This is a genomic window from Microbacterium sp. SA39, assembly GCF_000967865.1.
Lineage (GTDB): Bacteria > Actinomycetota > Actinomycetes > Actinomycetales > Microbacteriaceae > Microbacterium.
Genome location: NZ_JXRU01000035.1, coordinates 57672 through 168440 on the forward strand (window position 1 = coordinate 57672; position 110769 = coordinate 168440).

General features: G+C 68.3%; 122 protein-coding genes and 1 pseudogene (1 of these 123 cut by a window edge). 61 read left to right on the plus strand and 62 right to left on the minus strand.

Annotated elements, in window-relative coordinates; translation table 11 throughout:
- Both RS85_RS11420 and RS85_RS11425 read right to left on the minus strand, forming a co-directional pair.
- On the minus strand, positions 1–571 hold the 5' portion of the coding sequence (locus RS85_RS11420; protein ID WP_046013580.1) for a DUF3800 domain-containing protein. 143 nt of this gene lie to the left of the window's left edge; 571 of the gene's 714 nt are visible here — the first part of the coding sequence; the start codon lies at positions 569–571; its stop codon lies off the left edge, out of view.
- 112 nt (positions 572–683) lie between these two features.
- On the minus strand, positions 684–1616 hold the full coding sequence (locus RS85_RS11425; protein ID WP_046013736.1) for a 1,4-dihydroxy-2-naphthoyl-CoA synthase: 933 nt from the start codon (positions 1614–1616) through the stop codon (positions 684–686).
- 156 nt (positions 1617–1772) lie between these two features.
- On the opposite strand from RS85_RS11425, the gene RS85_RS11430 reads away from it, so the two are divergent.
- The 3 genes from RS85_RS11430 (at position 1773) to RS85_RS11440 (ending at position 5089) form a co-directional block, all read left to right on the plus strand.
- A complete protein-coding gene (locus RS85_RS11430) occupies positions 1773–2792 on the plus strand; it encodes a GNAT family N-acetyltransferase (RefSeq protein ID WP_046013581.1) in 1020 nt (339 codons plus the stop codon).
- A 181-nt stretch (positions 2793–2973) separates the two neighbouring features.
- A complete protein-coding gene (locus RS85_RS11435) occupies positions 2974–4110 on the plus strand; it encodes a Fic family protein (RefSeq protein ID WP_046013582.1) in 1137 nt (378 codons plus the stop codon).
- Between the two features lies 1 nt (position 4111).
- Positions 4112–5089: an o-succinylbenzoate synthase gene (locus RS85_RS11440; RefSeq protein WP_046013583.1), complete on the plus strand. Its 978-nt coding sequence runs from the start codon at positions 4112–4114 to the stop codon at positions 5087–5089.
- 6 nt (positions 5090–5095) lie between these two features.
- Here the strand turns inward: RS85_RS11440 and RS85_RS11445 are convergent, their stop codons facing one another.
- Positions 5096–5734 (minus strand): TetR/AcrR family transcriptional regulator, encoded by a 639-nt coding sequence (locus RS85_RS11445; protein WP_046013584.1) that lies wholly within the window; start codon positions 5732–5734, stop codon positions 5096–5098.
- 131 nt (positions 5735–5865) lie between these two features.
- On the opposite strand from RS85_RS11445, the gene RS85_RS11450 reads away from it, so the two are divergent.
- From RS85_RS11450 to RS85_RS11465, 4 genes are all read left to right on the plus strand, one after another.
- Positions 5866–8637 (plus strand): MMPL family transporter, encoded by a 2772-nt coding sequence (locus tag RS85_RS11450; RefSeq protein ID WP_046013585.1) that lies wholly within the window; start codon positions 5866–5868, stop codon positions 8635–8637.
- Positions 8634–10604 carry a YhgE/Pip family protein gene (locus RS85_RS11455; protein WP_046013586.1) on the plus strand — a complete coding sequence of 657 codons (1971 nt, stop codon included), beginning with the start codon at positions 8634–8636 and terminating at the stop codon, positions 10602–10604. Before RS85_RS11450 ends, RS85_RS11455 begins: the two co-directional genes overlap by 4 nt.
- Positions 10605–10700: 96 nt before the next feature.
- On the plus strand, positions 10701–11291 hold the full coding sequence (locus RS85_RS11460; RefSeq protein ID WP_235282416.1) for a 2'-5' RNA ligase family protein: 591 nt from the start codon (positions 10701–10703) through the stop codon (positions 11289–11291).
- Positions 11292–11348: 57 nt separating this feature from the next.
- Positions 11349–12215: an alpha/beta fold hydrolase gene (locus RS85_RS11465; protein WP_046013588.1), complete on the plus strand. Its 867-nt coding sequence runs from the start codon at positions 11349–11351 to the stop codon at positions 12213–12215.
- A 42-nt stretch (positions 12216–12257) separates the two neighbouring features.
- Here the strand turns inward: RS85_RS11465 and ccsB are convergent, their stop codons facing one another.
- From ccsB to RS85_RS20200, 7 genes are all read right to left on the minus strand, one after another.
- Positions 12258–13235, minus strand: a complete 978-nt coding sequence (gene ccsB / locus RS85_RS11470; protein ID WP_046013589.1) for a c-type cytochrome biogenesis protein CcsB — start codon at positions 13233–13235, stop codon at positions 12258–12260.
- Positions 13236–13239: 4 nt separating this feature from the next.
- A complete protein-coding gene (resB, locus tag RS85_RS11475) occupies positions 13240–15036 on the minus strand; it encodes a cytochrome c biogenesis protein ResB (protein ID WP_235282417.1) in 1797 nt (598 codons plus the stop codon).
- Positions 15017–15811 (minus strand): cytochrome c biogenesis CcdA family protein, encoded by a 795-nt coding sequence (locus tag RS85_RS11480; protein ID WP_046013590.1) that lies wholly within the window; start codon positions 15809–15811, stop codon positions 15017–15019. The genes resB and RS85_RS11480 overlap by 20 nt, the downstream gene beginning before the upstream one ends.
- 16 nt (positions 15812–15827) lie before the next feature.
- Positions 15828–16478, minus strand: a complete 651-nt coding sequence (locus tag RS85_RS11485) for a TlpA family protein disulfide reductase (RefSeq protein WP_082087594.1) — start codon at positions 16476–16478, stop codon at positions 15828–15830.
- A gap of 130 nt (positions 16479–16608) precedes the next feature.
- Positions 16609–17238, minus strand: a complete 630-nt coding sequence (locus RS85_RS11490; protein ID WP_046013591.1) for a histidine phosphatase family protein — start codon at positions 17236–17238, stop codon at positions 16609–16611.
- A 1-nt stretch (position 17239) separates the two neighbouring features.
- Entirely contained in the window at positions 17240–17461 is a 222-nt protein-coding gene (locus tag RS85_RS20195) for a DUF5684 domain-containing protein (RefSeq protein ID WP_327037217.1), read from the minus strand.
- On the minus strand, positions 17458–17613 hold the full coding sequence (locus RS85_RS20200; RefSeq protein WP_327037218.1) for a hypothetical protein: 156 nt from the start codon (positions 17611–17613) through the stop codon (positions 17458–17460). The genes RS85_RS20195 and RS85_RS20200 overlap by 4 nt, the downstream gene beginning before the upstream one ends.
- 130 nt (positions 17614–17743) lie before the next feature.
- Between RS85_RS20200 and aspS the strand changes: the two genes are divergently transcribed.
- Positions 17744–19525: an aspartate--tRNA ligase gene (gene aspS / locus RS85_RS11500; protein ID WP_046013592.1), complete on the plus strand. Its 1782-nt coding sequence runs from the start codon at positions 17744–17746 to the stop codon at positions 19523–19525.
- A gap of 172 nt (positions 19526–19697) precedes the next feature.
- Here the strand turns inward: aspS and RS85_RS11505 are convergent, their stop codons facing one another.
- Positions 19698–20525, minus strand: coding sequence for a sulfite exporter TauE/SafE family protein (locus RS85_RS11505; RefSeq protein ID WP_046013593.1), 828 nt, complete (start codon positions 20523–20525; stop codon positions 19698–19700).
- 25 nt (positions 20526–20550) lie between these two features.
- Here RS85_RS11505 and RS85_RS11510 point away from each other — a divergent pair, with 25 nt between their 5' ends.
- From RS85_RS11510 to RS85_RS19270, 6 genes are all read left to right on the plus strand, one after another.
- Positions 20551–21066: a GNAT family N-acetyltransferase gene (locus RS85_RS11510; protein ID WP_046013594.1), complete on the plus strand. Its 516-nt coding sequence runs from the start codon at positions 20551–20553 to the stop codon at positions 21064–21066.
- A gap of 227 nt (positions 21067–21293) precedes the next feature.
- Complete coding sequence (locus tag RS85_RS11515; RefSeq protein WP_046013595.1) at positions 21294–22436, plus strand: ABC transporter substrate-binding protein; 1143 nt, start codon at positions 21294–21296, stop codon at positions 22434–22436.
- On the plus strand, positions 22433–23386 hold the full coding sequence (locus RS85_RS11520; protein ID WP_046013739.1) for an ABC transporter permease: 954 nt from the start codon (positions 22433–22435) through the stop codon (positions 23384–23386). The genes RS85_RS11515 and RS85_RS11520 overlap by 4 nt, the downstream gene beginning before the upstream one ends.
- Positions 23383–24177 carry an ABC transporter permease gene (locus tag RS85_RS11525; protein WP_046013596.1) on the plus strand — a complete coding sequence of 265 codons (795 nt, stop codon included), beginning with the start codon at positions 23383–23385 and terminating at the stop codon, positions 24175–24177. The genes RS85_RS11520 and RS85_RS11525 overlap by 4 nt, the downstream gene beginning before the upstream one ends.
- Positions 24174–25265, plus strand: coding sequence for an ABC transporter ATP-binding protein (locus RS85_RS11530; protein WP_046013597.1), 1092 nt, complete (start codon positions 24174–24176; stop codon positions 25263–25265). The genes RS85_RS11525 and RS85_RS11530 overlap by 4 nt, the downstream gene beginning before the upstream one ends.
- Positions 25266–25477: 212 nt before the next feature.
- Entirely contained in the window at positions 25478–25654 is a 177-nt protein-coding gene (locus RS85_RS19270; protein ID WP_082087596.1) for a YegP family protein, read from the plus strand.
- Positions 25655–25753: 99 nt separating this feature from the next.
- Here RS85_RS19270 and RS85_RS11535 read toward each other — a convergent pair whose 3' ends face one another.
- The 10 genes from RS85_RS11535 to RS85_RS11575 all read right to left on the minus strand — a co-directional run bounded on the left by RS85_RS11535 (position 25754) and on the right by RS85_RS11575 (position 30752).
- Positions 25754–26509: an amino acid ABC transporter ATP-binding protein gene (locus RS85_RS11535; RefSeq protein WP_046013598.1), complete on the minus strand. Its 756-nt coding sequence runs from the start codon at positions 26507–26509 to the stop codon at positions 25754–25756.
- Positions 26506–27303, minus strand: coding sequence for an amino acid ABC transporter permease (locus tag RS85_RS11540; protein WP_046013599.1), 798 nt, complete (start codon positions 27301–27303; stop codon positions 26506–26508). The genes RS85_RS11535 and RS85_RS11540 overlap by 4 nt, the downstream gene beginning before the upstream one ends.
- Positions 27304–27337: 34 nt before the next feature.
- A complete protein-coding gene (locus tag RS85_RS11545) occupies positions 27338–28153 on the minus strand; it encodes a basic amino acid ABC transporter substrate-binding protein (RefSeq protein ID WP_046013600.1) in 816 nt (271 codons plus the stop codon).
- Between the two features lie 150 nt (positions 28154–28303).
- A complete protein-coding gene (locus RS85_RS11550; protein WP_046013601.1) occupies positions 28304–28606 on the minus strand; it encodes a Dabb family protein in 303 nt (100 codons plus the stop codon).
- On the minus strand, positions 28603–28899 hold the full coding sequence (locus RS85_RS11555; protein WP_046013602.1) for a glutaredoxin family protein: 297 nt from the start codon (positions 28897–28899) through the stop codon (positions 28603–28605). The genes RS85_RS11550 and RS85_RS11555 overlap by 4 nt, the downstream gene beginning before the upstream one ends.
- Positions 28896–29198, minus strand: a complete 303-nt coding sequence (locus tag RS85_RS11560; RefSeq protein ID WP_046013603.1) for a rhodanese-like domain-containing protein — start codon at positions 29196–29198, stop codon at positions 28896–28898. The genes RS85_RS11555 and RS85_RS11560 overlap by 4 nt, the downstream gene beginning before the upstream one ends.
- Before the next feature lie 86 nt (positions 29199–29284).
- Entirely contained in the window at positions 29285–29383 is a 99-nt protein-coding gene (locus RS85_RS19275; RefSeq protein ID WP_003792170.1) for a 30S ribosomal protein bS22, read from the minus strand.
- Between the two features lie 116 nt (positions 29384–29499).
- A complete protein-coding gene (locus RS85_RS11565) occupies positions 29500–29985 on the minus strand; it encodes a hypothetical protein (protein ID WP_046013604.1) in 486 nt (161 codons plus the stop codon).
- Positions 29986–30003: 18 nt separating this feature from the next.
- Positions 30004–30195 carry a helix-turn-helix domain-containing protein gene (locus tag RS85_RS11570; RefSeq protein ID WP_046013605.1) on the minus strand — a complete coding sequence of 64 codons (192 nt, stop codon included), beginning with the start codon at positions 30193–30195 and terminating at the stop codon, positions 30004–30006.
- A gap of 140 nt (positions 30196–30335) precedes the next feature.
- Positions 30336–30752 (minus strand): ArsR/SmtB family transcription factor, encoded by a 417-nt coding sequence (locus RS85_RS11575; protein ID WP_046013740.1) that lies wholly within the window; start codon positions 30750–30752, stop codon positions 30336–30338.
- Positions 30753–30856: 104 nt separating this feature from the next.
- Here RS85_RS11575 and RS85_RS11580 point away from each other — a divergent pair, with 104 nt between their 5' ends.
- Positions 30857–32287, plus strand: a complete 1431-nt coding sequence (locus RS85_RS11580; RefSeq protein ID WP_046013606.1) for a TrkH family potassium uptake protein — start codon at positions 30857–30859, stop codon at positions 32285–32287.
- Complete coding sequence (locus tag RS85_RS11585) at positions 32280–32951, plus strand: potassium channel family protein (RefSeq protein WP_046013607.1); 672 nt, start codon at positions 32280–32282, stop codon at positions 32949–32951. Before RS85_RS11580 ends, RS85_RS11585 begins: the two co-directional genes overlap by 8 nt.
- Positions 32952–32964: 13 nt before the next feature.
- Here RS85_RS11585 and RS85_RS11590 read toward each other — a convergent pair whose 3' ends face one another.
- From RS85_RS11590 to proC, 3 genes are read right to left on the minus strand one after another with little or no spacing between them, the layout of a single operon-like run.
- On the minus strand, positions 32965–33468 hold the full coding sequence (locus tag RS85_RS11590; RefSeq protein WP_235282418.1) for a hypothetical protein: 504 nt from the start codon (positions 33466–33468) through the stop codon (positions 32965–32967).
- Between the two features lie 25 nt (positions 33469–33493).
- Entirely contained in the window at positions 33494–33781 is a 288-nt protein-coding gene (locus RS85_RS11595) for a DUF1905 domain-containing protein (RefSeq protein WP_046013608.1), read from the minus strand.
- A 3-nt stretch (positions 33782–33784) separates the two neighbouring features.
- Positions 33785–34624, minus strand: a complete 840-nt coding sequence (proC, locus tag RS85_RS11600; protein WP_046013609.1) for a pyrroline-5-carboxylate reductase — start codon at positions 34622–34624, stop codon at positions 33785–33787.
- A gap of 59 nt (positions 34625–34683) precedes the next feature.
- Between proC and RS85_RS11605 the strand changes: the two genes are divergently transcribed.
- Complete coding sequence (locus tag RS85_RS11605) at positions 34684–35655, plus strand: cation diffusion facilitator family transporter (protein WP_046013610.1); 972 nt, start codon at positions 34684–34686, stop codon at positions 35653–35655.
- A gap of 97 nt (positions 35656–35752) precedes the next feature.
- On the opposite strand, the gene tadA is transcribed toward RS85_RS11605, so the two are convergent.
- Positions 35753–36208: a tRNA adenosine(34) deaminase TadA gene (gene tadA, locus RS85_RS11610; RefSeq protein ID WP_046013611.1), complete on the minus strand. Its 456-nt coding sequence runs from the start codon at positions 36206–36208 to the stop codon at positions 35753–35755.
- A gap of 81 nt (positions 36209–36289) precedes the next feature.
- Between tadA and upp the strand changes: the two genes are divergently transcribed.
- Positions 36290–36922 carry a uracil phosphoribosyltransferase gene (gene upp, locus RS85_RS11615; RefSeq protein ID WP_046013612.1) on the plus strand — a complete coding sequence of 211 codons (633 nt, stop codon included), beginning with the start codon at positions 36290–36292 and terminating at the stop codon, positions 36920–36922.
- A 26-nt stretch (positions 36923–36948) separates the two neighbouring features.
- Here upp and RS85_RS20035 read toward each other — a convergent pair whose 3' ends face one another.
- The 4 genes from RS85_RS20035 to nadE form a co-directional block, all read right to left on the minus strand.
- On the minus strand, positions 36949–37362 hold the full coding sequence (locus RS85_RS20035; RefSeq protein WP_235282419.1) for a GNAT family N-acetyltransferase: 414 nt from the start codon (positions 37360–37362) through the stop codon (positions 36949–36951).
- Positions 37363–37497: 135 nt separating this feature from the next.
- Positions 37498–37725, minus strand: a complete 228-nt coding sequence (locus RS85_RS20040) for a hypothetical protein (protein WP_235282420.1) — start codon at positions 37723–37725, stop codon at positions 37498–37500.
- Positions 37722–41192 carry a TM0106 family RecB-like putative nuclease gene (locus tag RS85_RS11625; protein ID WP_046013613.1) on the minus strand — a complete coding sequence of 1157 codons (3471 nt, stop codon included), beginning with the start codon at positions 41190–41192 and terminating at the stop codon, positions 37722–37724. Before RS85_RS11625 ends, RS85_RS20040 begins: the two co-directional genes overlap by 4 nt.
- A 74-nt stretch (positions 41193–41266) precedes the next feature.
- Complete coding sequence (gene nadE, locus RS85_RS11630) at positions 41267–42085, minus strand: ammonia-dependent NAD(+) synthetase (protein ID WP_046013742.1); 819 nt, start codon at positions 42083–42085, stop codon at positions 41267–41269.
- Positions 42086–42191: 106 nt separating this feature from the next.
- Between nadE and RS85_RS11635 the strand changes: the two genes are divergently transcribed.
- The gene (locus RS85_RS11635) at positions 42192–42749 is read left to right on the plus strand and encodes a phosphorylase family protein (protein ID WP_046013614.1); all 558 of its coding nucleotides are present in this window, start codon (positions 42192–42194) and stop codon (positions 42747–42749) included.
- Positions 42750–42772: 23 nt separating this feature from the next.
- Here RS85_RS11635 and RS85_RS11640 read toward each other — a convergent pair whose 3' ends face one another.
- The 3 genes from RS85_RS11640 to RS85_RS11650 form a co-directional block, all read right to left on the minus strand.
- The gene (locus RS85_RS11640) at positions 42773–45772 is read right to left on the minus strand and encodes an AAA family ATPase (RefSeq protein WP_046013615.1); all 3000 of its coding nucleotides are present in this window, start codon (positions 45770–45772) and stop codon (positions 42773–42775) included.
- On the minus strand, positions 45773–46942 hold the full coding sequence (locus RS85_RS11645; RefSeq protein WP_046013743.1) for an exonuclease SbcCD subunit D: 1170 nt from the start codon (positions 46940–46942) through the stop codon (positions 45773–45775). It lies immediately after the preceding gene.
- A gap of 185 nt (positions 46943–47127) precedes the next feature.
- Positions 47128–47436 (minus strand): GNAT family N-acetyltransferase, encoded by a 309-nt coding sequence (locus RS85_RS11650; RefSeq protein ID WP_046013616.1) that lies wholly within the window; start codon positions 47434–47436, stop codon positions 47128–47130.
- 329 nt (positions 47437–47765) lie between these two features.
- On the opposite strand from RS85_RS11650, the gene RS85_RS11655 reads away from it, so the two are divergent.
- From RS85_RS11655 to RS85_RS11665, 3 genes are read left to right on the plus strand one after another with little or no spacing between them, the layout of a single operon-like run.
- Positions 47766–48485, plus strand: coding sequence for a winged helix-turn-helix domain-containing protein (locus tag RS85_RS11655; RefSeq protein WP_046013617.1), 720 nt, complete (start codon positions 47766–47768; stop codon positions 48483–48485).
- Positions 48486–48531: 46 nt separating this feature from the next.
- A complete protein-coding gene (locus tag RS85_RS11660; protein ID WP_046013618.1) occupies positions 48532–49491 on the plus strand; it encodes a DNA-3-methyladenine glycosylase family protein in 960 nt (319 codons plus the stop codon).
- Positions 49492–49514: 23 nt separating this feature from the next.
- Complete coding sequence (locus RS85_RS11665) at positions 49515–49712, plus strand: hypothetical protein (protein ID WP_046013619.1); 198 nt, start codon at positions 49515–49517, stop codon at positions 49710–49712.
- 18 nt (positions 49713–49730) lie between these two features.
- On the opposite strand, the gene RS85_RS11670 is transcribed toward RS85_RS11665, so the two are convergent.
- The 4 genes from RS85_RS11670 to RS85_RS11685 form a co-directional block, all read right to left on the minus strand.
- Entirely contained in the window at positions 49731–50486 is a 756-nt protein-coding gene (locus tag RS85_RS11670; protein ID WP_046013620.1) for an iron ABC transporter ATP-binding protein, read from the minus strand.
- Positions 50483–51514 carry an iron chelate uptake ABC transporter family permease subunit gene (locus tag RS85_RS11675; RefSeq protein ID WP_046013621.1) on the minus strand — a complete coding sequence of 344 codons (1032 nt, stop codon included), beginning with the start codon at positions 51512–51514 and terminating at the stop codon, positions 50483–50485. Before RS85_RS11675 ends, RS85_RS11670 begins: the two co-directional genes overlap by 4 nt.
- 10 nt (positions 51515–51524) lie before the next feature.
- Positions 51525–52511 (minus strand): ABC transporter permease, encoded by a 987-nt coding sequence (locus tag RS85_RS11680; protein WP_046013622.1) that lies wholly within the window; start codon positions 52509–52511, stop codon positions 51525–51527.
- A gap of 84 nt (positions 52512–52595) precedes the next feature.
- The gene (locus RS85_RS11685) at positions 52596–53585 is read right to left on the minus strand and encodes a siderophore ABC transporter substrate-binding protein (protein WP_046013623.1); all 990 of its coding nucleotides are present in this window, start codon (positions 53583–53585) and stop codon (positions 52596–52598) included.
- A 102-nt stretch (positions 53586–53687) separates the two neighbouring features.
- Between RS85_RS11685 and RS85_RS11690 the strand changes: the two genes are divergently transcribed.
- From RS85_RS11690 to RS85_RS11705, 4 genes are all read left to right on the plus strand, one after another.
- Positions 53688–54455, plus strand: coding sequence for a siderophore-interacting protein (locus RS85_RS11690; protein WP_046013624.1), 768 nt, complete (start codon positions 53688–53690; stop codon positions 54453–54455).
- A gap of 32 nt (positions 54456–54487) precedes the next feature.
- Complete coding sequence (locus RS85_RS11695; protein WP_046013744.1) at positions 54488–54892, plus strand: VOC family protein; 405 nt, start codon at positions 54488–54490, stop codon at positions 54890–54892.
- Between the two features lie 271 nt (positions 54893–55163).
- Positions 55164–56333 (plus strand): RtcB family protein, encoded by a 1170-nt coding sequence (locus RS85_RS11700; RefSeq protein WP_046013625.1) that lies wholly within the window; start codon positions 55164–55166, stop codon positions 56331–56333.
- Positions 56334–56412: 79 nt separating this feature from the next.
- Positions 56413–56853: an MmcQ/YjbR family DNA-binding protein gene (locus RS85_RS11705; RefSeq protein ID WP_046013626.1), complete on the plus strand. Its 441-nt coding sequence runs from the start codon at positions 56413–56415 to the stop codon at positions 56851–56853.
- Positions 56854–56855: 2 nt separating this feature from the next.
- On the opposite strand, the gene RS85_RS11710 is transcribed toward RS85_RS11705, so the two are convergent.
- Positions 56856–58319, minus strand: coding sequence for an MFS transporter (locus tag RS85_RS11710; protein ID WP_046013627.1), 1464 nt, complete (start codon positions 58317–58319; stop codon positions 56856–56858).
- 28 nt (positions 58320–58347) lie between these two features.
- Positions 58348–59697 carry a M20/M25/M40 family metallo-hydrolase gene (locus tag RS85_RS11715; protein WP_046013628.1) on the minus strand — a complete coding sequence of 450 codons (1350 nt, stop codon included), beginning with the start codon at positions 59695–59697 and terminating at the stop codon, positions 58348–58350.
- Positions 59698–59762: 65 nt separating this feature from the next.
- Here RS85_RS11715 and RS85_RS19890 point away from each other — a divergent pair, with 65 nt between their 5' ends.
- The 6 genes from RS85_RS19890 to RS85_RS11735 all read left to right on the plus strand — a co-directional run bounded on the left by RS85_RS19890 (position 59763) and on the right by RS85_RS11735 (position 62480).
- Complete coding sequence (locus RS85_RS19890) at positions 59763–59930, plus strand: hypothetical protein (protein ID WP_200894828.1); 168 nt, start codon at positions 59763–59765, stop codon at positions 59928–59930.
- Between the two features lie 31 nt (positions 59931–59961).
- A complete protein-coding gene (locus RS85_RS11720; protein WP_046013629.1) occupies positions 59962–60972 on the plus strand; it encodes an FUSC family protein in 1011 nt (336 codons plus the stop codon).
- A gap of 119 nt (positions 60973–61091) precedes the next feature.
- Complete coding sequence (locus tag RS85_RS11725) at positions 61092–61457, plus strand: hypothetical protein (protein ID WP_442921955.1); 366 nt, start codon at positions 61092–61094, stop codon at positions 61455–61457.
- Positions 61454–61630, plus strand: a complete 177-nt coding sequence (locus RS85_RS20205) for a hypothetical protein (RefSeq protein WP_160298626.1) — start codon at positions 61454–61456, stop codon at positions 61628–61630. Before RS85_RS11725 ends, RS85_RS20205 begins: the two co-directional genes overlap by 4 nt.
- Positions 61631–61712: 82 nt before the next feature.
- Positions 61713–61979, plus strand: a complete 267-nt coding sequence (locus tag RS85_RS20210; RefSeq protein WP_046013630.1) for a thioredoxin family protein — start codon at positions 61713–61715, stop codon at positions 61977–61979.
- A gap of 90 nt (positions 61980–62069) precedes the next feature.
- Positions 62070–62480 carry a VOC family protein gene (locus tag RS85_RS11735; protein WP_046013631.1) on the plus strand — a complete coding sequence of 137 codons (411 nt, stop codon included), beginning with the start codon at positions 62070–62072 and terminating at the stop codon, positions 62478–62480.
- A gap of 28 nt (positions 62481–62508) precedes the next feature.
- On the opposite strand, the gene thrC is transcribed toward RS85_RS11735, so the two are convergent.
- From thrC to RS85_RS11750, 3 genes are all read right to left on the minus strand, one after another.
- A complete protein-coding gene (gene thrC / locus RS85_RS11740) occupies positions 62509–63912 on the minus strand; it encodes a threonine synthase (protein ID WP_046013632.1) in 1404 nt (467 codons plus the stop codon).
- A 227-nt stretch (positions 63913–64139) separates the two neighbouring features.
- On the minus strand, positions 64140–64742 hold the full coding sequence (locus RS85_RS11745) for a response regulator transcription factor (protein WP_046013633.1): 603 nt from the start codon (positions 64740–64742) through the stop codon (positions 64140–64142).
- Positions 64739–65941, minus strand: coding sequence for a sensor histidine kinase (locus RS85_RS11750; protein WP_235282421.1), 1203 nt, complete (start codon positions 65939–65941; stop codon positions 64739–64741). Before RS85_RS11750 ends, RS85_RS11745 begins: the two co-directional genes overlap by 4 nt.
- A gap of 112 nt (positions 65942–66053) precedes the next feature.
- On the opposite strand from RS85_RS11750, the gene RS85_RS11755 reads away from it, so the two are divergent.
- The 5 genes from RS85_RS11755 (at position 66054) to RS85_RS11775 (ending at position 70369) form a co-directional block, all read left to right on the plus strand.
- Complete coding sequence (locus tag RS85_RS11755) at positions 66054–66608, plus strand: hypothetical protein (RefSeq protein ID WP_046013635.1); 555 nt, start codon at positions 66054–66056, stop codon at positions 66606–66608.
- Between the two features lie 225 nt (positions 66609–66833).
- The gene (locus RS85_RS11760) at positions 66834–68393 is read left to right on the plus strand and encodes a sigma-70 family RNA polymerase sigma factor (protein WP_046013636.1); all 1560 of its coding nucleotides are present in this window, start codon (positions 66834–66836) and stop codon (positions 68391–68393) included.
- 49 nt (positions 68394–68442) lie between these two features.
- The gene (locus RS85_RS11765; RefSeq protein ID WP_046013637.1) at positions 68443–68778 is read left to right on the plus strand and encodes an ArsR/SmtB family transcription factor; all 336 of its coding nucleotides are present in this window, start codon (positions 68443–68445) and stop codon (positions 68776–68778) included.
- Positions 68778–69446: a cation diffusion facilitator family transporter gene (locus tag RS85_RS11770; protein WP_046013638.1), complete on the plus strand. Its 669-nt coding sequence runs from the start codon at positions 68778–68780 to the stop codon at positions 69444–69446. The genes RS85_RS11765 and RS85_RS11770 overlap by 1 nt, the downstream gene beginning before the upstream one ends.
- Before the next feature lie 17 nt (positions 69447–69463).
- Positions 69464–70369, plus strand: a complete 906-nt coding sequence (locus RS85_RS11775) for an SDR family NAD(P)-dependent oxidoreductase (protein ID WP_046013639.1) — start codon at positions 69464–69466, stop codon at positions 70367–70369.
- A 147-nt stretch (positions 70370–70516) separates the two neighbouring features.
- On the opposite strand, the gene RS85_RS11780 is transcribed toward RS85_RS11775, so the two are convergent.
- From RS85_RS11780 to RS85_RS11795, 4 genes are all read right to left on the minus strand, one after another.
- Positions 70517–71536 (minus strand): TerC family protein, encoded by a 1020-nt coding sequence (locus RS85_RS11780; RefSeq protein WP_046013640.1) that lies wholly within the window; start codon positions 71534–71536, stop codon positions 70517–70519.
- A 204-nt stretch (positions 71537–71740) separates the two neighbouring features.
- Entirely contained in the window at positions 71741–72148 is a 408-nt protein-coding gene (locus tag RS85_RS11785; RefSeq protein WP_046013641.1) for an arsenate reductase ArsC, read from the minus strand.
- Entirely contained in the window at positions 72145–72501 is a 357-nt protein-coding gene (locus RS85_RS11790; RefSeq protein WP_046013642.1) for a CHY zinc finger protein, read from the minus strand. The genes RS85_RS11785 and RS85_RS11790 overlap by 4 nt, the downstream gene beginning before the upstream one ends.
- Before the next feature lie 12 nt (positions 72502–72513).
- Positions 72514–73356: a helix-turn-helix transcriptional regulator gene (locus RS85_RS11795; protein WP_046013643.1), complete on the minus strand. Its 843-nt coding sequence runs from the start codon at positions 73354–73356 to the stop codon at positions 72514–72516.
- A 126-nt stretch (positions 73357–73482) separates the two neighbouring features.
- On the opposite strand from RS85_RS11795, the gene RS85_RS11800 reads away from it, so the two are divergent.
- From RS85_RS11800 to RS85_RS11805, 3 genes are read left to right on the plus strand one after another with little or no spacing between them, the layout of a single operon-like run.
- On the plus strand, positions 73483–74424 hold the full coding sequence (locus tag RS85_RS11800) for an SDR family oxidoreductase (RefSeq protein WP_046013644.1): 942 nt from the start codon (positions 73483–73485) through the stop codon (positions 74422–74424).
- Positions 74421–74525 carry a NucA/NucB deoxyribonuclease domain-containing protein gene (locus tag RS85_RS20245; RefSeq protein WP_442921956.1) on the plus strand — a complete coding sequence of 35 codons (105 nt, stop codon included), beginning with the start codon at positions 74421–74423 and terminating at the stop codon, positions 74523–74525. The genes RS85_RS11800 and RS85_RS20245 overlap by 4 nt, the downstream gene beginning before the upstream one ends.
- On the plus strand, positions 74522–75100 hold the full coding sequence (locus RS85_RS11805) for an SMI1/KNR4 family protein (RefSeq protein WP_046013645.1): 579 nt from the start codon (positions 74522–74524) through the stop codon (positions 75098–75100). Before RS85_RS20245 ends, RS85_RS11805 begins: the two co-directional genes overlap by 4 nt.
- Positions 75101–75110: 10 nt before the next feature.
- On the opposite strand, the gene RS85_RS11810 is transcribed toward RS85_RS11805, so the two are convergent.
- Positions 75111–75947, minus strand: a complete 837-nt coding sequence (locus RS85_RS11810; protein WP_046013646.1) for a CPBP family intramembrane glutamic endopeptidase — start codon at positions 75945–75947, stop codon at positions 75111–75113.
- A gap of 128 nt (positions 75948–76075) precedes the next feature.
- Between RS85_RS11810 and RS85_RS11815 the strand changes: the two genes are divergently transcribed.
- Positions 76076–76861, plus strand: coding sequence for a DNA/RNA non-specific endonuclease (locus tag RS85_RS11815; RefSeq protein ID WP_046013647.1), 786 nt, complete (start codon positions 76076–76078; stop codon positions 76859–76861).
- A gap of 16 nt (positions 76862–76877) precedes the next feature.
- On the opposite strand, the gene RS85_RS11820 is transcribed toward RS85_RS11815, so the two are convergent.
- Positions 76878–77756, minus strand: a complete 879-nt coding sequence (locus tag RS85_RS11820) for a helix-turn-helix transcriptional regulator (protein WP_046013648.1) — start codon at positions 77754–77756, stop codon at positions 76878–76880.
- A gap of 117 nt (positions 77757–77873) precedes the next feature.
- Between RS85_RS11820 and RS85_RS11825 the strand changes: the two genes are divergently transcribed.
- Positions 77874–78893 (plus strand): zinc-dependent alcohol dehydrogenase family protein, encoded by a 1020-nt coding sequence (locus RS85_RS11825; protein ID WP_046013649.1) that lies wholly within the window; start codon positions 77874–77876, stop codon positions 78891–78893.
- A gap of 45 nt (positions 78894–78938) precedes the next feature.
- On the opposite strand, the gene RS85_RS11830 is transcribed toward RS85_RS11825, so the two are convergent.
- Together RS85_RS11830 and RS85_RS11835 are read right to left on the minus strand one after the other, a co-directional pair.
- Entirely contained in the window at positions 78939–79394 is a 456-nt protein-coding gene (locus RS85_RS11830; RefSeq protein ID WP_082087599.1) for a nucleotidyl transferase AbiEii/AbiGii toxin family protein, read from the minus strand.
- 2 nt (positions 79395–79396) lie between these two features.
- Positions 79397–80047, minus strand: coding sequence for a type IV toxin-antitoxin system AbiEi family antitoxin domain-containing protein (locus RS85_RS11835; RefSeq protein ID WP_046013650.1), 651 nt, complete (start codon positions 80045–80047; stop codon positions 79397–79399).
- A 76-nt stretch (positions 80048–80123) separates the two neighbouring features.
- Between RS85_RS11835 and arr the strand changes: the two genes are divergently transcribed.
- Entirely contained in the window at positions 80124–80534 is a 411-nt protein-coding gene (arr, locus tag RS85_RS11840; RefSeq protein ID WP_046013651.1) for an NAD(+)--rifampin ADP-ribosyltransferase, read from the plus strand.
- Positions 80535–80569: 35 nt separating this feature from the next.
- Here the strand turns inward: arr and RS85_RS11845 are convergent, their stop codons facing one another.
- Positions 80570–81571, minus strand: coding sequence for an aldo/keto reductase (locus RS85_RS11845; RefSeq protein ID WP_046013652.1), 1002 nt, complete (start codon positions 81569–81571; stop codon positions 80570–80572).
- A gap of 91 nt (positions 81572–81662) precedes the next feature.
- Between RS85_RS11845 and RS85_RS11850 the strand changes: the two genes are divergently transcribed.
- Entirely contained in the window at positions 81663–82325 is a 663-nt protein-coding gene (locus RS85_RS11850; protein WP_046013653.1) for a 4'-phosphopantetheinyl transferase family protein, read from the plus strand.
- 19 nt (positions 82326–82344) lie between these two features.
- On the opposite strand, the gene RS85_RS11855 is transcribed toward RS85_RS11850, so the two are convergent.
- From RS85_RS11855 to RS85_RS19040, 3 genes are read right to left on the minus strand one after another with little or no spacing between them, the layout of a single operon-like run.
- On the minus strand, positions 82345–83643 hold the full coding sequence (locus RS85_RS11855; RefSeq protein WP_046013654.1) for a M1 family metallopeptidase: 1299 nt from the start codon (positions 83641–83643) through the stop codon (positions 82345–82347).
- Positions 83640–87578, minus strand: coding sequence for a Pls/PosA family non-ribosomal peptide synthetase (locus RS85_RS11860; protein ID WP_046013655.1), 3939 nt, complete (start codon positions 87576–87578; stop codon positions 83640–83642). Before RS85_RS11860 ends, RS85_RS11855 begins: the two co-directional genes overlap by 4 nt.
- Positions 87575–88189 (minus strand): hypothetical protein, encoded by a 615-nt coding sequence (locus RS85_RS19040; protein ID WP_052703544.1) that lies wholly within the window; start codon positions 88187–88189, stop codon positions 87575–87577. Before RS85_RS19040 ends, RS85_RS11860 begins: the two co-directional genes overlap by 4 nt.
- Before the next feature lie 132 nt (positions 88190–88321).
- On the opposite strand from RS85_RS19040, the gene RS85_RS11870 reads away from it, so the two are divergent.
- The 6 genes and pseudogenes from RS85_RS11870 (at position 88322) to RS85_RS20050 (ending at position 92284) form a co-directional block, all read left to right on the plus strand.
- Positions 88322–88516 carry a three-helix bundle dimerization domain-containing protein gene (locus RS85_RS11870; protein ID WP_152642412.1) on the plus strand — a complete coding sequence of 65 codons (195 nt, stop codon included), beginning with the start codon at positions 88322–88324 and terminating at the stop codon, positions 88514–88516.
- 22 nt (positions 88517–88538) lie between these two features.
- A complete protein-coding gene (locus tag RS85_RS11875; protein ID WP_046013657.1) occupies positions 88539–88763 on the plus strand; it encodes a hypothetical protein in 225 nt (74 codons plus the stop codon).
- 65 nt (positions 88764–88828) lie between these two features.
- Positions 88829–89914, plus strand: coding sequence for an ATP-binding protein (locus RS85_RS11880; protein ID WP_046013658.1), 1086 nt, complete (start codon positions 88829–88831; stop codon positions 89912–89914).
- 81 nt (positions 89915–89995) lie between these two features.
- Complete coding sequence (locus RS85_RS11885) at positions 89996–90727, plus strand: ion channel (RefSeq protein ID WP_052703545.1); 732 nt, start codon at positions 89996–89998, stop codon at positions 90725–90727.
- 65 nt (positions 90728–90792) lie between these two features.
- A pseudogene (locus RS85_RS20045) lies at positions 90793–91140 on the plus strand (MFS transporter); the annotation flags it as partial.
- 148 nt (positions 91141–91288) lie between these two features.
- Positions 91289–92284: an MFS transporter gene (locus RS85_RS20050; RefSeq protein WP_235282422.1), complete on the plus strand. Its 996-nt coding sequence runs from the start codon at positions 91289–91291 to the stop codon at positions 92282–92284.
- A gap of 27 nt (positions 92285–92311) precedes the next feature.
- Here RS85_RS20050 and ykgO read toward each other — a convergent pair whose 3' ends face one another.
- Positions 92312–92434: a type B 50S ribosomal protein L36 gene (ykgO, locus tag RS85_RS11895; RefSeq protein ID WP_046013659.1), complete on the minus strand. Its 123-nt coding sequence runs from the start codon at positions 92432–92434 to the stop codon at positions 92312–92314.
- Between the two features lie 82 nt (positions 92435–92516).
- Here ykgO and RS85_RS11900 point away from each other — a divergent pair, with 82 nt between their 5' ends.
- Positions 92517–93527: a GTP-binding protein gene (locus RS85_RS11900; protein WP_046013660.1), complete on the plus strand. Its 1011-nt coding sequence runs from the start codon at positions 92517–92519 to the stop codon at positions 93525–93527.
- A gap of 303 nt (positions 93528–93830) precedes the next feature.
- Entirely contained in the window at positions 93831–94715 is an 885-nt protein-coding gene (locus tag RS85_RS19045; protein ID WP_052703546.1) for a helix-turn-helix transcriptional regulator, read from the plus strand.
- A gap of 7 nt (positions 94716–94722) precedes the next feature.
- On the opposite strand, the gene RS85_RS11910 is transcribed toward RS85_RS19045, so the two are convergent.
- From RS85_RS11910 to RS85_RS11920, 3 genes are read right to left on the minus strand one after another with little or no spacing between them, the layout of a single operon-like run.
- On the minus strand, positions 94723–95403 hold the full coding sequence (locus tag RS85_RS11910; protein ID WP_046013750.1) for a response regulator: 681 nt from the start codon (positions 95401–95403) through the stop codon (positions 94723–94725).
- Positions 95400–96515: a sensor histidine kinase gene (locus tag RS85_RS11915; RefSeq protein WP_046013661.1), complete on the minus strand. Its 1116-nt coding sequence runs from the start codon at positions 96513–96515 to the stop codon at positions 95400–95402. The genes RS85_RS11910 and RS85_RS11915 overlap by 4 nt, the downstream gene beginning before the upstream one ends.
- A gap of 4 nt (positions 96516–96519) precedes the next feature.
- Positions 96520–97212 carry a DUF2306 domain-containing protein gene (locus RS85_RS11920; RefSeq protein WP_200894825.1) on the minus strand — a complete coding sequence of 231 codons (693 nt, stop codon included), beginning with the start codon at positions 97210–97212 and terminating at the stop codon, positions 96520–96522.
- Between the two features lie 132 nt (positions 97213–97344).
- On the opposite strand from RS85_RS11920, the gene RS85_RS11925 reads away from it, so the two are divergent.
- Complete coding sequence (locus tag RS85_RS11925) at positions 97345–98352, plus strand: NAD(P)-dependent alcohol dehydrogenase (protein ID WP_200894826.1); 1008 nt, start codon at positions 97345–97347, stop codon at positions 98350–98352.
- Between the two features lie 26 nt (positions 98353–98378).
- Positions 98379–98867, plus strand: coding sequence for a DUF6326 family protein (locus RS85_RS11930; protein ID WP_046013664.1), 489 nt, complete (start codon positions 98379–98381; stop codon positions 98865–98867).
- Between the two features lie 7 nt (positions 98868–98874).
- Here RS85_RS11930 and RS85_RS11935 read toward each other — a convergent pair whose 3' ends face one another.
- Positions 98875–99243, minus strand: a complete 369-nt coding sequence (locus RS85_RS11935) for a winged helix-turn-helix transcriptional regulator (RefSeq protein WP_046013665.1) — start codon at positions 99241–99243, stop codon at positions 98875–98877.
- A 75-nt stretch (positions 99244–99318) separates the two neighbouring features.
- Between RS85_RS11935 and RS85_RS11940 the strand changes: the two genes are divergently transcribed.
- Positions 99319–99729 carry a Rid family hydrolase gene (locus RS85_RS11940; RefSeq protein WP_046013666.1) on the plus strand — a complete coding sequence of 137 codons (411 nt, stop codon included), beginning with the start codon at positions 99319–99321 and terminating at the stop codon, positions 99727–99729.
- Positions 99730–99776: 47 nt separating this feature from the next.
- On the opposite strand, the gene RS85_RS11945 is transcribed toward RS85_RS11940, so the two are convergent.
- The 4 genes from RS85_RS11945 to RS85_RS11960 all read right to left on the minus strand — a co-directional run bounded on the left by RS85_RS11945 (position 99777) and on the right by RS85_RS11960 (position 103860).
- On the minus strand, positions 99777–100790 hold the full coding sequence (locus tag RS85_RS11945) for a CNNM domain-containing protein (protein ID WP_046013667.1): 1014 nt from the start codon (positions 100788–100790) through the stop codon (positions 99777–99779).
- Positions 100787–102214 carry a hemolysin family protein gene (locus tag RS85_RS11950; protein ID WP_046013668.1) on the minus strand — a complete coding sequence of 476 codons (1428 nt, stop codon included), beginning with the start codon at positions 102212–102214 and terminating at the stop codon, positions 100787–100789. The genes RS85_RS11945 and RS85_RS11950 overlap by 4 nt, the downstream gene beginning before the upstream one ends.
- Before the next feature lie 171 nt (positions 102215–102385).
- On the minus strand, positions 102386–102814 hold the full coding sequence (locus RS85_RS11955) for an ArsR/SmtB family transcription factor (protein ID WP_442921959.1): 429 nt from the start codon (positions 102812–102814) through the stop codon (positions 102386–102388).
- Positions 102811–103860 (minus strand): DUF418 domain-containing protein, encoded by a 1050-nt coding sequence (locus tag RS85_RS11960; RefSeq protein ID WP_046013669.1) that lies wholly within the window; start codon positions 103858–103860, stop codon positions 102811–102813. Before RS85_RS11960 ends, RS85_RS11955 begins: the two co-directional genes overlap by 4 nt.
- A 75-nt stretch (positions 103861–103935) precedes the next feature.
- Between RS85_RS11960 and RS85_RS11965 the strand changes: the two genes are divergently transcribed.
- The 6 genes from RS85_RS11965 (at position 103936) to RS85_RS11990 (ending at position 110710) form a co-directional block, all read left to right on the plus strand.
- Positions 103936–105543, plus strand: coding sequence for a gamma-glutamyltransferase family protein (locus RS85_RS11965; RefSeq protein WP_082087600.1), 1608 nt, complete (start codon positions 103936–103938; stop codon positions 105541–105543).
- A complete protein-coding gene (locus RS85_RS11970; protein WP_046013671.1) occupies positions 105540–106685 on the plus strand; it encodes a heparan-alpha-glucosaminide N-acetyltransferase domain-containing protein in 1146 nt (381 codons plus the stop codon). Before RS85_RS11965 ends, RS85_RS11970 begins: the two co-directional genes overlap by 4 nt.
- Before the next feature lie 35 nt (positions 106686–106720).
- Positions 106721–107098, plus strand: coding sequence for an ArsR/SmtB family transcription factor (locus RS85_RS11975; protein WP_046013672.1), 378 nt, complete (start codon positions 106721–106723; stop codon positions 107096–107098).
- On the plus strand, positions 107095–108339 hold the full coding sequence (locus RS85_RS11980) for an MFS transporter (protein ID WP_046013673.1): 1245 nt from the start codon (positions 107095–107097) through the stop codon (positions 108337–108339). The genes RS85_RS11975 and RS85_RS11980 overlap by 4 nt, the downstream gene beginning before the upstream one ends.
- A gap of 77 nt (positions 108340–108416) precedes the next feature.
- Positions 108417–109694, plus strand: a complete 1278-nt coding sequence (gene hisD, locus RS85_RS11985) for a histidinol dehydrogenase (RefSeq protein WP_235282423.1) — start codon at positions 108417–108419, stop codon at positions 109692–109694.
- 380 nt (positions 109695–110074) lie between these two features.
- The gene (locus RS85_RS11990) at positions 110075–110710 is read left to right on the plus strand and encodes a copper resistance CopC family protein (RefSeq protein WP_046013675.1); all 636 of its coding nucleotides are present in this window, start codon (positions 110075–110077) and stop codon (positions 110708–110710) included.
- Positions 110711–110769: the final 59 nt, after the last annotated feature.

The following is a 110769-nucleotide window of genomic DNA, read 5'->3' on the forward strand; positions in this document are numbered from 1 at the left end:
GAAGCAGCGCGAGAGTGCAGCACAGATCGGCAGCCTGGAAGAGGCTGTACTCGGATGGCACCACCTTGCGTACCTCCACTCCATCGAGCAACGCATTGAAGACGCTGTTGACGAGTGTGGTGATCTCCTTCTGACCGTTGTCGTAGTAAATGACGATTCCGTCCCACGAGGTGAAGAAGGCGTAGTTGCCGCGAATGAAGGCACCGAGTTCACGCGACATGGCACCGACGAGAGCGTCCGAGTTCTCCAACGCGCGCTTGTCAAAAACCCATGCATGATGAGAAATGCCGCAGACGCGCACGAAGTCGACCAGCACGCGGAAGATGGAGCGACGGTCGGGCAGATCGAGCCAGCGGTAGTCCTGCTCACGACGGATCAGCGGTCCGGTGTGAATGGCATGATCAGGCGCGAAGCCTCGGTCGCGAAGCGCTCCGTGAATGCGATCGAGGTGACCCGATATGTCATCGCTCTGGTCATGCATCACGATGCTCAGGACGTAGAACGGCGAATGGGGGGCGACTGGACCGAAATCCCCGGATTCATCGATGAAGATACTGAGTTCTCGCGCCACCCGCTCAGGCCCCCGAAAATGCAGTCAGGCGGGGGATGTCCCCGCCTAAAGGGTGGACCAGGGCCTCACGGCCAGCCCAGCATCTCGATTCTACCACCCGCGACGTTCGATCTCAGTAGTGCCAGGGGAATGACGACCAGTCGGCGTCGCGCTTCTCGAGGAACGAGTCGCGTCCCTCGACGGCCTCGTCCGTGCCGTAGGCCAAGCGCGTCGCCTCTCCGGCGAACACCTGCTGACCCACCAGACCGTCGTCGACCGCGTTGAAGGCGAACTTCAGCATGCGGATGGCCGTGGGCGACTTGGTGAGCACGGTGCGCGCCATCTTCAGCGCCTCCCGCTCGAGGTCGGCGTGCGGCACGACCCGGTTCACTGCTCCGGCCTCGTACGCGCGCTGAGCCGAGTACTCCTCGGCGAGGAAGAACACCTCGCGCGCGAACTTCTGCCCGGTCTGCCTGGCCATGTAGGCGGAGCCGTATCCGGCGTCGAAGCTGCCGACGTCGGCATCCGTCTGCTTGAAGCGCGCCTCTTCGGCAGAGGCGATGGTCAGGTCGCACACCACATGCAGGGAGTGCCCGCCGCCGGCCGCCCATCCGGGGACGACCGCGATGACCACCTTCGGCATGAAGCGGATGAGGCGCTGCACCTCGAGGATGTGCAGGCGGCCGCCGCGCGCGCGCGTTTCGTCTCGCTCTGCTCGCTCAACGACCGATTGCTCCGATTCGGAGTACTTGTAGCCGTCGCGCCCACGGATGCGCTGATCGCCGCCCGAGCAGAACGCCCATCCGCCGTCCTTCGGACTCGGCCCGTTGCCGGTCAGCAGCACCGCGCCGATGCGCGAGTCCTGACGGGCGATGTCGAGGGCCCGGTACAACTCGTCGACCGTGTGCGGGCGAAACGCGTTGCGCACCTCGGGACGGTTGAACGCGATGCGTGCGACGCCGCCGTCGTGCGTGACGTGCGCGGTGATGTCGGTGTAGTCCTCGGCACCGGGCGCGAGCACCCATTCGGCCGGATCGAAGAGGTCGGAGACGAATGCGCTGGTCACAGCATCCACCCTATTCCTCGCCCTCCCGTAACGAGGGAGCGCCGCCTTCCGAGGGAAGCCGGCCTCCGAGGTGCGGTAGAGCTCGCGAGGCCTGGCCTCGTCGGTCTTCCTCTTGCTCGTCAGGTACCCGCTGCGCGGCCGAAATAGGGTGAGGACATGACCATCCAGATCTCCCGCATCGATCCATTCGACGACGAAGCCGTCGATGCGTGGTGGCAAGCCTACGCCGCGGCGGAGCGTGCAGACCGCGGGCCGGATGCCGTGGTCTGGAGTCGCGAGGAGAGCCGCAGCGAGCTGCAACAGGATTCGGCGATCGTCGACCGGCGGGCATACCTTCTTCGCGACGGGCCCCGGGTCGTCGGCTCGGCCAGTCTCGCTCTTCCGTTGAAGGACAACATTCATATCGCACACCTCGCCGTCAGCGTGCCGCCGGAGAATCGGCGATGCGGGGTCGGGTCGGAAGCACTCGCCTTCCTCGAGGAGGAGGCCGTCGCGGCCGACCGCACGACGTCTCAGGGCTTCACATCCTGGCCGTACGGGCTCCGCTCGGAGGGCGACGGCTCACCCGGACGCGAGTTCGCCCGCCGCCACGGGTACGACCTCGCCCTCGGCGACGTGCAGAGCCGGCTTCCGCTGCCTGTCGACCCGGCAGTGCTCGACCGCCTCGACGCCGATGTAACAGGTCCCGCCGCGGGCTACGAGATCCGCAGCTGGGTCGGCCGCGTTCCCGACGATGTCGTGGAGCGCTGGACGATCCTCGATGCCACCCTCGACACCGAGGCGCCCACCGGCGCACTCGACATCGAACCGCAGAAGCCCGACGTCGACAGCATCCGAGAAATCGAAGCGCTCATCGAGAAGCAGCGCCGCGTGTCCTTCGGGACGATCGCCCTCACGTCCGGCGGCGACGCCGCCGCATACTCCCAGCTCGTCGTGTCGAGCGATGACGGCAACGCCTATCAGTGGGGCACGCTCGTGCGTCGCGCCGACCGGGGCCACCGCCTCGGTACAGCCGTCAAGCTCGCGAATCTTCGGATGCTGCAGCGTGAGGCGCCGCAGACGAAAGCGGTCTACACGTACAACGCCGAGTCGAACGCGCACATGCGGGCAGTGAACAAGCTGTTCGGCTTCCGCCCGAGCGAGCGCATGGGCGAGCTCCAGAAGCACCTGGTGTGAAGCGCGCGCGGATCCGCACTTCGTCTGAGCGTGCGTCCGCAGATGCCGCGAGGACAGGCACGCAAATTCCTTCGGACGCGCGAGAGCGAAAAAGACCGAAAAAACGCCGCTTTCGGGCTATCCATTGCAATTAGTCGAGCTATGGGCTGAAGATAGCCGTAGAGACGCGAGAGGAGATGCCGTGCGAGAGCTCTATCGACTTCCGCAGCCCGGCTTCGGGTCGCCGCTGGTCCCACTCCTCTTCGAGATCGAGCGCCTTCGCGCCGACATCGGCACGGGCACGACGCCTCGCGAGATCTTCACCGAACTGCACCAGCTGTTCGACACGGTGATGAGTGTCATCTCCGCACGGATCGAAGGAAACCACACGACCGTCTACGAAGCGGTCGAGACGATCGGACGCGAACGCTCGCCCTCTCGGGAAGAGCACCTCAGAGAGATCTCCAACATCGTCGATGCCGTCCATTACATCGACACCCTGGATCCGAACCTGCCGCTCACGCATGCACTCGTCCGAGAGCTGCACGCTCGCACGGTGGCCGGCCTCGCACGCGAGGGGGATCCGACCCCCGGCGCCTATCGGCAGACGGATATGGCGATCTCCGGATCGCAGCACACCCCTCCTTCCTGTGTCACCCTCCATGCCGACATGACAGCGTTGATCGACTTCGCGAACGAAGATCGACCTCTGCACGAGCAGATGATGCAGGTCGCCCTCGCGCATCATCGTTTCGTCTGGATCCACCCGTTCGGCAACGGCAACGGTCGGGTTTCCCGCCTCTTCACATACGCCATGCTCCGCACCAAGATCTTTGCCACGCGAGGCTTCAGCGCCCTGCATCCCACGGCCGTCTTCGGCAACGATCGCTCCGCCTACGTCGCCGCGCTCGAAGCCGCCGATTCACTCAGCGAGTCCGGGACCACATCGTGGATCACGTTCTTCGCGCAGGGCATTCGCGACGATCTGGCGCGCCTCGTCCAGTTGCAGGACCACAGATCCGTCGCCGTCGAGCTGGTCGGCCCCGCGCTCAACCAGCTGCTGGCCGACGGGGTCATCGGACCTGCCGAAGAGAGGGCGATGCGCGTCATACTCCAGGCCGGCGTTGTGAAAGCAGGAGACCTGGAGCGCGCGATACCGGGCAGCGTCTCGCAGCGATCGCGCGCGATCCGCTCCCTCCTCGAACGGGGGCTCCTCCGTCAGGCAGACGAAGGACCACGCTTCTATCGACTGTCCCTCAGCCGAGGCCCGCTGGCCTCCCGACTCATCCGCAGCCTGAACACCGCAGGATTCCTTCCGAAGATTCTGGAGAACGACTGACATGCTCCCCCCACTCGCAGACCTGCTCGCATCCGCCCGCATCGTCGCGCTCCCGATGCACACCCGCTTCCGCGGCATCGACACCCGCGAGGCCCTGCTGTTCGAAGGGCCGGAGGGGTGGGCCGAGTTCTCCCCCTTCGTCGAGTACGAGGATGCCGAGGCCGCGAGCTGGCTCGCCGCCGCGATCGACTTCGGCTGGCACAGCCAACCGGCGCCGCTGCGCGATCGCATCCGCGTGAACGCCACCGTCCCCGCGATCGATGCCGCGCGCGTCTCCGAAGTCCTCGCTCGCTTCGCCGGATGCCGGACGACCAAAGTGAAGGTCGCCGAGCCCGGTCAGACGCTCGCCGATGACATCGCCCGGGTGCGCGCCGTGCGCGAAGCGATGGGACCGGAGGGCCGCATCCGGGTCGACGCGAACGGCATGTGGAACGTGGATGAGGCCGAGCATGCCGTGCACGCGCTGAACGAGTTCGATCTCGAGTACGTCGAACAGCCCTGCGCGACGGTGGAGGAGCTCGCCGATCTGCGCAAGCGCGTGAAGTACATGGGCATCCCTGTCGCTGCGGACGAGAGCATCCGCAAGTCCTCTGACCCGCTCGCGGTCGCCCGTGCCCGCGCCGCCGACGTCCTGGTCATCAAGGCACAGCCCCTGGGGGGCATCACGCACGCACTGCAGATCGTGACGGCGGCGGGGCTCCCAGCCGTGGTCTCGAGCGCCCTCGACACCGCGATCGGTCTGTCGCAGGGTGCCGCGCTCGCTGCGGCGCTTCCTGATCTCGACTTCGACAGCGGCCTGGGCACCTCATCGCTGTTCCTCGACGATGTCGCGGACCTGCGGCCCGTGGACGGGTCGATCCCCGTCGGCCGGGTGACGCCGGATGCCGATGCGCTCCGCCGTCTCGCCGCCTCCGACGACCGTCGCGACTGGTGGCTCGCGCGCCTCGAGCGCTGCCACGCGGTGCTGGCCGCGCGCTGAGCAGGCTCAGCCGATCGCGGGCTCGTCCACGACGAGAAGCTGCACCAGGCGGGCGAGCTCCTCGCTGCTGGAGTGTCGCAGCCGCGCGTCGTCCTGGCCAGCCATCGCGCCCCGCACCGTCATGCCTTCCCAGACGATCATGAGCATGCGGGCGGCGACGTCAGCCGGAAGCCGCAGCTTCAAGAGCCCTGCGGAGACGATGTCCTCGACGATCTGGGCGATGCTCGCAACCATCTCGCGTTCCTGCGCCAGATAGGCGATGCCGAACTGCTCGTCGCGGAGCGCGCGGATGCGGATCTCGCTCATCAGCATCACGCCGAGACGATCGTCGCCGCCGAGCTCCATCACCTGCTGCACAAGATCGATGGGATCGCAGCCCTCGGCGAGCGCACCCTCGGCGGTCATTTCCTCGACGCGGGTCCGCACGGCGTTCACACGCACCTCGGCGACGCTGGCCGTGAGCATCAGGAAGAGCTCATCCTTCGACTCGAAGTTCGAGTAGAACGCTCCCCGGGTGAATCCGGCGCGCTCGCACACGGCTTCGACGGATGCGCCGTCGAGCCCGACCTCGGCGAAGACCTGTGCCGCGGCCTCGAGCAGACGGGCTCGCGTGTTCTCGCGACTGCGGGTTGCGGGTGTCGTCATCGAAACCTCCTGACCCTTCACTCTCGCATGATTCACACCCCGCACACAGGCTCCGGCGCGCGGGTCACTTTACGATACATCTATGTATTGAATACACCTGTGTATCCAATCGGCATCTCTCGGAGGAACGCGTGTCCACTCTCCTGTCCTCGCTCGGTCGCTGGTCGTTCCGGCACCCCTGGCGAGTCCTCGTCTCCTGGCTCCTCGCGCTCGGCATCGCCGGAGCAGGCGCTCTCGTGCTCGGCGCCGGCACGGACAACTCGTTCTCGATCCCCGGCACCGAGTCGCAGGCCGGACTCGAGCAGCTCTCGCGTTCCTTCCCGCAGGTGAGCGGGACCAGCGCGCAGATCATCGTCGTCGCGGCTGAGGGCGACAAGGTGACCGACGAGCCGTATCAGGACGACATCGAGCAGGCCGTCGATGCGATGGGCGACCTCGACGGCGTACTCGCCGCGAACTCGCCGTACGACGAGACGGTCAGCGGCATGATCAACGACGACGAGACGGCCGCGATCGTGCGTCTGCAGTTCGAGGGCGAATCGACCTCCGTCTCGGCGGAGACCAAGGATGCGCTGCGCGCAGCGTCTGACGACCTCGCAGCCGAACTCCCCGACGGCGCGCAGACCGCACTGGGCGGCGACCTGTTCGCCACCTCGATCCCCGGACTCACGCTCACCGAGGCCGTCGGCCTTCTGATCGCCCTCCTGGTCCTGATCGTGACGTTCCGCTCCTTCGTCGTCGCGGGTCTTCCGCTGCTCACCGCCGTGCTCGGGGTCGGCATCTCCATGGCGGGCATATTCGCGGCGACCGCGTTCGCCACGGTGTCGTCGACCACTCCCCTTCTGGCGCTCATGCTCGGACTCGCCGTCGGCATCGACTACGCCCTGTTCATCATGGCCAGGCACCAGGATCAGGTGCGCGAGGGCGTCGACCCGGAGGAGTCGGCCGCTCGAGCCGTCGGCACCGCAGGGTCCGCTGTCGTGTTCGCCGGCGTCACGGTTCTCATCGCGCTGATCGGCCTGGGCTTCGCCGGCATCCCGTTCCTCACGACCATGGGCATCGCGGCATCCGTCGCCGTCGCCATCGCCGTGGCCATCGCCGTGACCCTCACTCCCGCCATGCTCGGCTTCCTGAAGGGCAAGGTCGTCGGCCGCCCTCTCAAGGAGCGGAAGGCGAAAAAGGGGGAGGACGCGCCTGCGCCGCGTCGCCCGTTCGGCGACCGCTGGGTCGGCGGCGTCACGCGGCACCCCGTCCTGGTCTCGATCGCGGTCGTGCTCGGCCTCGGGGTCGTGGCCGTGCCGGCACTCAGCCTGAACCTCGCCCTGCCGAACGCCGGCGTCCTGCCCGAGAGCTCGGAGGCACGCCAGAGCTACGACCTCGTCGGCGAGGAGTTCGGTCCCGGGTTCAACGGTCCCCTGATCCTGACCGGCACGATCGTCACGTCCACCGACCCGCTGACCCTCATGGAAGACCTCGGCGACGCGGTCGCCGACATCCCCGGCGTCAAGGAGGTCGCCCTCGCGACCCCGAACGAGACCGCCGACACCGGCATCGTCCAGATCGTCCCCGAGACGGCACCGGACGACCCGGCCACCGCCGACCTCGTGCGCGAACTTCGCTCGCACCACGACGAGTGGCTCGACGAGTTCGGCATCGACCTGAAGGTCACCGGCTTCACCGCCGTGGGCATCGACATCTCCGATCAGCTCGGCAACGCACTGCTGCCCTTCGGCATCTTCGTGATCGGGCTCTCGCTCATCCTCCTGACGATCGTCTTCCGCTCGCTGTGGGTGCCGATCACGGCCGCTCTCGGCTACCTGCTGTCGATCGTGGCCGCCTTCGGCGTCGTCGGCGCAGTGTTCGAGTGGGGCTGGTTCGCCGATGCCCTGCACGTCGCCAAGGTCGGGCCGATCATCAGCTTCATGCCGATCATCCTGATGGGTGTGCTGTTCGGTCTCGCGATGGACTACCAGGTGTTCCTGGTCTCTCGCATGCGCGAGGACTTCGTGCACGATCCCGCCTCGAAGAGCCCGGACCGCGCGACCCGTCGCGCCGCCGCTCTGAGGGCCGCGCGCAGCGGCTTCACCGGCTCGGCGAAGGTCGTCACCGCCGCGGGGCTCATCATGTTCGCGGTCTTCGTCGCGTTCGTCCCCGAAGGCGACTCGTCGCTCAAGCCGATCGCCCTCGGCCTCGCGGCCGGCATCGCGATCGACGCCTTCCTCGTGCGCATGACGCTGATCCCGGCTCTGATGGCGATCCTCGGCGAGCGCGCCTGGGAGATCCCGTCGTGGCTGGAGAAGATCCTCCCCCGCGTCGACATCGAGGGCGAGGCGGTCGAGCGCGAGCGGCACCTGGCCGAATGGCCGGGCGACGACTCCGTCATCGCCGCAGACGACCTCGAGATCAGCGCCGATGCTCCCGTCATCCAGAGCCTGTCGCTGCGCCTCGCAGCCGGCGGAGCGATCATCGCGGTCGGCGGAGACTCCCGCACGCGCCGCGCGCTCGCGCTCTCGATCGCCGGGCGCATCGCGCCGAGCGACGGAAAGCTGCGCGTCGTGGGTCACCTGCTCCCCGGCCGGGCACCCTGGGTCCGCGCGCACGTCGGCTGCGTGCTCGTCGACGATGCGGATGCTGCGCTCGCAGACCTCGCGGAAGCCCTGCGCGGCACGTCCGAGGTGGTCGTCATCGAAGGCCTCGATCGCCTGAGCGGCGGACAGCGCGACCAGGCAGCGGCGATGCTGCGGGATGCCGCGGCCTCCCGGACCCTCGCCGTGTTCACCACCGCATCCGACGCCGCCTCCGCACGCACCACTCTCGCGGAGGCCGGATGGCCGGACGCACAGACACTCGACACGCGCGCTCCGCGCCGCACCGCCGCTGAATCCACTGAGGTGACCGCATGACTCTCCCCATCGAGCGCGCCCGCTCCCGCAAGCCCGTCACGTGGCTGACGATCCTCGGCATCCTGCTGCTGCCGGCCGCGGTCGGCGGCATCCTCGTCTCGGCGCTCTACAACCCGACCGAGCGCCTCGACTCGATGACCGCGGCGATCGTGAACCTCGATGAGCCGGTGACGATCGACGATCAGGTGACGCCACTCGGGCGCCAGCTGGCCTCAGGCCTCGTCGAGGGCTCGGACGAGCTCGACTCGAACCTCACCTGGGTGATCTCCAACGAGGAGGACGCGAAGGAGGGTCTCGCCGACGGCGAGTACCAGGCCGTCATCACCATCCCGGAGAACTTCTCCGCCGCGGCCACCTCGGCCGGTCAGGCGATCTCCGACGGCGAAGGCAAGGCGGAGAAGGCGACGATCTCGGTCACGACCCCCGACGACGGTCTCGTCGCCGACGACCTCATCACCGGCCAGATCGCGAACGTCGCCGCGTCGACCCTGGGCACGATGCTCACCGAAGCGACGACCGAGAACGTGCTCGTCGGCTTCACCACGATCGGCGACCAGATCGGCGAGGCGGCCGACGGGGCCCTCGAGCTGGCGAACGGCGCCAGGAGCGCCGCCGACGGCGCGGCTGCGATCCCGGACGGCGCCACGCAGCTCGCGTCGGGTGCGGGCGAGCTGAGCACGGGTGCGTCGTCGCTGGCATCGGGTCTCGACACGATCGCGGACAAGACGCGCGAAGCCGCCGCGGGTGCGGGCCAGATCGGTGCGGGGCTCACGGGTGGAGCGGCGACTCTCCAGCAGAACATCGGCGGCACTCAGCAGCTGGTCGGAGCCATCCAGTCCGGATCCGCCTCGGCGGAGACCGCCGCTGACCAGTCGGCGGCCCTCGCGCAGACGCTCGGCGCCATGGCCGCCTCGTGCGGCACCGCCACGACGGATCCGGCGCTCTGCGATCAGGTCACCGCCGCAGCGACGGATGCCGGTGTCGTGTCAAAATCCGCCGGTACCGCATCCGGTGTGCTCAACAGCCCGGACGTGGCGAACGGTGTCGCCGCCATTCCCGGCACCTTCAGCACGCTCGCCTCGAGTATGTCTCAGGCCGGTGCCGGCGCATCCCAGCTCTCCGGAGGCCTCTCTCAGCTCGCGGGCGAGGGCATCGATCAGTCCGCGACGGGCGCGCGAGCCCTCGCCACCGGTGCGACCCAGCTGTCCGGCGGCGCGACCGAGCTCGCCACCGGCACCACCGAACTCGCCACAGGTCTCGACACCCTCGCGACCGGCACCGGTGACCTGGCGGGAGGCCTGCGCACGGCATCCGATTCGCTTCCCTCGTTCAGCGAAGACGAGTCGACCTCGCTCGCCTCCGTGATCGCCGACCCGGTGTCGACGAACTCGTCGATGAACAACATCTTCGGTCCGACCGCGGTCCCGCTGCTCGCAGCCGTCGTGCTGTGGTTCGGCGGTCTCGCGTCGTTCATCGTGATGCGCGCGCACACTGTCCGCACGCTGACGTCACGACGCTCGTCGGCTGCCCTGACCCTGCGGGCGTTCGCCCCGGCGGCCCTCATCGGCGCGGGCCAGGGGCTGCTCGTCTCCTTGGTCGTGCAGATCATCGCGAGCTACGACGCCGCGGCATGGTGGGCGTTCGCCGGCACGGCGGTGCTCGCCGGTGTGGTGTTCGCCGCCGTGAACCAGGCGCTGGTCGCCCTGTTCGGCGGCGTAGGCCGCTGGGTGGCTGCGCTGGTCGGCGTCCTCGCCGTGGCGACGGGGCTCATCTCGACGGTGCCCGATTGGCTCGCGAGCCTGGGCGCGGCGCTGCCGACGGCTCCGGCCTTCGCCGGGTTGATCGCGGGGAACGGGTCCGCGGTCGCGGCGCTCGTGGTCTGGGGCGTGCTCTCGATCGTCGCGACGACTCTTGCGGTGGCGCTGCGTCGCACGACATCCGCGAAGGCCGTGCTCGCGACCGCCTGACGATCAGGCTGGATCAGAAACGCCGCCCGACCTCCGCCGGAAGCTGCGTTTTCGATCCAGCCTGCGCCTGCGCGGGCGTGGGCGTACGCTCACGTCATGCGCCGACCGTTCATGGACACGCCGGATCACCTCGCCTCATTCGAGGGGCAGCAGTATCTCGTGCTGCGTCCGACGATCGCGGTCTCGTCGCTGTATCGCGAGGTGCAGGATGCCGCGCTCGCGCGCCTCGGCGCCGACACGCGGCATCCGCACACCGAGCACGTCACTCTCCGTGCGTTCCACGAACCGGATCGCCTCAGCGAGCTCGCGGCGCTGATCCGCGGCTGGGCGGCGGATCAGCGTCCGATCGAGGTGACGGCCGAGGCGATCGACACGTTCCCCGCGCCCTGGCAGATCCTGATCGTGCGTCTCGCACGCACGGCATCCCTCGTCGCGGCCCACGCGAGCCTGAGCGACGCGCTCGTGGCGACCGACATCCGTCGACTCGATGAGCTGAGCGTCGATGAGTGGACGTTCCACCTCTCCGTCGTCTACGGCAAGACGCTCGCGTGGGACGCCTGGCAGGAGTTCGCGGAAACGTCGTCGGGCGACCTGTCCGCGAAGCCGAGCGAGACGATCTCCGAGGTCGAACTGGTCTGGTACGCAGACGGGGCGGAGCATGCCGCGATCTTTCCCCTCGGCGGGTAGCGAACTGCGCGTCGCGCGCCGTAGCATCCGAGAGACCGTCGATCGAAGGAGACCGCCATGGCGCAGCACACTCTCGACCTCCCCGAGGTCGACCTCGTCTACGACGTCCACGGAACGCTGCCGACCGCAGACGGTCGCCCTCCACTCGTCATGGTCGGCCAGCCGATGGACGCGAGCGGCTTCCAGGCCCAGGTCGCGCTCTTCGCAGACCGCACGGTCGTGACCTACGACCCTCGCGGCCTGGGCCGGAGCACGCGCAAGGACGGTGGCGTCACGAACGAGCCGGAGACACAGGCCGAAGACCTGCACGCCCTCATCGAGGCGCTCGGCGCGGCCCCGGTCGACATGCTCGCCAGCAGCGGCGGCGCGGTGAGCGCACTCGCTCTCATCACGGCGCACCCGCACGACGTCGCGACCCTGGTCGCGCACGAACCGCCGATCGACAGCGTCCTACCCGATGCCGAAGCCGTGCAGCGCGCCCGGGTGGCCTATACGCGGGTGTACCAGGAGAAAGGCTGGGGCGCCGGTATGGCGGCGTTCATCGCGATGACCTCATGGGAGGGCGAGATCACCGACGACTTCCTCGCGCAGCCGTCACCCGATCCTGCCGCATTCGGGATGCCGACCGAGGACGACGGCTCGCGCGACGACCCCCTGCTGTCGGAGCGTTCCTGGGCGGTCTGCCTGTACGAGCCCGACCTCGAAGCGCTGAAGGCAGCCCCGACACGAATCGTCATCGCCGTCGGCGAGGAGTCGATGAAGGTCTACACGGGTCGGACCGCGATCGCACTCGCCGAGCAGCTCGGCCAGCAGCCGACCGTCTTCCCCAGCCACCACGGAGGCTTCATGGGTGGCGAGTTCGGCTATGCGGGTCAGCCCGAGGCGTTCGCCGCCAAGCTCCGCGAGGTGCTGGACCAGGCCTGAGCCGGCCGGTTCTCTATCGGTCCGGCGCGGAGCGTGCCGGACTCAGCTCAGGCCGGAGTAGGCGTGCAGCCCCTTGAAGAACACGTTGACGATGGTGAAGTTGAAGATCACGGCGGAGAAGCCGACGATCGCGAGCCACGCCGAGGGGTTGCCGCGCCAGCCGCGCGTCGCGCGGGCGTGGATGTACCCGGCGTAGATGACCCAGATCACGAACGTCCAGGTCTCCTTGACGTCGAAGCCCCAGAAGCGGCTCCAGGCGTAGTACGCCCAGATCGAGCCGGCGATCAGGGTGAACGTCCACAGGATGAACCCGATGATCGTGAACCGGTACGCCATGCTCTCGAGGCGCTCGGCGGTCGGGAAGGTGCGGAGGAATCCGGGGCCCGTCTTCTCGGCCCCCTCGCCGACGAGACGCTCCCGGCGGGACTGCATGAGCTGGATGACGGAGAGTGCGAAGGCGAGCGCGAAGAACGCGGTAGCCAGCGACGCCACGAACACGTGGATGATCAGCCACACGCTCTTGAGCGGGTCCATCAGCGGAGAGACCTCGACGTAGAAGTTCGTCGCAGCGAGGCCCAGCAGCACCACGACGAGCCCGGTGATGAACGTGCCGAGGAATCGGAGGTCGATACGGGTGAGCACCACGAGGAACACCACGACGATGAGGAGCGTCCCGATCATGGCGAACTCGTAGAGGTTCGCCCACGGCACGCGTCCGGCGGCGATGCCGCGGGTGAGGGTCGCCCCGAGGTGGAACAGGAATGCGAGCACGGTCATCGACGTGCCGATCCGCGCCATGAGGAACCGCTGAGGGTTCGCCGTCTCCCCGGAGACGCGGCCGGTAGCGGCGAGTCTGGAAGACCCGCCGGCCCCGACCAGCGCCGACTCGCGGACGGTCTGCGCATCGGCCGATGCCTCCGAGCGGCGCGCGAGGTCGAAGGCGTAGGCCACGAAGGCCGCCGCATAGATCGCGATCGCCGTCCACAGCAGGATCGGCGAGATCACGTTGAGCTCGAGCATGTTGTCAGTCTACTTTCGGGGAATCGGATGCCGGCGGCTGCGGCTCATCGGACGGCGCGGGTTCACCCTCGGCCTCGCGCTCGGTGTCGCGGGCCTTCGTGCCGCCCGCCGCGTCGAGCAGACGGGTGTGGCCGGCGACGAGGTCGTCGACCGCGGCGGCGAGCGTCGGGTCCTCTCCGCGGGCGAGCGCGGCGTACTCCAGGTTCACGGCTCCCGCCTCGGCCGTGGCCTTGACCCACACACGGCGACGCGGCACGAAGAGGGCGAGCATGAGGCCGGCGAGAGCGAGAAGGGCGAAGCCGAGCACGAGGGGACCGGAGTCGTCGCGATGGATCTGCAGTGACGCGAACCGCTTGACGGACTGCGAGACGTCGGTGGCCCCCTCCGGAGAATCGTCCTCGAAGGTGATCGTCCCGAGCCCGTTCGGCAGGTCGGCCGTCTTGCCGGGGCTCAGCTCGATCGACTTTTCGCCGATCGCGCGACCGGTGAGCTGCGTGAGCTCGGTGGTGTCGAGGACGTAGACGGAGCGCGGCACGCCCTCGTTGACACCGAGGTCGCCCTCGAACACGTCCAGCGTGAGGAGCGGGTTCACGAGGTCGCCGTACGCGGAGGCGATCGTGCCGTCGGCGCCGGTGGCCGCCGTGGGGTAGAACAGGGCGCGGATTCCGAGCTGCTCCGGCATCCCGTCGGTGACCTTCACGATGCCGAGCGAGAACATGTTGTTGTCCTGCGGGAGGAAGGGGACGCTGCCGGTGAACACGACCTCGTCAGCGGCGTTGCGCACAGTGATGGTGGGAGCGTACCCGTTGCCGAGCAGGAAGACGTCGTCGTCGGCGACCGCGAGGGGCTCGTTGACCTTCACGGCCCCGGTGCGCTCCTCGCCGTTCTCCTGCACCGTGACGTTCGCGGAGAAGTCGCCCGCCTGACCGGAACCCGGCTCGCCGTAGGGCTGGTAGGTCACGTCGAACGAGTCGAGGCGCATCGAATACGGCGCGAGCGCGTCGTCGCCGACGAAGCGTCCGCGGTTCATCGAGTCATAGTCGATGAGGGTGTTCGCGAAGGTCTCGCCCTCGACGATCACGCGCTGGCCCGTGTAGGAGAAGCCGCCGCCGATGCCGACGGTCACGAGCACGCCGACCAGCGCCAGGTGGAAGAGCAGGTTGCCGGTCTCGCGCCAGTATCCGCGCTCGGCCGACACCGAGAACGTGCGGCCGCGGTCATACCGCTCGACCCGATACCCGAGCGCCTTCAGCTGCTTCGTCGCGACATCGACGGAGGCGGATGCCGCGGCCTCGGCATCCGCGTCTCCTGCAGGGTCCCGCATCACCGCGCGGTAGTCCTCGAGACGTTGGAGACGCGCGGGGGTGCGCGGCGGCCGGGCGCGCAGTGCCTTCGCGTGATGCCGGATGCGCGGGATCACGCAGCCGACCAGCGAGGCGAACAGCAGCAGGTAGATCGCCGAGAACCACGGCGACAGGTAGACGTCGAACAGCTTCAGTGCGTCGAGCACCGGGAAGAGGTCGGGGTTGTCGCGCTCCCACTGCGTGACGCCGTTCGGATCGGCCATCCGCTGCGGGAAGATCGAGCCCGGGATCGCGGCGATTGCGAGCACGAGCAGCAGGATGAGCGCGGTGCGCATCGAGGTGAGCTGGCGCCATCCCCAGCGCAGCCAGCCGACGAATCCGAGCCGCGGCTGCGTGATCGAGTCGTCGCCGTCGACGTGGTCCGACGGGCGGAGCGGATCGCTGGTGGTGTCGCTGTTCACGGCATCCTTGATGTTGTCAGAGCGGGAGGATGACACTGCCCATCACCGCCGTCAGACGGGACATGATTTCCGTCCAGAGTCCCGACACCATCAGGATGCCGAGCACGATGAGCAGCACGCCCCCGATGATGTTCACGACGCGGATGTGACGGCGGAGGAACCCGATGGTCTTCGTCGCCCAGCCGAACCCGAGGGCGACGAGCAGGAACGGGATGCCGAGCCCCAGGGAGTATGCGAGGCCGAGCGCACCTGCGCGAACAGGATCGCCGGCATTGAAGGACAGGGCGAAGATCGCCGTCAGCGTCGGTCCGAGGCATGGCGCCCAGCCGATACCCAGCGCGATGCCGAGGAGTGGGGCGCCGACGATGCCGAACTTCGAGTCGACGTGGAAGCGGAACTCGCGCTGCGCGAAACCGAAGAGGCCGAGGAACACGAGTCCCATCAGGATGATGATCGCGCCCAGGATCCGGGTGATCAGGTCGCCCCACTGCGTGAGGAAGACGCTCGCTGCCCCACCGAGCGCGGTGATCGCGACGAAGACCATGCTGAACCCGAGGATGAACAGCAGCACCCCGAGCACGAGCTGCCCGCGCGTCGCCCCGGTCGTTGAGCGAACGGAGCTGCCACCGGTCGTTGAGCGAGCGGAGCGAGACGAAACGCCCCGCGGCTGCACCGCTCCCCCGAGGAAGCCGAGGTACCCCGGCACCAGCGGCAGCACGCACGGCGACAGGAACGACACGAGCCCGGCGAGCATCGCGACCGGGATGGCGATCCAGAGCGCGCCGGTCCCGATGATCGATTCGGTGTTCACAGGGTGGCCGAGTCGCTCATGACGACTCCGCGAGCGCGTCCTTGACGAGCGTGGAGAGGATCGAGGTGCCGTCGATCGGACCGATGATGCGGGCGGCGACGCGGCCCTGCTTGTCGAGCACGAGCGTGGTCGGCGTGGCGGCGATGGGAGTGGCCTCGGCGAACGCGAGCTTGGCCTGCGCGGTGTCGACGTCGATCAGGCTCGGGTACGTGATGCCGTACTCCTCGGCGAAGGCGATCGCGGTGTCGGCCTGGTCGCGTGTGTTGACGCCGACGAAGGAGACCCCGTCGCCCTCGTACTCCTGCCAGACGCTCTCGAGGTCTTCTGCTTCCACACGGCACGGGGCGCAGCCGGCGTACCAGAAGTTGACGACCGTGACCTGGCCTGCGAGGTCGGCGCTGTCAAGCTCGTCGCCGGTCTCGGTGACGCCGCCGAAATCGACAGGCTCGCCGCGTTCGGCGACCGTGATCTCGACGATCGCGCCGTCTGCGGCGACGTAGCCGGTGTTGTCACCGCTGAGGAAGCTCTCGCTCACCGGGTCCGGCGCGCACGCGCTCAGGCCGATGGCGAGCACCGCGGCGAGCGCCGCTCCGACCCCACGACGAGAACGCCGGATTCGGGACGGGCGGCCGCTGCGGATCGGACGAACCGTCGGGGCAAGTGGCACGATTCCCAGTTTACGGGCGCGTTCCTATGCGTGGACCGGAAGCATCCGCTCGTCCACTCCCGTTTCGAATCGCGCGAATGGTCGATCCCGACCCTGAAAACGCGCCAGTTGCGCGATTCGAAAGCCTGAGTCAGACAGCCCCGACGTCGACGGCGCCGTCCGTCGGCGCAGGCGTCGCATACGCGACCTCGCGCCAGACGTCGCCGACGCGCTCGAACGAGGTCACGCTCGACAGCGCGCAGCGACGCGTGCGCGGATCGTGGCGCAGCGGAAGGCCGGCGACACGGAGGTGGGTGATCCAGATCGGCGCCTGGTGCGAGACCATCACGACATCCCCGCCGTCGACCGCATCCCAGGCCTCGTCCATGATGCCCCGCATCCGCTCGGCGACCGACGCGTACGGCTCGCCCCAGCTCGGCGTCGCGGGCTGCCGCAGGTGCCACCAGTTGAGGGGATTCATCAGCGAGCGGCGCATCTGCGTGCCCTCGAACACATTGGTCGGCTCGATCACCCGCACGTCGATCTCCGGCACGAGGTCGAAGCGCTCCGAGAACGGCTCCGCCGATTCCTGTGCGCGCTCCAGCGGCGAGGAGTAGAGCGCGGACACGGGCCGGTCGAGGCCGGCGACATGGTCGGCTGCGGCCTGAGCCATCTTCCGTCCGGCCCTGCTCAGGTGATAGCCGGGGAGTCTCCCGTAGAGCACACGGCGAGGGTTGTGCACCTCGCCGTGTCGGACGAGGTGGATGCGCGTCGCCGACAAGTCAGGCCTTCGTGTAACGAGCGTCCCCGAAGCCGAGGATCAGGTACCCGATGTAGGGGAAGACGAACAGCAGGAAGAACGAGAAGAAGCCGCCCTTGCCGAATCGTTCGCCCAGCTTGATGGCCACGATGATCCCGAAGACGATGTTGACGATCGGGATGATGTAGAGCAGAGCGAGCCATCCGGACATTCCGGCGATCTTCACGAGGAACACCACGTTCACGATCGGGATGATCGCGAGGATGCCGGGGTAACCGGCCTCGTGAACACCTTCCACAGGCCGATGACGACGAGCACATAGAAGACGAGCGCGATCAATCCGCTGGTGCCGGAGAAGATCTGCGCGTAGAGGTCGGAGATGCCGTTCGAGTCCATGGAAGGGCCCTTTCTGTCGTGGCGATCATACTGAGGAAGCGTGTCGGCGCGAGGAACGACGCCGGGGACGCTCCGCCCGCCCACGTAGACTGGGCGGGTTCACCATTTCCCAGATCAGAAGGAATCCTCCGTGCTTCGCACCCACTCGGCAGGCTCGTTGCGAGCCGAGCACATCGGTCAGACCGTCACCCTCACGGGTTGGGTCGATCGCCGTCGTGACCACGGAGGAGTCGCTTTCATCGATCTGCGGGATGCGTCGGGCATCGCCCAGGTCGTGATCCGCGACGAGGAGATCGCCCACCCCCTGCGCAACGAATTCGTGCTCAAGGTGACGGGAGAGGTCTCGCAGCGCCCCGAGGGCAACGCGAACCCCAACCTGCCCACCGGCGACGTCGAGCTCATCGCGACCGACGTCGAGGTACTGAACGAGTCTGCTCCGCTGCCGTTCCAGGTGTCGACGGCTCTCGCCGACACCGAGACCGTGGGCGAAGAGGCGCGCCTCAAGTACCGCTACCTCGACCTCCGTCGTCCCGCCCAGGCCGCGAACCTGCGTCTGCGCTCGAACGTGTACAAGGCGGTCCGCGACGTGCTGCACGGCGAGGACTTCACCGAGGTCGAGACGCCGACCCTCACGCGCTCGACCCCCGAGGGTGCCCGCGACTTCCTCGTACCCGCACGTCTGAGCCCGGGCAGCTGGTACGCCCTGCCGCAGTCGCCGCAGCTGTTCAAGCAGCTGCTGATGGTGGGCGGTGTCGAGAAGTACTTCCAGATCGCCCGCTGCTACCGCGACGAGGACTTCCGCGCCGACCGTCAGCCCGAGTTCACGCAGCTCGACATCGAGATGAGCTTCGTCGACCAGGAAGACGTCATCACGCTGATGGAGTCGCTCGTCGTCGCGATGTGGAAGACCATCGGCGTCGAGGTCGCGACCCCGTTGCCGCGCCTGACCTACGCCGACGCGATGGCGAAGTACGGCTCCGACAAGCCCGACCTGCGCTTCGGACTCGAGCTCGTCGAAGCCACCAAGTACTTCTCCGACACCACGTTCCGCGTCTTCCAGGCCGAGTACGTCGGCGCCGTGCGGATGCCGGGCGGCGCGAGCCAGCCCCGCAAGCAGCTCGACGCCTGGCAGGACTGGGCGAAGCAGCGCGGCGCCCGGGGTCTGGCGTACGTGCTCTTCAGCGAGGACGGCTCGCTCGGCGGTCCGGTCGCCAAGAACCTCTCCGAGACCGAGCAGGCGGGCCTCGCGGCCCTCGTCGGCGCGGAGCCGGGCGACTGCGTGTTCTTCGCCGCCGGTTCGACCAAGGAGAGCCGGGCACTGCTCGGCGCCGCGCGCGTCGAGATCGGCCGCCGCCTCGGCTACCTGAATCCGGACGAGTTCGCCTTCACCTGGGTGGTCGACGCCCCGATGTTCGAGCCTGCAGCGGATGCCGTGGCATCCGGCGATGTCGCCGTCGGAGCCGGCGCCTGGACGGCCGTGCACCACGCGTTCACCGGTCCGAAGCCGGAGTTCGCCGACACGTTCGACACCGACCCCGGCTCGGCCCTTGCCTACGCGTACGACATCGTGTGCAACGGCTCGGAGCTCGGCGGCGGCTCGATCCGCATCCACCGCGAAGACGTGCAGAAGCGCGTGTTCGAGGTCATGGGCATCAGCGACGAGCAGGCCGACGAGCAGTTCGGCTTCCTCCTCGACGCGTTCAAGTTCGGCGCCCCGCCGCATGGCGGCATCGCGCTGGGCATGGACCGCGTGCTGCAGCACCTGTCGAAGACCGAGTCCATCCGCGAGGTCATCGCGTTCCCGAAGTCGGGCAACGGGTTCGACCCGCTGACCGCCGCTCCCGCACCGATCACCCCGGCGCAGCGCGCCGAGGCCGGCGTGGACTTCGAGCCCGACGACGACGAGGCCTGATCCACGCATTTCGTCTCGTCGCTTCGCTCCTCGCTCAACGGCCGGCGCTCTCCGGTCGTTGAGCGAGCGAAGCGAGACGAAACGCGCGTGCTCCTCGCAAGGCTTTTTACACCGCGCAAGGACGGATGCCGGGATCCCGGCCTTGCGAACGGCGCAAAGCCTTGCGGAACGCTCAGTCCAGCAGTGTGAGCGCGGGCACGATGTTCTCGTTCCACACGTCCAGGCCGAGCTTGCCGATGAGCCCGATCACGACGACGAGGAACACCACGCGGATGAACGTCGTGCCGCGCGAGATCGCCATCCTCGAGCCGAGGTAGCTGCCGGCGACGTTCGCGACGGCGAGGATGCCGCCCAGCAGCCACAGTACCGATCCGGTGGGGATGAAGAGCAGCAGCGCCCCGACGTTCGTCGCGAAGTTCACGATCTTGGCCTTGGCGCTCGCCTGCAGGAAGTCGTAGCCGAGCAGCGCGACCAGCGTGATCACGAGGAACGTTCCGGTGCCCGGTCCGATCATGCCGTCGTAGAAGCCGATCGCGAGCCCGGCGAGACCGGCCATGATGTGGTGCTTGTGGCCGTGGAAGCGCAGCTTCGTCGCCGCTCCCATCTGCGGCCGGAATGCGGTGAAGAGCGCGACGGCCAGCAGCGCCACGACGATGATCGGCTTGAAGGCTGCGGGCGGCAGGATCGTCGCCACGGCGGCGCCGCCGAACGAGCCGACGAGCGCTATGCCCGCCATCGGCAAGGCGGTGCGGATGTCGGGTTTCGCGCGCCGGTAGTAGGTGACGCTGCTGGTCGCGGTGCCGAAGACCGACGCGAGCTTGTTGGTCGCGAGCGCCTGGATCGGCGCCATCCCGGGAATCAGCAGGAGCGCAGGAAGCTGGAGGAGTCCCCCGCCGCCCACGACCGCGTCGATCCACCCGGCGGCGAATGCCGCGACGACGATGAGGATCAGCATCCCCCAGGTGAGCTGCTCGAGCCCGAGGAGCGTGCCGATGTCCATCCCTTCAGGATGTCAGACTTGGCGCATGCTCGACTCCCTCCCGCTTCCGCACGCTCTCGACTCCCGCGCAGGAACCGCCACGCTGCGCCGGGCGACGCCGGACGATGCGGATGCCGTCATCGCGCTGCTCGCGGACGACCCGATCAGCGCGGCGCGGGGCGACGTGGCATCCGATGAGGACCGGCCCGCGTACATCGCCGGTCTCCGCGATATCCTCGCCGAGCCGTCGAACGACCTGCTCGTCGCCGAGCTCGACGGCCGGGTCGTAGGCACGCTGCAGCTCACGTCGGTCCCCGGCATGGCTCGCCGCGGAGCCCGACGGCTGCTGGTCGAAGCGGTGCGCGTCCGCAGCGATCTGCGCTCCTCCGGCATCGGCTCGGGGATCATGCGCTGGGTCTCCGACTCGGCCGCGCCTGCGCTCGGCGCCGCGATGGTCCAGCTCACGTCGGACGCCAGTCGCATCGACGCGCACCGCTTCTACGAGCACCTCGGCTACGTCGGTTCGCACAAGGGCTTCAAGTACTCCGTCCCGCAGGACTGACGCGGAGCACCCAGGCTCGTCGGGAGGAGATCCCCGCTTCGGGAGGACGAATCGCCCGAATTCCTCCTCCCGAGGGGCAGATCTCCTCCGCACGCACTCGCCGGATCGTTTCCGCCACGACCCGGTCACCCACCGTTCACCCCCGCCGCTCCGACCGGTAACGCGGCGCCCATAGTGTCCTCTCGCAACCCCGTACCGGCGATCGCCGGTCACCCGAGAGGACACTCATGGCTCGCAACACCCGCCGCGCGCGCATCGGCGCCGGCATCGCCCTGGCCGCCACGGCCGCGCTCGTACTCACCTCGTGCTCAGGCGCCGCCGACGCCACATCGGACGAGGGCGACTCCGCCGTCGACGCCGCCGCCGCGACATCGGTCGCCGACTTCGGCTCGTTCGCCGACCTCGAAGCCGCGGCCAAGGCCGAGGGTCAGCTCAACGTCATCGCGCTCCCCCGCGACTGGGCGAACTACGGCGAGATCCTCGACCTGTTCGCCGAGAAGTACCCCGAGATCACGATCAACGAGGCCTCGCCCGACGTGTCCAGCGCCGAGGAGATCCAGGCCGCCGAGACGAACGAGGGACTTGACACCGCTCCCGACGTGTTCGACCTCGGCCTCACGGTCGCGCTGCAGAACACCGACGTGTTCGCCCCGTACAAGGTCGAGACCTGGGACGACATCCCCGATGCGCTCAAGGAGCCGACCGGTCTCTTCGTGGGCGACTACGGCGGGTACATGTCGATCGGCTACGACTCCTCGAAGTTCGACGCTCCCGAATCGCTCGACGACCTGAAGAGCGCCGACTACAAGGGCGCCGTGGCGATCAACGGCGACCCCACGCAGGCCGGCGCAGCCTTCGCCGCCGTGGGTCTCGCGACCGTGCAGTCCGACGGCACGCTCGACGATTTCCAGCCCGGCATCGACTTCTTCTCGGAGCTGCAGAAGGCCGGCAACCTGCTCAAGGTCGACGTGACCACGGCCACGGTCACGAGCGGCGAGACCCCCGTCGTCTTCGACTGGGACTACCTGAACGCCGCTCACATGGCTGACAACGAGAACTGGAAGGTCGTCGTGCTCGACGGCACCGGCTATGCGGGCTACTACAACCAGGCGATCAACAAGGATGCCCCGAACCCGGCCGCCGCGCGCCTGTGGCAGGAGTTCCTCTACAGCGACGAGGTGCAGAACCTGTGGCTGAAGGGCGGCGCACGCCCGGCCCGCATGGAGGCCATGACCGAGGCCGGCACGATCGACGCCGACCTCGCCGATGCCCTCCCCGAGGTCCCCGCCGAGACGGTCGTCCCGACCGAGGAGCAGTCCACGAAGGCCGGCACCCTGCTCGGCGAGAAGTGGGCAGCGGCCGTCCAGTGACGACCCTCACCGCAGCGGGGGCGGATGCCGCGGCATCCGCCCCCGCGATCTCCACACCGGTATCGGGCGCCGGCTCCTCGCATGATGCGAGGGGCCGGCGGTCCGCGCCTTCGTGGGCCTGGCTGGGGCTCGTGCCCTTCGCGGCCTACGTCGTGCTGTTCCTCGCCGTGCCGACGATCCTCGCGATCGGCTCGGGCTTCTTCGCGGATGACGGCGCTTTCACCTGGACCAACGTCGCAGCCCTCGGCGACCCCGTCGTGCTGACGACCTTCGCCAACTCCGCGGGGCTGTCGCTGCTCACCGCCGTCGTCGGCGCCCTCATCGGCGCCCTCGTCTGCTACGCCCTGCTCGGCATGAACCCGGAGGGCGCGGTTCGCTCGACGGTGGATGCCGCGGCAGGAGTTCTCGCACAGTTCGGCGGGGTCATGCTCGCCTTCGTGTTCATCTCGGCCATCGGCATCCAGGGCGTCATCACCGTCTTCCTCAAGGACTCGTTCGGTGTGAACATCTACGAGAACGGCACCTGGCTGTACGAGCTTCCCGGTCTCGTGCTGCCGTACATCTACTTCCAGATCCCGCTCATGGTCATCACGTTCATGCCGGCCCTCGCCGCGCTCAAGCCGCAGTGGTCCGAGGCGAACCTCACTCTCGGCGGCACCCGTGCGAGCTTCTGGCTGCGCATCGGCATCCCGGTGCTCGCCCCGTCTTTCCTCGCGAGCCTGCTGCTGCTGTTCGCCAACGCGTTCTCCTCCTATGCGACCGCTGCAGCCCTCGCCAGCCAGGGCTCGCAGATCGTGCCGCTGCAGATCCGCACCGCTCTCACCAGCGAGACCGTGCTCGGTCGCGAGAACCTCGCCGGTGCTCTCGCGCTCGGCATGATCGTCATCGTCGGAGTCGTGATGGCCCTGTACTCCATCATCCAGCGGCGGGCCGCGAGGTGGCAGTCATGAACCGTCTCGGCCCCTCCCTCGCGACCCGCTGGATCATCGGCATCCTGGTCGGCGCCTTCTTCGCGATCCCCCTGCTGTCGACGCTGCTCTTCACATTGCGCGACCCGGCCGGTGGCTTCTCGCTCGTGCACTGGTCCGACCTGTTCGACCCCGCCGCGGCGGCCGGGATCAAACCGATCTGGACCGGACTCGGCAACTCGCTGATCCTCGCGCTCGTCACCGTCGTGCTCGTTCTCTTCCTGCTCGCGCCGACGATGATCCTGGTCAATCTGCGCTTCCCGAAGCTCAAGCCGGCCTTCGAGTTCGCGGTGCTGCTGCCGATCTCGATCCCGGCGATCGTGCTCGTCGTCGGCCTCGCGCCGATCTACCTGCAGATCGGTCGAACGCTCGGCACCGGCACCTGGACGCTGGCCTTCGCCTACGGGATCACCGTGCTGCCGTTCGCGTTCCGCTCGATCCAAGCGTCCATCGACGCGGCCGACCTCCGCACGCTCGCCGAAGCGGCCCGCTCCCTCGGGGCGAGCTGGCCCACGGTCGTCCTGACCGTGCTCGCTCCGAACATCCGGCAAGGGCTGCTCGCGGCATCCCTCATCTCGATCGCCGTCGTCCTCGGCGAGTTCACGATCGCCTCGCTCCTGAACCGCCAGGTGTTCCAGACCGCCATGGTGGTCGTCCAGAAGCAGGACCCCTACGCGCCCGCGATCTTCACCCTGCTGGCGCTCGTCTTCGTCTTCGCTCTGCTCCTCGTCATCGGCCGCGTCGCGCGCGGCACCGGAAAGGCCCGCTCATGACCCTCGACCACGCCCTCCCCCGGACCAAGGACAACGTGCTGCTCGCGGAGGCCGGAGACGGCACCCGCGTCGAGTTGCAGGGCATCGTGAAGAGCTACTCGGGGAACACCGTGCTGCACGGCGTCGATCTCGACATCGCGCCCGGCGAGTTCGTGTCCCTCCTCGGACCCTCCGGCTGCGGCAAGACGACCCTGCTGCGGGTGCTGGCGGGACTCGAAGGCCTCGACAGCGGCGCCGTGCTCCTCGGCGGCTCCGACGTGTCGCGCGTCCCGACGAACAAGCGCGACATCGGCATGGTCTTCCAGTCCTACTCGCTGTTCCCGCATCTGCGCGTGCTCGACAACACGGCGTTCGGCCTGCGGCGGCGCGGGGCAGGCAGGGCGGATGCTGCGAAGCGCGCGCTCGACGCTCTCGCACTGGTGGGGCTGTCGGACTTCGCCGACCGCTTCCCGCACCAGCTGTCGGGCGGTCAGCAGCAGCGCGTCGCCCTCGCTCGGGCGCTCGTCACCGAGCCGAAGGTGCTGCTGCTCGATGAGCCGCTGTCGGCTCTCGACGCGAAGGTGCGCGTGCAGCTGCGCGACGAGATCCGCCGCATCCAGCTGCGCCTCGGCATCACGACCGTCTTCGTGACCCACGATCAGGAGGAGGCGCTGGCTGTCTCCGACCGGATCGCCGTCATGAACTCGGGCCGCATCGAGCAGATCGGCTCCCCCGAGCAGCTGTACACGACGCCGTCCACGGCGGGCGTCGCCGCGTTCGTCGGTCTCTCCAGCGTCGTCTCGGGCGTCGCCGACGGGAATCACGTGCTGGTGTGGGGGCAGTCGCTGCCACTCCAGACACCGGCCGACGGTCCGGTCGACGTGTACCTCCGGCCGGAGAACGTGTACTTCGCCTCGGAAGCGGATGCCGCCACCGACGCGCTCGTCGAGGAGAGCACGTTCCTCGGCAGCATGCGACGCACGCTGGTGCGCACCGAGTCGGGTGAACTGGTCCGCGTGCAGCATGCCCCCGGCATCCACCCCGCTTTCGGCGATCGGGTGCGCATCGCTGTCGCGCCCGAGCCCGTCGCGGTCCATCCCCGCGGCTGATCCCGCCCGTTCCGGTCGCAGTTTCTGCCGCTGGCCTGTCTTCCGGTCGCAGTTCCTGCCGCCCCGCGTCGCTCGAAACGGCGAGAACTGCGACCGGAACGCGACGAGTTCGACGCAACGGCATCCGCTCCCGCCCTTCCCACCGATATACCGGCTGGAATAGCGTGAGCGCGGGAGGTCGACCCTCCGACCAGACAGAGAAAGGACACCTCATGGCAGGCACGTTCGAGCTTTACTCCGACAGTTCCGGCGGACACCGGTTCCGCCTCAAGGCCGGCAATGGAGAGATCATCGCAAGCAGCGAGAGCTACTCCAGCAAGTCCGCAGCTCTCGCCGGAATCGAATCCGTCCGCCGCAACGCCGCGGATGCCGAGGTCATCGAGTCCTGATCCCGAGACCCCCACATATCGTCGAGACCCCCTCCTGCAGATGCCTGCAGCAGGGGGTCTCGGCGCGAGAGCGGGGTTTCGGCAATCGGAGAGTGCGAGCTACAGCACTCGGGACAAGAAGTCCTTCGTGCGCTGGTGCTGCGGGTTGCCGAGCACCTCACGCGGATCGCCCTCTTCGACGATGTAGCCGCCGTCCATGAAGATCAGGCGCGAGCCGACCTCGCGGGCGAAGCCCATCTCGTGCGTGACCACCAGCATCGTCATCCCCTCGTCCGCCAGCGAGCGCATGACCTGCAGCACCTCGCCGACGAGTTCCGGGTCGAGCGCCGACGTCGGCTCGTCGAACAGCATCATGTCGGGATTCATGCAGAGCGCCCGGGCGATCGCCACACGCTGCTGCTGTCCACCGGAGAGGTGCCCCGGATAGGCGTCCGCCTTCTCCACCAGGCCGACGCGCCCGAGCATCTCGAGCGCGACCTTCTGCGCCTCGGCCTTCGAGCGCTTCTTCACCCGCTGCTGCGCGACCATGAGGTTACCCATGACGTCGAGGTGCGGGAACAGGTTGAAGCTCTGGAACACCATGCCGATGCGCGTGCGCACCCGGTCGATGTCGACGTCCGGGTCGGTGATGTCGATGCCCTCGATGAGCACCTTGCCGCCCGTCGGCTCCTCGAGCAGGTTCACCGAGCGCAGCAGCGTCGACTTGCCCGACCCCGAGGGACCGATCACGCAGACGACCTCGCCGGCTTGAACGGTGAGGTCGATGCCCTTGAGTACCTTGTTGTCGCCGAAGCTCTTCTCGAGCCCCTGAAGATCGATCGCCGGGGCGTGCACATCAATCAGGTCGGTGATCATCGCTGCCTCGCCATCCGACGCTCGAGCCACGCACTGAAGCGCGTGAGCGGGATCGTCACGATCAGGTACAGGATCGCCGCCATGATCAGCGGCGTCGCATTCGTGTTCTGCGTCGCCGCGTCGCGGGCGAAGTTTGTGAGTTCCTTCGACCAAATGAACGTGCCGGCGACGAAGAGCAGCGAGGTGTCCTTCAGCAGCAGCACGAACTCATTGGTCAGCGGCGGGATGATGATGCGGAAGCCCTGCGGCACGATGATCCAGAACGTGGTCTTCATCGGCGACATGCCGAGCGAACGAGCCGCTTCGGTCTGCCCCTTCGGGACCGCCTGGATGCCGGCACGGATGGTCTCCGCCATGTATGCCGACGCGACCAGGATCAGACCGATCAGCCCCAGCACCACCGGTCCGCCGAGGTCCCTACCCGAAACACCCGACGCGACCGGAAGGATGAACGCCACCCCGAAGATCGTGAGGATCGCGGGAAGCCCGCGGAACAGCTCGATCCAGGCCGTCGCGATCCACCGGAACGGGCCGATGCTCGACAGCTTCAGCAACGCCAGGATGACGCCGAGCACCAGCCCCGCGGTGAACGCGACCGCGGTGAACCACAGCGTGTTGACCAGCGCGGTGGTGATGATCCCGGGGAACATCTTGACCGCGACCTCGGGGTTGAAGAAGAGCGGACCGATCCTCGCCCAGTTCGTCGTCACCGCCGCCCAGACGACGATCGCGATCAGCACCGCGTAGACGATGTACCGATAGAGCTTGCTTCGAGTGCTGCGCCTCAACGCCATCGTCAAGGTCTCCCTGTCCTGCGCCGCACGCCGTTTACTTAGCGGCGAAGTAGGTGTCGTAGATGGTCTGGTAGTCGCCGCTGTCCTGCAGCTCCTTCAGCGCACCGTTGACAGCCTCGAGCAGCTCGTCCTTCTCGCCCTTGGCGAAGGCGAAGCCGTAGGACTCGCCGGTCTCGTACTCCTCGACGATCTTGTAGGCACTGTCGGCCTTCTCGTGCTCGATGTTGACCGGCTGGTCCTGCAGGATCGCGTCGATCAGTCCCGACTGCATCGCCGGCCACAGCTCACCGTCGGAGGGGTACTGCACGATCTCCGCGCCGCTGGCGTTCTCGTTCGCGTAGGCCTCTCCGGTGGTGCCCTGCTGGACGCCCACGTTCTTGCCCTCGAGGTCATCGATCGACTCGATGCCGGAGTCGGTGCGCACGAGCAGGGACTGCAGCGACTCGTAGTACGGGTCGGAGAAGTCGATGTTCGCCTTGCGCTCGTCCGTGATGGTCATGGCAGAGGCGCCGATGTCGCAGGTGCCGGAGGCGAGCGTGGTGCCCGACTGCAGCGCCTCGAAGCCGACGTCCTGCACCGAGAGCTTCAGGTCGAGCTTCTTGGCGATCGCGTCGAGCAGGTCGATGTCGAAGCCCGTGTAACCCGTGCCGTTGTCGCCACCTTCGAACTCGAACGGTGCGTAGGGGATGTCGGAGCAGATCGTGAGCGTGCCCGCCTCGATCAAGCCGTACTCGTCGCCCGCGGCGGGCTCGTCCGAACCGGAGTCTCCCGCGCCGGTGGCGCAGCCTGCGAGGGCGAGAGTGGCGGTCGCGGCGAGCGCGAGGCCGGCGAGGATGTGGCGACGTTGCATGTCGGCTCCTGTGAGACGAGGGCAATGACGCCCACGGACGGGTAGGTGTTCATCTAAACATGCGCCCCGAGGCCTCGACCAACCGGAGGCGACCAGAGCGGATCACATTTGTGTTGCAAGTGTGACGGATTGTGACGCGCGAGTTGCCGCTCAGACCTCGAAGTCGACGGCGACGCGAGAGGAGACGACGGAGCGCACGTATGCGACGACTTCTTCATGGGCCGGGTGCACCTGGTACTCCTCGAGCGCGGCGATCGACGCGAAGTCGGCGACAAGCGTGACGTCCCAGTTCGCGTCCGGGTACGCCATGTTCGGGCCTGCTGAGATCGAGAGGAGCTGCGGCACCACGCCGCCGAGGGCGTTCAGGCGACGAGCCACCTCGCCTGCCTGGGCGCCGCGCTCGGCGGCGTCTTCGGCGGCGAGCTTCCAGCTGACGACATGGCGAACGGTCACTTCGACTCCTTCTGGTCGCTCTGCGCGACGGTTCGGACGGATTCCTCCAGGGCGGCGCGCAACCGGTCGGGCGACACACGCCAGTGGGCGTGCAGCTCGCCGTCGATCAGCACGACCGGGATCTTCTCCCACCAGAGTTCGTACAGGGCGGGATCATCCTTGATGGACGCCTCGACGATCTCGATCTGCTCCGCCGCGGCATCCGGCAATTCGGCGATGACCGCGTCGATCACCTCGGATGCGACGTCGCAGAGGTGGCAGTCGGGTTTGCCGATGAGGGTCAGCGTGGTCACGCCGACGGCACCTCGACCTCGCGGCCCTGAGCGATCCACTCGCCCGTGCCGCCCTCGACGTTCGTCACGTCGTACCCGCGGGCCTCGAGAGCTTCCACGACCCGCGCCGAGCGGCCACCCATCTGGCAGATCACGTCGAACGATTCGCTCGGGAGTTCATCCAGGCGGTTGCCGATCTCGGACATCGGGACGTTGACCGCGCCGGGCACGTGGCCCGCGGCGAACTCTCCGGCTTCGCGCACGTCGATGAGCGGCGTGCCGGATCGCTCGGCGAGTTCGGTGACGGTGATCGACTTCATGGCGTCCTCTCGGAGTGCACGAACTGCGGATACGCGGGCAGAGACACAAAGCGCCCGTCCGAAGACAGGCGCTCGTGTCTGGCCGCTTACTTCTTGTTGCGGCGCTGGTGGCGAGTCTTGCGAAGCAGCTTGCGGTGCTTCTTCTTCGCCATGCGCTTGCGGCGCTTCTTGATGACAGAACCCACGGAAACCTCACTAAGTCAGCGGCTGGGCGTCGCGCAAAATCGGACACCCGGGTAACGGGCACGGAAAAAATGCCTCGGATCAGTCTAGCAAACCCGAACGAGCACTCTGTGCCGTGTCACTCCGCGACGTCGTCCGTGACCAGGAACCGCCACACGAGCGCGTGCCCGAGGGCTACCAGCGCGATGAGCAGCAACGCCTCCACCTGGATTCCCGTGAGGCCGAGCGGTGTCACGAGTTGCGGCGCGAAACCGACGACAGCGAGCGCCACGTAGATGACAACGGTGCCGAGCTGTGCCCACCGGATCGATGCGCGGGTGCCGTCGCCGCGCGCCTGGGCAATCAGGCGCACCATGGACGCCCCTCCGACGATCGCGATCACGACGAAGGATGAGCGCCAGATCAGCGGGTTCTCAGTCCCGCCGACTTGCGCGAACAGTCCCATGAGAGCGGGCAGGAGGAAGGAGAGGTAGATGCCGCCGATCGTGCGGCGCATCGCCGGATCCGTCGTCCAGTCACGGCGCGATCGGACGACGTTCCACCACAGACCGGTGAGCGTGAAGCATGTCGTGGAGAAGAGGGCGTAGAACGTACTGACATCCACGGCATTCTCCAGGAAGGATCAGCCGACGTCGGCGATGGGGCGCTGCAGAGCGTCGGCGACTGCGGACTCGGGCACGCGATAGCTGCGGCCGAAGCGGATGGCAGGCAGTTCACCTGCATGGACGAGCCGGTACACGGTCATCTTCGACACGCGCATGAGCTCTGCGACCTCGGCCACTGTGAGGAACCGGACGTCAGGTACTTCGGGCATCCCGCGTACCCCTTTCTCGATGTGCACACTCTATGGGGTAGGTGAGACACCTGTAAACCTATGTGGCTCATGTGATCAGTGGGGCGGACCTCCGGCACAGGAGCGAAGGCATTGCGGCCCTCGCTCTCGAGCCGACGCCGTCAGCCGCCGAAGCGCTTGAGCGCGCTGGTCACCACATGCTTGGCGGATGCTGCGGCGCGGCCGACCACCTCGGCCGCGTGCGCGGCGCTGTCGGTCAGCGGCGTGAACGGGTAGTCGATGTCGGGTGCCGCATCACCGTACGCGTCGACGAGGAACGGGACCAGCCAGTCGTCCACGACCTCGAGCGGCTCGACCGAGAGGCTGTAGAAGCGGCGTTGGCCGTCTTCGCGCACCGACACGAGCTCGGCGTCGCGCAGTACCTTGAGGTGCTTGGAGACGGTCGGCTGGCTGATGCCCAGGTCGGCGACGATGTGACTCACGCTCGTGCCCGACTCGCCTTCGGCCGTGCGTCGCAGCAGGAGTTGGAGGATGTCGCGCCTCGTACCGTCTGCGATCACGTCGAAGATGTCCGTCATGAGATCAGGGTAGTCGTCCCCGTCACGGAGTACCATGACGAAGGCTCGGCGAAAGGCGCCGTGTGACGTGGGGCGCAGGCGGGCGCAGGACGAAGGGGGACGCGATGTCGGGCATCGCTTCGGCGTCGTCTCCGCGCGAGCGCCTCGAAGGCGCCGTCGACTGGGTCAAGCACATCGTCACCTCGTCCCCGTCGCGCTTCGCGATCGTCATCTTCGCCCTGCTGATCCTCGTCTTCACGGTGCTGCTGTCGCTGCCGATCGCCTCGGCGAGCGGCACCGTCACCCCCTTGAGCGACGCCCTCTTCACCGCAGTCTCCACGATCTGCGTGACGGGTCTGGCTACGGTCGACATGGCGAACTACTGGTCCCCGTTCGGCCACGTGCTGATCTTCGTCGGCGTCAACATCGGCGCGCTGGGCGTGCTGACGCTCGCGTCGTTGATGGGCATGCTCATCTCGCGGAGGCTCGGACTGCGGGCCAAGCTGATGGCGGCCGGCGACACCAATCCGCTGCGCGCGCACGGCGGCGTCGTGAACGAGAGCCAGACCGTCCGCCTGGGCGAAGTCGGTCAGCTGCTCACGACTGTCGCCGTCTCGGCGCTGATCATCGAGGCATCCCTCGCGGTTCTGCTCTACCCGGCGCTCGTGATGGCCGAGGTCGACCCCATCGCCGCGCTCTGGGAAGCGCCCTACTTCGCGGCCATGGCATTCACGAACACCGGATTCGCGCCGAACGACGGAGGAGTCGCCGTCTTCGCGGACGATTACCTCGTCCTCACGCTCCTCATGATCGGCGTGTTCCTCGGCAGCATCGGCTTCCCGGTCATCTACACGCTGGCCAAGCACGTCTGGCACGTGAAGAAGTGGTCGCTGCACACCAAGCTCACGCTGGTCACGACCGTGCTGCTGTTCGTGCTCGGTGCCGCCGTCTTCCTCATTCTCGAGTACAACAACCCGAAGACCTTCGGGTCGATGGATGCCGCTGACACGACGTTCCAGGCGTTCTTCCTGTCCGCCATGACCAGATCCGGCGGGTTCAACGTCATCGAGATGGATGATCTGAACGGATCGTCACTCCTCGCCGCCAGCATGCTGATGTTCGTCGGTGGCGGCTCGGCATCGACCGCGGGTGGCATCAAGGTCACGACCCTGGCCGTGCTGGCGATCGCCGTCTGGTCGGAGGCGAAGGGTCGCTCGTCCGTCGAGGTCTTCGGTCGCCGCATCCCGAGCGACGTGCAGCGCGTGGCGCTCAGCGTCGTCGCCTGGGGTGCGACCATCGTGGCGCTGTCGACCATCATCATCGCCCAGATCACCAAAGACGACATCAGTCATGTGCTGTTCGACGTGATCTCGGCGTTCGGCACGGTGGGCCTGTCGACCGGCCTCACGGCCGAGCTCCCCGATTCGGCGTCGTACGTCATGGCCGCGACCATCTTCATGGGCCGCGTTGGTACAGTGACACTCGCCGCGGCAGTCGCCGCGACGTCGCGATCGCAGTATTACTCACTGCCCGTGGAAAGGCCGATCGTTGGTTGAAGTCCTCCGGGGGGACGCTCCCGTCCTCGTCATCGGTCTCGGTCGATTCGGCGCTGCGTGCGCCGGTGAGCTCGACCGCCTCGACCGCGAGGTCCTAGCGATCGACGACAACCTCGAGCTCGTGCAGAAGTGGTCCGACCGCGTCACGCACACGGTGCAGGCCGACGCCAAGAACATCGATGCGCTGCGGCAGATCGGCGCCGGAGATTTCCAGGTCGCCGTCGTCGCGGTCGGCTCGTCGATCGAGGCCTCGGTCCTGATCACGGCCAACCTCGTCGACCTCAAGGTGCCGCAGATCTGGGCGAAGGCCGTGTCGCAGTCGCACGGCAAGATCCTCGCCCGCGTCGGCGCGAACCATGTCATCTACCCGGAGCGAGAGGCCGGCGAGCGCGTCGCGCACCTCGTCAGCGGCCGGATGCTCGACTTCATCCGCTTCGACGACGACTTCGTACTGGCCAAGATGTATCCGCCGAAGTTCATCCGCGGCGTCGGACTCAACGAGTCCGGCGTGCGGTCGAAGTACAAGGTGACGGTCGTCGGCGTGAAGAGTCCCGGGAAGCCTTTCCGCTATGCGGAGGCCGCCACGATCGTGACGAACCACGACCTCATCATCGTGTCGGGAACCAACAGCGACATCGAGCGGTTCGCGGCGCTCGACCGCTGACGCGGCATCCGCTTCAGTCGTCCGCGTTCCATGGACAGCCGTGGCCAGGCATCTGCCACAGCGTGCGCACCTCCTCCGTCCGCGCCGTCACCGGCCACAGACGCAACCGCCACTCGTCGCCGGGCTCTGTCGACCCGGGCCAGCCGTAGTTGACGAACCCGCGGCCGCTCACTTCGACCCAGTAGTCGCCGGCGGGAACCGTGCACTCCGTGTCCTCGAGTGTAGGACTGCCCAGTCGTACTGTCGCCGTCGCCCCCACGGATAGCCGCTCCACCGAGATCTGGTCCCAGCCTGACTCATCATGCGTCGGGCGATCCGACCAGCGCTCGATCGACACAGTCATCGCGAAGTCGTTCTGGTGCGGACTCAGAACGAGCACCGATCGACCGTCGCTCGCCGTCGGAGGGCACCGGAGCGCATCGGCCAGCAGCGCGATGTCGTCCATCAGCGCCCCGCCGGTGATCGTGAACTGCCCGTAGTCCAGCGCGTGGAGCACCGTCTCCGATGTCAGAAGCACGGCACGGTTCATGATCTTCGCGCCGTCACGCGTCGATGTCGAGCGTGAGCTCGACGACGTCATCCACCGTGACGCCCGCGCGGTCCTGCAGCGCCTTCTTGATGGGCACGATGTAGCCGCCGTCCTTCGGCCACAGTGCGGTGGTGACTGTGGTGGCGCCGAGGGTGACCTTCGCGGGAATCATCCCCCAGCCGTAGGTGACGACGGACGCGATCTCGTGGATCATCTCGCTCTCGGCGAGCGGCACGGTCACGAAGTGGAAGGGCGCAGGACCGCGCCAGTACCAGATCTCGCCCTGGACCTGCAGCTGCATCGCTCAGCCTCCTGCCGCGAGCTCCTGGGAGCGGGCGAGGGCCGCCGCGGCGGCATCCGAGAACGTGCGATCGAAGTGGGCGTCCTGCAGAACGGCGATCGCGCGCTCGGTCGTTCCCTTGGGGCTGGTGACGCGTCGGCGGAGCTCGGCCGGCTCCTCCCCGGAGTCCTCGAGAAGGGCCGCCGCACCGATGAAGGTCTGCTCGGCGAGAAGGCGCGCATCCGCGTCGCTGAAGCCCAGACCGACCGCCGTCTTCGTGAACTCCTCGACGAGGAGATACATGTACGCAGGCCCCGAGCCGGAGATCGTGCCGAGCGCGTCGATCTGCGACTCGGGGACCTCGACGACGGCGCCGACCGTCTCGAAGAGGCGTCGTACGAGCGCGACGTCGTCGGCAGTGGCGGCAGGACCGGCGGCAAGACCGGCCACGCCCTTGCGGACCGTGGAGGGTGTGTTCGGCATGGACCGGATCACGTGCGCGTCGTCGCCGAGCACGTCCGCGAAGGTCTGCAGGGTGACTCCCGCGGCGAGACTCACCACGATCGCATCGGCGGAGAGGTGGGGCGCGATCTCGCGGAGCAGATCGGGCACCATCGCCGGCTTGACGCCGACGAGCACGATACGGGCGTCGGCGACCGCTTCCGCATTGCCGTCCGGCCGCTCGGACAGGGCGATGCTGGTGACGCCGTCGACGTCGGCGAACGCCTGGGCCTTCTCCGCGGTGCGGTTGGTGGCGGTTATCCCACCGTCGATGCGGATGCCGGAGGCGACAACGCCCCGGAGGATCGCGCCCCCCATGGAACCGGCACCGAGGAACGCGAGCGAGGGAAGCGATTCAGCCATGTCGTCATCCTACGGCGGGCGCTCCGGTATCCATCGGCGCGCAGTTCTAGACTCGTGGCATGAGTGCATCCGGAGGCAGCAAGGCCATCGTCGCGGCGTTCCTGGCGAACCTGGGTATCGCCCTCGCGAAGTTCGTCGCCTGGGCGCTCTCGGGCTCGGCGTCGATGCTCGCCGAGGCGATCCACTCCGTCGCCGACTCGGGCAATCAGCTGCTCCTGATGCTCGGCGGACGCAAGGCGAAACGAGAGGCCGACCGCTCGCACCCCTTCGGCTACGGACGCGAGCGGTACGTGTATGCGTTCGTCGTGTCGATCATCCTGTTCTCGGTCGGCGGCCTGTTCGCGATCTACGAGGGCGTCGACAAGCTGACCAACCCGCACGAGCTCGACCGCACGTGGTGGTGGCTGCCGCTCGTGGTCCTGGTCGTCGCGATCGGCCTGGAGTCGTTCTCGCTTCGGACCGCCGTGCGCGAGAGCAACATCGTGCGTGAGAAGGGGCAGTCCTGGGTCTCGTTCGTGCGCCGTTCGAAGGCGCCCGAGCTCCCGGTCGTGCTGCTGGAGGACGTCGGCGCGCTGACCGGCCTGACCTTCGCCCTGCTCGGAGTCGGGCTCACCCTGATCACCGGCAACCCCCTCTTCGACGCCCTCGGCACCGTGATGATCGGCGTGCTGCTTGTGCTCATCGCCATCGTGCTCGGCGTCGAGACGAAGAGCCTGCTGGTGGGCGAGGGTGCGACGCAAGCGGACTACGACCGGATCGTCGACGCCATCAACGCCGGTGATGAGATCGAGAAGATCATCCACATGAAGACGCTGTACCTCGGGCCGGACGAGCTGATGGTCGCCGCGAAGATCGCGCTCAACTCTGACAAGCCCCTGCGCGAGACGGCTGCCGACATCGACGCGATCGAGGCCCGCATCCGCGAGGCCGTGCCGGTCGCTCGGGTGGTCTACATCGAGCCGGACGTGTACCGCCCGGCGATCGACCCGCAGCCCTCGACCGACGTCTTCGTGCTCAAGTCCTCGGACTGAGAGCGTCGGCGGGCCAGGTTTTTCGGCCATTACCATGTTCTGCGGCCGATGCGCGCCGTCCGATCCGCAGGAGTTCGGAGTCACCGAAGAACGTGGGTCAACGACGCTGCTCGAAGAAGGCGCGCAGCAGCGCCGTGGCGGCATCCGCCTGTACGCCGCCGATGACCTCTGCACGGTAGGGCAGTCGACGATCGCGGAGCACGTCGTACATCGATCCCGCCGCCCCCGCCTTGTCGTCCCATGCACCGAACACGACCCGGCCGATACGTGCCTGCAAGATCGCCCCGGCGCACATCAGGCAGGGTTCCAGGGTGACCACGAGCGTGTGGCCCTCGAGATTCCAGGACCCGGCGGATGCCGCCGCGCGGCGCAACGCCTCGACCTCGGCGTGACCGGTGGGGTCGTGAGTCGCCTCGCGGGTGTTGCGCCCCTCGGCGACGATCTGGCCGTCGCGGTCGAGGACGACTGCACCGACAGGGATCTCCGAGGCGCTCGCAGCCTCTGCCGCCAGCGCCAGAGCGCGCTGCATAGCGAGGTCGTCGGCAGCGGTCATGCGTCGAGCCTACGACAGCCGGTCCTGGCCCCGACGGGTCTCGATGTCGTGCGCGGGGGTGCCGCGCATTAGCCTGTACCCATGCGTGTTCACGTCGCCGACCACCCCCTCATCACTCACAAGCTTTCGGTGCTGCGCGATCAGCGCACGTCGTCGCCGGTCTTCCGGCAGCTCACCGAAGAGCTCGTGACCCTGCTCGCCTACGAGGCGACGCGCAACGTGAAGGTCAGCCCGATCGAGATCACCACCCCGGTCACGACGACCATGGGCGTCAAGATCTCCGAGCCTCGCCCGATCGTCGTGCCGATCCTGAGAGCCGGTCTCGGCATGCTCGAGGGTCTGGTGAAGCTGCTCCCGACAGCTGAGGTCGGCTTCCTCGGCATGGTGCGCGATGAGAAGACCTTCGAGCCGACGACCTACGCCGAGCGGCTTCCCGACGATCTCAGCGACCGCCAGTGCTTTGCCATCGACCCGATGCTCGCGACGGGCGGCTCGCTCGCCGCTGCGATCCAGTTCCTGTTCAACCGCGGCGCGAAGGACGTCACCGCGATCTGCCTGCTCGGCACTCCTGAGGGTGTCGCTGCGATCGAGGCGATGGCGGGCGACCGCGACGTCACTCTCGTGCTCGGTGCGCTCGACGAACGTCTGAACGAGAAGGGCTACATCGTGCCGGGTCTCGGCGATGCGGGCGACAGGCTCTACGGCACGGTCTGATCCGGCTCGCGGTTCGCGGGCGCGGTCTAGCCGAGATCCAGCAGGTACGCCCGTTCGTCGCCGTGGTGGCGGAAGCCGACGCGCGCGAGGATCGGCGCCGACGTGGAGACTCGCCCCTTGACCAGCGCCGTGGTCGCTCCGAGTTCGACGCCGGCCCGCAGGCGCTCAGCGAGAACGGCACGATAGGCACCTCGGCCTCGGGCCTCGGGCAGAGTCGCCGCGCCCCACAGGCGGACGAAGCCGTCCACGATGGTGCAGCCGCCGGTGCCCACCGGGCGACCGTCGAGGCGTCCGAGGACGCGCACGCCTTCCCCTGCCTCCAGGCCCGTGGTGATCTCGGCCAGCTCGGCACGGAGGCCTCCTTCGTCGAGCGGTGACTGCTCCCACACCGGGACGTTGATGGCATCGACCTCGCGCACCTGATCGAGCGTTCGGACCACCTCGGCCGTCGCTCCCTCTGGGACATAGACGTCGAGCTCATCGATGGGACGGGCGAGAACGGCGACCGTGTCGATGTGCGCCGCTCCGCGCCGCTGCAGTTCCGCCTCGAGATCGGGCTCATCCGCGGGGCTGGTCTAGAAGGTCAGCCGCGACTCGCCCCAGGCGCGGGTGCACTCGAGGGCGTGGTCGAGCACCGTCGCGGCATCCGACGAGGAGCGCACCTGCGACGCCCTGACCCCACCGCCGAGACGCGGCGGATAGCGCACCAATTGAAGGTGTTCGTCTTGCTGGTCGCCGTCTCGCGGGAACCATACCCAGGCGGCCGATGCCCGGAGGATGTCTGCCTCGGTGTGCACGCTCATCCGGCGACCCCGACCAGCCGCGCGAAGGCGCTGAGACGCGCGACGCCCTCGGGCGTGTACGGCAGATCATCGAGCAGCGCGGGCGAGTGGATCAGGTAGGCCACGACCTGCGCGCGGGAGATCGCGACATTGAGCCGGTTCTGCAGCAGCAGGAACTCCGGCCCACGCGGAGCGTCGCGTCCACTGGATGCGGCGAGGGAAGTGATCGAGACGGCCGCTTCCTTGCCCTGGAAGTTGTCGACGGTGCCCACGGGAACGTCGGGGAACCCCGCGTCCGTGAGCGCGTCGAGCACGAGCTGGCGTTGCGCGTTGTAGGGCGTGACCACGATGATGTCGGACTGCGCGAGCGGCCGGGCCGTGGTCTGCTCGTCGTTGTCGGTGAACATGCGTCCGACGAGGTCGGCGACCAGGCGGACGACTTCCGCTGCTTCCTCTGGTGACTGGGTGGCGTTCCCGCGATGGCGGAGCGGGAGCACGTGGAGGCCGGGTTCGACCCCCGCGATGGATCGGCGCTCGGTGCCCGGAGCCGACGCGAGTTGACCGGCGTATGCGAGTTTCGACACGGGCGCGGCCACGGACGGATGCATCCGCCAGGACCGGGCCAGGAAGTAGCCGTACTCCGGGCGCACGACAGGGTCGCCGTCCATGACCCAGCCGAGGGCCGATGTGTCCACCGGCTCAGGGTGGGCACCCTGGCTGACCTGCGGGAGCTGCTGCGGGTCTCCGAGGAGGAGCAGCCGTTTCGCTCCGGCTGCGACCGCGATCGTCGACGCCAGGGAGAACTGCCCCGCCTCGTCGATGACCAGCAGGTCGAGGCCGGCACGATCGACCCGCTGCGTGTTGCTGAAGTCCCAGGCCGTGCCGCCGACGACGGCGCCCTCGTCGGCATGCTCGGCGAGGAAGGTCGCCATACCGTTCTTCGGAATGGCCGTGTACGGGGCATCGGCCTCGGCGTCCTTCGGCGCCTTCGCCACCTGGCTCGGCGCGACGCCGTCGCCGACCACGCGGCCGAGAAGCGTCTCGATGATGGCGTGCGACTGCGCGACGACACCGACCTTGAACCCGTGCTCGTTCACCAGACGCGCGATCACCTGCGAACCGGTGTACGTCTTGCCGGTTCCGGGAGGCCCTTGCACCGCGAGATAGCTGCGGTCGAGGTCGAGGACCGCCCGGACGATCGCATCGATCACCTCACCGTCGGCCGGCGGGATCGGCGAGCCCGACACCGTGCGCGGGGCGATGCGCCGCAGGATGTCCGTCGCCGCGTCGTCAGGGAACCCCGGCGCCGCGGAGTGCACGGCATCAGCCCATTCGTCGATCGCGGCCTGCAGCGAGACCACCCGCGGCGGAGCGGCGGGAGTGAGCGCGAGCGGCAGCTCGTCCCACGTCTGCCCCTGCACGGCCGACTCGGTCACGAGGTAGCCGTCGTCGAGCACCTCGGTCACGGTCACCGAATGCGGAACGTGCACCGCCCGCGAGGGCACCTCGGTGTCGAACGGCGCCGGCACCTCGTACAGCGCGAACGGCTGGGATCCCGCGCCCAGAGTCGTGCCGGGCGACACCTCGCCGCGGATCTCGATGTCGCGGGACATCACACGGCGCCCCTCGCCGATGCTCCAGTCCCGACGGACGACGGACGACAGCCGATCGACACGCACGACATCGCGCGTACCGTCCCACATCGTCACGGGCTCGCGCAGCCGCTGGAAGTGCGACACCCAGAAGCTCTTCGCCTCACGCGGGAAGTAGTCGATCGCGGCGGCGGCGAGCCGGTGGACGAGGCCGTCGCCACCGGCATCCTTGGCGCGTTCCGCATCGGCGAGCAGGGCCACGGACCGCGGCGAGGGCTCGTAGATCACCTCGTCGATCTCGTCCGGCGGGGCCGGGGTCACCCCCTCCTTCCGCGCGATGTCGATCAGCCAGTTGCGCAGCCGACGCGTCGACACGCAGTCGTAGCGGTTGTAGTCGGCGAGATCCGCCAGGACGGCATCCGCCTCGGCCTTCTCTCCCGCGGCGGCGAGCTCACGCGCAGCGACGTACTGCACGATCGAGTCGTCGCCCTTCTGCACGTCGCTCGTGCGCACGTCTTCGCCCATGTACAGCGGCTCGAGCTTCTTGATCGAGTACGAGCGCGAGCCGACGCGGACCGTGCGCAGCACGAGCGGATACAGATCGACGAACACGCCTTCCCGCAGCAGACGGTCGACCTCGCCCTCGCGCACCCCGTGCCTCGCGGCCATCGCGACGAGATGCGAGGTCTCGTAGGGCGCGTAGTGATAGATGTGCATTGCGGGATGGGCCGCGCGCCGGACCTTCACGAAGTCGAGGAAGTTCTCCAACGCGCGACGCTCGGCATCGAACGTGTGCGCCCAGAGCGCCGAGTACTGGTCGGTGTTGTCGACCCAGCCGAACAGGTAGTCGATACCCCAGTGCGCCTCGCCGTCGGGAGCAGGCTCGGTGTACAGCGGATCGCCCTCGAAGTCGAAGAAGATGTCGCCGTGGCTCGGAAGAGGAAGGGTGTGAATGGCCGCCGCGTAGTGCACATCGAAGGTCGGCGCGCCCTCGGCATCGGCGCGGATCTGCAGGCGGGCCTGGGCACGGAGCGTCTCGAAGGAGTCCGGGTTCATGCCGACGGGAGGCTCGATCGCCGCGGCGAGGGCGTCGATCGTCTGGATGCCGGAGGCCCGCAGACGCGCACGCTGCACCGGTCGCATACGAGCGACCATCAGCAGGTCGCGATGCGCCGTCACCTGCTCTTCGCAGGTCGCGCATCGGCCGCACGCGACCACATGGAGGTCGTCGCGGTCGTCACCCCAGGCCAGCGGGACGCCGTCCGAACCGTCGCCGGCGCTGCGGTCGGCGATGAGCGCCCGCAGACGGGCTCGCCGCACATGGAAGAGCGGGAGGAGATCGTCGACGGCGTGGGTGCTGAGGGTGCTGTCACCGAGAATCAGGTCGACCTCGTCAGATCGGGGGATGCCGAGATGGTCGAGCTGATCGACATATGCCGCCAGCTGCATGAGGGCGGTGACGCGGGCTTTGCGCGCGAGCTTGGAGTCCTGCACCCGCCAGCGACCGTCGTCGTCCTTGCGCAGGAAGTCGGCGAACCCGACGAACTCCTCGGTGGCGAAGGCGGCCTGGAAGACGATGAGGGCGTCGGACCGCAGGGCAGCCACCGTCTCCTCGGTCGCGGCACGCAGAGCCTCGGCATCGACGGATGACACCTTCTCGATCTGGTGCACCTGATCATCGCCGAGTTCCTCGACGTACCGTGCGAGCACGTTCCGCTCGTGCACGTCGCCGAGGAGTGCCGCCCGCATCAGCGTGGCGTCTTCGGGCTCTACGACCGCGGGCACCCGGCCGAGCTTCGCATCGATCGCGCGGCACCAGGCGAACTCGCACTCGGCGGCCGCCTTGAGGTCGCTGGCGCTCCAGATGACGCGCTGCGCCTCAGTGTCGATCCGCACGATGCTCCTGTTCTGTCGGATGCTTCGACACTATCCTCGGCATCCGACACGAGACGCGCGGTCGTCTCTCCGGCTCAGCGCCACCAGTCGTCGTCGGGCGTCACCGGAAGATGGCGCTTGTGCTGCGTGGCCAGGTACTTCGCCTCGATGCGGCCCGCGACCTCGGGGTCGACGGGGCGGCCCTCGAGGAAGTCATCGATCTGCTCGTAGGTGAGTCCGAGTTCGTCCTCGTCGGCACGGCCCGGCTGGCCGTCCAGGAGATCGGCCGTCGGCACCTTGAAGGCGAGCCGCTCGGGTGCGTCGAGGAACTGCAGCAGGGAGCGGCCCTGACGTTTCGTCAGTCCCGAGAGCGGCAGGATGTCGGCCGCACCGTCACCGAACTTCGTGTAGAAGCCGGTCACAGCCTCTGCAGCGTGATCCGTGCCGATGACCAGCAGACCGTCGTGTCCGGCGAGGGCATACTGCGTGACCATGCGCACACGAGCCTTGATGTTGCCCCGGTTGAAGTCACTGATGTCACTGGTGACAGCGAACTCGATGTCTTCCTCGACGCCGTCCACGCCGTTCTGGATGTTCACCTCGACCGACGCATCCGGTGCGATGTAGGCCAGCGCCGCCTCGGCATCCGCCGCGTCTCCCTGCACCCGGTAGGGCAGACGGACCGCCAGGAACTTCGCGTCCCCGCCCTCCGCGCGCACGCGTTCGACGGCGAGCTGCGCGAGTCGGCCGGCGAGAGTCGAGTCCTGCCCGCCGGAGATGCCGAGGACGAAGCCGCGGGCTCCGGTCGTCCGGAGGTAGTCCGCGAGGAATCCGATCCGGCGCTCCACCTCGGTTTCGGGATCGATGTCGGGCTGGACGCCGAGGTCTTCAGAGATCTGCTGCTGCAACGACACGTGGTCCTCCACTCTTCTTCGAACCAGTATCGCCCCATTGTGTTACGCGGGGGTGACGGATCGGGCTCCGACGCTCCTGCCAGGCACGACCTGAAAGAATGGGGAAGTGAAACTCCTCGTCGCCGCCCTCGCATCCGAACTGTCCGCCTTCCCGGAGACGCTCGACGGCTTCGACCGACTGGTCACCGGGCCGGGCAAGCTCCAGGCGACGTATGCATTGACGCGCGCCCTCGACGCCCGCAGCTACGACGAGATCGTGGTCGTCGGCACCGCCGGCGCGATCGACCCCGACCTGGAGGCGACGGTCCACGAGGTGGGCACGGCGTTCCAGCACGACGTCACCGATCTCGACGGGATCGCCGGCCAACATGTCTCGCTGCCGGCGAAGGTCTCGACCGGCCGCGACGGCGTGCTGATCGCCACCGGCGATCACTTCGTCGACGACGCCGAGGTCACCGCGGTGATCCGCCCGTCGGGCGCCGCACTGGTCGACATGGAGACCTACGCGTACATCTGGGTCGCCGAGCAGTTCGATGTGCCGATCCGCGTGTTCCGTGCCGTCTCCGATCAGGCCGAGGACGGGGCTCTCACCGATTGGCGCGAGGCCGTCGCGCGCTGCAGCGTGCAGCTGCGGGACTTCATCGGGGCCGAGTACGGCGTCTGACTCCTGGTCGCAGGTATCGAGCCTCAGCGGGTCTCGATGATGCTCGGGCCGTTCGACAGCGCACGCACGGTGAGTTGGGCGGGGATCTGCTCCTGCATCGCCTCGACGTGGCTGATCACGCCGACGGTGCGGCCGCCCTGGCGCAGTTCGTCGAGAGTGCGCATCGCCACGTCGAGCGTGTCGCCGTCGAGTGATCCGAACCCCTCGTCGATGAAGAGCGTGTCCAGACGGATGCCGCCGGCACGCGCCGTGACCACCTCCGCGAGCCCCAGTGCGAGGGCGAGCGAGGTGAGGAACGTCTCTCCGCCGGACAGCGACTGGGGCGGACGGGTCTGGCCGGTGAATGCGTCCGACACCACGATGCCGAGGCCGGAGGCGGCGCCCCGCGCGGCCAGCGCGTCGGAGTGCTGCAGCTGGTAGCGGCCGGTGGACATGTCGTAGAGGCGACGGTTCGCCGCCTCTACGATCTCTTCCAGCTCTGCGGCGAGGACGAAGGTCTCCAGCGTCATCTTGCGGGTGTTCGCACCGCGCCCCGCGATCGTGTCGGCCAGCCCCTGCAGCACCTCGAACTCGGCCGCGTCCTCGGCGGTCCTCGCGTGCTCCGACGCGGCCGAGGCGATGAGTCCTTCGAGGCGCTCCGCGGTACCGGCGGCACGACTCGCCTCGTCGACCGCACGCATCCACACCGCGCGCGCAGTCGCTGCGGCCTCTTCGACGGGCGAGAGGTCGATGGGCTCTTCCGGGAGGGTCCGCAGTTCGAGATCGAACAGCGTCGCCCGCTCCTTCTCCCGCTGCCCCGCGTGCCGGGTGATCCGCAGGTCGAGAGCGTCCTGGGCGGCCGTCGTCCGCAACGCGCTCTCGACGGCGGCGACGTCTTCGAAAGCCGAATCCGACAGCGCCGCATCGCGCTCGTTCTCGGCCTCGTCGAGTGTCCGAGCACGCCGCGTGCGCTCGGCGACGGCCTCGGCGAAGCGGCGTGCGGCCGAGACCTTGGCGGCGCCGTCTGCGAGGCGCTCGGCGACGGTGTCGAAGGATCCGCGGGCCTCCGCGACCAGGGCGCGGTTCTCGGCGACACGTTGCGCCAGTACGACGAGGTGTTCCCGCGCCGCCGAGAGCGCCGCATCGTCTTCAGCCCGTCGCTGGTCGAGCTTCTCTGCCCGACCGGCGAGGTCCTGCAGCCGGGAGTCGAGTTCCGTCTGGCGCTCCGCGGCCGCGACCGCCTGCGCGTGCGTCTCGACGGCGCCCGCGAGCGCCGCCTCGGCCTGCGCGACCGTGCGGCCGTCGGCGCGCGTCTCAGCCGCCGCGAGTTCGGCTCGGAGCGCCGACGCGGTCGCTGCGGCGTCGCGTTCGCGCTCGGCGGCGGAGTCGCGGGTCGCCTCTGCGGCGGCGATGTCGTCGGCGGAGACCGGGTCGGCATGCGTCGCCGGTGTCGGATGCTCGTGCGCACCGCACACCGGGCAGGGCTCGTCGTCGACGAGCCCTGCCGCGAGCTCGCCGGCCATCCCGTCGAAGCGTCGTTGTCTCAAGCGGGCCAAGGCGCTCTGCGCGGTGGCGTGCTCTGACGTGGCCGCCGCGAGCCGCTGCTCCGCGAGCGTATGCTCCGCGCGCAGGCGCTCCGACTCTCGGGCGGCGTGCAGTCGGGATTCGGCCGTCGCCTGCGCCGTGAGCAGATCGGCCGTGCGGTCGGCGCTGCGCCGCGCGTCGTCGCGTTCGACGGTCAGCGCGACGATCTGCGCGGGCAGGTCGGCGCGCTCCGCATCGACGGCGTCGATGCTCGCAGCGGCCACCTCCACGGCGACTTCCGCGGAGCGCAGCTCGGCGGAAAGCTCCGATTCGCCCGCTTCGAGGCGGGCGGCGCGCTCCCAGCCACCGCTCTCCTTGAGCTGCGCTTCGGCCCACGCCTCCAGGTCTTCCTCCACGACGAGACCGAACGACTCCCAGGATTCTCTGGCCTCCTGCTCGGCTCCGCTCGCGCTGTCGAAGGCCACCCGGGCCCGCAGAACGGCGGCGATGGTCGATCGCAACGCCTCAGCCGATCGCGCGTCCGAGAGCTCCGCACGGGCGGCCGCGATGGACGGCTCCTCGGCGTCGAGGCGGTCGAGCGCCGCTCGGGCACGATCGCGCTCGATCTGGGCGCGCTGCTCCTCGCGTATCGTCGCGAGGGCCGCGTCGGACGCCGTCGCCCGTTTCTCGGCGTCAGCTCGCTCGGACGCGCGACGCTCTGCACGGTAGTCGGCGCGTGCCTTCGCCCGTTGCAGATCGTCGAGACGCTCCGCGGTCGTGCCGGTCAAGATCGGACCTGGAGAGGCCTCCGGCCCAGCCCCCTCTTCGGCGCTGTCGCCCCAGAGCTCTGCCGAGGAGACGAGCCGTTCTGCTTCCTCGAGGCGCGCGCCGACGGAAGCGAGGCGCGCACCGAGAGCTTGCTCGGCCGCACGGCGCCGCTCGTCGAAGCGCGATTGCACGTCTTCGAAGCGCTGGGTGCCGAACAGCCTCCGCAGCAGCGACTGGCGATCTTTGCTGCCGGCGAGCAAGAACTCCGAGAAACGATTCTGCGCCAGCAGGATGACCTGCAGGAACTGCTCGCGGCTCAGCTGCAGGATGTCGTCGAGCTCGGTGGCGACGTCGACCGCCCTGGCTGCACGACCGACCCAACCGGCATCCGTCCACTCTTCGAGCGACACCGCCGACGCCTGCTTCGTCATTCCGCCACCGCGCTTGGCGGGACGCACGTACTCGGGTGAGCGCGTGACGCGGAACCGACCGGCGGATGCGCTGAACTCGACGACGACCTCGGACACGTCGTCTGGTTCGCAGTGGTCGCTGCGTAGACGCTTCTCGCCGCCGTCATAGCGCGGCACACCGCCGTAGAGTCCGAAGCAGACAGCGTCCAGGATGCTGGACTTGCCGGCGCCCGTGCGACCTGCGATCAGGAAGATGCCGTCGTCGGCGAACGCGTCGAAGTCGACGGTCTGGCGCGACCGGAACGGGCCGAATCCCTCGACCTCGAGACGGTGAAGGCGCATCTAGACGAGCGCCTCCGCGCGCACCCGCTCATCGAGCACGTCACGGATCAGCTGGCTCTCCGTCTCGGTCGCTCCGTGTCCTGCCCTGACGTGCTCGAGGAAGGCCTCGATGCGCTCGGCATCGGTCACGGCGGCGTGCAGCCGCTGCGAGTAGGTGCGTTCTCGCTCCTCGGCGACGACCGCGGGCTGATGCTGCACCATCGCGCAGAACGGGAAGCTCTCGCGCAGTCGACGCATGGGCTCGGCCTGCGGCACGGCGTCGGTGTAGATCGCGCACACCCAGTCGTCGGCATGTGCCGAGACGCTGGCTTCCGAGAGGACTTGCTCGAGGGGTCCGGTGAGCGTGACGAGTCGGCGCGGCACCGGCAACTCGAGCCATTCGACCGAGGCGAGTCCGGAGGCATCGAGGTCGACGAGCCACGACCCGCGCGGCTTGTCCTGCTCACCGAAGCTGTAGTGCAGCGGAGCGCCTGCGTAGCGCACGCGGTCGCTGACCTGCTGCCGACCGTGGATGTGTCCGAGAGCGACGTAGTCCGGCCCGTCGAAGACGGCGAGAGGGACGACATCGAGGCCGCCCTGCCGCACCTCGCGCTCGAGCCCGACCGTCGCATCGACACCGGCGGCGAAGCAGTGCGCGATCGCGACCGAACGCCCGGGATTCTTCTGCATGCCCGCTCTCACGAGGTGCATCGCGTGCCCCATCGTCTGCGCCTGGGTGCGGAGCTGACGGCCTTCGGCATCGCCATCGGGCCAGTGCTGACGCACGATGGCGGGTTCGAGATACGGGATGCCGTAGAAGTGCACCGGGCCGTCGGCATCGGCGAGGGTCACCGGCGTGCCGACCGCGAGAGGATCGGTCAGCACGTGGATGCCGTCGCGCAGCAACCGCGCCTGGAAGCCGAGGCGCGCCGCCGAGTCGTGATTGCCGCTCGTGACGATCACGCGGGCACCCGTCTCGTGCAGCGCGACCAGCGCGTCGCCGAGCAGGGTGTACGCCGGCCCGGAGGGAGTCGCCGAGTCGAACACGTCTCCGGCGAGCAGGACGACGTCGACCTCGTTCTCCTGCACCTGCGCGGTGAGCGCCGCGAGCACCTCGGCCAGCGCGTCCATGGTCGAGTGACCGTGGAACGTGCGACCGATGTGCCAGTCGGAGGTGTGCAGGATGCGCATGTTCACAGGCTACGAACCCCATCCGACATTCGGTCCGAGGCGTGCCGCGGCATCCGCTTCTGGCAGGTGGATCGCAGGGTCCACCCGGCGCGGATGCCGCGGCGCGCTCCAACGCATGGTCTTCAGTGCACGGCGACGCGCCGTCATCCGGCGCGCTCGTAACAGAGCGTCACAATCGGCTCGCCTCAGCGCGAGCGCAGCAGCCGGGCGTGCTCGGGGTGGGCCGCGAACCACTCCGCGACGTACCAGCAGACGGCATCGACCTTGCGATCTCCGCGCGCCTCGATGTCGGTCACCGCCCCCTCGACGACCTTGCCCGCGTACCCGTGGCCGCGGAAAGTCGGGATCGTGAACGCTCTGGTCAGCGCGACGGTATGGCCGTCATCGCGATAGTCGAGCACGCTCACCAGCCGTCCATCACGCATGAGGGTGTAGCGCGATTCATCCTTCTCGTCGGTCAGGATGAACCCGCCGACAGTCGTCGAGATCGTCATCCGAGCAACGTTACGCCCGCTTCCCCGGCCGGGGCACGTTTTGACACGGGGTGACACGATCGGACATAATCCCCCCATGACCACCAACGCGCGCCCTTTGTCCGCCCAGGAGGCGAACAGGACTGCCGGGATGATGATGCCCGGTCGCGTTGGCATGTGTTGCCGAATGTGTCGCTGAACGAACAGCTACCCCGCCTGACTCGAACTTCTCGCCATCTGCGAGACCAGAGTCACCGAGCATCCACCCTTGCTCGCCTCCCGGCTCCGCCGGTCATTCATGCAACGCATCAGAGCCGTTCGCCGGCTCACGTCCTGAGGACTTCATCATCATGTCGAACATCGCACTTCTCGAGCGTCCCGCCACCGCCGCCCAGACCCGCACCGCCCGTTCGTCGCAGCCCGAGGCCGCCGCTCCTCTGAGCGCCGGCGCCGCCGACCTGCCCGCCGTCCGCTCGCCGCGCGGCTTCGCCCTCTACGTCGGACTCGACGAGATCAAGGCGGCCGAGGCCGGAGTGAGCCTCCCCCTCCTCGTCGACGCCCTCCGCCGCACCCTCGCCGAGCTCGCACCCGGCGCCGAGACCCACGCCACCGTCGCCCTCGCCCCGCACGGATCCGGAGGCCGCGACCTCGACGTCGTCCGCCTCGCCCTGCAGGAGCCCGGTGCCATCGCCCGCACCAAGGCCGCTGCCGAAGAGGACACCGTCGAGGAGGAGACCGGCGTCACCGTCGACATCTCCCGCAAGCGCGTGCTGATCGACGGCGAGTCCGCCGCCTTCACCTACAAGGAGTTCGAGCTGCTGCAGTACCTCGTCCTCCGCGAGGGACGCACGATCGAGCGCTCCGAGCTCGTCTCCGCCCTCTGGCAGGCGCAGGATGACGAGACCCCCGGCGAGCGCACGATCGACGTGCACGTGCGTCGCCTTCGCGCCAAGCTCGGCCGCTACGAGGACATCGTCCGCACGGTGCGCGGCATCGGCTACCGTTTCGACCGGCACGCCGACGTCGTCATCCGCTACGGCCACGGCACGCCTTCGCCCGACCGCTTCTGAGAGTCTCCGCTCCGTCTCTGTCGGCGCCGCCGCGTAGGGTGGGCGCATGACCCTGACAGCGGATGCCGGAGCGGCAGCGACCGCTCTCGACGCACCGCCGAGAGACGCGACGTATCGGCCTCGTCACCCTCTGAACCTCATGGCCACGGTGGCAGTGATGCGCCGCGGAGGAGCCGATCCGACGACCGTGGTCGACGGCGGAAGGTTCTGGCGGGCGATGCGAACGGAGGCAGGTCCGGCCACTCTCCTGCTTCGCGCCGCCGGCGATGAGGTCAGGGCTTCCGCATGGGGCCCCGGAGCCGACGAGGCGCTCGATCGGGTCCCCGACCTGTGCGGCGCACGCGACGACGCCACGGGCTTCGACGCGTCGCGGCATCCGCTCATCGCCGAGGTCGCGCGCCGCAATCCCGGCCTGCGCCTCGCACGGACCGACGAGGTCTTCAACGCCCTCGCCGGCTCGATCCTCGAGCAGAAGGTCACCACCATGCAGGCATTCGGAGCCTGGCGGTTCCTCGTGACGCGTTTCGGCGAGCGCGCCCCCGGGCCCACACCCCGACCGATGTTCACCGCGCCCCCGGCATCCGTCTGGCGCACGATCCCGTCCTGGTCCTGGCACCGCGCCGCCGTGGAACCGCCGCAGTCGAAGACGCTCGTCCAGGCGGCCGCGCGCGGCGACAGCATCGAACGGGCGATGCGCACGGCCCTCACCGGAGCCGATCGCGACCGCGTGCTCACGAGCCTCCCGGGGATCGGCGTGTGGACCTCGGCCGAGACCCGCATCCGCGCCCTCGGTGATCCGGATGCCGTGAGCGTGGGCGACTTCCACCTGGCGCATGAGGTAGGCCATGCGCTCGCCGGGAAGCGCACCGACGACGACGGGATGCTCGAGCTCCTCGCGCCGTGGGAGGGGCAGCGTCAGCGGGTCATCCGCCTCATCTTCGCCAGCGGTGTGAAAGAGCCGCGGCGCGGGCCGCGTCTCGCGCCCGAGAACCATCGCGACCGCTGAACGCGCGCCCCTAGGCTGAGGTCATGTCCCGCAGAGCGCTCCGAATCTCCGTCACCGCCGGCCTGCTGATCGTCGGCGTGGTGGTCGGGCTGATCTTCCAGAACGTATGGCTCGGCATCCTGCTCGCGGCCATCGTGTGGCTCGGCTGGTTCCTCGGCTACGAGTCGCGCCGCGGCAACAACGCCGGCGTCAACGACGAGGACCACGGCGTCGAGCTCTGAGGACTCGCGGCGGCGGCCTCAGTAGTAGACCGCGAGCGGACCGGACGGCCCGTCGACGACCCGCACCTCGGTGTCGAAGACTCGCGTGAGGACGGCATCCGTCATGATCTCCGACGGCGGTCCGAACTCCACGACGGCGCCGTCCTTCATGGCGCAGATGTGGTCCGCGTAGTGGCCGGCGAAGTTCACGTCGTGCAGGACGATCACGATCGTGCGCCCGAGCTCCTCCGCGGCCCGCCGCAGGTGCTTCATCATCTGCACCGCGTGCCGCATGTCGAGGTTGTTCAACGGTTCGTCCAGCAGCACGAACTCGGTGTCCTGCGCGAGCACCATCGCGACGTATGCGCGCTGCCGCTGACCCCCGGAGAGTTCATCGAGGTACCGGCCCTCCAGCGCGCCCAGGTCGAGGAAGTCGATGGAACGGCTGATGACCTCCTCGTCGGCGCGGTTCAGCCGACCCTTCGAATGCGGGAACCGGCCGAAGCCCACGAGCTGCCGCACGGTCAGCCGGGTCACGAAGTGGTTCTCCTGGCGGAGGATCGACACGATCTTCGCGAGGTCGGCCGAGCGCGTCGAGGCGACGTCGTATCCAGCGATCTCGATCGAACCGGCATCCATCCCGTTCAACCGTCCAATCATCGTCAGGAGCGTCGACTTGCCGGCGCCGTTGGGTCCGATGAGCGCGGTGATCCCGCCGGCAGGGATCTCGAGATCGACCGGGCCGATCGCGACCTCGCTGCTGTAGTCACGGCGCACGCCGTCGAGTGAGATCACAGTCGCCCCTTTCTGAGGATGACGATGAGGAACACGACACCGCCGACGAGCTCGATGAGGATCGAGACCATCCCCTGCGCGTAGAACACGTTCTTCATCACGAAGTACGCGCCGGCGAGCACCGCGAACGCCGTGAGCACCGCGACCGGGAAGATGAGCCGGTGGTCGTGGGTGTCGGCGAACTGGTATGCCAGCGTCGCGACGAGGAACCCGAGGAACGTCATGGGTCCGACCAGCGCGGTCGACGTCGCCATCAGGACCGCGACCAGGAACAGCACGATCAGCAGCTCTCGCCGGTGGTCGAGCCCGAGCGACCGCGCGGCATCCGGACCGAGCGACATGAGGTTCAGCCGTCGCGACCGCATCCACAGCAGCGCGGCGGCGCCGATGCACAGCGGGATCGCGAGGGGCAGATACGAGGCGTCGGCATTCGACACGTTGCCGAACATCCGCGCCGCCAGCACGTCGAACTCGCTCGGCGTGAGCAGACGCTGCATGAACGTCGAGATCGCGGCGAGACCTCCGCCGATGATGATGCCGATCAGCAGCATGATCTGCAGGTTCCCGTACCGGCCGGAGAGCAGCCAGCCGTACAGCGCCATCGCGAGACCCACCATGATCACGATCTGCAGTCCGAACTGCCACAGGCCCTGGATCGCCACCAGGCCCGCGACGCCGAACAGGTACACGGTCGTCGTCTGCACCACCCGGTACAACGACTCGAAGCCCATGATCGAGGGGGTGATGATGCGGTTGTTCGCAATGGTCTGGAACGACACGGTCGCCACGGCCTGTGCGACCGCGACGATCGCCATGACGGTGACGTTGGTCAGGCGGTACTGCGCGATGCGCCAGAAGCCCTCCGAGCCGAACGGCATCGGGTTGTCCCAGGCGAGCACTCCGGCGCCGAAGACGAGGGAGGCGACCACGAGGATGCCGAGCACGACGACGTAGCGACGACGCGCGCGGATACTCACGAACGCGCCGGACGACCGGTCTACGACCCCGGCCCCACGCACGTCAGCCACTTCTCGGACCTCAGCCACGGCGGCGCTGCCGGAGGAGGAGCAGGATGAACACGACCGCGCCGACGATGCCGAGGATGAGCGACACGGGCACTTCGAAGGGCATGATGATCGTCCGACCGATGATGTCGCAGACCGTGACGATCGCGATCCCCAGCAGGCACACCCACGGCAGGTTGCTGCGCAGGTCGTCGCCGCGCACCATGGCGACGATGTTCGGCACGATCAGACCGAGGAACGGGAGGTTGCCGACGACCACCGTGACGACCCCCGTCGCGATCGCGATCAGGACCGTGCCGAGCAGGATGATGCGGTTGTAGTTCACACCGACGTTCGTCGCGACCTCTTCGCCGAGGCCGGCGATGGTCAGCCGATCGGCGACGAGGAACACGACCACGCCGACGAGGGCGACGATCCACAGCATCTCGTACTGCCCGCGGAGCACCGAGGTGAAGCTGCCCGCGAACCAGATGCCGAGGTTCTGCAGCGAGTCGGTCGCGAGCGCGAAGTAGGTCGACACGGCACCCACCACCGCGCCGAGCATGATGCCGACGATCGGCACGATCAGCGAGGACTTCAGCGAGACGCGTCGAAGGAAGGCGAAGAAGACCATCGTGCCGATGAAGGCCGCGATCACCGCGCCGGCCATCCGTAACGGGATCGACGGCTGCGGTACGAGGACCATCACCGTGAGGAGTCCGAGACCCGCCCACTCCGTGGTGCCGGTCGTGGTCGGCTCGACGAAGCGGTTCTGGGTGAGCAGCTGCATCACGAGGCCCGACATCGCCATCGCGGCGCCGGCGAGCACGAGGGCGATCGTGCGTGGCACGCGTGTGATCTGGAACATCTCGGAGCCGTCGGCGGCGCCCGCGATGTCGTAGACGCCGGTGAACAGCGACACCGCGAGGAGCGCGACGACGACGAGGACCCCGATCAGCAGCTTGGGGTCGAACAGCCGCGTCGCGGCACGGGGCGGCGAGGCGATGTCAGCAGAGGTCATGAGGAGAGTCCTGAGGAGAGTCCTGAGGCGTCGAGCGAGCGAAACGGATGACCCGCCCCGCTCGCTCGACGACCCGTGTGATGGTTACTTCGCGCCTTCGAGCGCGTCAGCCAGATCGTTGAAGAACGTCGTGTACGTCTGGATGCCCTCGTTCAGGTAGGTGTCGGTGGGCATGTAGACGATCTGGTCGTCGGCGACCGCGGTCACCGCGGCCAGCGCCTCGGAGCTCTCGAGGATCTCCGATGCCTGCACGTAGTCGGGAGTCTCGGCGGCGAAGACCGCATCGCGGTCGAGCACCAGCATCCAGTCGGGGTTCGATGCCGCGATCGCCTCGACCGAGATCTCGTCGCCCTGGTCGTCGTCGCTCGCCTCGTCGACCTCGAGCGCGGGGGTCAGGCCGAGGATGTCGTACACCGGTCCGAGCGAGCGCCCGACGGTCGGGGCCAGGTAGCCGATGGCGCCGCCGGAGGTGTTGACGGCCATCACGGTGTCAGCGTCGTCGTACGCGGCCTTCGCACGCTCGACGGCGGCATCGAACTCGTCGACGAGCTTCTGCGCCTCGTCCTGCTTGCCGAAGATCTCGCCGAGCGCGAGCGTCTGCCGGGTGAGCTCGGCGTCGAACGCCTCCCCCTCGCGCGGCTCGAGGTCGATGATCGTGGCATCCGGCACCAGGTCGGCGATGGCCTCGTTGTGCTGCGTGAAGCGCTGACCGCTGATGATGAGGTCGGGCTCGACGGCCACGATCGCCTCGAGATCCGGCTCGCTGTGCAGACCGATGTCGACGATCGCGTCGTCGTCCAGGTACGAGACCGTGTCGGGCATCAGTGCGACGGCACCGGCGGAGAGCTCGACACCCCAGTCGGACAGGGTCTGGAAGGTGCGGTTGTCGAGCGCAACGACGGATGCCGGCGGGGTCGCGATCTCGTGCTCGCCGGTGTTGTCCTCGATCGTGACGGATGCCGGCGCCGCCTCGGTCTCCTCCGGCTCTGCGGCACTGCCGGATGCGCATCCGGCGAGCGCCAGGAGGCCGACGAGGCCGATGCTCGTGGCGGTGAGAGTTCTGGGCATGGACATGGAGGGACTCCTGTTCTGCGGGGGTTGTCGCGCTCGATCGGCGCCGGCTCGGAGAGGTAAGGGCATGCTTACCCGACTCCCTACATAGGTTAGCCTTACTTTATGAGCCAGACGCAAATCGGATTCTCCCTCGAACGTCGCGGCCTCGACCTGCGCTTCCGTACGGTCTCGCTGACCGCGCGGGAATGGCTTGCTCCCGACTACGTCCGGGTCCGCCTCTCGGGCTCGGATCTCGCGGGCTTCGACTCCCTCGGCTCCGACGATCACATGCGGTTGTTCTTCCCCGCCGGCCCCGTCGAATCGGTTGAGGAGATGCGTGCCGCACCCAGCCGCGAGTACACGCCACTGGCGTGGGACGACGACTGGCTCGACGTCGAGTTCGCCGTGCACGGAGACACGGGAGTCGCCGCTCCCTGGGCGGCCACCGCTCCGCTGGGGTCCTCGATCGGCGTCGGCGGCCCGCGAGGCTCCGCCGTGATCGTGGGCGCACCCGGATCGTGGCTCCTCGTCGGCGACGAGACCGCGATCCCCGCCATCCGCCGCTTCTCCGCCCTCATCCCCGACGGCACCCCTGCGCGCATCGTGATCGAGACGGTCTCCGAAGGCCGAAAGATCGAGCTCGACAGCCCGGTCGACGTCGAATGGCTGCATCGCGGCGATGGCCCCTCGGGCTCGGCGCTGATCGCCTTCCTCGAGTCGCTGACGGCGGACGACGTCGTCGGCGATGACCCGTTCGTCTTCATCGCGGCCGAGCAGTCCATCGTCAAGCCGGGTCGGGCGCTGCTGGATCGCTGGGGCGTGGACACGTCGAAGGCTGTGGTGAAGGGCTACTGGAAGCGCGGCGAAGCCGAGTACCACGCTCCGCACTAGTGCGGCATCCGCTCGTTCGGCAGACTGGTCGCATGGCTCTTCTGGATCACCTGGGCATCACCGTCGACGACCTCGAGCGCGGCCGGGCGCAGTTCCATCCGGTGCTGACAGCACTCGGATATCAGAGCGGCGGCGAGGACGATCATTCGATCTCGTGGAACAACGGCGACGAGACCGAGATCATCCTCTACACGTGGCACGAGGACAGCGGTCCGCATCGACACGGGCGGGTCGGCTGGCAGCACCTGGCCTGGTCCGTGGACTCCCGCGACGATGTCGATCGCCTGCACGCCATCGCGCTCGATGCCGGGTGGACGGCGGTCCGTGACCCCAAGGAGTATCCGCGCTACTCCGACCGGTACTACGCGTCGTTCGTCGAGGACGCCGACGGCATCCGCATCGAGTTCATGCACAACCCGCCGCGCGCCGAGGCTTGACTCCCGGGCGTGTCGCGCCTTATTCTCGGAAAGCTGTGCCGACCGGCGCAGCACGCCAGCCGAGGAGACGACCGGATGACCGCCCTGCGGAATCAGCCCTTCGCCGCGGTCGACGCGCTTCAGCAGAAGCACGACGACCGCTACGAGTCGTACCCTCCGGCGCGCGCCGTGTGACAGCATCCGCAGTTCTCACGCCTCGTACCGTCAGGTCCGGGGCGTTTTCTCTTGAATCCCCCGACCTGTGCCTGGCACCCACAGAAGGAAAGGAATCATGGAGAGGCTCTCCGCACGGCTGCTGTCGTGGGCGTCGCTGATCGACGAGAAGACACTCGCGCAGGCGCACACCACGGCACGCATGCCGTTCATCCATCCGCACCTGGCGCTGATGCCGGATACGCACCTCGGCAAGGGGGCGACCGTCGGCTCGGTCATCCCGACGCTCGGCGCGATCATCCCCGCCGCCGTCGGTGTCGACATCGGCTGCGGCATGATCGCCGTCCGCACTCAGTTCTCGAAGGGCGACCTGGACGGTCGCGAGCTCTCGGAGCTCCGGGAGCAGATCGAGCGCGCCATCCCGCTGTCGGCCGGACGCTACAACAACAAGGTCGTCGCGACGGCCGAGCCCCGTATCGCCGAGCTCGAGGCGCTCGCCGAGAAGAACGAGTTCGACCCGGAGAAGTACGCGAAGAACTGGCGCCTGCAGCTGGGCACGCTCGGCTCGGGGAACCATTTCATCGAGGTGTCGGTCGATGAGCTCGACAGGGTGTGGCTGTTCCTGCACTCGGGCTCGCGGGGCGTCGGCAACAAGATCGCCATGAAGCACATCTCGGTCGCGCAGCGGCTGGCGAAGCGCTGGTGGATCGACCTCCCGGACCCCGACCTGGCCTACCTCGTCGAGGGCACGCCGGAGTTCACGTCGTACATCCGGGAGCTGCGGTGGGCACAGCACTTCGCTCTGCTGAACCGGGAGGAGATGATGGACCGGGTCGTGCGGCAGGTGTCGGAGTTCCTCGGAACCCCGATCGAGGACCAGGAGCGGATCAACTGCCACCACAACTTCACCGAGTCGGAGATGCACTACGGCAAGCGGGTGTGGGTGTCGCGGAAGGGTGCGATCCAGGCGGATGCCGGTCGGCCCGGGCTCATCCCCGGTTCGATGGGCACCGCGTCGTACGTGGTCGAGGGGCTCGGCGACCCGCAGTCGCTGAACTCGTCGCCGCACGGCGCCGGCCGGAACTTCTCCCGGTCGACGGCCCGGAAGACGTTCACGCACGAGCAGCTGCGGGAGGCGATGGTCGGGATCGAGTTCCGTGACACGAGCGCCTTCATCGACGAGATCCCGCAGGCGTACAAGCCGATCGATCAGGTGATGGCGGATGCCGCCAGCCTCGTGTCGATCCGCCACACGCTGCGGCAGCTCGTCAATGTGAAGGGCGACTGAGCGTAGGGGTCGGGTGGAGAAGATCTCCGCCCGACCCCTCATGCGGCAGAGTGGAGGAACCCCGGGTGAAGGAGGTCACATGAATGGCGAGGAGCTGCAGGAGCGCGCTCGAGCACGAGTCGAGGAGCTCCCCGGTGCCGTTCTGGAGTATCCGTTCGGACCCGAGTGGGAGGTGTTCAAGGTGCGGGGCAAGGTGTTCCTGTTGATGACGGATGTCGCCGGTGACCCGATGGTGACCCTGAAGGCCGACCCGGAGGACAGCAAGGCGCTCCGGGAGCAGTATGACGCGGTCACTCCCGGGTACCACATGAACAAGAAGCACTGGATCACGGTGCACCCCTCCGAGGACCTGGAGTCACAGCTGATCGACGACCTGGTCACGGATTCATATCTGCTCGTCGTGGCGAACCTCCCACGCGCGAAGCGGCCCGTCGACCCTGCCACGTTCGGACAGGACGACCGACGCGGTGCCGCCGGGATGCCACCCGAAGACACCGAGCGATCGATCCGGCAGGGCTGATCTCAGACGACCGGCGCAGCTTCCGCCTCGACGGACCGGTCGGTGAAGGCCTCCTTGGGCACGAACAGCAGCAGCACGGCCGCGGCGAGCGCCGTCACGCCGCACACGACCCAGACGGTGAAATACCCCGCGAGCGTCCCCGCCGTGCCCTCGGCCGCTCCGGCGGCCGTGCTCGCGAACCCGTTGAGCAGCGCGATGCCGAACACGCACGACGCGATCGCACCGCCGACGGTCTTCACCGAGTTCGTGAGACCAGTCGCAACGCCCGTCTGCGAAGCAGGAGCAGCGGATGCCGCGGCCGCCGGCAGAGCCGCGACGAGGGCACCCGACCCCAGGCCGACGATGACCATGTTGATGATGACCTGGGCGTAGGTGTCATGGAACGGCAGGAACAGCAGGAAGCCGACTCCGACCAGCACAGATGCGCCCATCAGCGTCAGGCGTGGCGACAGTCGTCGCGCGATGATCGGGAACAGCAGGGCACCCGCGATCATGGCGATCAGGTAGACGCCGATGATCAGCGAGGTGGCGAACCCGGTCGTGCCGAGGCCGTAGCCGTAGACGTCCGGGTCGGTGCGCGCGAAGGTCGACAGCGGCGCCTGGGCGCCCAACACGCTCACCCCGAACAGGCCGGCGGTCAGGAAGACCGGCCCCAGCGCGGGTGAGCGGAACATGCGCACGTCGATGAGCGGGTCATCGCAGCGGAGCTCCCACAGCACGAACGGAATCACGAGCAGCAATCCCGCGATGACGACCGCCCACGACCAGGGGTTCACGAGCCCGCCCTCGAGGCGCAGCAGGCTCAGGCCTCCGGTGAAGCAGACCAGCGCGAGTGAGATCAGCATCAGGCCGACCGTGTCGAACAGGCCGCCGGTCGGATCCGGAGACTCCTTCACCCCGAACAGGATCACGAAGAAGCAGATCACGATGAGCACGGCCGGTACGAGCAGCACGACGGTCAATGGAAGCACGTCGATCAGTGCGCCGCCGACCAGGGCGCCGATGATCGCGCCGCCTTCGAGTGCGGCGACGAGGAGTCCTGCCGCCTTGGCCGTGATCGAGGAGCGTCCTTCCATCCGCCGCGAGCGCGACCAGATGAGTGCGATCTCGAGCGGAAGCCAGACGACGTAGAAGCCCATCAGCGCCCAGGCTGCGAGGAAGACGCCGAAGGAGTCCGTGAAGGGGAGCACGAGAGCGGCTGCCGCGGTAAGGGCGGTCGAGATCATCAGCATCCGCTTGTGGCCCACCATGTCGCCGAGCTTCGCGAACGCCGGCACGACGAGCGCCGACAGCATGAGTTGAGCGCCTTCGAGCCAGTTCACGTCGGCGTCGTGGATGCCGAGATGCCGGGCGATGTCGGTGAGCATCGGCGTGTAATAGCCCTGCAGCACACCGCTGGTGAACTCGACGAAGGCGAGGAAGCCGACGACGACGGCAAGGGTGCCCAGTGTGCGGTTGCGCGTCATCGCGTCTCCTTCGGGTGCCTGGGTGACATCAGACTAGCTGTTCGAGGAGCGCACGATGGAAGCGCTCCCCGCGCTCCAGGGCGGCGATCTCGACGCTCTCGTCGACCCCGTGGATCGACGAGCGCTGGGCATTCGACATCTCCAGCGGCGCGAACCGGTAGACCGCGGGAGAGAACCGGTGGAAGTGCCGCGAGTCGGTGGCCGCCATCATCACGTAGGGCACGGCGGGGATGCCGGGATGGGAGACCTCGAGGGCTGCCGCGAGCAGCGCGAACTGCACGTTGTCGGTCGGCGACTCCGGCGACGGCTCGCTCGCCTCGAGCACCTCGACCTTCACGAGCGGATCGCGGATGCGGCGACGCACCCGGAACACGGTCTGCTGCGTCGTCTCTCCGAGCGCGAGGCGCAGGTTCACCGTCGCCGACGCCTGAGAGGGCAGCACGTTCGCCGCGGTCCCGCCGGACTGCATGGTCGGAGCGACCGTCGTGCGGATGAGCGCAGCGGGTTCGCCGCCGAGCACAGCGAACACCCGGGCGGTGAGGAGAGGTGCTGCGCCGAGCAGCCGCAAGAGAGGGCGGGCCGGGCCGGGCGTCCGCGTGGCCAGCTGCGACAGCATCCGTCCGATCGCCGCCGGTGTGCGCGGCCGGAACGTCGCAGGTCCCAGGCGGTCGACAGCCCGGGCGATGCGCCGCACGGCGGTGAGCGACGGGGGTGCGGAGGCGTGACCGCCAGCACCTCGAGCCGTCAGCTGCACGGTCATCACCCCCTTCTCCCCCACGCCGATCATCGCGGCCCGCCCCGGAACGAAGGGCAGCGGCGCGTCGACCACGGCACCGCCCTCGTCGACGACGAGCCACGGGACGATGTCGCGATCACGGAGCACCCGCGCGATCTCTTCGGCCGCGTGCCCGTAGGTCTCCTCGTTGCCGCCGAAGGAGAGATACACATCGCGCGCCGGCACGAAGCCGTCGGCGAGAAGGTTCTCGACCGCCTCCAGCACCACGATCAGCGGCCCCTTGTCGTCGAGGGCACCGCGACCGTACACCGAGCCGTCGGCGATCACCCCCGCGAAAGGAGGGTGCGTCCAGGCATCGCTCTCGTCGACCGGCACGACGTCGTAGTGGGCCATCAGCACGACAGGGCCATCGGATGCCGTGTCACGCCCCGTCCAGTGGAGGAGCAGCCCGAAGTCGGTGTGCCTCTCGAGCCGGAGGTGCTCATGCGTGAGCGGGTAGAGCTCGGCGAGAAGGGCGACGAAGTCCTCGAACGGTGCCGGACCGCGCTGCTCGAGCTCGGCCGAGACGGTCGGGATCCTGATCATCTGCGAGAGCCGCTCGGCGATGCCCGGGCGCACGGTGGCTGTGGTCACAGTCGTCATCGTAGCGAGCGTGGGCGCGTCCGCGCGGGGCGAGCTGGCCGTCGGTCGTCTCATATCCTGACCGAATGAGGATCGCCGTCGCAGGAGGAACCGGTGTCGGCCGGCGCACCGTCGAGCGGGTTCGAGCCGCCGGCCACACGCGGATGGCGGGCATGCGCGCCGGAGACGCCTTGCCCGGTCCGGATGCCGACCTCGGGTCGGAGACGTTCGACCAGTGGCTCGCCGCGCGCTGAACCGCGGGCGAGCCGGGAGGACAATGGAGCGGTGAGCCTCTTCGCCTTCGCCCCGTCGCGAGGCCCGCGGTGGCCCCTGGCGCTGCAGGCCGCGGCGGGCATCGGCGTTCCGATCGCTCTGATGACGCTTCTCGGCCAGCCCGCGCTCGGCTACATCGCCGCGAGCGGAGCTTTCACCGTGCTGTTCGTCGGATCTGCGCCGGTCGTCGACCGCGCGCGCGTTCTTCCGCTGGTCGCCGCCGGCCTCGTGCTCAGCGCCACTCTCGGCGTGCTGGTCGCGCCGAACCCGTGGCTGGTGAGCGCGGGCGTCGTGATCGTGGCGATCGTCTCGGCCGCTCTCGCCTTCGGCTTCCGCCTCGGACCGCCCGGACCGTTGTTCTTCATCCTCGTCTTCGGCCTCTCCGCGCACGTGATCGTCGTCTCTTCGATCACGCCCGTGGTCTACATCGCCGCCCTCGCCGCGGGGTGCGTGTTCTCGTACCTCGTCGCGCTGACTCCTCTGTTCCTCCCCCGCGCCCGGGCGACGGCCCCGAGGTCGTTGCCGGAGCTGCTGCCGGGGCCGTCGTTCGACGGCGGGACCCGAGTGCTGATCCTGCGGGTGGCGCTCGTCGCGGTGCTCGGCGTGCTTCTCGGCCTCGTGATCGACCCTGCGCGCACGTATTGGATCGTCGGCTCGGCGGTGGCGGTCATCGGTGTCGCCGCCGCGCGGAGAGCCGCCTTCGAGCGCGGACTGCATCGGATGCTCGGCACTGTCGTCGGCGCCGGGTTGTACGCACTGCTCGCGCTCCTGCATCCGTCGGGGCTCTGGCTCGCCCTGCTCCTCGCCGCTCTGCAGTTCGCGATCGAACTGGTCGTGGTGCGTCACTACGCGCTCGCGCTGGTGTTCATCACCCCGTTGGTTCTGCTGCTCACGGGTGCGGCGACAGGGGAGATCGGCGCGATGGACGTGGCCTGGGAACGGATCGTCGACACCGTCGTCGGGGCGGTGCTCGGCGCGGCATCCGGTGTGCTGCACCCGCGGGCGGAGCCGAGGGCCGGCTGACTCCCTCCGCACCGCTTCTGCACAACGGCGTCACAGATCGAGTTATCGCGATCCGCCGCCGCGGCCACAGGCCCCTTGGCAGGATGGGGTGATCCGCAGAGAATGAGAGGGTGCCCGCCTTGACCGAACCGCAGACCTGGACCGTGATCGGTGCCGTCATCGCCCTGATGTTCGGCATGCTCACGATCGTGTCGACCCTCTTCATCCGCGTGCTCCGTGCCGAGATCAGCGGCGTGAGAGGGGAGATCGGCGGGCTGCGCGGGGAGCTCCGCGGGGAGATCGGCGGGCTGCGCCGGGAGATGATCGGCCGGTTCGACGCCGTCGACGAGAAATTCGTCGCGGTCGACGCGCGCTTCGACGCGGTCAACTCGCGATTCGATGCGGTCAACATGCGCTTCGACTCCGTCAATACGAAGATCGAAGGACTCGATCGCGATGTGCGCGCTCTCGTGAAGCGCACGTTCGGTCTGGACAGAGGCGAGTGACCGTCGGCCTCGCGCCGTCCGGCTCTTTCGAGGCTGCGGAGGTGCGCTTCACCGACGCCGACGAGATCGACACCGACGGCCTGGCGGGATGGCTCTCCGCGGCTCGGCAGATCCTATGGGACTACGACCACATCCGCACGAACCGCGGTCTCGTCAAGCGCACCGACTTCTGAGCGCGTCCGCCGAGCCGGGAACAGCGGACGGCATCCCGCGGTTGCATCCGTAGAGCCGCGGCGTTACGGAGAAGAGGTGCACATGGAGCTCACCCTCGTGTCATCTTCGTTCTGCGGCGCCTGCGCACGCACCCGGTCGGTGCTCGCCGACGCGGTGCGCTTCCTTCCCGACGCCACGGTCACCGAGATCGATGTCGCCCGGGAGCCTGATGCGGCCGAGGCGCTCGACATCCGCTTCACGCCCACGGTCATCATCCGCGACGAGGACGGGGCCGAGGTGTTCCGCGCCGAGGGCGTGCCGACGGTCCCCCAGGTGCTGACCGCCGCGGTCAAGGCGTTACCCGCCTGAGGCAGAACCCCTTGCAGCCGCTCCGTTCGCGGCGAAGAATGACGTGCACCGCCGTCCGGCGGCCACGCCCTTCACCTCCCGGAGTCGTTCATGCCAGATCTCAACCCGTATCTGTCCTTCCGCACCGACGCCCGTCCGGCCCTGGAGTTCTATCAGAGCGTCCTGGGCGGCGAACTCGGCATCAGCGTCTTCGGAGATTTCCCTGACATGGTCCAGGATCCGAGTCAGCAGGACCTCGTGATGCACGGTCAGCTGAACACGCCGGACGGCCTCGTGCTGATGGCCTCCGACACGCCGGACGGCATGACGTATGAGAAGCCGCAGGGCATCTCGGTATCGCTCAGCGGCAACACGCAAGAGGTCACTCAGCAGGTCTGGGACAAGCTCTCCGAAGGCGCGACCCTCACGATGCCGCTCGATGTCCCGCCGTGGGGCGGAACGTTCGGGATGCTCGTCGACCGCTTCGGCATCGCCTGGAGGCTGCACGGCGATCCGGAGTAGAGCGAAGGCGGCGCCGGCCGACGTCGGCTCAGTGCAGCGCGTTCTTCTCGATGAACGCCCGGAGCGCATGCTCGTCGTCGGCCATCTCCGTCACGTGCTGCGGGGCGCCGAGCATCTCGCGCAGCTCCGGCGCATAGGCCAGCTCGACGCCGATCGCCTCGCGAATCGTCTCGGCGAACTTCTCGGGCTTGGCGGTCTCGAGCACGAGCATCGGCACGCCGGGCTCCAGGTACTCGCGCGCGATCCGGACGCCGTCGGCCGTGTGCGGGTCGATGACCTCGCCGGTCGTCTCGTAGACCGAGCGGATCGTGGCAAGACGGTCGTCGTGGGTCGACGTGCCGCTCACGATGCCGAACTCGTCGACGAAGCGCTCGAGGTCGGCCGAGAAGTCGAAGAAGCCCTGCTCCTCGAGATCGTGCCAGGCACCCACGACCCGCGAGGCGTCGCGTCCGACCAGCTCGAAGATGAAGCGCTCGAGGTTCGAGGCCTTCGAGATGTCCATGGAGGGGCTGGAGGTCGCCAGCGTCTGCGCCGCGCTGCGCGGGCGGTAGATCCCGGTGCGGAAGAACTCGTCCAGCACGTTGTTCTCGTTGGCGGCGAGCACCAGGCGACGGATCGGCAGGCCCATCTGGCGGGCGTAGAAGCCGGAGAGGATGTTCCCGAAGTTGCCGGACGGCACCGTGAAGGAGAGCTCGGTCCAGCCCCCGGCATCCGTCGCCCGCAGCCAGGCCCAGAAGTAGTAGACGACCTGCGCGGCGATACGGCCGAGGTTGATGGAGTTGACCGCGCCGAGGTTCTGCGAGCGCTTGAAGACGAGGTCGCCGGCGAGGTGCTTGACGAGGTTCTGGCAGTCATCGAAGACTCCCTCGACCGCGATGTTGTGCACGTTCTCGTCATCGATCGAGAACATCTGTGCGCGTTGGAACGCGCTCATGCGCCCCTGCGGAGACAGCATGAACACGGCGACACGCTCCTTGCCGCGCAGGGCGTGCTCGGCGGCGGAGCCGGTGTCGCCCGACGTCGCCCCGAGGATGTTGAGCACGGCATCCTGACGCTCCAGCGTGTACTCGAGCACCTGGCCGAGGAACTGCATGGCCATGTCCTTGAACGCCAGCGTCGGGCCCTCGGAGAGCCCGACGAGCGTGAGATCGTCGTCGATCGCCCGCAGCGGGACGACGCTCGCCGGGAAGTCCTCATAGGCAGCCGCCGTCATCCGCGCGAGATCTGCGCGCGGGATGTCGGTCGCGAAGAGACCCAGCACCTCGGTCGCCAGCTGCGGGTACGTCAGTGCGCGCCACCGCTCGAGCGTCTCACCGTCGACCGTCGGCAGGACCTCGGGAACGGCGAGTCCTCCGTCGGGCGCGAGGCCCTCCAGCAGCGTCTCGCTGAACGACTGCGGCTGCATGCCGCCGCGGGTGGAGATGAACTGCACGTGGGCTCCTCAGATCGGGACTCGGCGCCTCCATTCTCTCAGGCGGCGAAGACCGTCGACGACGCGATGACGGATGCCGCGGCCGATCAGAACAGCGACGTCGGCAGCGCCCCTTCGAGTTCGAGGAGCCGTCGTTCCGTGGCGAGCCCCTCGCCCTGATCGCCGCCGGAGCAGCCATCGGCAGATCCAAGCTCGTCAGCACGCCGCCGAAGTAGGCGCGCGCTCCGTCAGATCCAACCGCGCTCCTCGGCGATGAGCACGGCCTGCTGCCGGGTGCCGACATGCAGCTTGCCGAGGATCACAGAGATGTGATTGCGCACCGTTCCCGGTGCCAGCGCGAGAGTGCGGGCGATCTGCCCGGTCGTCTCACCACGTCGTCCGGCCCGCAGCACATCGAGCTCACGGTCGGTGAGCGGCGAGCGCTCGTCGCTGAGGGCGTCGGCGGCGATCTCCGGATCGACATAGCGCGCTCCGGCAGCGACCCGGCGGATCACCGCCGCGACCTCGTCGGCACCGCGCGACTTCGGCAGGAATCCCGCGACTCCGGATGCCAGCGCCCGGCGCAGCACTCCCGGCCGCGCGTGACGCGTGACCACCACGCACCGCGTCGCGATCGCCTTGTTCAGCCGCTCCGCGACCTGCACGCCGTCGAGCCCCGGCATCTCGAGATCGAGCAGGCACACGTCGGGCTGCAGGCGCAGAGCTTCGGCGACGGCCTGCTCCCCGTCCGCGCACTCCGCGACGACGTCGATGTCGTCCTCCAGCCGCAGCAGGGCGGCGAGCGCGGACCGGATCATGCCCTCGTCGTCCGCGAGCAACACCCTGATCATTGCATCTCCTCCCCGGTCGAGGGCACCGTGACGATCACCACGAACTCGTCCGCCTCCGCGCGCACGTCGAGAGTGCCCTGCGCCTCCTCGATCCTCCGGCGGATGCCGGCGAGGCCCGAGCCGTCGTCTCCGACATCGAGGCCCGGCACCGCGTCGTTGGCGATCTCGTAGCGCCAGGCATCCGCTGTCCTGGTGAGGGCGAGGTGAGCGCGGCGCCCTCCCCCGTGCCGCAGCACGTTGGTCGTCGTCTCGCGGATCACCGGACCGAGAGCGGATGCCGGTGCGGCGGCGGCCCCGGGATCGATGACGGCCTCCACCTCGAGGCCAGCGGCGCGCAGGAGGTCCCTCGCATTGGCGAGCTCATCGCTCAAGGGGACGGAACGGTAGCGCGTCGCCAGGTCTCTCGTCCCCTGGCGCGCCTCGTCCACGCTGACCCGCGCGGCACGGAGCTGCTCCATGCCGGCATCCGGATCGCGTGGCAGCAGCCGCTCCGCGAGTTCCAACTGCAAAGCGATGACCTGGAGATGGTGCCCCTGCAGGTCGTGCACATCGGTCGCGACGCGCAATCGTTCCTGCGTCGCCGCGAGCCGGGCTTCCGACGCCCGGGCGCGATCGAGGGTCACCATCACGTCCCAGAACCACAGCGAACTGACGGTCATCGACGGCAGCAGGGCCCCCATCGCGAAAGGCACCAGCCAGGGAGTCCCCGCACCGAGCACATCGGCGGATGCGTCGACGAAAGCGAGCACCCCCAGGAGCACGGTCGCGGCGATGACCACCCGGAAACGAACCCCGCGGGGCCAGTTCAGCAGCACCAACGACTGCACGAGAGGCATCGCGGCCAGCTGCCAGCTGTCGGCCAGTGGCCCGGCGACCGCGCCGAACGCGGCGGCGACGAGCAGGGGGAAGGCGAGTCGCCTCCACGGAACTCCCGGTCCCGCATCGATACGGTGGCGATAGTCGAGCAGCAGCAGGAGGGTCGACGCGCACCAGATCACTCCCCCGACCGCGATGAAGAGCACGAGAGCCCCGCGCGTATCGGTGGCTCCGACAGTGAGCACCCAGAAGCTCATGACCATGAGCTCGATGAACAGGACTGCGGATGCCGTGTACCACCACGTGGCGTTGACTCCGCGGGTCAGGTACAGGGCTCCCGGGTACGGTTCCTCGGGGGCGACGGGCTCGGTGCTGCTGGTCACGCTCAACACCATACGGGTGTGACAGATGTCACGGTCGCGGCGGGCGATCCACCCGGGAAGCGGTGACGCTCCGGCACTGTCACCCGAGGCGCCGGAGCGATGGACTGTTCTCATGAACCTCATCGAGATCTTCCAGAACTGGGTCGCTCAGGTCCCCGACCTCGTGCAGCCGCTCATCGTCGCCCTCGCCGGCGCGATCCCCTTCATCGAAGGAGAGGGGGCAGCGAGCATCGGCATCATCGGCGGCATCCACCCTGTCGTCGCCGCCATCTCCGCGATGGTCGGCAACTTCCTCTGCGTCGCAGTGCTCGTCCTGGCGAGTTCGGGTGCGCGCAGCGCCATCAAGAATCGCTCACGCGTCACCGAGCCCGCCCTCGTGAACGGCGGGTCCGGCACGGATGCACCGGCTGTGACGGACGGCGCGGCCCCGGAACCGGACCGCAAAGCCGCACGCCGCGAGAAGTTCCAGCGGGCCTTCGAGCGCTACGGCGTTCCGGGTGTGAGCCTGCTCGGTCCGCTGCTGCTCCCGACCCAGTTCACCGCGACCATGCTCGCCGCGGCCGGAGTCGGCAAGGCGCGGGTGCTGTTCTGGCAGGCCCTCGCCATCATCGGCTGGACCACCGCCGTGGCCGTCATCGTCGGCGGCGCGGTCTACGCCGTCCGCTGAGTCGGACCTGCCGACGACGGATTTCGTGGACTCGCGTCATGATCTCGCGATACCGGGGTCTTGCTTATGACGGAAGGCGGGCCTTTGGGGATATCGGTCCCGCACCGTCAACCGGCCGCCCACCCCTCACATCGAGCGGCCATCGGGTGGGGTCCTCCCCAGGACCCCACCCGCTTCTCGTTCTTCGTCGTCATGATTCCGTCGTGACAGCCGGATCGATATACAGTGTTCGGCATCGTGCGGGAAGCCGGACGAGCACGGCAGGAAGCGCGAGGACCGATCATCAGCATCGACGAGGACGCTGCCGCCCCCACGGATGCCGAGCTGCTCCACCGCAGTCGCCAGGGTGATCGACGCGCCTATTCCGAACTCTGGCGCCGGTACTCGCCCATCGCCGTCGCCTATGCGCGCAGCCTCGGTGCGGCGCCGCCGGATCCGGAGGATGTGGTCTCGGACGCATTCCTGAGCATCCTGCAGCTGCTGCGTGCGGGCAGAGGCCCCGAGGAGAGATTCCGGCCGTATCTGCTCACCACCGTGCGGAACACCTGGATGACCGCCGCCCGCCGCACGCCGACGACCGTGCCGCTCGAGGACGTGGAACCCCCGCATTCGCTCATCGGGACGATCGAGCCCGAAGCGATGGTGGACTCAGCGGCACTCGCCGAGGCCTTCTGCGCTCTGCCGGAACGCTGGCAGCATGCGCTGTGGCTGAGTCAGGTGGAGCGCCTCCCGCCGCGGGAGATCGCCGAGGCACTGGGTCTGCGGGCGAACGCGGTGTCGGCCCTGACGTACCGCGCGCGGGACGGGCTGCGCAAGGCCTGGATCAGTGCGCATCTCCGTCGCGCGCCGGCCGGCTCCGTCCATGCGCGCGTGATCGAACTGCTCGGCGCCTATGCGCAGGGCGACCTGGGGCCACGTCCGCAGAAATTCGTGACCGAACATCTCGCCTCCTGCGCCGACTGCCGCGAGGCAGCAGGAGAGGCTCGGCGCCTGGCGCGTGCCATCACCCTCGGTCCGCTTCTCGTGGGCGGCGCAGGGCTGGTCATCGCCCCGGGGCTCTTCTCCGTCGGCGAGGCGTCCGCGGCGGTCGCCGTCGCTGCACCGGTGCTCTGGCCCGCCGCTGCGGCCGTCGCCGTGGCCCTCGCCGTCGGGGGCGGCCTGCTCGTGCGCACTCCCCCGGCGCCGGATGCCGCGGGGGCCGGTGTCCCCGCGGTCGCGCTGCCTGCACGGGAGGCGCCGAAAGCATCCTCCGACGACGTGCTGCCGGCTCCGGCGTCGTTCACCCTGCCGGACAGAGCATCGGTTGTTCCTGGCCCGCCGACGGCGACTCCGCCGCCGGGAAGGGCCCCCGCGATCCCTCCGATCGTTCCCGCTCCTGCGGCCCCCTCCGACCCCCCACCGGTCGACGGCGGAGGCGAGCGGGTCGACCACGCCGTGCCGGACGCGCCCGCGGCGGAGTCGTCGAGGTCAGTCGCTCCCTCGCCCACGTCCGCGAGAACGGTCGCCTCCACCTGGTACCTGTCCGTCACGGTCGAGCAGGTCACCGCGGATCCGGCATGCCAGCCGATCGCACGGATCTCGGTCTCGGGATCCCCCGGCGCCCTCGTCGCCGTCCTCATCGATGGCGACGTCGTCGGCACGCCTGGGGAACTCGCCCCGGACGGCGCCTGGTACGGCGAAGTCACTCTCCCCGCGGGCGTCCGACACCACACGGTGTCACTCCATCACGTCGACGCGAACGGAGATATCGGCGAGCTGATCGTCCAGACCGAGATCGCGTACTGATCCTCTGTTCAGATTTCGCTGAGTTCAGCCGACTCTGTACTATTGCCGGATGAGCACTGCCACGGCATCCCTGACCCACACCGCAGCCGTTGCCCGTCTGGGCCACGCTCTCTCGGATCCGACGCGAGCCGGCATCCTGCTCGCCCTGCGCAGCTCCGCCCGGTACCCGGCCGAACTCGCCGACGCGCTCGGCGTCTCGCGACAGATGATGTCGAATCACCTGGCCTGCCTCCGCGGCTGCGGGCTCGTCGAGAGCACGCCGGACGGCCGACGCAGCAGCTATCGCCTCACCGATCCCCACCTCGCACCCGCGCTCGACGAGTTCATGCGCGTGTCGCTGATCGTCGAACCGGACTGCTGCGACGGCGAAGGCTGCACCTGCTGATGTCGACGCTCACCGCCGCGCGACGCGAGATCCTGCATCGCCGCATCCGCCTCATCGTCGCGATCACCATCGGCTACAACCTGATCGAAGCCGGCGTCGCGATCGCCGCGGGATCGGTGGCCTCCTCTGCCGCTCTCGTCGGGTTCGGCCTCGACTCCTCGATCGAGGTGCTCTCCGCCGCGGCCGTCGCCTGGCAGTTCACGCGGCGCGATCCCGAGCGCTGGGAGAAGCCGACCCTGCGCGTCATCGCCGTCGCCTTCTTCGCTCTCGCGATCTACGTCACCGTGACATCCGTCGGCGCCCTGTTCACGGGTGAACGCCCGGAGCACAGCACGGTCGGAATCGTCCTGACGGCCGTCAGCGTGGTCATCATGCCCTTCCTCTCGATTGCGGAGCGGCGGGCCGGACGCGAGGCCGGGTCTGCCACCGCCGTCGCCGATTCGAAGCAGACGCTCATCTGCGCGTACCTGTCCGCCGCCGTCCTCGTCGGTCTGCTCACGAACTCGCTTTTGGGCTGGTGGTGGGCGGATGCCGTCGCCGGCCTGGTCATCGCGGCGTTCGCGGTGCGCGAGGGCGTCGAGGCATGGAAGGGTGACGCCTGCGCGACCTCGGTCGGGATGATCTTCGATGAGCAGGAGCACGTGCACGACCTCGAGCCGCACGACTGAGCGCGTAGGTTGAGGGGATGGATTCTCGTCCCTCGCACGCGCACGAGCTGGTCGGACGAACGATCCTCGTCACAGGAGCCAATGCCGGGATCGGCTACTGGTGCGTCGAGAAGCTCGCCGCACGAGGCGCGCGGGTGCTGCTGGGATGCCGGTCGCCCGAGCGTGCGCGGACCGCGGTGGACGCCGTGGTCACGCACGTTCCAGAGGCGGATCTGCGCGTCATCCCGGTCGATCTCGGCTCCCTCGACAGCATCCGCAGCGCCGCTGGAGAGATCGGCGAGCGGCTGGACGCGATCATCTGCAACGCCGGGGTCAAGACCGCTCGGCCGGACGCACGCACCGCGGACGGCTTCGATCTGATGATCGGCACCAACTTCCTCGGGCATTTCGCCCTCCTGGCACAGGTCGCATCCCTCCTCGACGACGATGCGCGAGTGGTGGCGGTCGGCTCGATCGCCCATCGCTTCGCCCGCCTCGACCCCGACCGCCTCGCGGACCCGTGGCGCGGGTCGTCGCTGCGGCAGTACGGCCGCTCCAAGGCCGCGCTGATGGCGTTCGCGGTCGGGCTCGACCGGCGCTGGTCGGGTTCGGCGCTCTCCGCGCTCTGCGCGCATCCGGGGTATGCGGTCGATCCGCTGACCGCGCCGCGTCCCGGGCTCGCACAGGTACCCGCTCCTGTCCGGGCACTGGCCGCACTGAGTCGGCCGTTCGTACAGGGAAAGGACGACGGTGCCGCACCTCTCATCCACGCGGCCACGTCGCCCGAGGCCATGAGCGGCGAGTACTGGGGCCCTGGCGGCATGCTCGAGTTCCGCGGCGCGCCCGCGCGTGTGACCGCGTCGGACGAGGTGCGGTCGCCGGCGACCGGGGCCGCGCTCTGGGCAGCCGCCGAACGCATGACCGGCATCCGCTTCCCTGCCTGAGTGGATGTCGGATGCCGGCGCCGGACTGGCGTCAATCGGGCATCGCGACGACGACGAGGAGCAGGAAGAGGTGCGCGCGGCGCTCGGGCTCGGGCTCGGGCTCGGGCTCGACGCTGTAGCAGCCGTCGGCGAAGCAAGCACCTCGCGTCAGGAGAGCTCCTTCTGTGGCTCCGCCGTCGCCGACGGAAGCTCGTCGGTGCTCCCGCGATCACCGCGGGTCTTGATCAGGCTCGCGACGGTCGCGACCGTGATCGTCGCGGCGATGAACAGCAGAGAGAACCAGATCGGGATCTTGGGCGCCCAGAGTACCGGGTCACCGCCGTTGATGAAGGGCAGTTCGTTGACGTAGAGCGCATGCAGGACGAGCTTGACACCGATGAACGCGAGGATGACGGCGAGACCCTGAGCCAGGTAGACGAGGCGCTCGAGGAGTCCGCCGATGAGGAAGAACAGCTGGCGCAGCCCCATCAGCGCGAAGGCGTTGGCGGTGAAGACGATGTACGCCTCGTCGGTCAGCCCGTAGATCGCCGGGATCGAGTCGACGGCGAACACGAGATCGATGAACCCGATCGCGATGATCGTGAGCAGCATCGGGGTGACGAAGCGCTTGCCGTTCTTCACGACCGTCAGCTTGTCTTCGTTGTACTCGTCGGTCACGGGGAGGTGTCGACGGACGAAGGTCATGAAACGACCGTTCGCGGGGTTGCCCTCGTGGTTGCTGAAAGCCTGGCGATACGCGAGGACCAGCAGCAGGGCGCCGAACAGGTAGAAGATCCAGGAGAAGTTCTCGATGAGCGTCGCGCCGACCGCGATGAACATGCCGCGCAGGATCAGGGCGATCACGATGCCGATCATCAGCACCTTCTGCTGGTAGATCTTCGGCACCGCGAAGCCGGTCATCACGATGAGGAACACGAACAGGTTGTCGATCGACAGTGCCTTCTCGGTGAGGTAGCCGGCGAAGTACTCGCCTCCGAAGGTCCATCCGGAGGTGACGCCGACGCCGACGCCGAACAGCACCGCCAGGCCGATGTAGAACGCCGACCAGCGCGCCGATTCGCCGATGGACGGCTCATGGGGCGTCCGCACGTGAGCGAAGAACTCGTAGACGAAGAAGGCGATCGTGATCGCGATCGTGATGATCCAGATCAGAGGGGTGATTTCCATAGTGGCTCCAGACTTGGCGTGACAAAGCAGCGCCAAAGTCTTCTCCATTCCTGCATTCAGGAACCGGTGGCCCGGGATGCGACGCGCATCCGTAATGACGACCCGACCGTATCGGAGTACTCCCCTTGGGATCTCCAGGATACAGGGGGCGGGATCCGCTCCCTGTGGATCCGCCGACAGCGATCGGTCGACGGATCGATCGAATCAGACCAACTCGCTCACGAGCTGCGCGATCCGCGCGCGGATGTCGTCCCGGATCGGACGTACGGCATCGATACCCTGGCCGGCGGGGTCATCGAGCGTCCAGTCCTCGTACCGCTTGCCGGGAAAAAACGGGCATGCGTCGCCGCAGCCCATGGTGATCACGACATCGGATGCCTGGACGGCCTCGGTCGTGAGCACCTTCGGCTGCTCGGCGGTGATGTCGATGCCGAGTTCGGCCATCGCCTCGACGGCGGTCGGGTTGATCTGATCAGCCGGCATGGATCCGGCGGAGCGCACCTCGATGCGGTCCCCTGCGATGTCGCGCAGGAAACCGGCCGCCATCTGAGAGCGGCCCGCGTTGTGCACGCACACGAAGAGGACGGAGGTGACGGATGCTGCGCCGGTCATGGTGACTCCTGAAGGTCGGTCTCGAAGTACAGGTGCGCGTGCAGGGCGCACCGCTCGTTGAAGGGTGAGTGGCACCTCGGGCATGCGGTGACGGTGATGTAGTCGGCGATCGACAACTCGTCCCCGCACGCGCCGCACAGGATCGCCTTCTCCGCACGGGCATCGAGCGGCCACTGCTCGGCGGGGTGCCCGGCAGCCTCTTCATGGCAGAGGTGGCACGGGTAGTACTCGCCGCAGCAGGCGAACCGGATCGCGATGATGTCGACGGCGCTCCGGTAGTGGACGCACCGGGTCATGTCGTCCACGACCGCGCCGCGCACCGGCGGGCGATCGCGGCGTGGCACACCAGTCATGTCTTTCGCCTCTCAGTGCGCATATCTCGGCCCGAGCACGGAGAGCAGCCGCAGCTTCTCGTGGCTCTCCGATCCCGGGGCGGCGGTGTAGACCAGGAGCGCCTGCGAGGATGCCGGGTCGACCAGGCTCTGGCACGACAGATCGAGCGCTCCGAGTTCGGGATGCAGGAAGCGCTTGGTCTCTCGCGGGCGCAGCCCGATCTCCTGCTGCTCCCACAGCATCCGGAATTCCGCACTCTCCTCGCGCAGCAGCCGACAGAGCTCTGCAGCACGCGACTCAGGCCCGTTGCGCGCCATGACCTCGCGTAGGCCCGAGACCCACAGCCTCGCGAGAAACGCGTGGTCGCGCGGGTCGTAGAGAGCACGGGACTGCGGATCCGTGAACCATCGGAAGCCGATGCTGCGCTGCGGTCCGGTCAGCTGCGCCGTGTCGCCGGTGAGCGCGACGCCGAGCGTGGTCTGACGGAGCGTCTCCCCCAGCTCCGTCACGATCTCTGCGGGCGTGTCCTGCAGCCGGTCGAGGATGCGCAGCATCCCCGGCGACACATGATCGCCTTCTGCTCCCCTGGTCGGCGGGTGATGTCCGGCGAGCCGGAAGACATGATCTCGTTCATCGACGGACAGATGCAGGCCCTGGGCGATGGACGCGATCATCTGCTCGGACGGCAGAGGGCCGCTGCCACGTTCGAGGCGTGCGTAGTAGTCGGAGGACATATGGCTGAGCGCCGCCACCTCCTCGCGCCGGAGGCCCTCGGTCCGGCGCCGCTGCCCCCGGGGCAGACCCACGTCCTCCGGTTGCAGCACGTCGCGTCGTCGTCGGAGGAACTCCGCCAGTCCCGCCCTGTCGATCTCCATGCCACCGGCATCCTCTCGTCGTTGATGATCCTGACATGCCTCTGATGCGGCATCCACTGATCGACGAGTCCTGGATGGCTCGGCGCGCAGCGGCGAAGGTGGAGGAGACCTGAAGGAGCACCTGCCATGCCACGCACCATCGACATCACCGTCCCGTCCCTGATCGGCCGTCGCGCCGTCGTCACCGGGGGGAGCGACGGCATCGGGCTGCGGATCGCCGCGCGTCTCGCCGCCGCCGGCGCGGATCTCGTGCTCCCTGTCCGCAACCTTTCCAAAGGCGAGGCCGCGGTCGCCGGCATCCGGTCGCGCACTCCGGACGCGCAAGTCACCCTGCTGCCCCTCGATTTGTCGTCGCTGGCGTCGATCGAGTCCTTCGGCGAGAGCATGCGAGCCGACGGGCGGCCCGTCCACCTGCTCATCAACAACGCGGGGGTCATGACTCCGCCCGATCGACAGACCACCGCAGACGGTTTCGAGCTGCAGTTCGGCACGAACCATCTCGGCCACTTCGCGCTCGTCGCCGGGCTGCTTCCCTTGCTGCGAGCGGGAGAGGCGCGTGTCACCTCGCAGATCAGCATCGCGGCCAACGAGCGATCCATCCACTGGGACGACCTCAACTGGGAGCGGTCGTACAACGGCATGCACGCCTACAGCCAGTCGAAGATCGCGTTCGGTATGTTCGCGCTCGAGCTCGATCGGCGCAGCGAGGCCGAAGGCTGGGGAATCACCAGCAACCTCTCGCACCCGGGCATCGCACCCACGAGTCTGCTGGCCGCACGTCCGGAACTCGGCCGGGCGCAGGACACGCTCGGGGTGCGACTGATCCGCTGGGGCTCCGCCCGCGGCATCGTGGCCGGCACGCCCGAGACTGCGGCGCTTCCCGCCCTGTTCGCGGCGACCTCGCCCGAGGCGCAGCGCCGCCGCTTCTACGGTCCGAGCGGCATCGGGCATCTCGGCGGTGCCCCCGGCGAGCAGCGGCTCTTCTCCCGGCTGCGGAGCGAGGAGGAGGCGCGGCGCGTCTGGGAGATCTCCGAAGAGCTGACCGGTGTCGCGATCGCGGTCCCTTGAGGCAGGCCGCGCAGAACCACCAAGGTGGGAAACTGAGCAGCTTCTACCGCAACAATGGCGTCAACCCCGGTGACCAATTCCACGTAGCGTTTGGACCATGATGATCGACGGACTTCTCCATTCTCTTTCCGCGATCGAGGAGGCCAACCGAAACCTGGGTCGCACCACGCTTCTCCAGCAGCTGCAGAACGGTACCTCGGCAGACCGCGTGCGGGATTCACTGAACAGCATCGGGTTGCGTTCCACTGAGGAAATCGAAGCCCTGTACGGGTGGCACGACGGAATTGCGGACACCGACGCCGCCATCGGCCGGATAACGCTATGGCCGGCCTTCTATTTCACCTCGCTGGAGGAGACGGTGGCGAACTATCGAGCCTTCGTCGACGACGCGCGCTGGACGCCGGGATGGCTCCCTCTGTTCGCCAACGGAGGCGGGGACTTCTACGTCGTCGACCTGAGCACCCCTGGCGATACGCCTATTCGCCTTTTCCTCATCGACGAGGATGAACACCCGATCGAATTCATGTCGCTGACCGCTATGTTCGCGACGCTCGAGGAAGCATTCCGCCGTGGCTGCTTCTATCTGACGCCGGAGGGAGTCTTTCGCAAGGACTATCCTGCCTTCGGAAAGCTTGCCGCAGAGATGAATCCAGATGTCGCGTGGTGGCAATCCTGACCGCTGAGGGCTAGACGCTGCGTGCGGCTCGGCGGGTGCGCAGGTCTTCCCGGATGACGCTCACCACGCTCGCGAGCACCACGGCCATGAGCAGGATCTGCGCGATCGCCGAGACGGGGTTGCCCGGATCCGAGGACGCCTCGGGGAGGGCCTCGGCCGGGTTGCCCGCTTCCGCGCCCACGTAGAGGACGAAGTCGGTGAACGCGTGGATGAGCACCGCGACCCACAGCCGACCGCTCACCCGCCGGACCCAGTAGAAGGTGATTCCGCTCAGCGCCAGGAACGAGACCTGGAAAGCGATCGCTGCCGGTGGCAGCCTATGCCAGATGCTCGAGTAGACGTGAGCCAACGCGAAGGCGACAGCCGTCACGAGCAGCGTGACGAACTCACCATGACGCTCGCGCACCGAGACGAGCAGGATGCCGCGGCACACGAGCTCCTCGCCGAGCCCCACGAGCAGCGTGCCGACCGCCACGATGAGGATGAACGACACGGCACGATCGGCCCACGGAGTCGTGAAGACCTGACCCAGCGGGATGAGCAGGGCGAACATCGGGATCGAGACGAGCCACCAGCGCCGCGGATTGAGACGAACGGTCGGGGTCTCGCGCCACACCGGACCCCACCAGCCTGCCCAGCGCACGAACAGCAGAGCGAGCCCGATCGCGATCGGAAGCGGGATGAGGTGGGACAGGGCGAACTCGGCCGTCGCGTCGTCGCCGGCGAGGCCGCCGAGCACGTTCCCGAGGCCCGCGGCGAAGAGGATGTACACCACGAGCGCCACCAGACCGATCCAGATGCGCGGGCGCAGTCTTCTCCCGTCGGTGCGCTCGGGCGTTGCTGTCATGATCGACCTCCGAGGTCGAGTATGACGCACGATCGGAAGGCCCTGCTCACCTTGACGCCGTGAGAAATCGTGCGGAACAAGCGCGTCGCCGAGGACCGGATGTCGGCGGGGTCGGGCACGATGAGAGCATGACCGACGGCTACGACTCCGACTTCCTCGCGACCGGCGTACCGCTTCCTCGACCCGCGCGACCGGTGCGAGAACTCGCCTACCCGCGGTTCTCGGTACTGCTCGACCCGCAGCGCCGGCTCGCCGCCGTCACGGCGGTCCACATCGACGGTCGCCTGCTCCTCGATCTGCCGCGCACGGGCGAGTGGCGCCTCGATCCGCGCATCGACGACGGCGAGCAGACCGGGCCGGAGGTCTATGCGCGCAATGACCTGGACCGCGGGCATCTGGTGCGCCGGCGCGACCCGGGGTGGGGCGGCACTGCAGACGCGCGCGATGCGATGGAGGCGACCTTCTTCTATCCGAACGCCGCTCCGCAGGCGGCCGGCTTCAACCAGTCGAAAGAGCTCTGGCTCGGCCTCGAAGATCACGTGCTCGCGTACGCCGAGGCCACCGACCAGCGGGTGAGCGTGTTCACCGCGCCGGTGCTCGCCGAGGACGACCCTCCCTATCGCGGCATCCGCATCCCGCTGAGGTTCTGGAAGATCGCCGCCTGGCAGGCTCCTTCGGGACTGCGCGCCGCAGGATTCGTGCTCGACCAGACCGAACTCATCGACACGCGGGAGGGGCTGCTCGCGAGCCCACCTCTCGGCGCGTTCCGCACTTTCCAGGTGCCGATCGCCGAGATCGCCGCGCTCGCATCCGTCGACTTCGGTCCTCTCGTGGCCGCCGACGTTCTAGGCGACGAGAAGCTGCGGGCGGAGGGGTGGCGGGAACTGTCCTCCCCCGGAGACCTCGTCCTTTGACGTCGAGGTCTCCGGGTCAGGCCTCTGTGGAGGCCGGGGCGTCGGTGCTCGCGCCTTCGGTCGCGACCCAGCTCGCCAGCATTCTGAGCTTCTCGTCGGAGGGCGTGCCCGGCTCGGCCGTATACGTCGACATGTGCAGACCAGGATCCGCCGGCAGCTCGAACGCCTCGTAGACGAGTTCGATCTCGCCGACGACCGGATGCCGCAGCCGTTTCACGCCGCTACGGTGATAGCGCACGTCATGCGCGGCCCAGAGGGTGCGGAACCGATCGCTACGCGTCGAGAGCTCGCCCACCAGATCGCTGAAGCGGCGGTCGAACGGGTTGCGGCCGGCCTCTCCGCGCATCGCCGCCACCAGCTCGCGCGTGACGCGATCCCAGTCGAGGTAGTAGTCGTGCGCGGCCGGGTTCAGGAACGCAAAGCGCGCGCTGTTCGGCATGGGCTCGGTGAACAGGGGCGCGTACAGCGCCTTGCCCAGAGCATTCGCTCCCAGATAGTCGAAGTAGTTATTGCGTACGAGTGCGGGTGCGCCCGTCATCGCATCGAGCAGGCGCTGGATGCTGGGGCGGATCGCCTCTGCCTTCTTGCGCGGCTTCCGCGCCACGGGCGAGACGTTCGCCGCGCGGGCGAGGTCGAACAGGTGCGCGGTCTCGGCGTCATCGAGTTGCAGGGCGCGAGCGAGCGCGTCGAGCACGCTGTCCGACACCCCGGAGAGGTCGCCACGCTCGAGACGCGTGTAGTAGTCGACGCTGACTCCGGCGAGCAGGGAGACCTCCTCGCGGCGGAGTCCCGGAACCCGGCGATTGCCTCCGAACGCGGGGAGCCCTGCCTGGTCGGGGGTCAGTCGGGCGCGCCTCGTGGAGAGGAACTCGCGCACCTCGCTGCGGGTGTCCATACATCGAACGTACGCCTTCCGCTCACACGCTGGGAGGTAACGCCAGCCCCTCCCAGCCCTCGGCATCCGTCTTCAGACTGGAGGTACAACTCTCATCGCCAGAAGGAGAACCCCCACATGCGTGGAGTCATCATGCTCGGACCCGGCGACGTCCGGGTCGAAGACCGTGAGAAGCCGACCATCACCCGCCCGACGGATGCCGTCATCAAGCTCGCCGCGACCTGCATCTGCGGCTCCGACCTCTGGCCGTATCGCGGCCAGGACGACGTCGACGCGACACCGATGGGTCACGAGTACGTCGGCGTCGTCGAGGAGATCGGCGCTGACGTGCAGAACGTGAAGGCCGGCGACTTCGTGGTCGGATCGTTCATGGCATCCGACAACACCTGCGAGATCTGCGAGGCCGGATACCAGTCGCGCTGCGTGCACGTCGTGCCGATGGGGCGCTACGGCACCCAGGCCGAGTACGCGCTCATCCCTCACGCCGACGGCACTCTCGTCGCCACCCCGGGCCAGCCCGACGCGGATCTCATCCCCTCGCTGCTCGCCGCGTCCGATGTGCTCGGCACGGGCTGGTTCGCCGCCGTCGCGGCCGAGGTCGGCCCGGGCAAGACCGTCGCCGTCGTGGGTGACGGCGCCGTGGGGCTCCTCGGCATCCTCGCTGCGTCGCAGCTGGGCGCCGACCGCATCATCGCGATGAGCAGTCATGCCGATCGTCAGGAACTCGCACGGAAGTTCGGCGCGACCGACATCGTCGAGGAACGCGGAGATGCGGGGGTCGAGAAGATCAAGGAGCTGACGAACGGGCTCGGGGCGCACTCGGTCATCGAGGCCGTCGGCACCCAGGAGTCGATGATGCAGGCGATCCGCTCGACCCGCCCCGGCGGGCACGTCGGCTACGTCGGCGTCTCGCACGATGTCGAGCTCCCCGGACAGGAGCTGTTCTTCTCCGGCGTGCACCTGCACGGCGGACCTGCTCCCGTGCGGCGATTCCTGCCCGAGCTCATCCAGCTGATCTGGGACCGGAAGATCGATCCGGGCGTGGTCTTCGACCTGACCCTGCCGCTCGAGGATGCTGCCGAGGGCTACCGCGCGATGGACGAGCGCCGCGCCACCAAGGTGCTGCTCACCGTCTGAACGCATCCCGTCATCGCGTTGCAGGGCGGCTGCCACTCGGGGCCTTCACCGAGCGGTGGCCGTCCTCCATCTGGTCGTCGCATCCTGGCCCGTGAAGACCAGCCTTCGTGTCAGCACGCCGGGCTGGTTCTCTCCTCGCCCTGTCGCCCTTGACGCGGTGAGCTGAAAGCTCACGTGATCGCCAAGATCGCGGGAGGCCGCCAACTCGAGGGCGTCTTGTGCGGCGTCGAGGTCGGTTGCCGCGACAGCTGCGAGGTCGACATCTTTGGTGGCGCGCGACCGCGGAACCCGAGCGAGCATCGCCGTTCCCCCTTTGAGCAGCCATTCTGACTCCTCACCGTCGGCGAAGATGCGCGAGAGGAACCGGTCGTGGTTTGCCTGGACGATCTGCTCACTCACGGTCAAGCTGCTCTCACCGGACTTTGCCGCCCGGCTCGCTTCGGTCTTGATTGCCTGCGAGACGCCTCTCCAGCTTCGGTAGCGCTCATCCGGACCGGACACGACTACGGACGGACCATCGCGATGTGGGACAGCTCGAGGAGCTCGTCGGCAAGCTCTGAGCCGGACCCTGCATTGCGAGCCCTCGCAAGCGGCTCGAGGGAGGTGGCGAGGCGGCGTGCCGAGACAAGCTTCCCCCGCTCGCGAGCGTCAGCCAGAGCATTGACGACCAGCGACTGGTCGGTCCACTGTTCGACGAGATCGGCGATAGTGCGCTCTACCGTCAGAGTGGGAAGACCGTCTACGTACATCACGTCCATCGGCTCGAGAGCCCTCACGCGGAGCCGAACAGCCTCGAGCCGAGTTGTTCGTCGCGTAGGAACGATGAAATCGCGGATGCCGGGGTACCAATCGCCGATCCCGTGAGCGATCGCCGCGGACTCTCCCGCGACGACCACGGCGGGCGTGCCGGCTGGAGCCGACGGCAGGGTCGCCCCGCCCAGCGAGAGCCACGGTATGTAGAGATGCTCGAGTTCGGGCTCGGGGGCGCCGGCCATCCGGTACACGCCCTGCCCGACTCGGAGGATGCCACCGGACGCGGCCAGGCCCGAGAGAGTCTTCCGAGAGATGCCGACGGCGGATGCCTGAGCAGTGGTGAACATCCCCCACTGCTCAGTGGCGAGATCTCCGAGTCTCGCGATCGTCTTTCCAGACATGCGGCAATTGTACCCCGAAATGGGAACAAATGCTGCAGTCCTGCGTGCTCGTTCCGGGCGCTACTAGCCTGGCGGGATGGGCGAAGCACGGGACGACGGGCCGTTCTTTCACGGCACCAAGGCGGAACTGCAGGTCGGCGACCTCTTGACGGCGGGCTTCCGGTCGAATTATCGCCCGGAAGTCGTGATGAATCACATCTACTTCACGGCGCTGCGGGACGGAGCCGGTCTCGCCGCTGAGCTGGCGGCGGGCGACGGCGAGCCCCGTGTGTACCTCGTCGAACCCACCGGAGCCTTCGAGAACGACCCGAACGTGACCGACAAGAAGTTCCCGGGCAATCCCACGCGCTCCTATCGCAGCACGGAACCGCTGCGCGTGGTCGGCGAGGTCGTGGATTGGACGCGTCTCACGCCTGAGGCGCTGCAGAAATGGCGCGAGACGCTCGCCGCCATCCGCGACGACGAGCGCGGCGAGATCATCAACTGAACCCGCCGCGCTCGCGTCGGGCGCGAACGAACCGGTCAGGCCGGCTTGGCAGCGAGAGGCTCGAGCTGCGCGAGCTCGTCATCCGTGAGCGGGGCGCCGTCAAGGGCCCGCAGGGTGTCCTCGAGCTGCCCCACGCTCGACGCGCCGATCAGCGCGCTGGTCACGGCGGGATCGCGCAGCACCCACTGGATCGCGAGCTGCGCGAGGGTCTGGCCACGCGAAGAGGCGATCTCGTTCAGGGCGCGCGCCCGATCGAGGTATTCCTCGGTGATGTTCGACTCGGTCATCCACCGACCGGTCGCCGCACGGGAATCGCTGGGGATGCCCGTGAGGTACCGATCCGTGAGGAGTCCCTGATCGAGCGGGGAGAACGCGATGGCACCCACGCCGAGCTCGGTCAGTGTCTCGAGCAGCCCCTGCTCTTCGATCCGCCGGTCGAACATGTTGTACCGCGGCTGGTGGATCGTCAGCGGCACGCCCTCGGCGCGGAGAGCCGCGGATGCCGCCTTCGTCTCCTCCGGCGTGTAGTAGTTCGAGATGCCGACATACAGCGCCTTGCCCTGACGCACGGCCGTGGCGAGCGCACCCATGGTCTCCTCGATCGGCGTCTCCGGATCGGGCCGGTGCGAGTAGTACACGTCCACGTAGTCGAGACCGAGCCGCTGGAGCGACTGGTCGAGCGACGCGATCATCGTCTTGCGGGATCCCCACTCACCGAACGGGCCGTCCCACATCTGGTAGCCGGCCTTGGTGGAGATGACCAGCTCGTCTCGATAGGGGCGGAAGTCCAACTGGTGGATGCGACCGTAGTTGCGCTCCGCGCTTCCCGCCGGCGGGCCGTAGTTGTTGGCCAGGTCGAAGTGGAACACGCCCAGGTCGAAAGCACGGCGGAGGATCGCGCGCTGCGTCTCGAGCGCGCGGTCTTCGCCGAAGTTGTTCCACAGCCCCAGGGACACTCGCGGCAGGATGAGCCCGCTCCGCCCGGAGCGTGCGGTCTTGATCGAGTCGTACCTGGTCGGCTCAGCCGTATACGTCATGTCTCTGCTTTCTCAGTTCGGGGGCACTGTCGAAGATCGTACGCGCACCGTGTGACGTCGATGGTCCGACGAGCGGCGGTACGGTGAGAGCGTGATCTTCGACCGAGGCGCGCTCGGCCCTGTGCAGATCGCATGGGCGTCCGCCGATTCCGCGATGTCGGACCTGGATGCCGCGATGAGTCAGGTCGGTGAGAGCGCGCTGCTCCGCTACCGACGCCTTGACGGCGACGCCGGGCGACGCTTCGCCGTCGGCCGACTGCTGCTGGCAGAACTCGTTCCCGCTGTGAAGGCGGATGCCGTGACGATCGAGAGCCTCTGCGCGCACTGCGGCGGTGACCACGGCCGCCCCCGCGTGGTGGGGGCCCCGTACGCCGTCAGCGTGAGCTACGCGGGCGAGATGGTCGTCGCTGCGGCTGCCCCGCGTGAATCGACGTCGGCACTCGGCGTCGACATCGCGACGCGCTCGGACGACGTCGACGCTCCGCTCACCGAGCTCGCCGGCCTGTTCGCCCCGCGTACGCCACCGGGGCTGCGGACGTGGACCGAGATCGAGGCGGTCGTGAAGGCCGACGGTCGAGGCCTGCGCATTCCGCCGGCGGACGTCGCGTTCGGAGGGCCGTCAGCGACGCTGCTCCCCGGCGGTCGAACTGCGGGAGTTCCGGGGAATCCCGCCGGCTTCGAGGTCGCCCCGGCGCCGGGACCCGCAGGCTACATCGTGAGCGTGGCCGTCGCACCGGCATCCGCTGTCCGTTGAAGCGATGAGCCCCGACTGATCACGCCGCCGCGAGGGGGAACGCCGGCAGACGCGCCTCGTGCACCCATTCGCGCAGGAGCCCGTCCAGCGGGAGCGCGGTGACCTCTTCCGCCAGTGCGACGAAGTCCGCCGTCGTGGCCGTCGCCCAGCGGAATCGTCCCGTCCACTCACGGAGAACACGGAAGAAGAGCTCGTCGCCCACCGCCAGGCGGACGGCGTGCAGAGCGAGCGCGCCGCGCTTGTAGATCCGGTCGTCGAACATCAGATCGGCGCCGGGCTGATCGACCAGGAGGTCCTGAGGGAGCACGGCGAGTCGCCCGTAGTGAACGAGCGCCTTCTCGTGGGCCGTGAGCCCTCCGGATCGCTCCGACCAGATCCATTCGGCGTAGCAGGCGAACCCCTCGTTGAGCCAGATGTCGCGCCAGAACGAGAGACCGACGCTGTTGCCGAACCATTGGTGGGCGAGCTCATGCGCGACGAGGCGCTCCGACCCTCCCGCGCCGTCGGCATGGTTAGATCCGAAGATCCCCACGCCCTGCGCTTCGAGAGGGATCTCGAGTTCGTCCGCAGTCACCACGACCCGGTAGTCCGGTAGGGGATACGGCCCGAACGCCTCTTCGAACACGGCCATCATGGCCGGGAGCTGCGCGAAGTCCGCCTGCACCCGGGACTCGAGTGCGCGCGGATAGTGAATCTCGCCCTGCACGCCGCCGAGCGGGATCGGCTTCGAGACGTAGCGTCCGATCTGCACGGTCGCGAGGTAGGTGGGCGTCGGGACGTCTCGCCGGAACGACCACGTGGTCTTGCCACCTCGGGTGGACGGCGACGTCGCTCCGCCCGCGATGACGGAGTAGGCGGACTCGGTGGTGAAGGTCAGCGTGTACGTCGCCTTGTCGGACGGCAGGTCGTTGCACGGGAACCAGGTCGGGGCGCCGGTCGGCTGCGCGGCCACGATCACGCCGTCGACGAGCTCCTCCCAGCCGATCGATCCCCACCGCGACCTGCGTGGTCGGGGAGCGCCCGCATAGGCGATGGACACCGAGAACGGGTCGCCGGGAGCGAGCGCGCGCGGAAGCGATATCCGGAGCTTGCGGTCGCTCTGGCGGAAGTCGACCGCCTTGGTCCCGATGCGCACGCGTGACGCCCGCAGCCCCGTGAGGTCGAGGGACAGCGATCCGGTCGCCGCGAGGGCATGCCCCTGCAGGACGGCGGTCCCGCTCAGCCGATTGGTGGAGATCTTGTAGTCGAGGGTGAGCTCGTAGTGGTCGATGCTGAGGTTCGCGTCACCGCTCTGCGGGGTGTACGGGTCGCCGGTCATGCGTCGGCCGACTGGTAGGCGCGGACCTTGACCGCCCTCCAGGGCCCGATCGGGTTGCCGCTCCACCGACTTCCCTCCGGCACGGATTCCCCGCGCATGACGAGGGATGCCGGCCCCACCGTCGCGTTCGCGCCGATCGATGCCGCAGGAAGGATGACGCTGTGCGGGCCCAGGGTTGCGCCCGCTTCGAGGGTCACGGTGTCGGTGCTCATCACTCGATCATGGAACAGATGCGTCTGAACCACACATCCGCGGTTCACCGTGGCGCCGTCGCCGAGGGTGACGAGGTCGGGTTCCGGCAGCCAGTAGCTGTCGGTCCAGACGCCGTGGCCGATCTTCGCACCGAGAGAACGCAGCCACATCGCAAGGGCCGGGGTGCCCGCGGCAGCGTTGGCGAACCAGGGTGCGGCGACCATCTCGGTGAACGCGTCGGAGACCTCCGTCCGCCACACGAAACTCGACCAGAGCGGATGCTCGCCCGCACGGATGCGGCCGACGAAGATCCACTTGGCCGCGGTGCTGATCGCTGCGGCGACGCCGCCCGCGATCACGATCACCGCTCCGGAGAGCACGACGGCCACCGCCGGACCCCAGGCCTCGATCATCGTCGCGAGGACGAGGAGCACCGCCAGCCCCAGCGCGCAGCTGATCACGACCGGGATGATGCGGCACAGCTCCCACAGTGCCCGAGCCACGCGGAGTCCAGGGCGCGGCTGGAAGGTGCGCTCGAGGTCGGCGTCGTTGACGACTCTGCGCAGCCTCATCGCCGGCGACCCGAGCCACGAGGAGCCCGGCTTCGACTTCTCGGGCGCGACCGAGAGCACGGCGACGAGGCCGTCTCGCGGCACGCGATGCCCGGGGCCCGCCATGCCGGAGTTGCCGAGGAACGCGCGCTTGCCGATCCGAGCCTGGTCGATGCGCATCCACCCGCCCTTGAGCTCGTAGCCCGCGACCATCGTGTCGTCGGCGAGGAACGCGCCATCGTCGATCGTGGTCATCGACGGGATCAGGAGCACCGTGGATGCCTCGACGTCCCGCCCGACCTTGGCGCCCAGCATCCGCAGCCAGATCGGCGTGAACAGGCTCGCGTAGATGGGGAACAGGATCGTCCGGGCTGAGTCGAGGAGCCTCTCGGTCGTCCACGCCTGCCAGGCGACCCGGCCGCGCACGGGGTGGATGCCCTCGACCAGTCCGATGGAGAGGAGTCTCGTGAACACCAGGACCGCTGCGGCCAAGGTGAAGCCGGCCGCGAGCGTCGCCGGCACGAGCCAGGCGATCACGGCGGGCACGGCGGCGAGCACCGAATCGGCTCCCCGCACTCCCTGCGCGATCACGAGCGCGCCGACGGCGTAGGCGACGAACGGCAGCAGTCCGAGTCCCGCCGAGGAGAGCCCGTAGATCCACAGCCAGCGACGCGGAGCGGGAGGGCGTTCGGGCGCGAGCGGGCTGGAGGTCCCACCCACGCGCGCGGCGGGCGACCCCGCCCAGCGCTGACCGGCGCGCACCCGGCCGAACACCGCGGAACCTGGGGCGATCTCGGCGTTCCTGCCGATCTTGGCCCCCGGGGCGAGGGTGCTGCGGGCACCGATGGTCGCCCCGGCGCCGATCCGGATGCCGCCGATCCGCACGGTGTCTCCGTCGATCCAGTAGCCGGAGAGGTCGACCTCGGGCTCGATCGCCGCTCCCTCTGCGATCTCGAGCATGCCGGTGACAGGAGGAAGGGCGTGCAGGTCGACGTTCGGCCCGATCTTCGCCCCGAGCGCTCTCGCGTAGTACGTGACCCACGGGGCGCCGGCGAGGCCGACGGGATCGATCTGGTGGGCGATCTGCTCGGCGAGCCAGAGGCGCAGATGCACTCCCCCGCCGCGCGGATGGTCGCCGGGGCGCACACCGTGCAGCAGGATCCTCGCGAGCCCGGCGGAGAGCGCCATCCGACCGAGCGGCGTGACGAAGACGAGGAGGCCGACCACGATCACCCACCCCGGGACGTCGGGCAGGAACTCGAACCCCGGGACGAGCTGCAGGATCCAGCTCGCCGTGAGCAGCCACAGCGTCCACCGCAGTCCTGTCAGGATGAACAGCGGGACGCTGGCGATCGTCTGCACCCACTGCATCGACCTCGGGGTGGGATGCGCGGTGCTGAAATTCTGCGCGTCACCGCCCTCGGTCGCATCCTCTTCGATGGCATCCGCCATCTGCCGCAGGCGTGGCAGATCATAGACGTCGGCCATCGTGAATTCCGGCGCTCGGACGCGGATCCGCGACACCAGCTGCGCGGCCGCCAGCGAACCGCCGCCGAGCTGGAAGAAGTCGGCCTTCTCATCGGCGGGCCGGATGCCGAGCACGGCGACCCATTGCTCGGCGAGCCACGCCGCGGTACCTGACAGGGAGGAGTCGGACGCGTCCGTGTCGACCAGCGGCCACGGGAGAGCAGCCTTGTCGACCTTGCCCGAGGTGCGCACCGGCAGGTCGTCGATGACCGCGAGCAACGGGATCAGCGGAGCGGGAAGCGTGCCGGCCAGCTCGGTCCGAGCAGTCTGGCGATCGAAGCCCTCGCCGGGGACGACGTAGCCCACCAGCAGCGAGACTCCCGCCTCGGAGCGCTGAACGACCACGGTGGCCGCGGACACTGCGGTCAGGGATTGCAGGGCTGCTTCGACCTCGCCGAGCTCGATCCGCCTTCCGCCCACCTTCACCTGGTCGTCGGCCCGCCCCTGGAAGAGAAGTCCGGCCGGATCGGCGCGGACGAGATCGCCGGATCGGTAGGCGCGCTCCCACCCGAGCGACGGCATCGGCGCGTACTTCTCGGCATCCTTCGCCGGATCGAGGTAACGGGCGAGTCCGACGCCGCCGATGATCAGCTCGCCGACCTCGCCGTCGGCGACCGGAAGACCGTCGCTGCCGACGACGGCCAGGCTCCAGCCGTCCAGCGGAAGACCGATCCGCACCGGGCCCTCGCCGTCCAGGAGTGCGGCGCACGCGACGACCGTCGCCTCGGTCGGACCGTACGTGTTCCAGAGCTCGCGTCCGTCGGCGACCAGCCGGGAGACGAGCTCCGGCGGGCACGCCTCGCCCCCGAAGATCAGGAGGCGGACGTTCTCGATGGCGTCCTGCGGCCACAGCGCGGCGAGGGTCGGGACCGTCGACACGACGGTGATCCCGTGGCCGAGGAGCCATGGACCCAGGTCCTCGCCCGAGCGCACCAGTGCCCGCGGAGCCGGAACGAGGCACGCTCCATGCCGCCAGGCGAGCCACATCTCCTCGCAGGACGCATCGAAGGCGACGGACAGGCCGGCGAGCACTCGATCCCCGGGTCCTAGCGGTGCATCCTGCAGGAAGAGTCGCGCCTCCGCATCGACGAACGCGGCCGCCGAACGGTGCGTGACCGCGACGCCCTTGGGCACGCCCGTCGACCCGGAGGTGAAGATGATCCAGGCGTCCTGGTCGCCGGTGGGCGGGGGAATCGCGGGCAGAGCGCTCGTGCTCGGGTGCGGGGCATCGCCGTCGAACAAGCGTCCGGTGGTCGCCGGCTGAACCTCCGCGGCACGCGGCTCGTAGACGCCGGCGCCGGTGATCACTCCGGCGACTGCGGCTTCGCCGAACACCAGATCCGCCCGCTCCTGGGGGTCATCCGCATCGACGGGCACGTAGGCGGCGCCGGCCGCCATGATCCCGAGGATCGACACGTAGAGCTGCCGATCACCGGACGGCATGCGCACGCCGACGCGATCGCCCGCCTGCACGCCGCTCGCGCGCAGTCGCGCGGCCGTCTGCCACACGAGGGCCATGAGTTCCGCGTAGCTCACTGCTCCGGCGGCGTCCTCGAGGGCTGAGGCCTGCGGGTGCTGCACCGCCGATGCCCGGAGGATGTCGATCAGCGTTCGCGGATCGGTCGCGGCCTTCGAGCTGTCGAGGTACTCCTGCACGGCGGTCAAACGGAGAGCAGATCGACCAGCTGCGCCTTGGTGAGTCTCGTGTAGCCGGAAAGACCGCGGGCGCGGGCCTGCGCGCGCAGTTCGACCACGGTAAGGGTGGAGAGGCCGGGCGTCGCAGCGGGCTGCGCGACCCGCTTGACGACCGGCTTCGCGACCGGGATCGCGACGGGCTCAGGCGCCGGGAGCGCGGCATCCACCGGCGCCGGAAGTGCAAGCTGCTCCGTTTCGGCCTTCTGCGCCTTCTTCGCGTCCTTCTCGGCCGACTTTGCCTCAGCCTTCTTCTCGGCAGCCTTCCTCGCGGCCTTGGCCGCCTTCTCGGCAGCCTTCTTCGCCGCATCCGCCTCGGCTGCCAGCCGCGCCTCGATCTTGCCCGCGGCCTTCTCGAGACGGTCGATCGCGGCGACCGCCTTCTTCTCGACCTTGCGCGGGCTGCGCTCCACCTTCTTCTTCTTCGCGTCGGAGACGTCTTTCGCCTCCGCGGCGAGATCGCGCAGCTTCTTCGCGTCCTTCTTCGGCAGCGTCTTGCTCAGGCGCTTCGCGTCCTTCGCCGCATCCGCTGCGGCATCCAAAGCTGCGTGGGCCGACTTCACTGCCTTCGTCGTCTTCGCCATGATGACTCTCTTCACTCCGCCGGCGCCGCGGGGATGGCGGCGCGCTGCCTGCGGCGCACAGCGTACCGCGTCAACAAGAACACTTGGAGAACTCCCCCCGCGACGGGAGTGATGCGGCATAGCATGACGGTCGTGGCAACCAACATCGACCCGGACGAAATCGTGAAGCAGGTCACCGACCGCATCGCGGAGAGCTATCCCGACGTGGACCGTGCGCGCATCGCATCGCTGGCGACGGAGGAGCTCGAGAAGATCTCCGACGCCAAGGTCACGGATTACTTCACCGTGCTCACCGAACGCGCGGTGCGCAGTCGGCTCTCGCCCTGACGGATGCGGCTACCGTGGAGGCGTGTCCTCCTCGCAGCCTCGTCCGATTCTCGGGCTCGTCGGCGCGCTGATGTTCTGGGCCGGGCTCTGCTGCACGATCCTGTTCGGCGCCGCAGCCGTCTGGCTTCTCGCGACCGGTTCGCAGCCGTCATGGATCCTCTTGGCCGTCACGGCCGGCGTGTGCCTGGCCGGATGGGGGCTGGTGAAGGCGAGCGGCGTGCCTCTCGGCGAGGCCATGCTGCTCTGAACGGCTGACCTGCCGCCCGACGCGACCATAGACGGCGAAGGCGGGGGTTCGCTACCGTACCGAGCGTGGACACACGACTGGTGATCGGCACGCAGGCAGACACAGGACAGCCGGCAGAACTCCTCCCGGCCAAGTTCAACCGGCATACCTTCTGGTGCGGGCAGAGCGGATCCGGGAAGACCTACGCCCTGGGAGTCGTGCTCGAGCAGCTGATCGCCGCGACACGGCTACCCGTCGTGATCCTCGATCCGAACTCCGACTTCACCCGCTTCCACGAGACTCGGCCCGGCACGGATGCCACCGCGGCGGACACATGGGCAGGTCGCACCGTGAAGGTGCTCGGTCCGACCGGACACGAGCCCCTGCATGTCCGATTCATCGACCTGCCCACTCGGACGCGGGCGGCGATCATGAGACTCGACCCGGTCGCCGACCCGGAGACCTACAACGCGTCGCTGCGGGTCGGCGAGCAGCTGCGCGAGAACGCTCCTCATCGATCCGACATCCACGAGTGGCTGCGAAGCGGTGGCGATCCGGATCGGCGCCGGTTCGCGATGCGTCTCGAGAACCTCGGGACGGCGGAATGGGACCTCTGGGCCTGGGGAGGCCGTGACGCGCGCGACGTCATCGACGAGGAGCACGATGCCACGGTGCTCGACCTCGGAGCCTTCCGCGAGCCGGGGGAACCGAAGGCTGCCGCTCTCGCCGTGCTCGACCATCTGTGGGAGAAGCGCGAGCAGCGGCGCCCCCGCCTCATCGTGATCGACGAAGCGCACAACCTCTGCAGCCCGGACCCTTCGACGCCGGTGGAACGGCTCCTCACGGAACGCATCGTGCAGATCGCGGCCGAAGGGCGGAAGTTCGGGCTGTGGCTCGTCCTGTCGACGCAACGGCCGTCCAAGGTGCATCCGAACGCCCTGTCGCAGTGCGACAACGTGGCGATCATGCGGATGAACGCTCCCCTCGATCTCGCCGCCCTCGGCGACGCGTTCGGTTTCATCCCCACCGAGCTGCTGGCGCGAGCGACCACGTTCGCGCAGGGCCAGGCCATCTTCGCCGGCGGCTTCTCCGCGCAGCCGCAGGTCGTGCAGATGCGGGATCGGATCACGGTCGAGGGCGGTTCCGACGTGCCTGTCCCGATGAGAGACTGACCCAGCCACCCGGATCGGTCCTCACCCGCTGAGGATGATCCGCACCGCAGCACGACCTTCCGGACTGCGATACTCAGCGCCATGAGCACGCCGATGCGGCGACGGAACACGGCGGGCGAGCCCCCTCGGCGCCGCGGGACCTACGACCGCCATGGCGTCGCGGGCTACACGGCAGCCCTCGTTCTCCTCGTGCTCTCGTACGGGCTGTGCGCCGTCCAGCGTTCCCAGAACCCGAGCCCATTCGCCTTCCTGCTCATCCTCGTGACCATCGCCGTGGTCTTCCACGTCACCGCGGTGCGCGCCGCCATCCAGCGCGCCGCCTGGGTCGTCCTCGCCGTCGCCGGCGTCGCGACGATCGTGGCGACGGTCATCGGGGCCGAGGGCCAGATGCTGGACATCGTGTTCTCCGCCGCGTCCGTCGTCGCCCTGCTCGTGGCTCCGGCCGCGATCGTCGCGCATCAGGCGAAGCGGCGCGGATTCAACCTCGAGGCTCTGCTCGCGACGATCACCGCCTATGTGCTCGTCGGCCTGCTGTTCGCCTTCCTCTTCAATCTCGTGTCGCTGGTGACGCCGACGCCGATCTTCGGCGAGGAGAATGCCGAGTCCCTGTCGAATCAGCTCTTCTTCTCGTTCACGACGCTGACCACGACCGGGTACGGCAATCTCGTGCCGAGCACTCCCGGCAGCGAGGCCGTCGCCGTCACGGAGGCGATCACAGGCCAGCTGTTCCTCATCACCGCGGTCGCGCGCATCATGCGGGGTGCGAGCCCTCGCTCGGTCGCCGAGACCGGAGTCGCCGAGGAGACGACATGAAGAGATGGAACGTCGTCATCGTGCTCGGCTGCGCGCAGTTCGTTATGGTGCTCGACGGAACCGTGATGAATGTGTCGATCTCGACCGTCGTCGTCGATCTCGACACGAGCGTCGCCGCGATGCAGGGCGCGATCACCTTCTACACGCTGACCATGGCGGCGTTCATGCTGCTCGGCGCGAAGCTCGGCGATGTGTGGGGACGCCGTCGCGCGTTCGTGATCGGGTCGTGCATCTACGCGGTCGGCTCCCTGGTCACCGCGCTGAGCCCCAACGTGCAGACGCTGTTCCTCGGCTGGTCGATCATCGAGGGGCTCGGGGCCGTGCTCGTGATTCCGGCGATCGCGGCTCTCGTCGCCGACAACTATCAGGGCAGGGAGCGCGTCACCGCCTTCGCCGTGATCGGCGCGGTCTCCGGCGCCGCTGTCGCCGCCGGGCCGCTGATCGGCGGCTTCGTCACGACCTACTTCGACTGGCGCTACGTCTTCGTCGCGGACCAGCATCCGCATCGATCTCCTGAGTGTCGCGCTCTCGTCGGCGGGGCTTGTCGCCGTCGTGTTCGGGATGCTGCAGAGCAAGGTGTGGGGCTGGGTCCTGCCGCTGGGCGTCCCGGTGATCGGCGGTGTCGCCATCGCTCCCCTGGGCGTCTCGCTGACGGCCTGGCTCATCGTGGTGGGCGTGGTCCTGATCGTGGTGTTCATCGCTCGGCAGCGCTCGCTTGCCCGCGCGGGGCGTCCGCCGCTGGTGAACGTGGAGATGTTCGGCATCACCTCGCTGCGCAGCGGCCTCTCCGTCCTCGGCGCGCAGTATGCCGTCACGGCGGGCCTGTTCTTCATGGTGCCCGTGTATCTGCAGATGACGCTCGGGCTCGATGCGCTGCAGACCGGCATCCGGATCTTCCCGTTGTCCGTCGCCCTGGTGCTGTTCTCGATCGTCGGCACCCGGCTCACGACCCGGATGTCCCCGCGCACCATCGTGCGGACCGGCCAACTGCTGCTGGTGTTCAGCGCTCTGGTGCTCCTCGGGTCGGCGACGAGCGACCTGCGCGGCGGACTCTTCGCCGCGGGGATGTTCCTCTCCGGGGCCGCCCTGGGGCTGCTGGCATCGCAGCTCGGGAACGTGAACATGTCGAGCGTGAGCGCGAAGGAGACCAGCGAGGTGGGTGGGCTGCAGGGAGTGTTCCAGAATCTGGGGTCCTCGCTCGGCACCGCCTTGATCGGCTCGATCCTGATCGGTGCGCTCTCGACGTCGTTCGCATCCGGGGTCGCGGAGAGTGATCTTCCCGAAAGCACTCAGGCGTCGGTCTCGGCGTCTACCGAGCACGGCGTCACGATCGTGCCGGCAGCCGCGGTGCCCGAGATCGCCGAGGACGCAGGACTCACCGCCGACGAGGCGGACCAACTGGCCGACATCTACCGCGAATCGCAGCTCTCGTCGCTGCGCGTCGCGTTCTTCGGCCTCATCGTCATCAGCCTTCTGGCGCTGCTCTTCTCGCGCGGCATCCCGAACGAGCTCGACGTTCGCCGAGGGCGCAGCACGGCCGCTGACGACGCCCGCTGAGAAGAGCAGGCGAGGCAGGCAGTCGCGTCAGCCCTGGCGCCCCTTGAAGCGCGGGTTGAGCTTGTTGATGACGAACACCTTGCCTCTGCGCCGCACGACCTGCGCGCTCGGCTGATTCTTCAACGACTTGAGTGACGCACGAACCTTCATGATTTCTCCTTATTGATAATCCTTCTCATCAACAGACTAGGGTGATACGGAGATCGCGTCAAAGAAGGAGAGCAGGTCGACCGTGGAGAGCAGGAATCCCCTCATCGTCGTCGGAGTGTGCGTGCCCGAGCGGCAGTCCTACGCCTCGCGTCTTGCGCGGGCGGTAGGGGGCCACCTGATCTCGCTCGCTGAGCGGATGCCGCCGCCCGGGCGGCAGCACGTTCCGCTTCTGCCCGAACACCCTTCGGCGACGCCGCGCGCCGCGGGCATCGTGGCGGATGTCGCGAGCGTGCTCGATCTGCCGCACCTCGGCCTGGCGAACGATCCGCAGTCCTCTGTCATCTGCGTCGTTGACGCCCTGCACCTGCAGCACGACCTCCGTGACGGCGAGCCCCTCCTGCAGGCGGCGGCCGACGGCGACGACCGAGCCGATTTCGGATCGCGCGCCCGCCGTGCCGTGTCCTACTTGGAGGCGGCGACGCTGATCTCGTTCGTCAACTGGGAGTCGACGCCCACGGCCGAGCTGTCGCTCCTGATGGCCCTCGCCTCGCACCTCAGCCCTGGGGCTCGCGTTCGACTTTCGCGAGGACCTGCCGAAGATCTGCGCGCTCTGCGGTCGGCGCGGCAGGAGCCGGTACCGCTGCTCGAGCGGGCCGGGTGGGTGCACGCTCTCAACGACGAGCACGACCCCCACATGACGGATGCCCGGGTGACGACGCTGCGCTACGAGCAGCCGCGACCGTTCCACCCCGGTCGGCTGATGCATACGCTGGACGACATCGATTCCGGCAGACTCGGCACGCTGCTGCGATCGGCAGGTTTCTGCCGCCTCGCCACTCGTGCCGGCATCCTCGCCCGCTGGGATCAGGTCGGCTCGGCGATCTGGATCGACCCTCTCTCCGCAGAGGTGGAGACCGCGACGACTGCACAGGATCTCGCGTTCACCGGACTCGACCTCGACCACGAGGGGATCCGCAACGCGCTCGACTCCGCGGCCGTCACCGACGACGAGCTCACGGCGGGGCCGGCGGCCTGGCGACGTTTCGCCGACCCGCTCCCCACCTGGCCCGTGAACGTCGAGGAGGCGCCCTGAGAATCAGGCGTTCGTCGAGCAACAGCAGATCGGCATCCCGCGCCAGCCCCTGGGCGAACGCCGCATCCCACCCCGCCATCGTCGTCGGCGGGAACACGCCTGAGTCACCGAGCCTGCCGCGAACCGCGTGCACGCGGTCGACCTGACCAACGGTGAGGTTCTTGAGACCACCGAGCTCGAGGCGACGCCGGTCGAGATCGCCCCGGCAGCGGGCTGCGTCGACCAAAATCTTGTGAACGGCGCTCGAGGCGATGTAAATGCGTGAGAATAGAGAAAGATCACGAACAAAGCTTTGGGGGCTGCGTGACCACCTCTTCCGCCGATGAGATCGGCACTCCGGAACTCTCGGCTCACGGCTTTCATGAGACCGCAGGCCGGCCGCTACGCGGGCGGAAGCGTGCGCTGCGGAACGTCGTGCTCCTGGCGTCGGGTGGCGAGTCCCCCGCCGAGCTCGCGATCGACACCGCACGCACGCACCCGGAGCATGCAGCTTTCCTCTTCATCTCGACAGACGGCGAGCAGAACACCGGGAAGGGTCCCGTGGACTCGGTCGTGCTCGCTCCGTACGGGGCCACGACGAACCTGCACCACTCGGGACACTGGGAGATGACGTGCGCCTTGGTGCCGCGCCGCGCCTTGACCTCGTTCGTGAACCCGCTGCCCGGGGGCACGACCACCTACAGCGATCGGCGGCTGCTCGGACGGGGGATGCACCGCTTCGCCCGCAGCATCGTGCACGCCGACGCAGAGCCCTCGAGTATCGAGAGCTACGCGATCGAACAGCTTCTGACGAAGATGGGCGGGGCGATCCTGTTCGACCGATTCGGTGTTCGGGAGTCGGCCGAAAGCGCCCACGACGAGTTGCGTGATCGAGCGATCGCGCTGATCCTGCAGCAGTGCCCTGATCCGGCGATCACGCCGGCGCACGTCGCCGATGAGCTGCAGATCTCACTGCGCCTGCTTCAGGCCGCGTTCTCTTCGGCAGGCATGACCGTGTCCGGCGAGATCCGCCGGCAGAGATCGCATCGCGCCCATTCATTGCTCGTCGACGAACGGTACCTCGCGCTCAGCATCGATCAGATAGCGAAGCGTGCCGGGTTTTCGTCGACCATGACCCTCCGGCGTGCTCTCCTGGAGGACTACGGCACGACCCCGGGTCGTGTCAGGCCGAAAAGGACCGGTCGCTGACCCAGAGTCAGTTCCTCTCGTCGGCCGCGCTCCGTGCGCGCATCCGTCCTGACTGGTGCGCCCAGATGGCGATCCCGACGCGGTTTCGGGCGTCGAGTTTCGTCATGAGGCTCGCGACGTGCGTCTTCACCGTGCTGATGGTGATGTACAGCTCGCTCGCGATCTCGCTGTTGCTCAGGCCGCGTGCGACGGTGGCCAGCACCTGCTCCTCGCGCTCTGTGAGCGGCTCGACCGGCTGCGGCGGTGGCGTGGCGGGCCTCGCCCCGGCGAACGCCTCGAGCAGCCGCACCGTGACGTTCGGGGCGATCAGCGCATCCCCGCTCGCGGCAGCGCGGATCGCCTGAGCGAGCAGTTCCGGTCCGGCATCCTTCAGCAGGAAGCCCTTGGCGCCTGCCCGAAGCGCGGCGAAGACGTACTCGTCGAGGTCGAAGGTGGTGATGACCACGACCGCCATCGGGTCGTCCACACCCGGGCCCGCGAGCAGGCGGGTCGCCTCGATGCCGTCGAGATCGGGCATGCGGATGTCGAACAGGCACACGTCGGGCCGCAGACTTCGCGCGAGGGCGACCGCGTCGCTGCCGTCGACGGCCTGCCCCACGACCTCGATGTCGGGCTGGGCGTCGACGATCATGCTCAGGCCCGTGCGCACGAGCTCCTGATCGTCGGCGATGAGAACGCGGATGGTCACGGTGTCCATCCCACACGAGGGAGCACCGCGGTGACAACCCAACCGCCGCCGGGCGCGGGTCCGGCCCGGCAGGTTCCGCCGAGCAGGGCGGCACGCTCCATCATGCCGATGATGCCGAAGCCGGGCGTCGGCGACGCGGCGACGTCGCCGTCGTTCGTCACGTGCACCCGCACCCCGCCGGCATCCGCCTCCACGCGCACGTCGACCCGGGTGACCTGCCGGCCGTGACGAAGCGCGTTCGTCACCGACTCCTGCGCGAGGCGGAAGACGGCGGCGGCCACAGGCGACGGGATGCTGCCGTCATCGCCCGTCACCGTCGCGGCGACGGTCACGCCGCCCGGCCTCGTTCCGGCGAGCTGCTCGATATCGGCCAGCTGCGGGCTCGGCGCGAGCTCCGCCGTATCGCCCTGCCGCAGTACTCGCACCATCGACCTCAGCTCACTCAGCGTCTTGGCTGCCTCCGCTTCGATCACGCCCAGCGCGTCCTCCGCGGCGCGCAGGTCTCGCGGCGCCATCGCCAGCCCCGCCTGGGCGCGGATGGCGATGGCCGAGACGTGGTGCGCGACCGTGTCGTGCAGGTCGCGGGCCAGGTGCTCGCGCTCCCGCATCCGGATGCCGTCGAGGGTGCGCTGCCGGGATCCCGCCCGGTACCGGAACGCGATGCCGAGCAGCACCATCGTGAGCAGCAGCGCGAAACCGCCGATCAGGTCTTCCAGCCCTCCCCCGCGCACGAACGTGAGGCCGAGGCTCGCGATGAGGAGGGCCGATCCGATCACGAGGTCGCGACCTGCGCCCCAGCGGAACAGGGCGTAGACGAGCACCATCACGAAGAGGCTGGTGTAGAGGGTCGAGTCGGGCAGCAGGAGCCCGAGCACCACCATCGCGACGACGAGCATCACCAACGGCCTCGCGCGGCGCCACAGCACGGTCGGCAGCACGGCGAGCAGGGCGATCACCGCGAGCAGGGGCTGCTGCAGGTCGGTCCGGAAGAGGCCCTCGACCACGGCCAGCCCGGCGACCACGGCCAGGAGAGCCCAGTCCCGCCAGACCCGTCGTGGTGGAGGGGGCACGGCGCTCGGCGCACTCCACGCGGAACGCCAGAGCCCGGTCACCCCGTCAGGATACAAGCGCACCGCGGCCACCGCGCACCCGCCGGCCGGACCGCCGCCGCCGGATGAGCAACTCGGCCACGGCACTGTTGATCACGAACGCCACGCCGACGAGCCCCGCCTCGCCGAACGCGTCGACCTCGCCGAGGGGGATCGTCCACAGCGCGAACACGAGCGCCTGCGTTCCGCCCGAGACGGCGATCGCGTAGGCGCGGGTCATCCATGCTCCGTGGGCTGCGAATTCGCGGCGCCTGATCCCGATCACGGCGCGCACGAGGAACGCCGTCATCGCGACGGCGAAGACGAGACGGATCATGGCGAGGGCGAGCTCCTCGGGCTGTCCGCCGAAGAAGACCGCGAGCCAGATGGCCGAGAGTGCGGCGAGGAATCCTGCGGGGAGCAACACGCGGCCGGCGGCACGGTGCCAGCGGCGGCGCGTCCGCAACGCCGGGGAGAACTGGAACGCCCCGACCACGCAGAACGCGGTCATCGCCACGATGTGCACGACCAATGCCACCGTCGAGGGCAGGAGTACGGCCGGGGGCTCGGCGCCCACTTCTGTGAGGCGAAACACCCCGCCGAGCACGGGGATCGTGCTGAGCAGCAGGAGCCCGGTGATCGCGAGCCATCCGCTCTTCTCGCGGCGACGCTGTTCCTTGAGCCCGGCGGCCGGGCGGGAGGCCTTCATCCGTTGCGACATGTCTCGATGCTGGCCTGAGCGAGTACCGGCGGACATCGGCCTGCGGCATGGACTCGAAGCCGTACTTTCGGCCGATCGGATCCCGACCCGTCGGCCGATGTCGCGCGTCGCCGACACGGCGAGCATCGAGTCATGACAACCGATACGACCATGACCGCGGCCGTCTACCGCCGCTTCGGCGCACCCGAAGTCGTGCGCCTCGAGCAGCGCCCCATCCCCTCGCCGAGATCCGGCGAGGTACTCATCCGGGTGCACGCGAGCACCGTGAGTATCGCCGACCACCGGTCCCGCGCTCGCGACGTCCCGGTGGGTCTCGGGCTGATCGCCGCCATCGGGATCGGCCTCTTCCGGCCGAAGCATCCGATTCTGGGGATGGATGCCGCGGGCGTCGTCGAAGCCGTCGGCTCGGGCGTCACCGCCTTCGCACCGGGCGACCGTGTCATCGCCTCGATGGGCGACGCGTTCGGTGGTCACGCCGAGTACGTGTGCGTACCTGCCGACGGTGCGATCACCCGCGCGCCCACCACCATGTCTCTCGAGGAGGCGGTGACGCTGGTCTTCGGCGGCATCACCGTGCAGGGTTTCTTCGCACAGGTCTCGATCGGTCCGGGCACGGCGGTGCTGGTCAACGGAGCATCCGGGGCGGTCGGCACCGCGGCGATCCAGCTCGCGAAGCAGCTCGGCGCCGTCGTCACCGCCGTCACCAGCGGGCGCAACGCCGCGCTGGTCACGTCACTCGGCGCCGACCGGGTCATCGACTACACCCGCGAGGACTTCACCGCCGGAGACGACACGTACGACGTGATCGTCGATTGCGTGGGCAACGCTCCCTTCGACCGGGTCGAGGGATCGATCGCCCCCGGTGGTGCTCTTCTGCTGGTCGTCGGCGACCTGCGGTCGATGCTGCGCAGCCGCGGGCAGAGCCGCCGTTCCGAGAAGCTCGTCACCTGGAACGTCGGCAAGCCCGGCGCCGACGACCTCGCGCAGCTCGTGAGCCTCGCGGATGCCGGCCGCTACCGGGCCGTCATCGACCGCACCTTCGACCTGACCGGCATCGTCGACGCGCACCGCTATGTCGACACCGGACGCAAGCGCGGCAACGTCGTGCTTCTCGTCGTCCCGGTCGACCCACTTTCCTGATCCACCACTCGAAGAAGGAGCACCCGATGAGTACACGTGAATCCACCCCCCCGACCTTGCAAGAGCAGCGGATGCCGGTCAGAGCGAAGCTCGCCACCGCCTGGGCGAGCTTCATGTTCCTGTACATCTACGTCGACATCCTCGCCTTCTACAAGCCGGGCGTCGTCGACGACATCCTGGTCGGCGTCGTCTGGCAGTTCGACATCACTCAGACGTGGGCGGTCACGGCGCTCGCCCTTCTGGCGATCCCGATCCTCATGGTCATGCTGTCGACGGCGCTGCCCGCGCGGGCCAGCCGCATCGCGAACCTCGTCGTGGGCTCGATGCAGGTCCCGTTCGCGGCGTTCAACGCGGTCGGCGAGTGGGGCGGATCGTGGATACTGTTCTACGTGCTCGGCGTCGCACTGGAGCTGGCAGTACTCGCGTGCATCCTGCGGTGGGCGTGGACGTGGCCGCGGGCCGGGTCCGCGACGGGAACGGCGGCCGACGCTGTTCTCACGGCTCCCCAGGCGTGATCGAGGACTACGCCACCGCGTCGTCGAACTGTGCACGCGCCCGCTCCACCTCGGGCAGGTGCGTCGTGGTCCACCGGAGGAGGGCGTCGATGAGCTCCTGCAGGCTGTGGCCGACCGGGGCGATGCGGTACTCGACGGCCACCGGACGATCGTTCACGACCAGGCGCTCGACCATCCCGTTGCGCTCCAGTCGACGGAGCGCCGCGGTGAGCGATTTCTGACTCACAGCCGGGATGGCTCGGCGCAACTCGTTGAACCGCAGGGCGCCGTGTTCGCAGAGCTGGTCGAGGACGTGAAGCGACCATTTGTCGAGCAGCTGGTCGAGCAGCTCGCGGTGCTCTCCGGTGATGGCGGGGGCGTTGTCGGTCACCTGCATGACACCTAGTCTCGTTGAAGTGCTCTTTCGATACCAAGTAGACATGGGATACCTACAACGGAAAGAGAGAGAGACATGACGGTTTCAGCCTTCAGCCCTGCCGGATTGATGCAGCCCGCTCCCTATCACCACGTCGCGATCGGCTCCGGGTCCCGCCAGGTGCACGTCGCCGGTCAGATCGCCCGCGATGCCGCCGGCGCACCGGTCGCCCCGGGTGATCTGACCGGGCAGGTCGAGCAGGCGCTCCGAAACACGGCGCTCGCTCTCGCCGGAGCCGGCGCCACCTTCGCCGATGTCGTTCGCTTGCGCTTCTTCGTCACCGAGTGGCACCCCGACCAGATGGGGGCGTTCATGGCCGGTATCGAGAACGTCGCCGATGATCTCGGCCTCTCGCTCCCCCTGCCGCCGTCGTCGCTCATCGGCGTCGAGATCCTGTTCGAGCCGGATGTGCTGGTCGAGGTCGAGGCCTACGCGGTTCTCGACTGATCGAAGGCGGGGCCGACCAGCTCGACCGGCTCGACCCCGCCTTGACGTCATGGTCGCTGGGCGGCCGAGGCAGGGAGGATCTCTCGAAGCAGGTCATCGAGGGTGACGACGCCGACCAGTCGATCATCAGCGACGACCGTGGCCAGCTGCACCCGCCCTCGTCGCATCCGGGCGAGTGCGTCGTACGCCGATGTTTCCGGCGAGACGACGAGTGCCTCGCGCGCGATGTCCGAGGCGGGAGCATCGGACGGCGCGTTGAGGGTGTCACGCACATGAGCCACCCGTGATGTCAGTCCTGACCCCACGAGGATCCGCAGGTGACCTGACGATGCCGCGGCCGCTTGGAGGTCCGCGACCGTCGCCGTGTCAGGCACCGCGGTAGGAGTGCGGTCTGTCCGTACGACGTCGCCGACGGTGATCGTGCTGAGCGCGATCGCCTGTGCGATGGGCGCCGAGTACTTCTCCTCGAGCGTGCCCGCGGCGCGGGAGTGCGCGACGAGTTCACGAATCGTGTCGGCGTCCTGCCCACCGGCCGCCGCTTTCTCGACCGGCTCCACGCCGGATGCTTTCACCAGGCGGTTCGCGATGCGGTTGATCCACAGCAGGAACGGCCGCAGCGGCCACGTCAACGCACGGGCGAGGATGCTGGTCGCCTTGGCCGCGACCTCGGGGTGTGCGATCGCCCACGACTTCGGCGCCATCTCACCGATCACGAGGTGCAGGAACGTCACGACGATCAGGGCGAGCATGAACGCGATGACATCGGCGAGGACGTAGGGAAGCCCCCACTGCTCGAACACCGGCGCCAGGGCGTAGTCGATCGCGGGCTTGGTGACTGCTCCCAGCAGGAACGTGCATGCGGTGATGCCCAATTGAGCGAAGGCGAGCATCACGGTGAGCTCGTTCATCCCGCGCAGTGCTGCTCGGGCGGATGCACTGGTGTCGGCTTCCTCCTCGAGACGGTGTCGTCGGGCGGCGAGAAGCGCGAACTCGACGATCACGAAGAAAGCGCTCGCGACGATCAGAGCCGTCGTGATGATCACGACCGTCCAGCCGTTCATCGGGCCGCTCCCTCGTCGTCGCGTTCTTCGTCCATGAGCGCTACGGCATCCTGCGCCCGGTCGCGGTCATCGTCGAGGTCACGCTCGTGCAACCGCACCGCCACTCGCGACGGGACGAGGCGAGCGACTTCGGTGACCTCGACATCGAGCCAGCGCTCGATGCGCAGGCCCTGCACGGTTTCCGCGGCGCGATCAAGAAGATCGATGCGTACCGTCGCGCCCACGGGAAGCAGGTCACCATGCGCGCTGACGATCAGCCCCCCGATGGTCTCCGCGTCGTCGCGAGGAAGGTCTTGCCCCACGAGGCGCTCGACCTCGTCGAGGTGCACGTCGCCGGGGAGAGACCAGTGGTTCTCGCCCTCGATCACGACCTCGTGGATGTCGGTGTCGTGCTCGTCCGAGATCTCTCCGATGACTTCCTCCGTGAGGTCTTCGATCGTGAGGATGCCGTCGAAGTTGCCGTACTCGTCGACGACGCACGCCAGTTCATTGCGGGTCTGCCGCATGCGGTCGAGCGCCACCGGCAGCTGCATGGTCGTGGGAAGCACCACGGCCTCGCGCATGACGCTCGACACCGGGGCGTCGTCACCGGGCTGAAGGCGGAGCAGGTCGATCAGCTCGACCACGCCGACGGGGTAGTCCTCGTCGCCCACGACCGGGTAGCGGGTGTGGCCGGTGGCCATGAGCGCGCGGACTTCCCCGACGGTCGTGTCGGGCGAGATCGAGTCGGCACGGGAGCGCGGCACCATCGCATGCTCCACATCCCGCTGAGGGAAGTCCAGGATGCGATCGATGATCATCGACAGGTCATCGGGCAGGTGACCGCTCGCACGAGACTCCTCGATGATGGCTTCCAGGTCCCGGGCCGTCGCACTCTCGTCGACGTCCTCGAGCGGCTCGATCCGCAGAAGTCGCAGAAGGCCGTTGGCTGCCTTGTCGAACACCGTGATGAGCCAGCCGAAGAGCATCAGGTAGATACGGGTGGGCATCGCCAGAGCACGAGCGAGGGGCTCGGGGTTCGCGATCGCCAGGTTCTTCGGATAGAGCTCGCCGAAGATCATCGTCACGATGGTCGCCAAGAGCAGCGCCCCGATCGTTCCGATGAGGACGGAGACTGCGGGATCGAGACCGACGCCGCCCAGCAGCGTGCCGATCGATTCACCGATCAGCGGCTCCGCGACATAGCCGATGAGCAGACCCGTCACCGTGATGCCGAGCTGCGCACCGGACAACATGAACGACGTGCGTTTGGTGATCGCCAGGACGCGCTTCGCCTGGGCGTCGCCCTTCTCCGCTTTCGCGGCCATCCGGGAGCGGTCCACCGACATGTACGCGAACTCCTGCGCGACGAAGAACCCGCACGCGGCGATGATCGCCAAGGTCACCAGCACACCGACGAGCAGCGTCACGCCTGCTTCCAGCATCCGATTTCACCCCCTTTCCAAGAGAAGGGGTCGGGATATCGACCCTCCTGGTCGGTGGAGGCGCGACGATGGCTCACGGGTGTTCTTTCTGGTGGGGCACGGGTGGGCGATCAGAGTGTATCTGCTCCCGGTATGCCTCGCCTGAGGATCGACGAGTTCGAGTGCGGAGCGCTATGCGGAGGGAAGGTTGTTCGCTTGATGGTGGTGGGGCGTACCCATGGCGTGCTCCGCCTGCTTCAGCGCTTCATCCACGAGATTCGCTGCGTGCTCGTCGGTGAGGCGATAGAAGACTCTGGTTCCCTCGTGCCTGGTTGTGACGATGCGGGTCAGTCGCAGTTTCGCCAGGTGTTGCGAGACGACGGTCGGAGACTTGCCGACTGCCGCCGCAAGGTCGTTCACTGCCTGCTCACCCGAGCGGAGCGTGAGGATCAGCCGGACTCGAGTCGCGTCGGCGAGCATGCTGAAGACCTCGACGGCGAGCTCGACATTGTCGTTTTCGGGCCGGGTGGCGTAGGTGCTGTCAGATGTTGGCATGGCCTCATCCTCTCGTGACTGCGAGGAGGTGGCGACGCCGGAGGTGTCTGTCGTGTTCGGGGTCATCTCCTGAGCTCCAACCACCGGGCTCGCAACAACCATTCGAGCGGGCCGACGCTGAACCGCTGACGCCAGACGTACGCGAATGCGAGACATCCTGCTATGAGCAGCAGGGAGATGCCGACGCCTTCCACGAAGGTGAATCCCTCGTCGGGACGAAGAATCGCCAGCGCGACGAGATGCATCACGTACAGGGTGAGGGCGACCTGCCCGGCGAGCACGAGCGGCCGGGCCGCCGTGCCCACGCGACTCCAGAAATACAGCAACAGCCCGAGAACAAGGGTGGCGCTGCCGAGACTGCTCACCAGCCAGAGGGGCATCTGACCGTGAGGGGTGCCCGTGAGCAGAAGGCCGTACCCCGACTCGAAGGGACCGAAGACGAGGGAGAGGATCTCCGACGCGGCCAAGCCTGCCACAGCGGCACCCAGCCCGATCCAGATCAGGAGTTTCTGCACGCGCTGGTCCTGCAGGTCGAGCCGACCGAGCAGCAGGCCGAGAATGAAGGGCACGATCCACACCACGAAGGGATACGGCCTCGTGAGGAAGAGAGTGTGGACGAGGTCACCCGGGGAGAGGGCCCAGCGCAGTTCGAAGCTCCCGTCCCCCGCGTGATCCAAGGTCTCTCCGACGAAGATGAGGGGACCGATCGCCGCGAAGATGATCGCGGCGGCGACGAGACCGGCGGAGGGGAGCCAGAAGAGTATCAGCGTTGCCAGGAAGAGCGCACCGTACAGCGGCAGGATCACATTGACCCCGTGCGGTAGCAGCCCCAGCAGAAGACCGCCCGCGAGGAGGATGCCGGCGCGCCAGACGAGTATGAGCATGCGTCTCGGACCTTGGCCGGGCCGCAGGAACAGACTCATCGAGATGCCGGCCACGACGACGAAGAGGATCGATGCCCGCCCGTACGGTGCGATCCATGCTCTCTGCAATACGGAATCTGCGGCGACAGGCCCGACGTTGACGATGATCATTCCGATCAACGCCAACCCTCGAGCAGCATCGATGGCGAACAGCCGTCGGTTCGACGTGGCGGCGTTGTTGACTATCATCACCAGCCAGCATAGATCGACTACCTGCGTATTAATTAAGGTTCGCAGAGTTCTTGATAGTGTCGCGGTGTGCGTATGAAGCCTTCAATCCTCCGCCGCGGGGCCGCGTTGGTGGCCGCCGGGCTGATCCTGACCGCCTGCACCCCCGTCGAACCTCCACCCGAGCCGCAGTCCGAGACGGCAACGCCAACCCCCTCGCCGGCGCCTCCCGCCCTCAACGGCGGCGCCGTCGCGGCCGGGCATCCTCTCGCGGCCGCCGTGGGCACCGCGATACTCGATGCGGGAGGCAACGCGGTCGACGCGGCGATCGGAACCGCTTTCGCCGATACAGTGCTGCAGCCGGATGCCTCCAGTCTCGGCGGTGGCGGCTCCGCCATCGTCGCGGATACGGAGGAAGTCTCCTATGTCGACTATCGCGATGAGGTGAATCTCGCCGGTACGGTGCCGGCCGGAGGGGCCGGCATTCCCGGCTTCGTGGCGGGCATGGCCGCTCTGCACGACCGATACGGCTCCCTCGAATGGTCGGAGATCCTCCAGGGAGCACTGGCACTTGCGAGGGACGGCGCACCGCTGTCCGACTACCTCGCCGGACAGATGCGCTACCTGCCCACCAGGATCGATTCGACGCCCGCGTTCTTCAACGCCGCAGGCAATCGACTGCAGGCGGGCGAGACGTTGGTGCAGCCAGACCTCGCTGCGACACTGCAGACGCTCGCCGCCGAGGGCCCTGACGCCTTCTACCGCGGATCACTCGTTCCGACCTTGGCGAGCGTGCAGGGATTCGACGCGGAGTCCCTCGCGGCTTATGAGGTCCAGTGGTCCGTACCACCTGCGGGCGAGTTCGGCGAGTACACCGTGGTTTCCGCGTCGCCTGCTCTGCCGGGGGCAGCCGTCATCCAGCAGTTGCAGATCGAGGAAGCGCTCGGGCTCGCCGGAACCGCACCGAACTCAGCAGAGTTCATCGACGTGCAGACCAAGGCATGGCGCATCGCCAACAACTCGATTCAGACGCTGTTCGGAGATCCTGCGTTCGTCGATGTCCCGGTCGACCAGTTGACGGATCCTGAACTCAACGCGGCTCTGGCTGCATCCGGCGGCGGCAGCACGTCGTCTGACAGCCCGGAAGTCGACGGCAACACCACGCACATCTCCGTCGTCGACGAAGATGGTCTCACGGTTTCGATGACGAACACGGTCACGAACTTCTGGGGTTCGGGGCAGTACGTCGCGGGCTTCTTCCTCAACGATGCGCTCGAGCGTTTCGATGACATCGGTGCCGCCGGGCTGAACGTCGTGCGCCCCGGCGCGAGATCTGTCAGCTGGAGCGCACCGTCGCTCGTGCTGGACCAGACCGGACGACCGGTCCTCGTCATCGGACTCCCCGGCGGCCGGCAGATACCGAGCTCCTTGGCCACCGTCATCGGACTCTGGGCGCTCCATGACTTCTCCGTCGTGGATGCCGTCCTCGCGCCCCGGTTCCAGCTCCTTCCGAACGACACGCTTCGCGTCGAGCAGGGGGCTCCGGTGGATGCCTTGAGAGCGCTCGGGTACCGCGTCGAAGTCTCAGACGCTTCCGCGGTGTTCGGCTCCGTGCAGGCTCTGGAGATCGACTGGAGCAGCAAGAGCATCCTCGGCCATCCGGACCCGCGACGAGCCGCCGGGGTAAGCTACACGACCCCATGAGCGGCGCGGGACTCGACAAGGCCATCGCTGGCCGGGTCCGCACGAACTGGCGGCGCCTGAACGCGGCGGACCGCACCCAGGGCGTCGACCTGGCTCGCGGCCTCGCCGTCCTCGGCATGCTCGCCGCACATCTTCTCGTCATCGCCTCCTTCGACTGGGTCGAGCCGGCGAGCTGGATCGCAGTCGTGCAGGGCCGCTCGTCGATTCTCTTCGCCACCCTCGCCGGGGTCTCGCTCGGCCTCGTCGCCGGATCGACGACGCCGATTCGCGGAGCGGGGTTGCGCAGTCTGCGCCTGCGGCTCGCGCGGCGGGCCCTGCTGATCTGGCTGATCGGCGTCGTCGTCAGCACGCTCGGTGTTCCCGTCTACGTCATCCTCCCCGCCTACGGGATCCTCTTCCTCCTCGCGCTCCCCGCGCTCGCTGCCACACGAGATCAACTCATCGTCCTGGCGGCGGCCATCGCGCTGGTCATGCCCGCCGTGCAGACATGGCTCGATGCATTCGAGTGGTGGGAGACCGACGAGGGCCGCCTCGCCAGCTGGCTGCTCGGATGGAACTACCCCTTCCTGGTATGGGCCGCGTTCATGTTCGCCGGGCTCGCTCTGGCGCGCTGCCACCTCAACCGACTGCGCACGCAGGTATCCCTGCTCGTCATCGGCGCGGCCCTGATGCTTCTCGGCTACGGCCTGGCCGCGCTGGTGCGCCCCGCGTCGACCCCCGCCGACCAGTTCTGGTCGCGGCTGCTCACCGCAGACGCGCATTCCAGCGGCCTGTTCGAGGTGATCGGCTCGGGAGGATTCGCCATCGCCGTGATCGCCATATGCCTGCTCCTCAGCCGCACGGGCGCGTCGATCCTTCTGTTCCCGCTCCGCGCGGTCGGGAGCATGCCCCTGACCGCCTACGTCCTGCAACTGCTCGCCTGGGCCCTCATCGCCGGCGCCACCCTCGACGAACCGGGCGATCTCGCCGCATTCCGTGCACTGGAGCCGTTCCTCCCCTTCGCGCTCGGCACTCTTGTGTTCTGCACGCTCTGGGCTCTCTTCATCGGACGCGGCCCTCTCGAGCGGGCCCTCGGACTCCTCACGACGCCCACCGACAGCACACGAGTTGTCTCGACCGAGGGCCCTCACTGCTGGCCGTGAGTGCGAGCCGACTCGCTTTATGTAATAATCTGCGTATGCATGCAGATACTGAATGTGCGTTCGCGCCGGACAGCGCCCTGGTACAGGTGGCGGCGGAGATGTTCGCCATGCTGTCCGACCCCACGAGATTGCAGATCATCCTGGCGCTGCGCGATGGGGAGCTGTCCGTCAACCACCTCGCGGACATCGTCGACAAGAGCCCGGCATCCGTCTCTCAGCATCTGGCGCGCTTGCGCCTGTCGAAGATGGTCGCCGCGCGACAGGACGGCACCCGCGTGTTCTATCGACTCGCGAACGAGCATGCGCGGCGTCTGGCGATCGACGCGATCTTCCAAGCCGAACACAGCGTCGGGGACAGCCCCGCGCATCACCATGACTCCCATCCGTCACGAGCTGGAATGAGCGCCCGATGATCTCCGTTCTGCGTAACGCCTCCTACGCCAAGCTGTTCAGCGCCCAGGTGATCGCGCTCGTCGGCACGGGCCTGCTCACCGTCGCGCTGGGTCTCCTCGCGTTCGACATCGCCGGAGGGGATGCCGGAATCGTCGTGGCCACCGCGCTCACGATCAAGATGGTCGCGTATGTCGCCGTCTCGCCACTGATGATCGCGATCACCGCCCGCATTCCCCGCAAGACACTTCTCATCGCAGCGGATCTCACGCGTGCGGCCGTCGCCCTGTCCCTGCCGTTCGTGACCGAAGCGTGGCAGATCTACATCCTGATCTTCCTCCTGCAGTCGGCTTCGGCGACGTTCACCCCCACCTTCCAGGCCGTCATCCCGGAAGTCCTCCCCGACGAGCGCGAGTACACGCGGGCGCTGTCGCTCTCCCGCCTCGCGTACGACCTCGAGTCACTCGTCAGCCCCGTCCTCGCCGCGGCGCTGCTCACGGTGATCAGCTACAACAACCTGTTCATCGGAACGGTCGTCGGCTTCATCGGATCGGCGATCCTCGTCATCGCGACCCGTTTCCCTGAAATCCGACCGAGCCAGCCCGTCCCCTTCGTGAGCCGTCTCACCCGCGGTGCACGGGTGTTCCTGAAGACCGCCGAATTGCGGAGCCTGTTGGCGATGAACCTCGTGGTCGCCACGTCGACCGCGATGGTCATCGTGAACACCGTCGTGCTCGTGCAAGGCGATCTCGGCAGACCGCAGAGCGACGTCGCGCTTCTGCTCGCGGCATACGGGGCGGGGTCTATGATCATCGCCCTTCTGCTGCCGCGCGTCCTCGACAGGCTTCCGGATCGGCGAGTCATGCTCGTCGGCGCCGGCGCCCTGCCCGTCGGCCTGCTCGGCGCGCTCGCGCTCACCGCTTTCCCGGTCGGAGATGCGACATGGTCCCTGCTGCTGGTCACCTGGCTGTTCCTCGGCGCCGCGACATCGCTCGTCATGACCCCATCGGCGCGTCTGCTGCGACGAGCCTCCGATGAGGAGAATCGACCGGCGGTGTTCGCCGCCCAGTTCTCCCTGTCGCACGCGTGCTTCATGATCACGTATCCGATCGCCGGCATCGTCGGTGCGACCTGGGGCCTGTGGGCGGCAGCCGCCACCCTCGCCGTGATCGGCGCCGCTGCAGCCGTCGCCGCAGCACTCGCCTGGCGGCAGACTCACAGGCCAGCGGTGCCTCAGCGCGCACCCGAGGAGGTGGAGAGGTGACCCTTCGTTCAGGGGATCCGACACGCAGCGTCGACGCCCGTGGCGTGCCTGCTACACGCGCGAGAGTCCGCCAGCTGGTGGCTCGGGCACACGCGGGGGACTCCTCTGTCGAAACCACGGTCGCCGACATCATCACCCGCATCCGCGAGGACGGGTTCGCCGCGGCATCCGCATATGCGCACGATTTCGACGGAGTCGAGCTCGACCGGCTGCGGGTGTCCGCCCAGACGATCCGCGACGCCGCCGACAGCCTCCCTGCCGAGACGCTGGACGCCCTGTCGACGGCCATCGACCGCACGCGCACGTTCGCGGAAGCGCAGCGTCCCGAGACCGTGACGACCACCTTCCCCGGAGGCGCAACCGTCTCCCTGCTGTGGGAGCCGGTATCCCGGGCAGGCGTGTATGTGCCGGGAGGCAAGGCGGTCTACCCGTCGTCCGTGATCATGAACGTCGTTCCCGCCCAGGCGGCCGGTGTGACGTCCATCGCGCTCGCGAGTCCGCCGCAGCGCGAATACGGCGGGATGCCGCACCCGCACATCCTCGCTGCAGCGCACCTGCTCGGCATCGACGAGGTCTACGCCATCGGCGGAGCACAGGCCATCGCGGCCCTCGCCTTCGGCATCGACGACCCCGACCCGGAACGGGCGCTGCCCGCCGTGGACGTCATCACCGGGCCGGGAAACATCTATGTCGCCACCGCGAAACGTCTCGTTCGCGGACACGTCGCCGTGGATGCCGAAGCAGGCGCCACCGAGGTGATGATCCTCGCCGACAGCCTCGCGGATCCCGCCACCATCGCCGTCGACATGATCTGTCAGGCCGAACACGACGAGAACGCGGCAGCCGTCCTCGTCACCCCGTCCGCCTCCCTGCTCGGTGCCGTCAGTGCCGAACTGCGACGCCGCGCACCCACCGCCGCACACCGCGAACGCGTCGCGGCCGCGCTGGGTGGCCCGCAGTCCGCACTCGTCCTGGTCGACGACATCGGCCACGGCATCCGATTCTGCTCGGCATACGCTCCCGAGCACCTCGAGGTGCACTGCGAGAACGCGGATGCTGTGGCCGCCCAGGTCACCGGGGCCGGTGCGGTGTTCGTCGGCGCCACGACCCCGGTCAGCCTCGGAGACTACACGGCCGGTTCGAACCACGTTCTGCCCACCGGAGGAACGGCATCGTTCTCTTCCGGCCTGTCCGTCTACAGTTTCCTGCGCAACGTCCAGAACGTCGCCTACCCGCTCGATGCTCTCCGCCCGCTCCGCGACACCGTCCGAGCGCTCAGCACCGCCGAGAACCTCCCCGCCCACGGCGCCGCGTTCGACATGCGATTCGCCGCTTCCGACCGCGCCAGCTCATGACAGCCGCCACTGTCGAAGGAATCGCAGCATGAGCACGCCGCACGGCCACGGTCACGGTCACGGTCACGACGAGTCGACGTCATGAATATCCGCGCCCGCGCGACCGACAACGCTCGCCATCCACCCTTCGGCGGCGACGCGGCGACGTGACCGTTCTGGCTATCGTTGAGACATGCCACGGGGTGTTCGTGGCCCGGCGATCCCCGTTCCGTCGCCGCAGTCCTCACGATCCTCGCCCTGCACTTCGGCGAACGTCTGCTTCTGCTGGTGCTGCGCCTTGCAGAGCAGCTCCGCCGCTGGTGGTCACGACGCGTCCGCGTCGCCGCCGCACCCGTGTCGCCCCTTCCGACCGAGGTGCACCGAACGAAAGGCACACTGCCATGCCCACCACGACCAGACGCGGCCGCGCCATCGCTGCGGCCAGCGCTCTTCTCATATTCCTCGCCGTCGGAGCCGGGGCCAGCCCCGCGTTCGCGCACGAGAGCCTCGTCTCCAGCTCGCCCGCCGAAGGAGAGCAACTCGCCGCACCCCCGGAGCAGATCACCCTCGTCTTCAGCGACTCCGTCCTCACGATGGGAGCTGAAGTCGTCATCAACGACACCTCCGGACGGAACTGGGTCGAAGGGGCGGCGGCGATCAACGGTTCCACCGTGATAGCCACCGTTGCCGAGGGCATGCCGGCAGGCGACTACGAGGTGATCTGGAAGGTCGTCTCCGGAGACGGGCACCCGATCAGTGCTCTCATTCCCTTTTCCGTCCTGGCAGGATCGCCGACGCCGACGCCGACGCCGACAGCGAGCGCGGCCCCTGGACCGACCGCTTCCGCGACCGCCGCCGACGGCGATCCTGACATCACATCCACGGAAGCCGAGACCACGGGAGTGCAACCGTGGCAGTTCGGACTGATCATCGCGTCCGTGATCGTCATCGGAGGCGGACTCTGCATCGCGATCCTCCTTCTGATGCGCCGCCGCAGAGCACGAGACCGCAGCACGAACGAAACGAGCAACGAGTAGCAACGTGATGGGGACCCCCGAACGGCGCGGGGTCCCCACCGCGTATTATTCTGAACTTT

What these genes read in the sequence shown, in the direction of transcription:
- RS85_RS11430 (WP_046013581.1), top strand. Translation starts at nt 1,773, where the DNA reads ATGACCATCCAGATCTCCCGCATCGATCCATTCGACGACGAAGCCGTC.
- RS85_RS11440 (WP_046013583.1), top strand. Translation starts at nt 4,112, where the DNA reads ATGCTCCCCCCACTCGCAGACCTGCTCGCATCCGCCCGCATCGTCGCG.
- RS85_RS11445 (WP_046013584.1), bottom strand. Translation starts at nt 5,734, where the DNA reads ATGACGACACCCGCAACCCGCAGTCGCGAGAACACGCGAGCCCGTCTG.
- RS85_RS11455 (WP_046013586.1), top strand. Translation starts at nt 8,634, where the DNA reads ATGACTCTCCCCATCGAGCGCGCCCGCTCCCGCAAGCCCGTCACGTGG.
- RS85_RS11460 (WP_235282416.1), top strand. Translation starts at nt 10,701, where the DNA reads ATGCGCCGACCGTTCATGGACACGCCGGATCACCTCGCCTCATTCGAG.
- RS85_RS11465 (WP_046013588.1), top strand. Translation starts at nt 11,349, where the DNA reads ATGGCGCAGCACACTCTCGACCTCCCCGAGGTCGACCTCGTCTACGAC.
- ccsB (WP_046013589.1), bottom strand. Translation starts at nt 13,235, where the DNA reads ATGCTCGAGCTCAACGTGATCTCGCCGATCCTGCTGTGGACGGCGATC.
- RS85_RS20200 (WP_327037218.1), bottom strand. Translation starts at nt 17,613, where the DNA reads ATGGACTCGAACGGCATCTCCGACCTCTACGCGCAGATCTTCTCCGGC.
- RS85_RS11505 (WP_046013593.1), bottom strand. Translation starts at nt 20,525, where the DNA reads ATGGACATCGGCACGCTCCTCGGGCTCGAGCAGCTCACCTGGGGGATG.
- RS85_RS11510 (WP_046013594.1), top strand. Translation starts at nt 20,551, where the DNA reads ATGCTCGACTCCCTCCCGCTTCCGCACGCTCTCGACTCCCGCGCAGGA.
- RS85_RS11515 (WP_046013595.1), top strand. Translation starts at nt 21,294, where the DNA reads ATGGCTCGCAACACCCGCCGCGCGCGCATCGGCGCCGGCATCGCCCTG.
- RS85_RS11525 (WP_046013596.1), top strand. Translation starts at nt 23,383, where the DNA reads ATGAACCGTCTCGGCCCCTCCCTCGCGACCCGCTGGATCATCGGCATC.
- RS85_RS11530 (WP_046013597.1), top strand. Translation starts at nt 24,174, where the DNA reads ATGACCCTCGACCACGCCCTCCCCCGGACCAAGGACAACGTGCTGCTC.
- RS85_RS19270 (WP_082087596.1), top strand. Translation starts at nt 25,478, where the DNA reads ATGGCAGGCACGTTCGAGCTTTACTCCGACAGTTCCGGCGGACACCGG.
- RS85_RS11535 (WP_046013598.1), bottom strand. Translation starts at nt 26,509, where the DNA reads ATGATCACCGACCTGATTGATGTGCACGCCCCGGCGATCGATCTTCAG.
- RS85_RS11540 (WP_046013599.1), bottom strand. Translation starts at nt 27,303, where the DNA reads ATGGCGTTGAGGCGCAGCACTCGAAGCAAGCTCTATCGGTACATCGTC.
- RS85_RS11545 (WP_046013600.1), bottom strand. Translation starts at nt 28,153, where the DNA reads ATGCAACGTCGCCACATCCTCGCCGGCCTCGCGCTCGCCGCGACCGCC.
- RS85_RS11560 (WP_046013603.1), bottom strand. Translation starts at nt 29,198, where the DNA reads ATGAAGTCGATCACCGTCACCGAACTCGCCGAGCGATCCGGCACGCCG.
- RS85_RS11570 (WP_046013605.1), bottom strand. Translation starts at nt 30,195, where the DNA reads ATGCCCGAAGTACCTGACGTCCGGTTCCTCACAGTGGCCGAGGTCGCA.
- RS85_RS11575 (WP_046013740.1), bottom strand. Translation starts at nt 30,752, where the DNA reads ATGACGGACATCTTCGACGTGATCGCAGACGGTACGAGGCGCGACATC.
- RS85_RS11580 (WP_046013606.1), top strand. Translation starts at nt 30,857, where the DNA reads ATGTCGGGCATCGCTTCGGCGTCGTCTCCGCGCGAGCGCCTCGAAGGC.
- RS85_RS11595 (WP_046013608.1), bottom strand. Translation starts at nt 33,781, where the DNA reads ATGCAGCTGCAGGTCCAGGGCGAGATCTGGTACTGGCGCGGTCCTGCG.
- proC (WP_046013609.1), bottom strand. Translation starts at nt 34,624, where the DNA reads ATGGCTGAATCGCTTCCCTCGCTCGCGTTCCTCGGTGCCGGTTCCATG.
- RS85_RS11605 (WP_046013610.1), top strand. Translation starts at nt 34,684, where the DNA reads ATGAGTGCATCCGGAGGCAGCAAGGCCATCGTCGCGGCGTTCCTGGCG.
- tadA (WP_046013611.1), bottom strand. Translation starts at nt 36,208, where the DNA reads ATGACCGCTGCCGACGACCTCGCTATGCAGCGCGCTCTGGCGCTGGCG.
- upp (WP_046013612.1), top strand. Translation starts at nt 36,290, where the DNA reads ATGCGTGTTCACGTCGCCGACCACCCCCTCATCACTCACAAGCTTTCG.
- RS85_RS20040 (WP_235282420.1), bottom strand. Translation starts at nt 37,725, where the DNA reads ATGAGCGTGCACACCGAGGCAGACATCCTCCGGGCATCGGCCGCCTGG.
- RS85_RS11640 (WP_046013615.1), bottom strand. Translation starts at nt 45,772, where the DNA reads ATGCGCCTTCACCGTCTCGAGGTCGAGGGATTCGGCCCGTTCCGGTCG.
- RS85_RS11645 (WP_046013743.1), bottom strand. Translation starts at nt 46,942, where the DNA reads ATGCGCATCCTGCACACCTCCGACTGGCACATCGGTCGCACGTTCCAC.
- RS85_RS11650 (WP_046013616.1), bottom strand. Translation starts at nt 47,436, where the DNA reads ATGACGATCTCGACGACTGTCGGCGGGTTCATCCTGACCGACGAGAAG.
- RS85_RS11655 (WP_046013617.1), top strand. Translation starts at nt 47,766, where the DNA reads ATGTCGAACATCGCACTTCTCGAGCGTCCCGCCACCGCCGCCCAGACC.
- RS85_RS11660 (WP_046013618.1), top strand. Translation starts at nt 48,532, where the DNA reads ATGACCCTGACAGCGGATGCCGGAGCGGCAGCGACCGCTCTCGACGCA.
- RS85_RS11665 (WP_046013619.1), top strand. Translation starts at nt 49,515, where the DNA reads ATGTCCCGCAGAGCGCTCCGAATCTCCGTCACCGCCGGCCTGCTGATC.
- RS85_RS11680 (WP_046013622.1), bottom strand. Translation starts at nt 52,511, where the DNA reads ATGACCTCTGCTGACATCGCCTCGCCGCCCCGTGCCGCGACGCGGCTG.
- RS85_RS11685 (WP_046013623.1), bottom strand. Translation starts at nt 53,585, where the DNA reads ATGTCCATGCCCAGAACTCTCACCGCCACGAGCATCGGCCTCGTCGGC.
- RS85_RS11690 (WP_046013624.1), top strand. Translation starts at nt 53,688, where the DNA reads ATGAGCCAGACGCAAATCGGATTCTCCCTCGAACGTCGCGGCCTCGAC.
- RS85_RS11695 (WP_046013744.1), top strand. Translation starts at nt 54,488, where the DNA reads ATGGCTCTTCTGGATCACCTGGGCATCACCGTCGACGACCTCGAGCGC.
- RS85_RS11700 (WP_046013625.1), top strand. Translation starts at nt 55,164, where the DNA reads ATGGAGAGGCTCTCCGCACGGCTGCTGTCGTGGGCGTCGCTGATCGAC.
- RS85_RS11705 (WP_046013626.1), top strand. Translation starts at nt 56,413, where the DNA reads ATGAATGGCGAGGAGCTGCAGGAGCGCGCTCGAGCACGAGTCGAGGAG.
- RS85_RS11710 (WP_046013627.1), bottom strand. Translation starts at nt 58,319, where the DNA reads ATGACGCGCAACCGCACACTGGGCACCCTTGCCGTCGTCGTCGGCTTC.
- RS85_RS11715 (WP_046013628.1), bottom strand. Translation starts at nt 59,697, where the DNA reads ATGACGACTGTGACCACAGCCACCGTGCGCCCGGGCATCGCCGAGCGG.
- RS85_RS19890 (WP_200894828.1), top strand. Translation starts at nt 59,763, where the DNA reads ATGAGGATCGCCGTCGCAGGAGGAACCGGTGTCGGCCGGCGCACCGTC.
- RS85_RS20210 (WP_046013630.1), top strand. Translation starts at nt 61,713, where the DNA reads ATGGAGCTCACCCTCGTGTCATCTTCGTTCTGCGGCGCCTGCGCACGC.
- RS85_RS11735 (WP_046013631.1), top strand. Translation starts at nt 62,070, where the DNA reads ATGCCAGATCTCAACCCGTATCTGTCCTTCCGCACCGACGCCCGTCCG.
- RS85_RS11745 (WP_046013633.1), bottom strand. Translation starts at nt 64,742, where the DNA reads ATGATCAGGGTGTTGCTCGCGGACGACGAGGGCATGATCCGGTCCGCG.
- RS85_RS11755 (WP_046013635.1), top strand. Translation starts at nt 66,054, where the DNA reads ATGAACCTCATCGAGATCTTCCAGAACTGGGTCGCTCAGGTCCCCGAC.
- RS85_RS11765 (WP_046013637.1), top strand. Translation starts at nt 68,443, where the DNA reads ATGAGCACTGCCACGGCATCCCTGACCCACACCGCAGCCGTTGCCCGT.
- RS85_RS11770 (WP_046013638.1), top strand. Translation starts at nt 68,778, where the DNA reads ATGTCGACGCTCACCGCCGCGCGACGCGAGATCCTGCATCGCCGCATC.
- RS85_RS11775 (WP_046013639.1), top strand. Translation starts at nt 69,464, where the DNA reads ATGGATTCTCGTCCCTCGCACGCGCACGAGCTGGTCGGACGAACGATC.
- RS85_RS11780 (WP_046013640.1), bottom strand. Translation starts at nt 71,536, where the DNA reads ATGGAAATCACCCCTCTGATCTGGATCATCACGATCGCGATCACGATC.
- RS85_RS11785 (WP_046013641.1), bottom strand. Translation starts at nt 72,148, where the DNA reads ATGACCGGCGCAGCATCCGTCACCTCCGTCCTCTTCGTGTGCGTGCAC.
- RS85_RS11790 (WP_046013642.1), bottom strand. Translation starts at nt 72,501, where the DNA reads ATGACTGGTGTGCCACGCCGCGATCGCCCGCCGGTGCGCGGCGCGGTC.
- RS85_RS11795 (WP_046013643.1), bottom strand. Translation starts at nt 73,356, where the DNA reads ATGGAGATCGACAGGGCGGGACTGGCGGAGTTCCTCCGACGACGACGC.
- RS85_RS11800 (WP_046013644.1), top strand. Translation starts at nt 73,483, where the DNA reads ATGCCACGCACCATCGACATCACCGTCCCGTCCCTGATCGGCCGTCGC.
- RS85_RS11805 (WP_046013645.1), top strand. Translation starts at nt 74,522, where the DNA reads ATGATGATCGACGGACTTCTCCATTCTCTTTCCGCGATCGAGGAGGCC.
- RS85_RS11810 (WP_046013646.1), bottom strand. Translation starts at nt 75,947, where the DNA reads ATGACAGCAACGCCCGAGCGCACCGACGGGAGAAGACTGCGCCCGCGC.
- RS85_RS11815 (WP_046013647.1), top strand. Translation starts at nt 76,076, where the DNA reads ATGACCGACGGCTACGACTCCGACTTCCTCGCGACCGGCGTACCGCTT.
- RS85_RS11820 (WP_046013648.1), bottom strand. Translation starts at nt 77,756, where the DNA reads ATGGACACCCGCAGCGAGGTGCGCGAGTTCCTCTCCACGAGGCGCGCC.
- RS85_RS11825 (WP_046013649.1), top strand. Translation starts at nt 77,874, where the DNA reads ATGCGTGGAGTCATCATGCTCGGACCCGGCGACGTCCGGGTCGAAGAC.
- RS85_RS11835 (WP_046013650.1), bottom strand. Translation starts at nt 80,047, where the DNA reads ATGTCTGGAAAGACGATCGCGAGACTCGGAGATCTCGCCACTGAGCAG.
- arr (WP_046013651.1), top strand. Translation starts at nt 80,124, where the DNA reads ATGGGCGAAGCACGGGACGACGGGCCGTTCTTTCACGGCACCAAGGCG.
- RS85_RS11845 (WP_046013652.1), bottom strand. Translation starts at nt 81,571, where the DNA reads ATGACGTATACGGCTGAGCCGACCAGGTACGACTCGATCAAGACCGCA.
- RS85_RS11855 (WP_046013654.1), bottom strand. Translation starts at nt 83,643, where the DNA reads ATGACCGGCGACCCGTACACCCCGCAGAGCGGTGACGCGAACCTCAGC.
- RS85_RS19040 (WP_052703544.1), bottom strand. Translation starts at nt 88,189, where the DNA reads ATGGCGAAGACGACGAAGGCAGTGAAGTCGGCCCACGCAGCTTTGGAT.
- RS85_RS11885 (WP_052703545.1), top strand. Translation starts at nt 89,996, where the DNA reads ATGAGCACGCCGATGCGGCGACGGAACACGGCGGGCGAGCCCCCTCGG.
- RS85_RS20050 (WP_235282422.1), top strand. Translation starts at nt 91,289, where the DNA reads ATGCTGCAGAGCAAGGTGTGGGGCTGGGTCCTGCCGCTGGGCGTCCCG.
- ykgO (WP_046013659.1), bottom strand. Translation starts at nt 92,434, where the DNA reads ATGAAGGTTCGTGCGTCACTCAAGTCGTTGAAGAATCAGCCGAGCGCG.
- RS85_RS11920 (WP_200894825.1), bottom strand. Translation starts at nt 97,212, where the DNA reads ATGTCGCAACGGATGAAGGCCTCCCGCCCGGCCGCCGGGCTCAAGGAA.
- RS85_RS11925 (WP_200894826.1), top strand. Translation starts at nt 97,345, where the DNA reads ATGACAACCGATACGACCATGACCGCGGCCGTCTACCGCCGCTTCGGC.
- RS85_RS11930 (WP_046013664.1), top strand. Translation starts at nt 98,379, where the DNA reads ATGAGTACACGTGAATCCACCCCCCCGACCTTGCAAGAGCAGCGGATG.
- RS85_RS11935 (WP_046013665.1), bottom strand. Translation starts at nt 99,243, where the DNA reads ATGCAGGTGACCGACAACGCCCCCGCCATCACCGGAGAGCACCGCGAG.
- RS85_RS11940 (WP_046013666.1), top strand. Translation starts at nt 99,319, where the DNA reads ATGACGGTTTCAGCCTTCAGCCCTGCCGGATTGATGCAGCCCGCTCCC.
- RS85_RS11945 (WP_046013667.1), bottom strand. Translation starts at nt 100,790, where the DNA reads ATGAACGGCTGGACGGTCGTGATCATCACGACGGCTCTGATCGTCGCG.
- RS85_RS11950 (WP_046013668.1), bottom strand. Translation starts at nt 102,214, where the DNA reads ATGCTGGAAGCAGGCGTGACGCTGCTCGTCGGTGTGCTGGTGACCTTG.
- RS85_RS11955 (WP_442921959.1), bottom strand. Translation starts at nt 102,814, where the DNA reads ATGACCCCGAACACGACAGACACCTCCGGCGTCGCCACCTCCTCGCAG.
- RS85_RS11960 (WP_046013669.1), bottom strand. Translation starts at nt 103,860, where the DNA reads ATGATAGTCAACAACGCCGCCACGTCGAACCGACGGCTGTTCGCCATC.
- RS85_RS11965 (WP_082087600.1), top strand. Translation starts at nt 103,936, where the DNA reads ATGAAGCCTTCAATCCTCCGCCGCGGGGCCGCGTTGGTGGCCGCCGGG.
- RS85_RS11970 (WP_046013671.1), top strand. Translation starts at nt 105,540, where the DNA reads ATGAGCGGCGCGGGACTCGACAAGGCCATCGCTGGCCGGGTCCGCACG.
- RS85_RS11975 (WP_046013672.1), top strand. Translation starts at nt 106,721, where the DNA reads ATGCATGCAGATACTGAATGTGCGTTCGCGCCGGACAGCGCCCTGGTA.
- RS85_RS11980 (WP_046013673.1), top strand. Translation starts at nt 107,095, where the DNA reads ATGATCTCCGTTCTGCGTAACGCCTCCTACGCCAAGCTGTTCAGCGCC.
- RS85_RS11990 (WP_046013675.1), top strand. Translation starts at nt 110,075, where the DNA reads ATGCCCACCACGACCAGACGCGGCCGCGCCATCGCTGCGGCCAGCGCT.